General features: G+C 71.7%; 100 protein-coding genes, 1 tRNA gene and 7 pseudogenes (1 of these 108 running past the window's edge). 59 read left to right on the plus strand and 49 right to left on the minus strand.

The genetic code is table 11. The features are described 5' to 3' along the window. The 3 genes and pseudogenes from ACFV9O_RS06900 to ACFV9O_RS06910 form a co-directional block, all read left to right on the plus strand. Positions 1-173, plus strand: a pseudogene (locus tag ACFV9O_RS06900) (IS630 family transposase); the annotation flags it as partial. Between the two features lie 192 nt (positions 174-365). Then, entirely contained in the window at positions 366-809 is a 444-nt protein-coding gene (locus tag ACFV9O_RS06905; RefSeq protein ID WP_385413308.1) for an SMI1/KNR4 family protein, read from the plus strand. A 546-nt stretch (positions 810-1,355) separates the two neighbouring features. Next, positions 1,356-2,269 (plus strand): annotated as a pseudogene (locus ACFV9O_RS06910) (IS481 family transposase); the annotation flags it as partial. A gap of 108 nt (positions 2,270-2,377) precedes the next feature. On the opposite strand, the pseudogene ACFV9O_RS06915 reads toward ACFV9O_RS06910, so the two are convergent. After that, positions 2,378-2,755 (minus strand): annotated as a pseudogene (locus tag ACFV9O_RS06915) (M24 family metallopeptidase); the annotation flags it as partial. 61 nt (positions 2,756-2,816) lie between these two features. Between ACFV9O_RS06915 and ACFV9O_RS06920 the strand changes: the two are divergent. Both ACFV9O_RS06920 and ACFV9O_RS06925 read left to right on the plus strand, forming a co-directional pair. Then, positions 2,817-3,092, plus strand: coding sequence for a helix-turn-helix domain-containing protein (locus ACFV9O_RS06920; RefSeq protein WP_385413310.1), 276 nt, complete (start codon positions 2,817-2,819; stop codon positions 3,090-3,092). A gap of 153 nt (positions 3,093-3,245) precedes the next feature. Beyond that, positions 3,246-3,656: pseudogene (locus ACFV9O_RS06925) on the plus strand (GGDEF domain-containing protein); the annotation flags it as partial. A gap of 214 nt (positions 3,657-3,870) precedes the next feature. On the opposite strand, the gene ACFV9O_RS06930 reads toward ACFV9O_RS06925, so the two are convergent. Next, the gene (locus tag ACFV9O_RS06930; RefSeq protein ID WP_385413313.1) at positions 3,871-4,158 is read right to left on the minus strand and encodes a hypothetical protein; all 288 of its coding nucleotides are present in this window, start codon (positions 4,156-4,158) and stop codon (positions 3,871-3,873) included. A 94-nt stretch (positions 4,159-4,252) separates the two neighbouring features. Between ACFV9O_RS06930 and ACFV9O_RS06935 the strand changes: the two are divergent. From ACFV9O_RS06935 to ACFV9O_RS06950, 4 genes and pseudogenes are all read left to right on the plus strand, one after another. Beyond that, positions 4,253-4,612: pseudogene (locus ACFV9O_RS06935) on the plus strand (RRQRL motif-containing zinc-binding protein); the annotation flags it as partial. A 363-nt stretch (positions 4,613-4,975) separates the two neighbouring features. Beyond that, a complete protein-coding gene (locus ACFV9O_RS06940; RefSeq protein ID WP_385413316.1) occupies positions 4,976-5,524 on the plus strand; it encodes a DUF1062 domain-containing protein in 549 nt (182 codons plus the stop codon). 709 nt (positions 5,525-6,233) lie between these two features. Beyond that, on the plus strand, positions 6,234-7,295 hold the full coding sequence (locus ACFV9O_RS06945; protein ID WP_385413318.1) for an ATP-binding protein: 1,062 nt from the start codon (positions 6,234-6,236) through the stop codon (positions 7,293-7,295). Beyond that, positions 7,292-9,088: a hypothetical protein gene (locus tag ACFV9O_RS06950; RefSeq protein WP_385413319.1), complete on the plus strand. Its 1,797-nt coding sequence runs from the start codon at positions 7,292-7,294 to the stop codon at positions 9,086-9,088. Before ACFV9O_RS06945 ends, ACFV9O_RS06950 begins: the two co-directional genes overlap by 4 nt. 48 nt (positions 9,089-9,136) lie before the next feature. On the opposite strand, the gene ACFV9O_RS06955 is transcribed toward ACFV9O_RS06950, so the two are convergent. Beyond that, positions 9,137-9,820: a response regulator gene (locus ACFV9O_RS06955; protein ID WP_385413321.1), complete on the minus strand. Its 684-nt coding sequence runs from the start codon at positions 9,818-9,820 to the stop codon at positions 9,137-9,139. Between the two features lie 242 nt (positions 9,821-10,062). Between ACFV9O_RS06955 and ACFV9O_RS06960 the strand changes: the two genes are divergently transcribed. The 4 genes from ACFV9O_RS06960 to ACFV9O_RS06975 are packed head-to-tail and all read left to right on the plus strand — an operon-like array spanning position 10,063 to position 13,522. After that, positions 10,063-11,046 carry a Bug family tripartite tricarboxylate transporter substrate binding protein gene (locus ACFV9O_RS06960; RefSeq protein WP_385413324.1) on the plus strand — a complete coding sequence of 328 codons (984 nt, stop codon included), beginning with the start codon at positions 10,063-10,065 and terminating at the stop codon, positions 11,044-11,046. Continuing rightward, positions 11,043-11,579, plus strand: coding sequence for a tripartite tricarboxylate transporter TctB family protein (locus tag ACFV9O_RS06965; RefSeq protein WP_385413327.1), 537 nt, complete (start codon positions 11,043-11,045; stop codon positions 11,577-11,579). The genes ACFV9O_RS06960 and ACFV9O_RS06965 overlap by 4 nt, the downstream gene beginning before the upstream one ends. 3 nt (positions 11,580-11,582) lie before the next feature. Continuing rightward, the gene (locus ACFV9O_RS06970; protein WP_385413330.1) at positions 11,583-13,079 is read left to right on the plus strand and encodes a tripartite tricarboxylate transporter permease; all 1,497 of its coding nucleotides are present in this window, start codon (positions 11,583-11,585) and stop codon (positions 13,077-13,079) included. Then, complete coding sequence (locus ACFV9O_RS06975) at positions 13,076-13,522, plus strand: GNAT family N-acetyltransferase (protein WP_385413332.1); 447 nt, start codon at positions 13,076-13,078, stop codon at positions 13,520-13,522. The genes ACFV9O_RS06970 and ACFV9O_RS06975 overlap by 4 nt, the downstream gene beginning before the upstream one ends. Positions 13,523-13,534: 12 nt before the next feature. On the opposite strand, the gene ACFV9O_RS06980 is transcribed toward ACFV9O_RS06975, so the two are convergent. Together ACFV9O_RS06980 and ACFV9O_RS06985 are read right to left on the minus strand one after the other, a co-directional pair. Continuing rightward, positions 13,535-14,026, minus strand: a complete 492-nt coding sequence (locus ACFV9O_RS06980) for a DUF402 domain-containing protein (RefSeq protein WP_385413334.1) — start codon at positions 14,024-14,026, stop codon at positions 13,535-13,537. Continuing rightward, entirely contained in the window at positions 14,007-14,939 is a 933-nt protein-coding gene (locus tag ACFV9O_RS06985; protein WP_385413336.1) for a GNAT family N-acetyltransferase, read from the minus strand. The genes ACFV9O_RS06980 and ACFV9O_RS06985 overlap by 20 nt, the downstream gene beginning before the upstream one ends. An 82-nt stretch (positions 14,940-15,021) precedes the next feature. Here ACFV9O_RS06985 and ACFV9O_RS06990 point away from each other — a divergent pair, with 82 nt between their 5' ends. After that, positions 15,022-15,396 (plus strand): GntR family transcriptional regulator, encoded by a 375-nt coding sequence (locus ACFV9O_RS06990; RefSeq protein WP_385413338.1) that lies wholly within the window; start codon positions 15,022-15,024, stop codon positions 15,394-15,396. Positions 15,397-15,447: 51 nt separating this feature from the next. Here ACFV9O_RS06990 and ACFV9O_RS06995 read toward each other — a convergent pair whose 3' ends face one another. Next, positions 15,448-16,239: an SDR family NAD(P)-dependent oxidoreductase gene (locus tag ACFV9O_RS06995; RefSeq protein ID WP_385413340.1), complete on the minus strand. Its 792-nt coding sequence runs from the start codon at positions 16,237-16,239 to the stop codon at positions 15,448-15,450. A gap of 255 nt (positions 16,240-16,494) precedes the next feature. Between ACFV9O_RS06995 and ACFV9O_RS07000 the strand changes: the two genes are divergently transcribed. Then, complete coding sequence (locus ACFV9O_RS07000; RefSeq protein WP_385413342.1) at positions 16,495-17,502, plus strand: sigma-70 family RNA polymerase sigma factor; 1,008 nt, start codon at positions 16,495-16,497, stop codon at positions 17,500-17,502. Between the two features lie 16 nt (positions 17,503-17,518). On the opposite strand, the gene ACFV9O_RS07005 is transcribed toward ACFV9O_RS07000, so the two are convergent. Then, positions 17,519-18,343 carry an AraC family transcriptional regulator gene (locus tag ACFV9O_RS07005; RefSeq protein ID WP_385413345.1) on the minus strand — a complete coding sequence of 275 codons (825 nt, stop codon included), beginning with the start codon at positions 18,341-18,343 and terminating at the stop codon, positions 17,519-17,521. Positions 18,344-18,392: 49 nt separating this feature from the next. On the opposite strand from ACFV9O_RS07005, the gene ACFV9O_RS07010 reads away from it, so the two are divergent. Next, positions 18,393-18,824, plus strand: coding sequence for a DUF2000 family protein (locus tag ACFV9O_RS07010; RefSeq protein ID WP_385413348.1), 432 nt, complete (start codon positions 18,393-18,395; stop codon positions 18,822-18,824). 88 nt (positions 18,825-18,912) lie between these two features. On the opposite strand, the gene ACFV9O_RS07015 is transcribed toward ACFV9O_RS07010, so the two are convergent. From ACFV9O_RS07015 to ACFV9O_RS07035, 5 genes are all read right to left on the minus strand, one after another. Then, positions 18,913-20,007 carry a DUF5925 domain-containing protein gene (locus tag ACFV9O_RS07015; RefSeq protein WP_385413349.1) on the minus strand — a complete coding sequence of 365 codons (1,095 nt, stop codon included), beginning with the start codon at positions 20,005-20,007 and terminating at the stop codon, positions 18,913-18,915. A gap of 85 nt (positions 20,008-20,092) precedes the next feature. Continuing rightward, the gene (locus ACFV9O_RS07020; protein WP_385413632.1) at positions 20,093-20,857 is read right to left on the minus strand and encodes a polysaccharide deacetylase family protein; all 765 of its coding nucleotides are present in this window, start codon (positions 20,855-20,857) and stop codon (positions 20,093-20,095) included. A 20-nt stretch (positions 20,858-20,877) separates the two neighbouring features. Further along, positions 20,878-21,924 (minus strand): glycosyltransferase family 2 protein, encoded by a 1,047-nt coding sequence (locus ACFV9O_RS07025; protein ID WP_385413352.1) that lies wholly within the window; start codon positions 21,922-21,924, stop codon positions 20,878-20,880. Next, positions 21,921-22,733: a glycosyltransferase family 2 protein gene (locus tag ACFV9O_RS07030; RefSeq protein ID WP_385413635.1), complete on the minus strand. Its 813-nt coding sequence runs from the start codon at positions 22,731-22,733 to the stop codon at positions 21,921-21,923. The genes ACFV9O_RS07025 and ACFV9O_RS07030 overlap by 4 nt, the downstream gene beginning before the upstream one ends. A gap of 400 nt (positions 22,734-23,133) precedes the next feature. Further along, positions 23,134-23,562: a hypothetical protein gene (locus ACFV9O_RS07035; RefSeq protein WP_385413354.1), complete on the minus strand. Its 429-nt coding sequence runs from the start codon at positions 23,560-23,562 to the stop codon at positions 23,134-23,136. 171 nt (positions 23,563-23,733) lie between these two features. Here ACFV9O_RS07035 and ACFV9O_RS07040 point away from each other — a divergent pair, with 171 nt between their 5' ends. Next, the gene (locus tag ACFV9O_RS07040; protein ID WP_385413357.1) at positions 23,734-24,543 is read left to right on the plus strand and encodes an SGNH/GDSL hydrolase family protein; all 810 of its coding nucleotides are present in this window, start codon (positions 23,734-23,736) and stop codon (positions 24,541-24,543) included. On the opposite strand, the gene ACFV9O_RS07045 is transcribed toward ACFV9O_RS07040, so the two are convergent. The 4 genes from ACFV9O_RS07045 to ACFV9O_RS07060 all read right to left on the minus strand — a co-directional run bounded on the left by ACFV9O_RS07045 (position 24,527) and on the right by ACFV9O_RS07060 (position 30,897). Beyond that, positions 24,527-26,206, minus strand: coding sequence for a serine/threonine-protein kinase (locus ACFV9O_RS07045; RefSeq protein WP_385413359.1), 1,680 nt, complete (start codon positions 26,204-26,206; stop codon positions 24,527-24,529). The genes ACFV9O_RS07040 and ACFV9O_RS07045 overlap by 17 nt on opposite strands. A 58-nt stretch (positions 26,207-26,264) precedes the next feature. Beyond that, positions 26,265-27,824 (minus strand): sulfite exporter TauE/SafE family protein, encoded by a 1,560-nt coding sequence (locus ACFV9O_RS07050; protein WP_385413362.1) that lies wholly within the window; start codon positions 27,822-27,824, stop codon positions 26,265-26,267. A gap of 221 nt (positions 27,825-28,045) precedes the next feature. After that, a complete protein-coding gene (locus ACFV9O_RS07055; protein WP_385413364.1) occupies positions 28,046-29,359 on the minus strand; it encodes a tetratricopeptide repeat protein in 1,314 nt (437 codons plus the stop codon). Beyond that, on the minus strand, positions 29,359-30,897 hold the full coding sequence (locus tag ACFV9O_RS07060; RefSeq protein ID WP_385413366.1) for a DUF4331 domain-containing protein: 1,539 nt from the start codon (positions 30,895-30,897) through the stop codon (positions 29,359-29,361). Before ACFV9O_RS07060 ends, ACFV9O_RS07055 begins: the two co-directional genes overlap by 1 nt. 249 nt (positions 30,898-31,146) lie before the next feature. Here ACFV9O_RS07060 and ACFV9O_RS07065 point away from each other — a divergent pair, with 249 nt between their 5' ends. Continuing rightward, entirely contained in the window at positions 31,147-31,413 is a 267-nt protein-coding gene (locus tag ACFV9O_RS07065) for a hypothetical protein (protein ID WP_385413369.1), read from the plus strand. 241 nt (positions 31,414-31,654) lie between these two features. Here ACFV9O_RS07065 and ACFV9O_RS07070 read toward each other — a convergent pair whose 3' ends face one another. The 6 genes from ACFV9O_RS07070 to hmgA form a co-directional block, all read right to left on the minus strand. Further along, positions 31,655-32,962 carry a M1 family metallopeptidase gene (locus tag ACFV9O_RS07070; protein WP_385413371.1) on the minus strand — a complete coding sequence of 436 codons (1,308 nt, stop codon included), beginning with the start codon at positions 32,960-32,962 and terminating at the stop codon, positions 31,655-31,657. Between the two features lie 64 nt (positions 32,963-33,026). After that, positions 33,027-37,472, minus strand: a complete 4,446-nt coding sequence (locus tag ACFV9O_RS07075) for a Pls/PosA family non-ribosomal peptide synthetase (RefSeq protein ID WP_385413374.1) — start codon at positions 37,470-37,472, stop codon at positions 33,027-33,029. A gap of 369 nt (positions 37,473-37,841) precedes the next feature. Then, entirely contained in the window at positions 37,842-39,035 is a 1,194-nt protein-coding gene (locus ACFV9O_RS07080) for a CaiB/BaiF CoA transferase family protein (protein ID WP_385413376.1), read from the minus strand. Positions 39,036-39,107: 72 nt separating this feature from the next. Then, complete coding sequence (locus tag ACFV9O_RS07085; protein WP_385413637.1) at positions 39,108-40,256, minus strand: type ISP restriction/modification enzyme; 1,149 nt, start codon at positions 40,254-40,256, stop codon at positions 39,108-39,110. Between the two features lie 26 nt (positions 40,257-40,282). Further along, positions 40,283-41,032, minus strand: a complete 750-nt coding sequence (locus tag ACFV9O_RS07090) for a GntR family transcriptional regulator (RefSeq protein ID WP_385413379.1) — start codon at positions 41,030-41,032, stop codon at positions 40,283-40,285. 24 nt (positions 41,033-41,056) lie between these two features. Further along, on the minus strand, positions 41,057-42,376 hold the full coding sequence (gene hmgA, locus ACFV9O_RS07095) for a homogentisate 1,2-dioxygenase (RefSeq protein WP_385413381.1): 1,320 nt from the start codon (positions 42,374-42,376) through the stop codon (positions 41,057-41,059). Between the two features lie 117 nt (positions 42,377-42,493). Here hmgA and ACFV9O_RS07100 point away from each other — a divergent pair, with 117 nt between their 5' ends. From ACFV9O_RS07100 to ACFV9O_RS07135, 8 genes are all read left to right on the plus strand, one after another. Further along, positions 42,494-43,102, plus strand: coding sequence for a TetR/AcrR family transcriptional regulator (locus tag ACFV9O_RS07100; RefSeq protein WP_385413383.1), 609 nt, complete (start codon positions 42,494-42,496; stop codon positions 43,100-43,102). 151 nt (positions 43,103-43,253) lie between these two features. Beyond that, positions 43,254-45,473 (plus strand): molybdopterin oxidoreductase family protein, encoded by a 2,220-nt coding sequence (locus ACFV9O_RS07105; protein ID WP_385413385.1) that lies wholly within the window; start codon positions 43,254-43,256, stop codon positions 45,471-45,473. A gap of 120 nt (positions 45,474-45,593) precedes the next feature. Further along, positions 45,594-47,021: a CitMHS family transporter gene (locus ACFV9O_RS07110; RefSeq protein ID WP_385413388.1), complete on the plus strand. Its 1,428-nt coding sequence runs from the start codon at positions 45,594-45,596 to the stop codon at positions 47,019-47,021. 2 nt (positions 47,022-47,023) lie between these two features. After that, complete coding sequence (locus tag ACFV9O_RS07115; protein WP_385413390.1) at positions 47,024-48,268, plus strand: MFS transporter; 1,245 nt, start codon at positions 47,024-47,026, stop codon at positions 48,266-48,268. Further along, positions 48,265-48,624: a hypothetical protein gene (locus ACFV9O_RS07120; RefSeq protein ID WP_385413393.1), complete on the plus strand. Its 360-nt coding sequence runs from the start codon at positions 48,265-48,267 to the stop codon at positions 48,622-48,624. Before ACFV9O_RS07115 ends, ACFV9O_RS07120 begins: the two co-directional genes overlap by 4 nt. 437 nt (positions 48,625-49,061) lie before the next feature. Continuing rightward, a complete protein-coding gene (locus tag ACFV9O_RS07125; protein ID WP_385413395.1) occupies positions 49,062-50,453 on the plus strand; it encodes an aldehyde dehydrogenase family protein in 1,392 nt (463 codons plus the stop codon). 21 nt (positions 50,454-50,474) lie between these two features. Next, positions 50,475-51,554, plus strand: coding sequence for a Zn-dependent alcohol dehydrogenase (locus ACFV9O_RS07130; RefSeq protein ID WP_385413639.1), 1,080 nt, complete (start codon positions 50,475-50,477; stop codon positions 51,552-51,554). Positions 51,555-51,745: 191 nt separating this feature from the next. Next, a complete protein-coding gene (locus tag ACFV9O_RS07135; RefSeq protein ID WP_385413397.1) occupies positions 51,746-53,080 on the plus strand; it encodes an MFS transporter in 1,335 nt (444 codons plus the stop codon). On the opposite strand, the gene ACFV9O_RS07140 is transcribed toward ACFV9O_RS07135, so the two are convergent. The 4 genes from ACFV9O_RS07140 to ACFV9O_RS07155 are packed head-to-tail and all read right to left on the minus strand — an operon-like array spanning position 53,043 to position 56,799. Next, a complete protein-coding gene (locus tag ACFV9O_RS07140; protein WP_385413399.1) occupies positions 53,043-54,020 on the minus strand; it encodes a DMT family transporter in 978 nt (325 codons plus the stop codon). The genes ACFV9O_RS07135 and ACFV9O_RS07140 overlap by 38 nt on opposite strands. 56 nt (positions 54,021-54,076) lie before the next feature. Then, entirely contained in the window at positions 54,077-54,769 is a 693-nt protein-coding gene (locus ACFV9O_RS07145) for an ArsR/SmtB family transcription factor (RefSeq protein WP_385413402.1), read from the minus strand. A gap of 18 nt (positions 54,770-54,787) precedes the next feature. After that, on the minus strand, positions 54,788-56,155 hold the full coding sequence (locus tag ACFV9O_RS07150) for a HEAT repeat domain-containing protein (protein ID WP_385413405.1): 1,368 nt from the start codon (positions 56,153-56,155) through the stop codon (positions 54,788-54,790). Then, the gene (locus tag ACFV9O_RS07155; protein WP_385413407.1) at positions 56,122-56,799 is read right to left on the minus strand and encodes a TetR/AcrR family transcriptional regulator; all 678 of its coding nucleotides are present in this window, start codon (positions 56,797-56,799) and stop codon (positions 56,122-56,124) included. The genes ACFV9O_RS07150 and ACFV9O_RS07155 overlap by 34 nt, the downstream gene beginning before the upstream one ends. A 65-nt stretch (positions 56,800-56,864) precedes the next feature. On the opposite strand from ACFV9O_RS07155, the gene ACFV9O_RS07160 reads away from it, so the two are divergent. The 3 genes from ACFV9O_RS07160 (at position 56,865) to ACFV9O_RS07170 (ending at position 59,080) form a co-directional block, all read left to right on the plus strand. Further along, positions 56,865-58,016, plus strand: a complete 1,152-nt coding sequence (locus tag ACFV9O_RS07160) for an acyl-CoA dehydrogenase family protein (RefSeq protein ID WP_385413642.1) — start codon at positions 56,865-56,867, stop codon at positions 58,014-58,016. A gap of 73 nt (positions 58,017-58,089) precedes the next feature. Further along, the gene (locus ACFV9O_RS07165) at positions 58,090-58,377 is read left to right on the plus strand and encodes a YiaA/YiaB family inner membrane protein (protein WP_385413410.1); all 288 of its coding nucleotides are present in this window, start codon (positions 58,090-58,092) and stop codon (positions 58,375-58,377) included. Positions 58,378-58,444: 67 nt separating this feature from the next. After that, positions 58,445-59,080, plus strand: a complete 636-nt coding sequence (locus ACFV9O_RS07170; protein WP_385413411.1) for a TetR/AcrR family transcriptional regulator — start codon at positions 58,445-58,447, stop codon at positions 59,078-59,080. Here the strand turns inward: ACFV9O_RS07170 and ACFV9O_RS07175 are convergent. Further along, a complete protein-coding gene (locus tag ACFV9O_RS07175) occupies positions 59,068-59,529 on the minus strand; it encodes a MaoC family dehydratase (RefSeq protein WP_385413413.1) in 462 nt (153 codons plus the stop codon). The genes ACFV9O_RS07170 and ACFV9O_RS07175 overlap by 13 nt on opposite strands. A gap of 118 nt (positions 59,530-59,647) precedes the next feature. On the opposite strand from ACFV9O_RS07175, the pseudogene soxR reads away from it, so the two are divergent. Then, a pseudogene (soxR, locus tag ACFV9O_RS07180) lies at positions 59,648-60,265 on the plus strand (redox-sensitive transcriptional activator SoxR). On the opposite strand, the gene ACFV9O_RS07185 reads toward soxR, so the two are convergent. The 6 genes from ACFV9O_RS07185 to ACFV9O_RS07210 form a co-directional block, all read right to left on the minus strand. After that, a complete protein-coding gene (locus ACFV9O_RS07185; RefSeq protein WP_385413415.1) occupies positions 60,199-60,909 on the minus strand; it encodes a YoaK family protein in 711 nt (236 codons plus the stop codon). The pseudogene soxR and the gene ACFV9O_RS07185 sit on opposite strands and share 67 nt — an antisense overlap. A gap of 181 nt (positions 60,910-61,090) precedes the next feature. Beyond that, positions 61,091-62,158 (minus strand): RNA ligase (ATP), encoded by a 1,068-nt coding sequence (locus ACFV9O_RS07190; protein WP_385413418.1) that lies wholly within the window; start codon positions 62,156-62,158, stop codon positions 61,091-61,093. A gap of 44 nt (positions 62,159-62,202) precedes the next feature. Then, the gene (locus ACFV9O_RS07195) at positions 62,203-62,976 is read right to left on the minus strand and encodes a 3-keto-5-aminohexanoate cleavage protein (protein WP_385413421.1); all 774 of its coding nucleotides are present in this window, start codon (positions 62,974-62,976) and stop codon (positions 62,203-62,205) included. 53 nt (positions 62,977-63,029) lie between these two features. Beyond that, complete coding sequence (locus ACFV9O_RS07200; protein WP_385413423.1) at positions 63,030-63,641, minus strand: hypothetical protein; 612 nt, start codon at positions 63,639-63,641, stop codon at positions 63,030-63,032. A 238-nt stretch (positions 63,642-63,879) separates the two neighbouring features. Beyond that, complete coding sequence (locus ACFV9O_RS07205; protein WP_385413426.1) at positions 63,880-65,106, minus strand: serine-threonine protein kinase; 1,227 nt, start codon at positions 65,104-65,106, stop codon at positions 63,880-63,882. A 27-nt stretch (positions 65,107-65,133) separates the two neighbouring features. Beyond that, entirely contained in the window at positions 65,134-66,375 is a 1,242-nt protein-coding gene (locus ACFV9O_RS07210; protein ID WP_385413428.1) for an exo-beta-N-acetylmuramidase NamZ domain-containing protein, read from the minus strand. Between the two features lie 183 nt (positions 66,376-66,558). Here ACFV9O_RS07210 and ACFV9O_RS07215 point away from each other — a divergent pair, with 183 nt between their 5' ends. From ACFV9O_RS07215 to ACFV9O_RS07225, 3 genes and pseudogenes are all read left to right on the plus strand, one after another. Continuing rightward, positions 66,559-67,323, plus strand: coding sequence for an SDR family oxidoreductase (locus ACFV9O_RS07215; RefSeq protein ID WP_385413430.1), 765 nt, complete (start codon positions 66,559-66,561; stop codon positions 67,321-67,323). A gap of 86 nt (positions 67,324-67,409) precedes the next feature. Continuing rightward, positions 67,410-67,634 (plus strand): annotated as a pseudogene (locus tag ACFV9O_RS07220) (long-chain fatty acid--CoA ligase); the annotation flags it as partial. A gap of 48 nt (positions 67,635-67,682) precedes the next feature. Continuing rightward, entirely contained in the window at positions 67,683-68,276 is a 594-nt protein-coding gene (locus ACFV9O_RS07225; protein WP_385413433.1) for a TetR/AcrR family transcriptional regulator, read from the plus strand. 54 nt (positions 68,277-68,330) lie between these two features. Here ACFV9O_RS07225 and ACFV9O_RS07230 read toward each other — a convergent pair whose 3' ends face one another. Then, positions 68,331-69,554 (minus strand): acyl-CoA dehydrogenase family protein, encoded by a 1,224-nt coding sequence (locus ACFV9O_RS07230; protein ID WP_385413435.1) that lies wholly within the window; start codon positions 69,552-69,554, stop codon positions 68,331-68,333. A gap of 8 nt (positions 69,555-69,562) precedes the next feature. After that, positions 69,563-70,585 carry a phosphotransferase family protein gene (locus ACFV9O_RS07235; RefSeq protein ID WP_385413437.1) on the minus strand — a complete coding sequence of 341 codons (1,023 nt, stop codon included), beginning with the start codon at positions 70,583-70,585 and terminating at the stop codon, positions 69,563-69,565. 134 nt (positions 70,586-70,719) lie between these two features. Here ACFV9O_RS07235 and ACFV9O_RS07240 point away from each other — a divergent pair, with 134 nt between their 5' ends. Further along, positions 70,720-72,009 carry a glucarate dehydratase family protein gene (locus ACFV9O_RS07240; protein WP_385413439.1) on the plus strand — a complete coding sequence of 430 codons (1,290 nt, stop codon included), beginning with the start codon at positions 70,720-70,722 and terminating at the stop codon, positions 72,007-72,009. Positions 72,010-72,409: 400 nt separating this feature from the next. On the opposite strand, the gene ACFV9O_RS07245 is transcribed toward ACFV9O_RS07240, so the two are convergent. Continuing rightward, complete coding sequence (locus ACFV9O_RS07245) at positions 72,410-73,321, minus strand: MBL fold metallo-hydrolase (RefSeq protein ID WP_385413441.1); 912 nt, start codon at positions 73,319-73,321, stop codon at positions 72,410-72,412. 73 nt (positions 73,322-73,394) lie between these two features. After that, positions 73,395-73,691 carry a hypothetical protein gene (locus ACFV9O_RS07250; RefSeq protein WP_385413645.1) on the minus strand — a complete coding sequence of 99 codons (297 nt, stop codon included), beginning with the start codon at positions 73,689-73,691 and terminating at the stop codon, positions 73,395-73,397. Between the two features lie 231 nt (positions 73,692-73,922). On the opposite strand from ACFV9O_RS07250, the gene ACFV9O_RS07255 reads away from it, so the two are divergent. Then, entirely contained in the window at positions 73,923-74,858 is a 936-nt protein-coding gene (locus ACFV9O_RS07255) for an NADP-dependent oxidoreductase (protein WP_385413443.1), read from the plus strand. Between the two features lie 60 nt (positions 74,859-74,918). Here the strand turns inward: ACFV9O_RS07255 and ACFV9O_RS07260 are convergent, their stop codons facing one another. Beyond that, positions 74,919-75,239: a DUF202 domain-containing protein gene (locus tag ACFV9O_RS07260; protein WP_385413445.1), complete on the minus strand. Its 321-nt coding sequence runs from the start codon at positions 75,237-75,239 to the stop codon at positions 74,919-74,921. Further along, on the minus strand, positions 75,236-75,625 hold the full coding sequence (locus ACFV9O_RS07265; protein WP_385413447.1) for a YidH family protein: 390 nt from the start codon (positions 75,623-75,625) through the stop codon (positions 75,236-75,238). The genes ACFV9O_RS07260 and ACFV9O_RS07265 overlap by 4 nt, the downstream gene beginning before the upstream one ends. 52 nt (positions 75,626-75,677) lie before the next feature. On the opposite strand from ACFV9O_RS07265, the gene ACFV9O_RS07270 reads away from it, so the two are divergent. Continuing rightward, positions 75,678-76,007 carry a hypothetical protein gene (locus ACFV9O_RS07270; protein WP_385413450.1) on the plus strand — a complete coding sequence of 110 codons (330 nt, stop codon included), beginning with the start codon at positions 75,678-75,680 and terminating at the stop codon, positions 76,005-76,007. Here the strand turns inward: ACFV9O_RS07270 and ACFV9O_RS07275 are convergent. Further along, on the minus strand, positions 75,977-76,546 hold the full coding sequence (locus ACFV9O_RS07275; RefSeq protein WP_385413452.1) for an NUDIX hydrolase: 570 nt from the start codon (positions 76,544-76,546) through the stop codon (positions 75,977-75,979). The two genes, ACFV9O_RS07270 and ACFV9O_RS07275, sit on opposite strands and share 31 nt — an antisense overlap. Positions 76,547-76,725: 179 nt before the next feature. Between ACFV9O_RS07275 and ACFV9O_RS07280 the strand changes: the two genes are divergently transcribed. From ACFV9O_RS07280 to ACFV9O_RS07300, 5 genes are all read left to right on the plus strand, one after another. Beyond that, positions 76,726-78,381, plus strand: a complete 1,656-nt coding sequence (locus tag ACFV9O_RS07280; protein WP_385413455.1) for an FAD-binding dehydrogenase — start codon at positions 76,726-76,728, stop codon at positions 78,379-78,381. Positions 78,382-78,588: 207 nt separating this feature from the next. Further along, positions 78,589-79,548 carry a hypothetical protein gene (locus ACFV9O_RS07285; RefSeq protein WP_385413457.1) on the plus strand — a complete coding sequence of 320 codons (960 nt, stop codon included), beginning with the start codon at positions 78,589-78,591 and terminating at the stop codon, positions 79,546-79,548. 21 nt (positions 79,549-79,569) lie between these two features. Further along, a complete protein-coding gene (locus ACFV9O_RS07290; protein ID WP_385413460.1) occupies positions 79,570-81,171 on the plus strand; it encodes an APC family permease in 1,602 nt (533 codons plus the stop codon). A gap of 74 nt (positions 81,172-81,245) precedes the next feature. Beyond that, positions 81,246-81,983: a molybdopterin-dependent oxidoreductase gene (locus ACFV9O_RS07295; protein ID WP_385413462.1), complete on the plus strand. Its 738-nt coding sequence runs from the start codon at positions 81,246-81,248 to the stop codon at positions 81,981-81,983. After that, on the plus strand, positions 81,925-82,590 hold the full coding sequence (locus tag ACFV9O_RS07300; protein ID WP_385413464.1) for a cytochrome b/b6 domain-containing protein: 666 nt from the start codon (positions 81,925-81,927) through the stop codon (positions 82,588-82,590). Before ACFV9O_RS07295 ends, ACFV9O_RS07300 begins: the two co-directional genes overlap by 59 nt. Before the next feature lie 3 nt (positions 82,591-82,593). On the opposite strand, the gene ACFV9O_RS07305 is transcribed toward ACFV9O_RS07300, so the two are convergent. Together ACFV9O_RS07305 and ACFV9O_RS07310 are read right to left on the minus strand one after the other, a co-directional pair. Next, positions 82,594-83,991, minus strand: a complete 1,398-nt coding sequence (locus tag ACFV9O_RS07305; RefSeq protein WP_385413466.1) for a GntP family permease — start codon at positions 83,989-83,991, stop codon at positions 82,594-82,596. Positions 83,992-84,000: 9 nt separating this feature from the next. Then, positions 84,001-84,510, minus strand: coding sequence for a gluconokinase (locus ACFV9O_RS07310; protein WP_385413469.1), 510 nt, complete (start codon positions 84,508-84,510; stop codon positions 84,001-84,003). Positions 84,511-84,670: 160 nt separating this feature from the next. Here ACFV9O_RS07310 and ACFV9O_RS07315 point away from each other — a divergent pair, with 160 nt between their 5' ends. The 3 genes from ACFV9O_RS07315 to ACFV9O_RS07325 all read left to right on the plus strand — a co-directional run bounded on the left by ACFV9O_RS07315 (position 84,671) and on the right by ACFV9O_RS07325 (position 88,368). Continuing rightward, the gene (locus ACFV9O_RS07315) at positions 84,671-85,372 is read left to right on the plus strand and encodes a FadR/GntR family transcriptional regulator (RefSeq protein WP_385413470.1); all 702 of its coding nucleotides are present in this window, start codon (positions 84,671-84,673) and stop codon (positions 85,370-85,372) included. A gap of 265 nt (positions 85,373-85,637) precedes the next feature. Next, positions 85,638-87,101 carry an amino acid permease gene (locus tag ACFV9O_RS07320; RefSeq protein WP_385413472.1) on the plus strand — a complete coding sequence of 488 codons (1,464 nt, stop codon included), beginning with the start codon at positions 85,638-85,640 and terminating at the stop codon, positions 87,099-87,101. Positions 87,102-87,252: 151 nt separating this feature from the next. Further along, a complete protein-coding gene (locus tag ACFV9O_RS07325; protein ID WP_385413474.1) occupies positions 87,253-88,368 on the plus strand; it encodes an S-(hydroxymethyl)mycothiol dehydrogenase in 1,116 nt (371 codons plus the stop codon). Here ACFV9O_RS07325 and ACFV9O_RS07330 read toward each other — a convergent pair whose 3' ends face one another. Together ACFV9O_RS07330 and ACFV9O_RS07335 are read right to left on the minus strand one after the other, a co-directional pair. Then, complete coding sequence (locus ACFV9O_RS07330; RefSeq protein WP_385413476.1) at positions 88,369-89,304, minus strand: pseudouridine synthase; 936 nt, start codon at positions 89,302-89,304, stop codon at positions 88,369-88,371. Positions 89,305-89,372: 68 nt separating this feature from the next. Beyond that, positions 89,373-89,460 (minus strand) — tRNA-Leu (locus ACFV9O_RS07335). Between the two features lie 211 nt (positions 89,461-89,671). Here ACFV9O_RS07335 and ACFV9O_RS07340 point away from each other — a divergent pair. The 3 genes from ACFV9O_RS07340 (at position 89,672) to ACFV9O_RS07350 (ending at position 92,379) form a co-directional block, all read left to right on the plus strand. After that, positions 89,672-90,997: a M20/M25/M40 family metallo-hydrolase gene (locus ACFV9O_RS07340; RefSeq protein WP_385413478.1), complete on the plus strand. Its 1,326-nt coding sequence runs from the start codon at positions 89,672-89,674 to the stop codon at positions 90,995-90,997. Between the two features lie 175 nt (positions 90,998-91,172). Continuing rightward, entirely contained in the window at positions 91,173-91,406 is a 234-nt protein-coding gene (gene chpH, locus ACFV9O_RS07345) for a chaplin ChpH (protein ID WP_385413480.1), read from the plus strand. Between the two features lie 136 nt (positions 91,407-91,542). After that, positions 91,543-92,379 carry a chaplin gene (locus ACFV9O_RS07350; RefSeq protein WP_385413483.1) on the plus strand — a complete coding sequence of 279 codons (837 nt, stop codon included), beginning with the start codon at positions 91,543-91,545 and terminating at the stop codon, positions 92,377-92,379. 67 nt (positions 92,380-92,446) lie between these two features. Here the strand turns inward: ACFV9O_RS07350 and ACFV9O_RS07355 are convergent, their stop codons facing one another. Then, positions 92,447-92,635, minus strand: coding sequence for a DUF5703 family protein (locus tag ACFV9O_RS07355; protein WP_175410115.1), 189 nt, complete (start codon positions 92,633-92,635; stop codon positions 92,447-92,449). 47 nt (positions 92,636-92,682) lie between these two features. Here ACFV9O_RS07355 and ACFV9O_RS07360 point away from each other — a divergent pair, with 47 nt between their 5' ends. Then, complete coding sequence (locus ACFV9O_RS07360; protein WP_385413487.1) at positions 92,683-93,354, plus strand: hypothetical protein; 672 nt, start codon at positions 92,683-92,685, stop codon at positions 93,352-93,354. Positions 93,355-93,601: 247 nt separating this feature from the next. On the opposite strand, the gene ACFV9O_RS07365 is transcribed toward ACFV9O_RS07360, so the two are convergent. Together ACFV9O_RS07365 and ACFV9O_RS07370 are read right to left on the minus strand one after the other, a co-directional pair. Beyond that, on the minus strand, positions 93,602-95,758 hold the full coding sequence (locus tag ACFV9O_RS07365) for a helix-hairpin-helix domain-containing protein (protein WP_385413490.1): 2,157 nt from the start codon (positions 95,756-95,758) through the stop codon (positions 93,602-93,604). Further along, on the minus strand, positions 95,755-96,738 hold the full coding sequence (locus ACFV9O_RS07370) for an aldo/keto reductase (protein ID WP_385413493.1): 984 nt from the start codon (positions 96,736-96,738) through the stop codon (positions 95,755-95,757). Before ACFV9O_RS07370 ends, ACFV9O_RS07365 begins: the two co-directional genes overlap by 4 nt. A 126-nt stretch (positions 96,739-96,864) precedes the next feature. Between ACFV9O_RS07370 and ACFV9O_RS07375 the strand changes: the two genes are divergently transcribed. Continuing rightward, on the plus strand, positions 96,865-97,914 hold the full coding sequence (locus ACFV9O_RS07375) for an LLM class F420-dependent oxidoreductase (RefSeq protein WP_385413496.1): 1,050 nt from the start codon (positions 96,865-96,867) through the stop codon (positions 97,912-97,914). A 275-nt stretch (positions 97,915-98,189) separates the two neighbouring features. After that, the gene (locus tag ACFV9O_RS07380) at positions 98,190-98,975 is read left to right on the plus strand and encodes a ferritin-like domain-containing protein (protein ID WP_385413499.1); all 786 of its coding nucleotides are present in this window, start codon (positions 98,190-98,192) and stop codon (positions 98,973-98,975) included. 41 nt (positions 98,976-99,016) lie between these two features. Here ACFV9O_RS07380 and corA read toward each other — a convergent pair whose 3' ends face one another. Beyond that, entirely contained in the window at positions 99,017-100,000 is a 984-nt protein-coding gene (gene corA / locus ACFV9O_RS07385) for a magnesium/cobalt transporter CorA (protein WP_385413502.1), read from the minus strand. An 84-nt stretch (positions 100,001-100,084) separates the two neighbouring features. Here corA and ACFV9O_RS07390 point away from each other — a divergent pair, with 84 nt between their 5' ends. The 5 genes from ACFV9O_RS07390 (at position 100,085) to ACFV9O_RS07410 (ending at position 106,824) form a co-directional block, all read left to right on the plus strand. Next, a complete protein-coding gene (locus ACFV9O_RS07390) occupies positions 100,085-100,780 on the plus strand; it encodes a histidine phosphatase family protein (RefSeq protein ID WP_385413505.1) in 696 nt (231 codons plus the stop codon). Between the two features lie 60 nt (positions 100,781-100,840). Beyond that, positions 100,841-101,431 carry a DUF3090 domain-containing protein gene (locus ACFV9O_RS07395; RefSeq protein ID WP_385413507.1) on the plus strand — a complete coding sequence of 197 codons (591 nt, stop codon included), beginning with the start codon at positions 100,841-100,843 and terminating at the stop codon, positions 101,429-101,431. Then, positions 101,395-102,255 carry an SCO1664 family protein gene (locus ACFV9O_RS07400; RefSeq protein ID WP_385413510.1) on the plus strand — a complete coding sequence of 287 codons (861 nt, stop codon included), beginning with the start codon at positions 101,395-101,397 and terminating at the stop codon, positions 102,253-102,255. The genes ACFV9O_RS07395 and ACFV9O_RS07400 overlap by 37 nt, the downstream gene beginning before the upstream one ends. Before the next feature lie 137 nt (positions 102,256-102,392). Continuing rightward, positions 102,393-103,622 carry a cysteine--1-D-myo-inosityl 2-amino-2-deoxy-alpha-D-glucopyranoside ligase gene (mshC, locus tag ACFV9O_RS07405; protein WP_385413512.1) on the plus strand — a complete coding sequence of 410 codons (1,230 nt, stop codon included), beginning with the start codon at positions 102,393-102,395 and terminating at the stop codon, positions 103,620-103,622. Between the two features lie 139 nt (positions 103,623-103,761). Next, on the plus strand, positions 103,762-106,824 hold the full coding sequence (locus ACFV9O_RS07410) for an NPCBM/NEW2 domain-containing protein (RefSeq protein WP_385413513.1): 3,063 nt from the start codon (positions 103,762-103,764) through the stop codon (positions 106,822-106,824). A 61-nt stretch (positions 106,825-106,885) separates the two neighbouring features. On the opposite strand, the gene ACFV9O_RS07415 is transcribed toward ACFV9O_RS07410, so the two are convergent. After that, positions 106,886-107,926, minus strand: coding sequence for a PAC2 family protein (locus ACFV9O_RS07415; RefSeq protein ID WP_385413515.1), 1,041 nt, complete (start codon positions 107,924-107,926; stop codon positions 106,886-106,888). Between the two features lie 252 nt (positions 107,927-108,178). Here ACFV9O_RS07415 and ACFV9O_RS07420 point away from each other — a divergent pair, with 252 nt between their 5' ends. The 4 genes in view from ACFV9O_RS07420 to ACFV9O_RS07435 are tightly spaced (at most 38 nt apart) and all read left to right on the plus strand, a layout consistent with a single transcriptional unit that may run on beyond the window. After that, on the plus strand, positions 108,179-109,504 hold the full coding sequence (locus ACFV9O_RS07420) for an enolase C-terminal domain-like protein (RefSeq protein WP_385413517.1): 1,326 nt from the start codon (positions 108,179-108,181) through the stop codon (positions 109,502-109,504). 38 nt (positions 109,505-109,542) lie between these two features. Further along, a complete protein-coding gene (locus ACFV9O_RS07425) occupies positions 109,543-110,292 on the plus strand; it encodes an SDR family NAD(P)-dependent oxidoreductase (protein WP_385413648.1) in 750 nt (249 codons plus the stop codon). Between the two features lie 34 nt (positions 110,293-110,326). Continuing rightward, positions 110,327-111,346 carry a sugar ABC transporter substrate-binding protein gene (locus tag ACFV9O_RS07430; RefSeq protein ID WP_385413520.1) on the plus strand — a complete coding sequence of 340 codons (1,020 nt, stop codon included), beginning with the start codon at positions 110,327-110,329 and terminating at the stop codon, positions 111,344-111,346. Positions 111,347-111,348: 2 nt separating this feature from the next. After that, positions 111,349-112,379, plus strand: the 5' portion of a protein-coding gene (locus ACFV9O_RS07435) for a sugar ABC transporter ATP-binding protein (RefSeq protein ID WP_385413523.1). It continues 472 nt past the right edge of the window; the window shows 1,031 of its 1,503 coding nt (coding positions 1-1,031); its start codon is at positions 111,349-111,351; the stop codon falls past the right edge of the window.

Below are 112,379 nucleotides of genomic sequence, written 5' to 3' on the forward strand. Positions count from 1 at the left end.
AGCAGATACGGCGTGGCGTCCACAGGAACGTCCAAGCCCTGGAGAAAGACATCCGGGCCTGGATCGCCGACTGGAACGACAACCCCAGGCCCTTCGTCTGGACGAAGACCGCTGACGAGATCTTCGAACGCCTCACCGGATATCTGAACCGAATCAAAGACTCAGGACACTAGAGCACCAGTTTGGAAGACCCCGTATGTGGGTGGCCCTTGACCTGGTGAGACGCTGACCTGCGCGTTCTTGGGTTGCTGACCGGACTTCCCCGCTTTTCCCCGTGAGTCGCCGCTTCGTCGGGCACGTCACGGGCACGCATCGGTGGATGGCTCGTGGTTGCCTTTCCTAGGGGCAGGTACGATCATCGCCGGATGTGGAAAGAGTTGATCACGCAGCACGCTGGCGGCGTCGAGGTCGAGTTCACCGCTCCGGCCACGGATGACGCGTTGAGCGGGGCAGCGGAGGCCCTTGGGCACCCGCTCCCGGACGAGCTGGTCTCGGTGCTGCGGGAGAGTAACGGCATCGTTGGCGAGTATGGCTACGACCTGGTGTCGCCGCTCGAAACGATCATCCAGAGGAACCTGGAGCTTCGGAGCTCCTTCTCCGACCTGTACATGGCCTTCGATCAACTGCTCTTCTTCTCGGACATGCCGGGCAATGGTGATCTGTTCGGAATCGTTCTCGTACCCGGGCAATTTGATCAGGTGTTCCTCTGGGACCACGAGACCGACAGCCGCAGGTGGGCTGCCTCCTCGGTCGAAGGATTCGTGGAGCGATGGCTCACCGGAGTGATCCGGGAGCAGCTTGACTGTTAGGACCGGGGCCAGTGCAGGTCGCGCGCGACGTCGGTTCGGCTGGCCGCACCGGCAGAGCTGAGGTCGGTGTAGCGGCTTTGGGCTGGAGCTGCCATGGGGCGAGAGATCATGGCCCCTTACGCTGGCCGCGAATCTGGCTGGCTCCTCGCCTGCCCGCAATAGCCCGATCTGGGGCCATGATCTTCGAGGCTCGCCCCATGGTGGCTGCGTAAAGCCGTGGAGCCGGCCGCCCCAGCCACAGCGGGCTGCCATCTCGCGTATCTGGTGTTGCTCGCTCAGCCGCGCGGCCGGCGTAGCCGGGCCCGGAGCGGGGCGGAGACTGGAGCGTCGGGCCCGGCGGCGAGCCGGGGCCGCGCGCGGCGAGCGGAGCGAGCCGCCTTGATGATGTGGGGAAAGTTCTGCCGCGCTGGGCTGAGGGTGCGCTGTCCGATCCCGGGTGATGCTTGACAGTTCGGTCCCAGCTGATGGTTGACAGTGGCCGTGATCGGCTTTTCTGTGCGCGTCCTTGCGGCGCGTGTGGGGAGGCCGGGATTGGCGCTGGTGGAGTTGTCGGTTGTCGAGCAGAGATACCGGGCTGTCCTGGCGGTGCTGGCGGGTGCGACCGTGACGGAGGTCGCCGCGTCGCTGGGGGTGTCGCGGCAGACGGTGAGCGGGTGGAAGTCGCGGTATGAGGCCTCGGGTCTGGCGGGGTTGGCGGACCGGTCGCGCCGGCCGGCGTCGTGTCCGCATCAGGCCTCTGCCGAGGTGGAGGAGGCCGTGTGCGAGCTGCGGCGCAAGCACCCTCGCTGGGGTCCTCGGCGGATCGCTCATGTGCTGGAGCGGTCCGGGGCGGTGAGCCCGGTGCCGTCGCGGATGACGGTGTATCGGATCCTGGTCCGTCATGGGCTGGTGGAGCCAGGGGTGCGGCGCCGGAAGCGGTCGGATTACAAGCGCTGGCAGCGGGATCGGCCGATGCAGTTGTGGCAGATGGACATCGTCGGCGGAGTGAAGCTGGTCGATCCGCTGACCGGGGAGTTGACCGAGGCCAAGGTCGTGGTGTGGATGACCATTCTCGGTACTGCGTGATCGCGTCGGTGGTGGAGCGGGCGACCGGGCGGGCGGTCTGTGCGGCGTTCGCGCGGGCCTTGCAGGTGTTCGGGGTGCCGGAGGAGGTGCGGACCGACAACGGCAAGCAGTTCACCGACCGGTTTGGGCAGGGCGGTGAGGTGTTGTTCGACCGGATCTGCCGGGAGAACGGGATCGCGCACCGGCTCACCCAGCCCGCGTCCCCGACCACGACGGGCAAGGTTGAGCGGTTCCATCAGACACTGCGGCGTGAACTCCTCGACGACTGCGGCGCGTTCGAGAGCATCGAGGAGGCTCAGGCAGCGCTGGATGCGTGGGTTGAGGAATACAACTTGGATCGGCCGCACCAGGCGCTGGACATGCAGTCTCCTGCCCACCGGTTCACCCCGGTGCCCGGGCAGGAGCGGGACGTACTGGGCCTGCGGGTGCCCGGAGTGCTCGCGCTGGTGCCGCAGCAGCGGGCGGCTTCCGCTGTGGTGCCGGATCCGGTCGACGTGGCGCCCTTCCAGGTCGGCGGGGCGGGGGGTGCCGACGGTGAAGCTGATCGCGGCGTCGCCGGTCCAGCCGTCGAGTTCGGCTCCGCAGTCGATGCTGACCAGGTCGCCGTCGCGCAGGCGGTAGTCGTCGGGGATGCCGTGCACGAGGGCGTCGTTGACGGAGGCGCAGATTACCGCTGGGAAGGGGGTGGGGGCGAAGGAGGGCTGGTAGCCCAGGAACGGAGAGCGCGCCCCGGCCTTGGCCAGGACGGTGCGGGCGGCTTCGTCGAGCTCGCGCAGGCGGACCCCCACGGCTGCCGATTGGCGGGCTGCGAGGGCCTCGGCCACGACGCGTCCGGCTTCACGCATCGTCTCCAGTGCCGTGTCGGTCTTGATCTCCACCATGTGCCGTGACTCCCTGCGATGCGAGCTACCCAATACTTATACCGGTATTAGTATCACGGGCATGGTGAGAGTTCCTTTGAGCCCGCAAGAGCGGCAACGTGGAGAGCGGTTCGGGGCCCTGCTCCGCGAGGTCCGCGGTGACCGCAGCATGGTGGACGTGGCAGCGGCGGCCGGGGTGTCCGCGGAGACACTTCGAAAGATCGAGACCGGCCGGGCCCCGACCCCGGCCTTCTTCACCGTGGCGGCCCTGGCCCACGCGCTGGACCTGTCGCTGGACGACCTGGCCGCAGCCTTCACAGAGGATGCCGACGGCGGTGGCCAGGCCGTGTCGGCGTGAACGTCAGGAGACCCGCCGTCCGACCGAAAGGCGGATGTTCCTGACATGGCACGGGAGTGCCGGCCTTCGCCGCATGGCACCAGTTCGACGCCATCTTCTCGGCACGGCGCGGACCCTCAGGTCAACCCCCGAAGGATTTCGAGAGCGGACCACTTGGTCCAGGAAAACCACGTCAAGCACATCAACGACACCCACGACCACGCCGCAGGGGACGCGCTCCTTCAGGCAACTGCTCAGCGGCCGGCCCACTACGTCGGCACGTCCGGGGTGGTGGGGCGCCTCGGGGGCGATGAGTTCGCCGCGGTCGTGATCGACCGCTAAGGCGCGGTGGGCGATCTGCTCGCGGTCCTGCACGGTGTGCTCGCCCGACCGGTCGACGGACAGCCGCCCGCAGTGCGCACCACGGTCTCGCTGGGGTGGGTACGTGCCGCGGACTTCCCCGGTGAGGAACTGTCGGCCCTGCTGGGGCGGGCGGATGAGGCCATGTATGCGGCCAAGCAGGGCCGGGCCGGGATCCGCCGGGCCGGGCTCGGCCGCCTGTTCGGCACCGTCACCGCCATGAGAGTCACCCTGAACATCCACTGCCTCAGCAGGTTCCCGCGAGAACGACCCGCAGAATCCTGGAACCCGCTGGTTTCGGAGCACGAGTGGAAGAGCGCGCCCGAGGTCCCAGCCGTGCGCCGACAGCTCCGTGCGCTGGGGGCTGCGGCCGGCCGGCGGATAGCGGCGCGGCTCATGCGCGTCTCCCGCCACCACAGCAATCTACCGGCCGGTGGCGTCAGGTGCGTTCGGCCAGGTTCCTCTCCTCGGTGGCTGCGGCCCGGGTGCGACGGCGGCCCAGCAGGGCGCTTCCTGCGATTACCAGGCCGATGGCGAGGACCTTAGCGGCCCCGTAGTAGCCGGTCGCCAGGTTCTCGGGGGTGCCGGGCAGCCGGAGGAAGACCCACGCTGCCGCGAGAACCCCGAAGACGATCAGTGCGACGGCCCCCAGCGTCCCGAGCTCCGCCCACCAGGGCCCTGCGTCGTAACCCCGCTCGTCGGTCTGCTCAACGTCCTTGTCGGTCAACGGTCTGTTCTCCTGTGCGTGTAGTGGCGGTCGCGAGGGAAGATGCGGGCCACGGTGCGGGCGGTTCCCCGAACCGACCGCTTTCTGCTGCTGGTTGGCATCCTGCCGGTCGTCGAAATCTCCCACTCGCCGGCCGTGGCGCCTTGCCTCCGAGGGCTGCGCGACCCGTCGGCAGCTGCGGGCCCGGGGGCTGCGGCCCGGTGGACAGTCGGTCGCCGCGCAGCTCATGCGCCGCTCCAGCCGCCGGAAGTCGGGCGTGGTGGTCGCCCATCTGTACCGCATGGACCAAGCCAAGCCGGTCCGGCCGATGACGTCGCGTGAGTGGGGCGCGCTCGCCCTCACGATGCTCGCCCGCCGCACCTGCCCCGCCTGCCGACGCGATGCCGGCTACGTCATCCCGCCCACGCTCGACATGTGCGCGCCCTGCGCCTACCCCGAGGAACAGTGCGCCGCCGTGGGCCGACCGCCGAGTCAGCGGACCTGCGTCACATCGGGGGGACCCAACAGCCGCCATGGCGGCTTCGTACGCGGTGGGACTGCGGTAGCCCGGGCTGCTGTGCAGCCGGTGGACGTGGTACCGCCCTCGATGAACTCGAAGATCGCCGAGTGGGCGGCACCCGCGGCGGCATCAGAGGCTCGAAAACCAATGGAGCCGCGCCGCTGCGCGCCGCTACCGTGCTGCCGCACGTTGTCGCCTTGTCAAAGGAGTGCCGTTGTACACCAAGTGAGACACCCCGAGCGCTGATTCGTCGCGCGTCGCCCCTGTGCGCCGCGCCCCTTTTCGCTGCGGACTTTCTCACCGGACTGGTGTACACCTGTGCTCAACACCTGGGTGGTTGTGCCCACCTGCCTGCCTCTCATTGTCCGCCGTTGCCACGCGTGCTCGTCCGAGCGCTTCCGGGCAAGCGGCAAATTTCGCGTCAACGCAAACCACAAGGTCCTCGACGCCTGGCTCCTCGCGCTCTGTACCGCTTGCGGGGAGACCACGAAGCTCACGGTCCTGGAGCGGGTACATGTCCGCTCCCTACGCCCGGAACTGCTGGACCGGCTGCATGACAACGACCCCGACCTGACAGCCGAATTGCTCCAGGACCCGGGCGTGCGGCGCCGTAATCGCATCGCCCTCGACTGGGCCGACGCCTGGTGCCTCGACACCGGCGGATTGGATCCCGGAGACGGCGAGGTCCTCGACGTCTCGGTCCGCTTCGCGGCGCACATCCCTGTCCGGCCCGTCCGGCTGATCGCGGTAGGGTTCGGTCTTTCGCGCGCCGAGGTCGAGCGACTGATCACCGAGGGGAAGCTCGTTTCGGCAGGCCGACTGAACGGCAAGGTCTCCGCCGACTTCACCTTCATGCTCAAGCTCTGAGTCGTTCCAGGGTCAGGCCTGTCCGGCAAGATCCGCCGGACAGGCCAATTCCGCGGCCCTGTCGAGTCGGCGGCATCCCCTGCCGCCTCACGCTCAGCCACCGTGACGTCGTGGCCGTGACGTGGGGTTGATCGCTTGCGCCGGTGGCGAGACCGTGGTTGTCCGCTCGGCGAGGCCGGCGAGCGGTGTGGAGGCCCTTGATCCCACGGGCAGGGAGAGCGGGATGAGCGGGACGGTCCACGACGACCGTGTGGCTGGGCTTCGGGTGGTCTTTCCGGCGGGCTGTTCATCGCCGACGAGGGCGGTGAGGCGGCTGCCTACTACCTGCGGCTCCTCGTCATCCAACTCCGCGACGGCAGGGTTTCCTTCGTCCTCGGCGCCACCCAGTCGGACTCCTACCGACGACTCATCGACGACTGCCTGGACAGCGCCGAGCCCATTGCCGCTGGACCACAAGACTCTCCAGGGCCCTCACCCGGACCCCCTGACCCAACTGCCCTGTCCCATCGGTCCCGCATCACCGTGAGGGCCGGTGCTCCACGCGGAAAATCAGCTGCGCCGCGACGTCCGGTCGGCCGAGACTGTTCGGGCCCGTGGGGCGGAGGACGGACGACCACGCGTCCCACGCGTTCCCCGAGACTCCCGTCTCGCCTCTCGCCGTCTTCCGACACCCAGCGTTCACACCTCCCCTTTCTTCCGGAGTTCTCTCTTGCAGGCAGCCGTCGCCGTCACCCCCGCCCAGATCCCCGAGCTGCTGCTCGGCCTCGCGACAGTGCGGCCCGTCTTCCTCTGGGGAGCGCCCGGCATCGGAAAGTCGTCCCTCGTGCGGGACTTCGCCGCATCGCTGGGGCTCGAGTGCGTCAGCCTGCTCGGTACGCAGCTCGCGCCCGAGGACCTCATCGGGGTTCCGCAGATCCGCGACGGGCGATCCGTCTTCTGTCCGCCCGAGATCATCGCCCGGGACACCCCGTACTGCCTCTTCCTCGACGAGCTGAACGCGGCGACCCCCGACGTGCAGAAGGCGTTCTACTCCCTGATCCTCGACCGCCGCATCGGCAGCTACGAACTGCCCGCCGGGTCGATCGTCATCGGCGCCGGCAACCGCGCCACCGACAACGCGCTGGCCCGGCCCATCGCCTCCGCGCTCGTCAACCGGCTCACCCATGTGCATCTGCGGGCCAGCGCCACCGACTGGCTGCAGTGGGCCGCGGGCCACGGCATCCACCCGTGGGTACTGGACTACCTCACCGACCGGCCCGACCACCTCTGGTCGCAGCCGCCCAAGACCGAGGAGGCCTTCTCCACGCCGCGCTCCTGGCACATGCTCTCCGACGCCCTGCACTCCTTCGGCCCGTCCATCGGCGAGGAGACGCTGAAGGTCGTCGCGCACGGCACGCTCACGCCCGCACATGCCGTGGCCTTCTGCGGCTATGTGAAGATCGTGCGCAACGCGTACGGCATCGAGGCGATCATCAAGGGCGACGCCTCCTGGCCGCGCCGGATCGAGGACCGTGACCTCCTCTACTACCTCGCCGACGCCTTCCGGGGCCGTCTCACCAAGGAACTGCCCGCGAGGAAGGAGCACGCGTCCGGCACCGTACGCCAGACCGCGTACCGTGCGAAGTCGCTCCTCGTCCAGCTCGCCGAGATCTCGGTCGAGGTCGCCCAGACCGTCATCGCCGACGACGAGAACGGTCAGCCGGTGCTGCCCGCGTGGTTCCTCGTCGAGGCCGCCCGCGACATGCCCAGGCTGGTGGAGGCCCGGCGATGAGCCGCCGCACGGCCGGTCAGGACCGACCCGACCCGGCGACCGAGGCCTTCGCCGCCGGCGTCGCCCTGGTCCGGCGCAACCCGGCGCTCGCGGCCGTCGAAGCCACGATCTGCCGCGAGGCGAAGTGCGAGCACGCGCCAACCGACGGTCTGGCCAGAGTCACCTCCAACGGTGTCGTCCACGCGCACGCCACCCGCCGTGCCGAACCCGACGTCTGGGCCTGGGCGCTCGCCCACTGCCTGATCCACCTCGGCTTCGGCCATGTCCCGGCCGCCAAGGGAATCCGCGTCCAGCCCGACCGCTACGAGATCGCCGCCCGCTGCGCCGTCGTCAACCGCTTCCTGCTCACCTTCCCGGTCGGCCGTGCGCCCGACCATCTGCCGCCGGCCTACCCGGGCGGCGACGAGGAGGAACTGGCCGCACGCTGGCGCCGCGACGGCATCCCGCACGAGTGGCACGCCTGCGGCACGGCGGGCGGCGAACCCGATCAGCTGCTCCTCCCCTGGAGCAACTGGGGCGCGCCCGAGGACTGGCAGCTCGCGTTCGCCCACGCGCTCACGGCCACCATGTCGGCGGCGATGGACGTCGCGGGCGGACAGCGTGACTCCCTCACCGGCGCGAGGGTCCGCCGGCAGCCCTGGGACCAGGCGCTGAGCTGGTTCGTCTCCTCCTACCCCCTGCTCGGCGGCATCGCCGCCGGCATGCGCGTCGTCGCCGACGCCGAACTCGCCCGTGCCCACGGCATCGCCATCGCCGCCGTGGACGCCGGCGCGGGCGAGATCTACATCAATCCCCTCAAGCGCTTCACCGTGCCCGAGTGGCGCTTCATCCTCGCCCACGAGATGCTCCACGCGGCGCTGCGCCACGGTGACCGCCGTGGCGGACGCGATCCGCTCCTCTTCAACATCGCCGCCGACTACGTCGTCAACGGCTGGCTGCGGGAGATGGACATCGGCGACATGCCCGAAGGGCTGCTGTACGACGCCGCGTTGAAGGACCTCTCGGTGGAGGAGGTCTACGACCGCATCACCACCGATCTGCGACGCCACCGCCGCCTCGCCACCCTGCGCGGCAAGGGCGCGGGCGACATCATCGGTGAGCCGCTGCGGGCACCCGGCGGCCCGGACGTCGACCTCGACGAGTTCTACCGCCGTGCGCTGCTGAACGGCCATCAGCTCCACACCGGCCACGAGCGGGGACTGCTGCCCGCCGGGCTGGTCGAGGACATCCGTGCCCTCGTCCACCCGCCGGTGCCGTGGGACGCCCGACTGGCGCGCTGGTTCGACGAGTTCGTGCCCCGGCCGGTACCGGTGCGCACCTACGCACGGCCCGCCCGGCGCCAGGCGTCCACGCCCGACATCCCGCGCGCCGGCCGGTACTTCCCGCCCGAGGAGACCGCCCGGTGCACGTTCGGTGTCGTCCTGGACACCTCCGGGTCGATGGACCGGCGACTGCTGGGCAAGGCGCTCGGTGCCATCGCCTCGTACGCCGAAGCCCGCGACGTCCCCGCCGCGCGGGTCGTCTTCTGCGACGCGGCCGCGTACGACGCGGGCTATCTGCCACCCACCGAGATCGCCGGCCGCGTCCGGGTGCGCGGCAGGGGAGGCACCGCGCTCCAGCCCGGCATCGACCTGCTGCACCGGGCGGAGGACTTTCCCCGAACCGCGCCGGTTCTGGTCATCACGGACGGCTACTGCGACACCCTGCGCGTCCGCCGCGAGCACGCCTATCTGATTCCGCAGGGCGCCACCCTTCCGTTCACCCCGCGCGGCCCGGTGTTCCGGCTCCGCTGAGCGGCCCGGACCCGACCGGCACCCAGGGCGGCCCGCAGGCCCGGCGGCTCAGCCGATCCGCCGGTACCGCCGCTCCGGGCGCCCCGTCCCCCCGTACCGGAGAGTGACCTCCGCGCGGCCCGTCTCCGCGAAGTGCTCCAGGTAGCGGCGGGCACTGACGCGGGAGACGGAGCCCGCCTCGGCGCACTCCGTGGCGGAGAGGCCCTCGGGGTGGGCGCGGAGGATGCGGTCGACTAGGTCGGCCGTGTGGGCGGCGAGGCCCTTGGGGAGTTCGCGGGAGCCGGGTGGGCGGGTGCCGAAGAGCTGATCGACGTCCTCCTGGCGGGCCTCGTCCAGATCGTCCAGGCGGGCCCGCAGGGACGCCACGTGGCGCAGCTGCTCCTGGAGCGCCGCCTGGTTGAAGGGCTTGATCAGATAGTGGAGGGCGCCCGCGCGCAGGGCCGAGCGGACCGTGCCGGCGTCGCGCGCGGCGGTGATGAAGAGGACGTCGGCCGGCTGCCGGTCCCCGTTGCGCTCCTCGGCCGCGCGCAGTTCGCGCAGCACGCTGATTCCGTCCATGTCGGGCAGATAGATGTCGAGCAGCACCAGATCGGGGTGCAACCGCTCGGCCGCGCGCAGCGCTTCGGCGCCGCTGTGCGCCACCCCGGCGACCGCAAAACCGGCCGTCGCGGACACATAGCGGCTGTGCAGCTTCGCGACCATGAAGTCGTCGTCCACCACCAGCACGTTCACCGGGAGTCACCTCGCGAGATCGGTTCGCTCCTGCCCGGGCGCCGGCTCTTCGGCCGGGGGTCCGGCCCGCGGCGCAGCCGCAATCGGGTGCAGCGGCCCCCGGGAAAGCGCAGTACGCCGACACGTTAGGCGGCGACCACAACGACCACAACGTCCGTTGATTCCGGAAGAGAGACAGCTTCTTAACACGCAGGCAACATGTGAGCCACCTCACCCCCCGCTCTGCTCGAAAGGCGGCTCACGTGCGATTGCGCACTCCCCTCGCCCTGCTCGGGGCAGCGCTGCTGGTGCTCGTAGGGCCGCCGCTGCTCACCACGGGCAGCGGCGCCGAAACCGGCACGCAGATCCCCGGCCTGCGCTTCATGGTCCCCAACACCCCCGGCGGCGGTTACGACATCACCGCCCGCACCGCGGCCAAGAACGCCGAGGACGCGGGGCTCACCCACAACATCGAGGTCTTCAACCTCCCCGGCGCCGGCGGCACCGTCGGACTGACCCGGCTCGTCGGCGAGCACGGCAACGGACGCCTCGCCATGTCCATGGGCCTCGGCGTGGTCGGTGCCGTCCACACCAACAAGTCCCCGAGGACCCTCTCCGACACGACCCCGATCGCCCGGCTCACCGAGGAGCAGGACATCGTCGTCGTCGCGAAGGACTCCCCGTACCGGACCATCCAGGACCTGCTCGACGCCTGGAAGAAGGACCCGGCCAAGCTGCCCGTCGGCGGCGGCTCCTCACCCGGCGGACCCGACCATCTCGCACCGATGCTGATGGCACAGGCCGCCGGGATCGCCCCCAAGTCCGTCAACTACATCCCCTTCGACGGCGGCGGCGAGCTGCTCGCCTCGATCCTCGGCAACAAGGTCGCCTTCGGCGTCTCGGGCGTCGGCGAGTACCTCGACCAGATCAAGTCCGGGGAGCTGCGGCTCCTCGCCGTGACCGGACCGAAGCGCGTACCCGGCCTGGACGCGCCGACCCTCCGCGAGGCCGGACTCGACACCGACTTCACCAACTGGCGCGGCATCGTCGCCCCGCCCGGCCTCTCCGACGCCGAACGCGACAAGCTCATCGGCCTCGTCCAGGAGCTGCACGACTCCCCGCAGTGGAAGGACTCGATGAAGAAGAACGGCTGGGACGACGCCTTCCTCCCGGGCGACAGATTCGGCGACTTCCTCGACGAGCAGAACGAGCGCGTCGACACGGTCCTGAAGGAGCTGGGACTGTGAGCACACAGACAGCCGGAACCCGGCCGGCCGAGGAAACCCGTCGCACCTGGCTGCGCGAGCACTCCGAACTCGGCGTCAGCCTGCTGCTGTTCCTCATCGGCGTCCTCGTCCTCACCGACGCGCTGACGATGGACGTCGAGATAGCCCAGCGCGGTCCGATCGGGCCGAAGACCGTCCCCGTCGCCGTCGGCATCGGCCTCCTCGTCGTCGCCGTCCTCCTCGCCGTCGACGTCCTGCGCGGCGGCCGCGGCGAGTCCGAGACCGGCGAGGACATCGACCTGTCCGAGCCCGGCGACCGGCGTACGGTCCTGCTCCTCGCCGGAGTCTTCCTCGCGAACGCCGTCCTGATCGGTCCCCTCGGCTTCCCCGTCTCCGGGGCGCTGCTCTTCTGGGGCTCGGCGTACGCACTGGGCAGCCGCCACCACCACCGAGACCCGCTGATCGCGGCCGTGCTCTCCCTCGTCACTTTCTTCGTCTTCAACAACCTGCTCGGGGTTCCGCTGCCCGGCGGCCCGCTGATGGGGGTGCTCTAGCCGATGGATTCGCTCAACTCCCTCCTCGACGGGTTCGGAACGGCCCTGACGCCGGTCAATCTCTTCTGGGCGGCGCTCGGCGTGCTGCTCGGCACGGCGATCGGCGTCCTGCCCGGCATCGGGCCCGCCATGGCCGTGGCCCTGCTGCTCCCGGTGACGTACGGACTCGAACCGACCGGCGCTTTCATCATGTTCGCTGGTATCTACTACGGCGCGATGTTCGGCGGCTCCACCACGTCGATCCTGCTCAACACGCCCGGTGAGAGCGCGGCGGTCGTCGCCGCCATGGAAGGCAACCCGATGGCCAAGGCGGGCCGCGGCGCACAGGCGCTCGCCGCCGCCGCGGTCGGCCACTTCGCGGGCGGCATGATCGGCACGATCCTGCTCGTCGCGCTCGCCCCGACGGTCGCCGCACTCGCCGTGGACATCGGCGCGCCCGACTACTTCGCCATCATGGTGCTGGCCTTCATCGCCGTGACCTCCGTGCTCGGCTCGTCACGGATCCGGGGGCTCGCCTCACTGCTCATCGGACTGACGCTGGGCCTGGTCGGCCTGGACCAGATGACCGGGCAGCAGCGGCTGACCTTCGGCTCGCTCCAGCTCGCGGACGGCATCGACGTCGTCATCGTCGCCGTCGGACTGTTCGCGATCGGCGAGGCGCTGTGGGTCGCCGCCCATCTTCGGCGTACGACCGGCGAGGCGATCCCCGTCGGCCGGCCCTGGCTCGGCAAGGCGGACGTGCGCAGGACCTGGAAGTCCTGGCTGCGCGGACCGGTCATCGGCTTCCCGTTCGGCGCGATCCCGGCCGGCGGCGCGGAGATCCCGACCTTCCTGTCGTACGTCACGGAGAAGCGGCTCTCCAAGCACAAGGACGAGTTCGGCAAGGGCGCGATCGAGGGCGTGGCCGGTCCCGAGTCGGCGGCGTCCGCATCGGCCGCGGGCACGCTCGTCTCGATGCTGACCCTGGGGCTGCCGACCACCGCTGTCGCGGCCGTGATGCTGGCCGCCTTCCAGCAGTACGGCATCCAGCCGGGCCCGCTCCTCTTCGAACGCGAACCCGACCTGGTCTGGGGCCTCATCGCCTCGCTCTTCGTCGGCATGGTGCTGCTGCTCGCGCTGAACCTGCCGCTCGCGCCGCTCTGGGCGAAGCTGCTGCGCATCCCGCGGCCGTACCTCTACGCGGGGATCCTCTTCTTCGCCGCCGTCGGCGCGTACGCCGTGGGCGGGGAGGCGCTGGACCTCGTCATCCTGCTGATCATCGGCCTCATCGGCTTCGGCATGCGGCGGTACGGACTCCCGGTCCTGCCCGCGGTGATCGGTGTCATCCTCGGCCCGGCCGCAGAGCAGCAGCTGCGCCGGGCGCTGCAGATCAGCGACGGCAGCGTGAGCGGCCTGGTCAACACCCCGTTCTCGGTGACCGTGTACGCCGTGATCGTGGTGCTTCTGGCCTGGCCGTGGCTGAAGAAGCTGATCGACCGCCGTCGTAGTGTGACGGCATGACCGACGACATCCGCCCCGCCACTCCTGCCGACACACCGCGCGTGAGGGCCGTGACCGACGCGGCGTACCACCACTACATCGAGCGGATCGGTCTCGTGCCGGCCCCGATGGAGGCGGACCACGAGGCCAGCGTGGCGGCGGGGCGGGTGTACGTCGCCGGCGATCCAGTGGTCGGCGTCCTGGTGCTGGTCCCCGGCCCGGACCACCTCTACCTGGACTCGATCGCCGTCCACCCCGACGCCCAGGGCACCGGCCTCGGCCGCCGCCTCCTGGCCTTCGTCGAGGAGCAAGCACGCGGACTCGGGCTCCCCGAGGTCCGGCTCCTCACGAACGCCAAGATGTGGGAGAACCAGCGGATGTACGAGCGGTACGGCTACGACGTCGTCGAACGCCGCATGGAGGGGCCCTACGACCGTATCCACTACCGCAAGCCGCTGCGCTGACCGGGCTCGGGCTCAGGCCGGAAGCGTGGTGAACCGGCCCTCGTGCGCGAGGAGTTCGAGTGCGTCCAGGGCGCGCTCGGCCTCCTCGGCCGCGGGGGGATCGGCCTTCGCGAGGCCGCTCTCCCGGAACTCGTCCTCGTCCAGACGGAGGATCTCCGTGCCGTCGGCCGACACCCACAGGTCCAGGTCCAGGTCCTCGACGACCAGTTCACCGCCGTCGAACGTGGCGGGCCGGGTGATGTCGCAGTACCAGCCCTTCAGCGTGCCGCCGGGACCGCGCACCTCCTTGACGGCATACCAGCGGTCCCGCCAGTAGTGCTCCGTGAAGACATCGCCCGGCTCGAAGCGTACGAACCCGAAGTCCCGTACGCCCTCGCCCGCCCAGGGCGCGCGGACGGTGATGCGCGTGCCGTCGTCGGAGACGAGCTCCGCCGGATAGCGGATCTTGGTGCGGCCGGCCTTGACCAGGACGACCTCGACCCGCTCAGCCGAGGGTGCGGACATGGCGGACCTCCGTCGCGCAGACCTCGTAGCCGAACCACTTGTTGATCGCCAGCATCGGGCCGTTGCCGGTGTCGTTGCCGGTGAACGCCTCCGTGTACCCCGCGGCGCGGGCGCGGTGCAGCGAGTCGTTCTTGGCGAGCTTGGCCAGGCCCCGGCCGCGGAAGGCGCGGGCGGTGCCCGTCATCACCGTGCCGTAGCGTGTCGAGCCGTCCGTGCGCGCCGCGCTGAACGCCGCCGGGCGGCCGTCGACCAGGGCCACCGAGGTCAGCTCGCGGCTGAGCAGCGGATGGTTCCAGGTCTCGGCCAGCCAGTGCTCGTAGTCCGTCGACTCCGAGTAGTTCACATCACTCGGCTCGTCGGCCGTGGTCTCCGCGTCCAGCTCGAACAGCGGCCGCGGATCGTCGGCGAAGTGCTCGCCGGACACGATCTCCACTCCTGCCGGAGGCGCCGACAGCGGCGGCAGGGTGCCGCCCGCCAGATCGAGGCGGAGGAAGTGCGCGGAGCGGCTCGGGCGGTAGCCGTGCCGCTCGGCGAAGGCGCGGTTCGCCGGCTCGTCCAGCACCCATGAGTACACGGTGTCGGCTCCCGCGCCCGCCAGATGCTCCTCGGCGGCCCGGACGATCAGCGCCCCGGCGCCCCGGCGCCGCCGGTCCGGGTGCACGTAGACGTTGGCGTAACCCACGCCCGGCTCCGGGCTGTCGTACACGACCCCGACCTGGGCCGTACCGATGATCTCGCCGTCCTCCAGCGCGATGATCTGCCGGTAGTGCGCGTCGGGGTGTGCGTGCGCGGCGTCGAAGGCGACCGACTCGGCGTTCGCCAGCATGAAGGGCAGGGCCGCCCGCCGTACCCGGGCGAAGCCCTCGGCATCCTGGATGTTCTGGGGGCGTACATCACGCACAATCAACGTCATGAGGGGGCACGCTACGGGCGCCTCCGGCGCCACCGCCTCCCATTTTCCGCCGACCGGCGCAGCGGTGGGGGACAATCGGGCCGTGACCTTGAAGATCGTCATCGATACGCACTCCGCCACCGCTCCGTACGAGCAGCTCCGCGCCCAGATCTCCGAGCAGGCCCGCTCGGGCGCACTGCCCGTCGGCTACAAGCTGCCGACCGTACGGGGCCTCGCCGAGGAACTGGGCCTCGCCGCGAACACCGTCGCCAAGGCGTACCGCGCCCTGGAGGGCGACGGGGTGATCGAGACGCGCGGCCGCAACGGGACGTTCGTCGCCGCGGCCGGCGACGCGGCGGAGCGCCGGGCGGCGTCGGCCGCGCAGGCGTACGCGGAGCAGGTCCACCGCCTCGGGCTGTCCCGCGCTGACGCCCTGTCGACGGTGCAGGACGCACTGCGAGCGGCGTACGGCAAGTGAGAGGGCCCGGCGCACACGGCACCGGACCTGTTCGAAAGGCCATGGGCCGTACTAGTCATCCAGGCTTCCCATGGTCAAGTTGATGGTGGTTCCGGTCATCCCGCTCGCCTTGTCGGAAGCCATGAAGGCCGCCGTGTCCGCCATCTCCTCGAGCGACATGAGCCGTCGCGCGTGGGTCCTGCTCGCGAGGAACTCTTGCCACTGCTCCCAGGTCATTCCCGATGCCTTGGCGCGAGGCTCGAAGGCTTCCCTGATCGTGCGTGTCTCCGGCATGGCCTGTGGTCGCAGGCCGACGACGCGGATGCCCTGAGGTGCGAGTTCGGCGGACAGATCTCGAGTGAGTGCCTCCTTGGCGGCCATCGCCGGACCGTAGCCTCCCACCAAGGGAATGCCCGTCCGCGAGTGGAGTGCGGTGACGGTCATGATCACCCCCGAGCTCTTCGCGACCATCCGCCGGGCCGCCATGCGCGCGGTCAGGAAGTACGACGTCGTGTAGGCCGTGATCGGCAGGGAGAACTGCTCGACATCGAGCTCGATCAGAGGGACACCCAGAATCTTCGTATTCGGGATGCCGACCGCGTTGAACGAGATGTCGACGCGTCCCGCCTTGTCGGTCACGGACTGTAGATGTTCGTCCACAGCCCGCTCGTCGAGAGCGTCCACCTCTGCCCCTTCGGCCGATCCGCCGGCGGAAACGATGTCCTCGGCGACAACTTCGACGGGTGCCAGGTGGCGCCCGGTGAGAAAGAGACTGGCCCCCTCGGACGCAAAGGCGCGGGCGACAGCGCTGCCGATCGCGCCTCCGGCTCCGTAGATCACCGCAACCTTGTCCTTCAGCAGCATCTCTGCTTCCTTTCCGTGCCTGGAGGCGCACCCTCGCACCTCATGAATCAAGGCCGACGGCTGAAACTCATCTGCGCGTGGCTGCCTTTTGCGCCATCCGCCGACGTCCGGATCGTCCGAGCCGTCGATGATGCAGACACCGCGACATCGCCGAAGTGGGCGCCCACCAACCGCCCGGTTCGCCCCTCGGCCGGTGTCTGTACAGGATGGAAGTGCGACAAGGCGGCGAAAGAGGCGTGAGGCGAGGGTGGAGCGGTGACGACCGAGCTGATCACCAGGGCGCGGGCCGGGGACGGCGATGCGTTCCGAGCGCTGACCGAGCCGTACCGCCGGGAGCTGCAGGTGCACTGCTACCGGATGCTCGGTTCCTTGCAGGACGCCGAGGACGCCCTCCAGGACACGCTGCTGGCCGCCTGGCAGGGCCTCGGAGGGTTCGAGGGCCGCGCCTCGATCCGCACCTGGCTCTACCGGATCGCCACCAACAGGTGCCTCAACGCGCGTCGGTCGGCGAGCCGACGCCAGGCCCGGGAGTGGGACATGCCCGAAGTCGAACCGCCCGAGCCGACCCGGCTCGGCCAGGTCATATGGCTCGAGCCATTTCCCGACGCCCTCCTCGAGGGGGCGATCGACGCGCCGCTCGGCCCGGAGGCCCGCTATGAGCGGACCGAAGCCATCTCGCTGGCCTTCGTGACCGCCCTTCAGGTCCTGCCGCCCCGCCAGCTCGCCGTGCTCGTCCTGCGCGACGTCCTCGGATTCCACGCGAACGAGGTGGCCGACATGCTCGACTCGACCGTCGAGTCGGTCAACAGCGCCCTCAAACGGGCCCGCGCCGGCCTGCAGCGCCGGCAGCCGCCGACCGACGAACGCGAACCGGCTCCCGCCCCCGACGGGGCCTCCGAGCAGGCGCTCGTGGCAGAGTTCGTCCGCGCCTACGAGTCCGGGGATCTGGACGCGCTGGTGGCCCTTCTGACGGACGATGTCTTCATCTCCATGCCACCGATTCCCCTCGAATACCAAGGCCGCGACGTCGTGGCCCGCCTCTTCGCCGGCATCTTCGGCTCGGGCCGAAGGGTTGACCTCGTCCCGACGCGGGCCAACGGTCAGCCGGCGTTCGGGGCCTACCTGCGCGCCCCCACCGGCGTCCGCCATGGAACCGGCCTGTTCGTCCTCACCCTCACCGGCGACCGGATCTGCGCCTTCACCCGCTTCGACAACAGCGTGCTCCCATGGTTCGGGCTGCCCAGGTCGCTCCCCAGCCGATAGGCGGCTTCCGAGTGCCTCAGTCGGCGTTGGGCCGCCGACCTGGGGTACGGACCTTCCAGGCGTAGCGCCCCGGGGTGACGCCCACGAGTCGTTTGAAGTGCCGGGTCAGATGCGACTGGTCGTAGAAGCCGACCGCGGTGGCCACTTCTGCGGGCGGCCGGCCGTCGAGGAGCAGTCGGCGGGCACGGTCGACCCGCCGGGCCATCAGGTACTGGTGCGGGGCGATGCCGAAGGCAGCGCTGAACGCCCGCACCAGGTGCGTGGGGTGGGTGTGCACCAGCTTCGCGGCATCGTCCAGGGTCACGCCGTGAAGCAGCCGCTCGTCGAGGAGTTCCCGCAGGCTGTGGGCCACGCCGCGGTCGGCCTTCGGCGGGTGGGTGACGAGCCGGGGACGCAGGTGGCTGCGCAGCCGTTCTCCGATCAGGCCAAGGCGGCTCTCGGCTTCCAGTTCGTCGCCGCGCTGCGCCAATACCGTGTGCAGTTGTCCAATGCGCCGGCGCAGGAGGGGATCAACCATGTCGGGTCTGTCCACTGCCGGGCCGATGAGGCCCTCGTCCAGCTGGGGCAGGTCCAGGTAGAGCACCCGTTTGCGGAAACCCTGCGGGGTGGCGGGTGCGCCGTTGTGCGGTACCTGCGGGGGAAGCAGGGACACCGTGTCGTCCGGGGTGCCGCACTCGCGGCGGTTCAGGTCGTAGCGGACTGCGCCGTCGTCGACGATCAGCAAGGTCCACACCTCGTGGACGTGCATCGGGTACGCGTGCTCGGTGAAGTGGGCGTGGAAGACCTCCACGACACCCGGGACCTGCGGGCACCACGCGGAAATCTCGTGCCGGGACACCATGCAAAGAACGTACAAGACGGTACGGCAGGGCGGGCGGCAGTCTCGGGGCATGACGACTGAGACCACGCCCGTACGTTTTGACACCAAGATCGCCGTTGTGCTGCGTGAGGATCTGCAGTCCTGGCAGCGGCTGAATGTGACCGCGTTCCTGGTCAGCGGTCTTGGCTCGCAGCTGCCTGAAGTGATCGGCGAACCCTACGCCGACGCCGACGGCACCGCGTATCTGCCGATGTTCCGCCAGCCCGTCCTGGTCTTCGAGGGCACGAAGGAGACACTGGCCGCGGCGCACGGCCGTGCCCTGTCCCGCTCGCTTCCCCGGTCGGTGTTCACCTCCGACCTCTTCACCACCGGCAACGACAGGGACAACCGCGCAGCGGTACGGGCCGTGCCGAGGGACCAGTTGGATCTGGTGGGGCTTGCCGTGTACGGACCGCGCAACGCGGTCGACAAGGTGGTCAAGGGCATCCCCATGCACCCCTGAGCATCGCTGGAAAACCGACAGCGGGATCCGGCGAGAGGATGATCGCATGCTCGGCATCGCCCGCCCGGGCCGGCGCCGACCGCGGAGGTCACAGATACAGGCCCGCGTCCGCCCCGTCGTGCTGCGACGGCACCGAAGCCGGCGTCGTCCCGCGCCGCAGCGCGTACAGCTCCGCCAGCGTCGCGCCCTCGCGGCCCACGCCCTCGTCCGTGCCCAGCCAGGACACCGACTCCGCCCGGGTGAGCGGGCCGACCTCGATGCGGGCGAGGCAGCGGCCGGGGCGGACGACCGCCGGGTGGAGGCGCTCCAGGTCCTCGTTCGTCGTGACGCCCACCAGGACGTTGCGCCCCTGGCCCAGCAGCCCGTCCGTCAGGTTGAGCAGCCGGGACAGCGCCTGGCCCGCAGTGTGCCGGGCCTCGCCGCGGATCAGCTCGTCGCAGTCCTCCAGGAGCAGCAGCCGCCAGCGGCCCTTGGCCGTGCCGTCGTCCTCGCCGATCGCGATGTCCATCAGATAGCCGACGTCGTTGAAGAGCCGCTCGGGGTCCAGCACGCAGTCCACCTGGCACCAGTCCCGCCAGGAGCGGGCCAGGGTCCGCAGCGCCGACGTCTTGCCCGTGCCCGGCGGTCCGTGCAGCAGGAGCAGCCGGCCCGCGATGTCGTCGGGGGTCACCTTCATCAGCCGGTCCATCGCCTGGGCCACCGGCGCCGTGTAGTTGGGCCGCACCTCCTCCCACGTACCCGCGCTGATCTGGCGCGTGGTGCGGTGGGGTCCGCGGCGCGGGGACACGTACCAGAAGCCCATCGTCACGTTCTCGGGCTGGGGCTCCGGCTCGTCCTGGACACCGTCCGTCGCCTGCTGGTGGATCTTCTCGGCGAGCTCGGAGCTGACGGCGGTGACGGTGACGTCGGCCCCCCGGTTCCACCGGGAGATCAGCAGGGTCCAGCCGTCGCCCTCGGCGAGCGTCGCGCTGCGGTCGTCGTCGCGCGCCGCGCGCAGCACGGACGCGCCCGGCGGCAGCAGCGTGGCGCCGGGCTTGACGCGGTCGATCGTCGAACTGTGCGAGTACGGCTGCTCGCCCGTCGCGAAACGGCCGAGGAACAGCGCGTCGACGACGTCCGCCGGTGAATCGCTGTCGTCGACGTTGAGCCGGATCGGCAGCGCGTCCTCAGGGTTGGCAGGCATGGCGCCCATGATCCGGCACGAGGGCGCTCCGTGCACGATGTTTTGACGTGTGGCACCCGTTGTGCGTTTCGCCGGTGCGGGCGGCTCACCCGCGCAGCGGCCGTACCGCCCTGCGTGCCCGGCGGACGACGGCGTACCCCTTCGTCAGCGCCCGGTCCCCGGCGAAGTGACGGGCCACGGCGCGGCCCTCGACGAGTCGCTCGAACTCCTCGATCCCGGTGCTCCGTCGCACGGTCACGCGCTCGAGGGCGTACGGGCCCTGGCGGCGGCGGGCCAGAGCGTTGCCCACGGCGAGCGACTGGGCGAAACCCGCGGCGCGCACCATCTGCCGTACGCGCCGGCTGGAGTAGCCGTACGGATAGGCGAACGAGACCGGGGCCGCCCCCAGCTCCCCGGCGATGATCTCCCGGCAGCGCAGCGTCTCGTACCGCAGCCGGTGGTCGTCCAGTTGGTCCAGCTGGGGATGGGTATGGGTGTGGCCGCCGATCTCGGTGCCCGCGGTGGCCAGGGCGCGCACCTGGTCCCAGTCGAGCATGGTGTCGAGCGCGCCGCCCGTCTCGTGCGCGCCCCGCAGCCAGCCGGTCGACACGAACAGGGTGGAGGCGAAGCCGTGCTTGGCGAGGACGGGGAGGGCATGCCGGTGCACGCCCTCGTAGCCGTCGTCGAAGGTGATCAGCACGGGGCGGGGCGGCAGGGGATCCCCGTGCCGCCATGCCCGCCCGAGCTCCGCCGTGGTGACGGGCGTGAACCCGCGCTCGCCGAGCAGCTCCATCTGCTCGGCGAAGGCCTCCGGCGACACGGACAGTCCGTAGGTCGCGGGCGCGGGCCGGTGCCCGACCGCGTGGTACATGAGGATGGTCACGGCCTGGTTCACGGCGACGACTCACCTACTGACACGACCGGGCCTTGCGTGTGTCCCGCGCTCGGCGCGTACGCGGCGATCGGGCCGTGGGAGAACGCCACTCCGGAGCGGGTGCGCACGTTCGCCAGTGCGTACCCGGCCGCCGCGGTGGCGACGCCCGTCACGATCGCGGCCGCCCGGCCCGCCCCGCCGGGTCTGCCCAGCAGAGCGTCGCGCAGTCCGCGCGCGACGCCCGCCGGGAGCACCCGCGTGGTGTACCGGCGCTCGGACTCCAGGCCCTTCGCGCTGCCGACACTGCGGGCGACGAGGGCCTTGGAGAGGCCTTCGGCGTACGTACGCGTACGGAAGTAGCCGAAGCGCTCGCGGGCCTTCGGGACCTTGTGGTGGATGACGGCGCGGTCGTCGATCAGCAGGACGGCGTGGGGGAGGGCCCGGCCGAGGCGGATGCACAGCTCGGTCTCCTCGCAGCCCAGCGGCCGTTTGTCGCCGTCCCGTCCGATGCCGGTGGCGAAGCCGCCCGCGGCGTCGAAGGCCGTGCGCCGGAACGAGGCGTTCCCGCCCAGGACGTTGCGTACGCGCACACGTCCCGGGGGCAGACCCCGGTACGTGCAGCCGACGACCCAGTCGAACTCCTCCGGGAACCAGGCGGGCCGCCGGCCCGACGCCCAGGCAGGCAGGGTCCTTCCGCCCACGGCCACGACACGCGGATCGTCGTAGCCCTCGTCGAAGTACCGCAGCCAGTCGCGCTCGGCCACGGCGTCGTCGTCGAGGAAGGCGACGATCTCGCCGCGCGCCGCGGCGATTCCGGTGTTGCGGCCCGCGGAGAGGCCGCGGGGGCCCGCGTTGGCGAGCACCCGCACCTCCGCTCCGATCTCCCCGTCGGTCTTGAACTCCCTGCTCAGGCGTTCCCGCAGCACCGGATTGTTGTCGACGACGAGCAGGGTCTCCAGGGCCGGGAGGGACTGCTGCCGCACCGAGTCGACCGCCGCGAGGATGTCCTCCCAGCGGTCCTCGGTGTAGACGCAGATCACCACGGAGTACGTCCGGTCGCTCAAGAGACCTCTCCCCGCGGCGCCTCGAGGGTGATGGCGGGCGTGCGGCGCACCGGGCGACGGACCCTCTTCTCCTTCAGGATCACCTTGAGGACCCGCAGACCGTCCCGTACGGCGCTGAGGTTGCTGACGCCGTGGATGCGCAGGTACTCGTGGCTGGGCACTTCCTGGACGCGCAGTCCGGCCTTGACCACCCGGATGTTCATCAGGGTCTCGATCTCGAAGCCGGTGCAGTCCAGGGTGACTCTGTCGAGGCAGTGGCGCCAGAAGGCGTTGTAGCCGTAGCAGAGGTCGGTGTAGCGCGCGCCGAACTTGGCGTTGACGACGGCGCACAGGACGCGGTTGCCGAGTTTGCGGATGGGCGTCATGTCGTCCGTTCCGCCGCCGTTGGCGAAGCGGGAGCCCTTGGCGAAGTCGGCTCCGCCGACGAGGGCGGAGACGTAGCTGACGATCTCCTGGCCGTCGGCCGAGCCGTCCGCGTCGACCATGACGATGATGTCGCCGGTGCAGGCGGCGAAGCCGCTGATGAGCGCGTCGCCCTTGCCCTTTCCGGCCTGTTTGACGACTTTGACGTCGGGCCACAGTTCCCGGGCGACATTCACGGTGTCGTCCGTGGAATTGCCGTCGACGAGGACGACTTCGTGGATCCATTCCGGGAGCGTCTTGAAGACGTACGGAAGATTTTCCGCCTCGTTCATGGCGGGGATCACGACGCTGACGGGCGGCGTGATCGCGAGGTGGGAGGAGATCGGCCGGTACTGGGACGGTATTCGGCCCAATGTGGCGGTGGCGGTGGCGGTGGCGGTGGCCATGGCGGTGGCCATGGCCGGAGCCGCGGCGGTGTTCCCCGAGGCCGCCGGGCGCAGGAACGAGCTCATGAGTCGGTTTCCCTCTCGTCCGGTGGACCGCCCGCCCCCGGGCGGTCCGGATGAGTGTCCGGTTCGAAAGGGGGGTTCTCACCCCGGTCATGACGGCACGGATCTCCGTGCACGTTGGGTGAGTCGGCATTGCTGGTCGCGCGGCCCGTGAATCGGCGCATGCGGAATGACACGGCCGAACACGGCACCCCCCTACCGCGCTCCGCTCGGGCCTCATCGCGACGTTCGACTCCTCCCCTGGAGTCGCCTTGCGTGATGGACCGTTGCGGGTGGATGTACGACGGTATTGATGATTGGGACTGTATGACAAGACCTGGACCGAGGTCTCACGTTTCTACTTCTTTTTCCTTCCCGGGCTGAAATGCACAAGCCTGTTCCGTATTCCGATGAGAAAGAGAAGGAAAGTGATCGCTGCGACGGATGTGACACCGGCCTCGACGGAATGGATGTCCAGGATCCGCAGCGACCGGGCGAGGGAAAGATCGATGAGGACCGCGCCGGCCGCCGACAGGACGAGCCGGGCCGGCCGTGCCAACGGGCGCAGTGCCGCGGCGAGTCCGGCGGCCGGCGCGACGAGGAGATAGAAGAGCGCCAGCGGCGCGCGCAGCGGTGAGTCGGCGCCGGCGAGCGCCAGTGCCGCGCCGACCCCCGACGCGGCCGCGGCTCCCCCCGCGAGTACTGGCAGTACGTCCGGTCGGAGGTCCCGTCGGGGATCCCGTCGAAGGTCCGGCCGTAAGTCCGGTTTGCTGGTGATCGTCTGCATGGGCGACTTTGCCCCCCAAGGCGCCAGATGCGTGCATCCATGCTGGGGTGCGCCCGACGGTCCGTCAAGAAGTGGGCACCGGCTCCCGATTGTTCTTGGCATGGACACTTCCGGTGAACTATGGGGCGTGCTACGACAGTTGAGGCAGAGATCCTGCTAAAGGGAGGTTCCATGAAACTGTCCCGAATCGCGGCATTCTCATCCTCACTCCTCCTCGGCGCCGTCCTCGCTCTCACCGGAGCGGGCCAGGCGCAGGCCGCCGGGAGCGCGGCAGCACTGGACTACGTGGCCCTCGGCGACTCGTACTCCTCGGGCCTCGGAGCCGGCTCCTACATCAGCTCCAGCGGCGACTGCAAGCGCACCAACCGGGCCTACCCCGCCCTCTGGGCGGCCGCCAACTCACCCTCCTCCTTCGCCTTCACCGCCTGCTCGGGCGCTCGTACGAGTGATGTGACGGCGAACCAGCTCGGCCCCGTCACCTCCGCGACCGACCTCGTCTCCATCACCATCGGCGGCAACGACGCCGGCTTCGCCGACGTCATGACCACCTGCGTCCTGCAGTCCGAGAGCACCTGCATCGCCCGCGTCGAGGAGGCGAAGCGCTACGTCGACACGACCCTGCCCGGGCGTCTCGACTCGGTGTACTCGGCGATCAGGAGCAGAGCGGCGGCGGCACACGTGGTCGTCCTCGGCTACCCCCGCTTCTACAAACTGGGCGGCAGCTGCATCGCCGGCCTGAGCGAGAACGAGCGCGCCGCGATCAACGGCGGCGCCGACCACCTCAACGCCGCCATCGCCAAGCGGGCCGCCGACCACGGATTCACCTTCGCCGATGTCGTCCCGGCCTTCACCGGGCACGAGATCTGCTCCGGCGCCGCATGGCTGCACAGCGTCAACTGGCTGAACATCAGCGAGTCGTACCACCCCACCGCAACCGGACAGTCCAGCGGCTACCTGCCCCGGTTCAGTTCTGCGGTGTGAGCGAATCCACCGGATAGGAGGGCTCGCCCGTCGGGGTCTCCTCCTCGCACGTCACCGAGAACGCCACCCAGTTCGATCGCGCCTCGACCGGGCTCCGGACCTCCAGCCGGATCCGGTCGTGGTGCACCGCGTTCTCCGCATACGTCAGCTCGATGTGATTCACCTGCTGCGACTTCCCTTCCCCGGAGGGGAAGTCGAGTGTCTTCCAGTCCCCGTCGGACGTCCTGCCGCTCTCGGTCACCCAGCGGTACGAGACGGAGGCGGGCGTACGCCCCACGGTGACCGTCGCCCGGAAAGCGGGCGCAGCGGCCTCGGGCGGCGGGCAGGTGCCGCTGTAGCTGCCGTTCACGGCCTGGACGTACACCTGCACGGTCTGCGGTGGCCGGGGCGCGGGCGAGCTGTGGCCGCCGGCGCTCGCGCTGTCCGTGGTGCCCGGCGTGCCGGGGGTGTCCTCGGGGGAGTTCTCCGCGGTCGTGGCCGGGCCGGGGGTGACGCCGCCGTTCGCGGTGCCGCCGTCCGTCGCACCGTTGTTCGCGCCGCCGCTGCCGTTGCCGCCGTTGCCGTTGCCCCCGTTGTTCACGAGCGCGTAGACGAGACCGCCGATCGCCAGGAGCAGCACCACGATCCCTGCGACCAGTGCGGCCGTGGCCCGTCGAGGCCGGCCGGACGGGACGGGGGTGTCTCCCGTCGGCGGCGTGGGCGGCCCGAAGCCGCCCACGGGTGCGGCCGGTGTCGCCGGCGTGGCCGGGGAGGTGACCGTCGGGGCGGACGGACCGGAGGCCGGCAGGGGAGTGGAGCCGGTACGCGGTGTGCCGCCGGCGCCCACGAGCCGCAGCTCGCGCTCGGCCTCCTCCGCGGACATCCGTTCCGCGGGGTCCTTCCGCAGCAGCCCGGCGATCACCGGCGCCAGCGCACCCGCCCGGCGCGGCGGCGGGAGCTCCTCGTCGACGACCGCCCGCAATGTGCTCAGCGGCGTGTCCTGGCGGAAGGGGGAGACCCCCTCCACCGCGGCGTACAGCAGCACCCCGAGCGACCACAGATCCGACTCCGGGCCAGGAGTGCGCCCGAGCGCCCGCTCCGGGGCGAGGAACTCGGGCGATCCGACGAGCTCACCGGTCATCGTCAGATTCGACGTGCCCTCGACCATCGCGATCCCGAAGTCCGTGAGCACCACCCGTCCGTCGTTGGCGAGCAGCACGTTCCCGGGCTTCACGTCGCGGTGCAGCACCCCCGCCTCGTGCGCGCCCCGCAGCGCGGCGAGGACCTCGGCCCCGATGTGCGCGGCGCGCCGCGGGGGCATCGGGCCCTCGGCGTCGAGCACCTCGGACAGCGGGAGCCCCCGGATCAGCTCCATCACGATCCACGGCCGGCCGTCGTGGGACGCCACGTCGTAGACCGTGACCACATTGCGCTGCGAGATCCGGGCGGCCGCCCAGCCCTCGCGCTCCAGGCGTGCGTACAGCCGCCGCACATCGGTGGTGCCGAGTGCCTCGGGCGCCCGGACCTCCTTGACCGCGACCTCGCGGCCGAGGACCTCGTCACGGGCGCGCCACACGACGCCCATGCCGCCCTCGCCCAGCCGGTCGAGCAGGCGGTAGCGCCCCGCGATCAGCCCCTCGTCGTCCCGATGGCCGTCCCGGCCGCCGCCCGGCACTTCGCTCATCACGAGCCCCCCATCCGCAGCAGAGCGACCATCACGGTGGAAACCCCTCCAAGCTAGCTCAACTGATGGCCCCTGCGGCCCCCCTGAACAGCAATCCACACCCGAGTACGAACACGGCGACCGCTGTGCTCAGCGGAGCGGTGCGGTGAAGGAAGCCGATGAACCGCCCCGCGGGCCGCCCTCCGGCCCGCCGCCGCGCCAGCCATCCGGCCGCGCGCGCCCCGAGCCGTACGACGGCGAAGCCCGCGGCGGTGAGCGTGAGGGCGAGCCCGGCGCCGTACGCGACGACGAGAAGCAGACCGAACCAGGCGTGCCCGAGAGCAGCGGCGCCGACGAGCACGACGACGGCGGAGGGGCTGGGCACCAGGCCTCCGGCGAAACCGAGGAGGACGGTGCGGCGGAGCGGCCGGCTGCGGGTGGGGGCGGTGCCCTGCCGGTGGGGGTGCGGGTGTGGGTGCTCCTGCCCGTGCCCGTGCCCGTGCCCGTGCCCGTGCTCCTGCCCGTGCCCGTGCCCGTGGTCGTGCGCGGGCACCGGCGTGTCGTCGGGACGCGCGTGGGTGTGGTCGTGGCTGTGGGCGTGCCCGGTGCCCGGCCAGTGGATGTGGGTGTGCCCGTGCCCGTGCTCGTGCGCGCGGTGGTGCCAGGCCCGGCGTACGAGCAGGGCACCCGCCACCGTGACCAGCGCACCACTCGCCATGCCCAGCCACCCCACGACGGACGGGCCGACCGCCGCGCCCGCCGTCACGACGGCCCCCAGCGCGAACACGCCGAGGGTGTGGGTCACCGTCACGGAGGCGCCGAGGGCCAGGACGTCGCGCAGCGAGCTCCGCCCGCCCGCCGCCGCTGCCGCGGCCATCAGGGTCTTGCCGTGCCCCGGGGCGAGAGCGTGCAGGGCGCCGAGGCCGACCGCGATCGCGAGGGCGAGCGCGCCGAAGGAGAGCGTCAGCTCGCGCCGCTCGACGAGTCCGGTCAGGGCCTGCGTCCAGCGGTCGACGCCGCGCGGCAGCACGGACGGGGGTGCGGCGGTCGCCGCGTCCTCCGCCAGGGCGGGGCCGCCCGGTAGGACCGTCAGGGTCGCGGTCGTGCGGTCGGGCGGGGAGTCGAGCAGGCCGTCCGGGTACGTGGAGAGCCTGCGCGACACGGTGTCCCGGGGCACGTCGGACGACGTCAGGGTCGTACGGTCGCCCCGCGCCGTGATCTCCCGCCAGCCCGGCCCGCCGGTGCCGGCCCGGAAGTCCACGGTGGCCCCGCGGTCCGGCAGCGGGGCCGACATCCGGCACTCCACGCGCAGGGTCGGCAACCCCGCCTGACCCGGACGGATCTCCGCCCGTGCGGCCCCGGTCCGCACCGCCACGGCCCGCCCGTCCACCCGTACCCGGGGCTCCCGCGCGGCCGTCTCGCACCGCGTCTTCGCCCACGCCGCGAGCTCACCCTCCGAACGTGCCTCCGGCCGGATCCGGGCGGTCGGGATCTCCGCGAGGTCCTCCACGTGGTCGACCCTCAACTCGCCCTCGCCGACGACGAGCCCGTCGTACCGGTTGACCGTGAAGTTCCCGAGGGGGTGCGCGGCGGCGGGGGAGGCGCCGGCGGCGAGCAGGGCGACGGTGGCCGCGAGCACCGCGACGAGGCCGCTGAGCCTCCTGCGGAGCCGTCCCCTCCACGCCCCTTGCCGAACCGTGGGCTTCGCCCCCGGACCCCCCGGGGCGCGCCCGCCACCGTCCGGTGACCCGGAGTGTCCGTCCTCGAACGCCGGACGGGCTCGGTACGCACCCGGTGCCGTCGGGCGGACCCACGTGTCCGTCCGCAACCGCCGGACGGGCTCGGATCGGGCACGCCGCCTCATGACCCCTCCAACGCGTCCAGCGCGCGCCGCGCCTCTCGTGAACCCACCGGCGAGAAGCCGGGGTTGAGCGCCAGCGCCCGGGACAGGGACGTTCGCGCGCCCGCCTCGTCGCCCACCGCACGCTCGATCATTCCGCGGTGGTACAGGAACACCGCGTTCCGGTACCCGGTCGCGGTCGCCTTCCTGGCGTGTCCCAGCGCCTCGTCCGACCTGCCCGACCGATGCAGCGCCCAGGCCAGCGCGTCCTCCGTGTGGACCGTGCGGCGGCGCTGCCACTCGGCGCGGGCGGCCCGCAGAGCGGCTGCGCGGTCGCCGTGGTCGGCGGCGGCCAGCGCGGTGTCCAGGTCGGGGTTGACCCCGCCCGCGCGGGCGAGGCCGGTCCAGGTGCCGAGGACCGCGTACTGCTCAGCGGCCCGCTCGCGCTGCCCGGTCGCCTCGTACAGCTCGCCGAGCGCGACAAGCCGCGCCGGAAGCGGTGCGCGGTCGACGACGGTCTCGAACTCCTGGACCGCAGCTGGAAGATCACCCTTCCCGGCGAGCGCGCGGGCCCGGCACTCCCGTGCCTCCAGGTTCCCTGGCTCGGCCTTCAGCGCGTGGTCGCAGTGGCGCAGGGCCTGCGCATACCGGCCTTCCTGCCAGGCGAGCCGACCGAGCGCGGTCGCCGCGTACGCGACGTCCGCGGGGCGGGCGGCCGAGCCCAGGGCGAGTTCCAGCACCCGCCGCGCCTCGGCGGTGTCGCCGCGCAGCTCGTGGACGTACGCGAAACGTGTGAAGACGGGAATGCCGGGCCGGCGCGCGTCCGCCTGTTCCGCCGCCCCCAACGCCTCGCGGTACCGCCCGAGTTCGACGAGCGCGTCGATCCGTACGGCGAGGGCACGCTCGCTGTAGGCGTTCACGGCCAGCGCGCGCTCCGCGTCCCTCAGTGCAGCCGGGAAGTCGTGCCGGGCAGCGGCGAGGGCGCCCCGCCCGGCGAGCGCCTCGGCGTTGTCGTCCGGACGCAGCCGCAAAGAGCGTACGAACGCCTCCTCCGCCTGCGGATAGCGCGACGGGTCGCCACTGACCCTGGCCTCCTCGACGTACGCGGCCCCGAGCGCCGCCCAGGCGGCAGCGTCCTTCGGCTGCGCCTTCAGACGCGCCTGCAACGATCGGACGCTCTGCCCGGCCGGCCCGGCCACCGGCCCCGCGGCCGCCGCCGGGGCGGCGGGGCCTTCGCCCGCACCGCCCACGACTGCTCCCGCGGCCGTCAGCGCGAGCGCCAGCCCCGCCACCCCGGCCACGAGCCGCCATGTCCGCCCGCCCGCGACGGGCATCACAGCGCCGCCCTGCCGCGCCGGCGCATGCGCCACCACGCCAGGCCGAGGCCCACGAGCACGATCCCGGCGCCCGCGGCCGCCAGCGAGGCGGCGACCAGCGTGCCGTTGTCGCCGGCCGACGCGGTCAGTTCGGCGCCGCCGTCCAGCTGGCTCCGGTTCCCGCCGTCCTGCCCCTGCCCCTGTGCGAGCGGGCCGTTCGACCCCGATGCCGGCAGTGCGACATACGGGAAGCTCTTGCCGAAGGGCTGGTCGTTGGCGTCCACCGCGTCGCCCAAGTCGTTCTTCTGGCCGAGCAGTTCGCCCTCGACGACCTGCAGCGAGATGTCGATGACGTCGTCGGTGAGCCGACGCCCGTTCGGGAAGCCCGCGTTGTCCCCGTCCAGCACACCGAGGCGCTTCGGCTCGGAGGAGGGCGGGATCGCGGTGTTCAGGCGCAACGCCTCGGCGGGCCGGACGTTCGGCGGCTGGTTCAGGTCCTTCACACCCGTCAGGAACACGGACACGAGGTCGTTCCGCGGCTCCTGCGGAGCATCGATTTTGTAGATGGCCTCGATGAGCCTCGGCAGTTCGGGCTCGGTGACGAACGGCAGGAAGTCCGCGTCGTTCCAGGGCGACGACGCGTTGAAGCGGTCCTTCGCCTTCAGCGGGACGACGACCTCGTTCACGAGCGGCATCCCGAGCCGCGAGACCTGGGTCCAGTGACCGCTCGCGTTCCTGCGGTGCGTGGTCGACCAGATGCCGATCACCGGCTGCCCGACGGACTGCCGGATGTGGTCCGACGGCACCTGCAGGGCAATGGTGTTGACGTTGTAGCCCTTGAGCGTGTCCCGGCCGACCTCAGACAGGTCGCCTCCGTACAGGAGGTCGAAGACGCGCAGGTCGAGGAAGAACGGGTCGTCCGCCTGTCCGGCGAATGCCGTGCTGCCGTCGGGAAGTTGGCGGATCGCCTGCTCGCGCAGCTGCGCATAGTCCGGCATGGACGCCTTGCCCACGTTCGAAGGGGCGACCGGCACGTCGTCGGCGATCTTCGTGGTGGAGATCACATGCTGGTTCCGCAGCCGCAGCAGCTCGATGTCGTACGTCTGCGTGATGTTGAGGTCCGGGTCGTCGAGGCTGGTCACCGGGCCGGTGTTGTACAGGAACGTGTCGCCGTTGCGTACGTGGTCCTTGAACGTCCAGCGGTAGAGCAGATCGCCCTGTGCGTCCCCGTCGGAGTCGATGTGGATGTCGTAGCGGGCGTCCTGGGCGAACCGGTAGAAGTTCGGCCCGCCCGCGGGCTCCTCGAACGGCAGCCAGTTGGCGACGATCGTCGTCGTGTCCGGCTTGTCGGGGCTCACGAAGGCGTACACGTCGGTGTTGTCGTACTGCGGCTGGCCCGAGACCAGCGGCGCCTCACGGTGGCTGGAGGCGTTCGCCGCCCCCGGCGCCAGGGTGGTGGTGACGCCGGCGGCCGCGAGCCCCCCGGCGGCCAGCGCACCGCAGACGAGCGCGGCGAGACTCTTGCGCCCCCGTGCGCTCCTTTTCACAGTGGTCATCGCATCCGTCCTGTTCCTGAGCGAGGTATCCGGAAGTGCCTGGTGACCTGCATTCGGAGACAGGGGGCCGGCGGATTGGTCGCCGTTGCGTCACTGTCCAACTCGCCCTGGAATCAGATGTATTCGGTGAGTAGTCGTCAACACCCGTACGAGTGTGGTGAATCCTGCGACCGGGATACACGAGTGTCATTGCGGGGCGATAGGGTTAACCTGCCCGGGCCGGGTGCCCTCGTACGGGTGGGGAGTGACATGGAACAGATAACGGTGCGCAGCAGGCCGCGAGTGCCTGCGATCACATGCGGGAGCAGCGCGACCAGCTCGCGCCTCGACCGCCATCTCTCGGTGCTGGGCGGCCCTGCCGTCCCGCAGGTCGAGGCGGCCGAGGCGACGTCGCTGATGCGTGAGCTGACGACGCGTGATGTCGCGCACACCCACAAGAGCAAGAGCGCGCGCGTCTCGCTCTTCGCGCCGTTGCGCAGGCTGCGGCGCTCGCTGTTCGGCAGCCGCGGCCAGTAGCCCGGCGGGGTGGCCGACCCGCGGTGCCGGGCTCGCGTGACCGTTCACGCGCACCCGTCCCCCGCGCTTCCGCCCGGCCTGCGCGGCGACCACCCCGACCCGAACACCCCCGTCACGTCCCGATCTCCCCGCACGCCCGGTTCCTGAGCCCCCGTCGATACGTCGTACGGGGGCTCCCACCCCCTCCCCAGGCCCGCGTGCATGGCACCGGGCAGACACCGTACGCCCCCGCACGCGCGTGTCAGCGGCGCTGCTGCGGCAGGACCGGCAGCTTGGTCTCGTACAGCCACGTCGTGAACAGCTTGTCGAGCGGTCGCGCCGAGTGCCGGCGGGCGAGAGCGATGAACTCCTCCGTGGTCACCACACCGTGCCGGTGGGTCGCGGTCCACTCCCGCAGCAGCCCCACGAAGGCCGCGTGCCCGATCTCCGTGCGCAGGGCGTGCAGCGTGAGCGCACCCCGCTCGTAGACCCGGTCGTCGAACAGCCGTCGCAGACCCGGATCGCCGATCCTGACGTCCTGCCGCATCAGCGCGAGCCGGGCCCGGGACTTGGCCGCCAGGGCCGACGCCGAAGGGCCGCCGGACATCTCGGACCACAGCCACTCGGCGTACTTCGCGAAGCCCTCGTTGAGCCAGATGTGCCGCCAGTCGGCGACGGTCAGGCTGTTGCCGAACCACTGGTGGGCCAGCTCGTGCGCGACCAGGCGCTCGCTGCCGCGCCGGCCGTCGACATGGTTGGCGCCGAAGATCGAGAGACCCTGGGCCTCGACGGGCACGTCCAGCTCCTCGTCGACCACCACCACCGCGTAGTCGTCGAAGGGGTACGGGCCGAAGAGGTCCGTGAACACCGTCATCATCTGCGGCTGCCGGGCGAAGTCGTGCGTGAACCGGCCGAGCAGCGCCCGCGGCACGGCGGCCGGCTGGGGCACCGCACCCGCGTGCTCCACCTCGACCAGCTCGTACGGCCCGATCTGGACGGTCGCGAGATAGCTCGCCATCGGAGCGGGCTGCTCGTACACCCAGGTGGTGGTCGAGGCGCTGATCGAACGGGAGGTGAGCAGGCCGTTCGCGACCACCGTGTACGGCGACGGCGCGGTCACCGCGATCCGGTACGGCGCCTTGTCGTCCGGGCGGTCGTTGCACGGGAACCAGGACAGCGCACCGTTCGGCTGGGAGGCCACCAGTGCCCCGTCCTCCAGCTGCTCCCAGCCCAGGTCGCCCCAGTCGCGCGTACGGACGGGGTGCGGGACGCCGGTGTAGCGCACCTCCACGGTGAACGAGGCCCCGGCGCGCAGCGGCCGCGACGGACGGATCCGCAGCTTGTCGGCGCGATGCGTGTACCGGGCCGGGCGGCCGCCGTCCACCAGCACCTTGGTGAGCCGGAACTGCCCGAGGTCGAGGACGACCTCGGGCAGTGCACGCTCGGCGACGCCGCTGATCCTGGCCCGGCCGGCGAGCCGGCCGGTGTGCGGACGGTAGTCCAGCTCCAGGTCGTACTCGGTCGTCCGGTAGCCGCTGTCGCCGTGCTGCGGCAGGTACGAATCCGTCACCGTCGTGCGTCCTCCGGTAGTGCCCTGTGCTGCGCTGTCGCGCCCGTGCTCGCTGATGCCGTGCTCACTGCTTCCATGCCGCGATCGGGTTGCCCAGCCAGCGGGTGTCCGCGGGAACGCTCTCCCCGCGCATCACCAGCGAAGCCGGACCGACCGCCGCGCGGTCCCCGATCACCGCGCCGGGCAGCGCGATGCCGTGCGGACCGAGCGTCGCGCCCGCTCCGAGGACGACATTGTCCATGCGCATGATCCGGTCGTGGAAGAGGTGGGTCTGCACGACACAGCCCCGGTTGACGCTGGCGCCGCTGCCGACGGTGACGAGGTCGGCCTCCGGCAGCCAGTAGGTCTCGCACCAGGCGCCGCGGCCGACGCGGGCGCCGAGGCCGCGCAGCCACAGATTCATCAGCGGCGTACCGGCGGTCGCGCCGACCAGCCACGGCACGGCGAGCACCTCCACGAACGTGTCGGCGAGCTCGTTGCGCCACACGAACGACGACCACAGCGGATGCTCGACCACCCGGAACCGGCCGACCAGCAGCCACTTGATCGCGACCGCCACCAGGCAGGCCACCACGCCCGCGGCCGCCAGCAGCACGCCGGCGCTCAGCACCGCGACCGCGAGCCCGAACCGGCCGGCCAGCAGGTCGAAGGCCACGAAGGCGAGCACGGCGAGCGCCGCGCCGCACATGACGGGGACGACCCGGAAGAGCTCGACGCACGCCCGCGCCCACTTCAGCCGCGCCGGCGGGGCGTAGGTGCGGCTCCGGTCGCCCTCCTCCGCCGCCCGGGGGAGCTTCATCGGCGGCATGCCGAGCCAGGATGAGCCCGGCTTCGCCCGCTTCGGGGTCGCGGACAGCACGCCCACCAGGCCTCGCTTCGGCACCCGGCGGCCCGCAGCCGTCATCCCGGAGTTGCCGAGGAAGGCGCGCTTGCCGACGCGTGCCTCGGCGATGTGCAGCCAGCCGCCGCCGAGCTCGTAACTCGCGACCATCGTGTCGTCGGCGAGGAACGCGCCGTCGCCGACCGTGGTCATCGCCGGCAGCGCCAGCACCGTCGACGCCTCGACGCCGCGGCCCACCTTCATGCCGAGCGCCCGCAGCCACACGGGCGTGAACAGGCTCGCGTACAGCGGGAAGAGGTGCACGCGCGCCATGTCCATCAGCCGCTCGGTGGCCCATGCCTGCCAGGCGATCCGGCCGTGGACCGGGTGGTAGCCCTCGCGCAGCCCGATGCCGAGTGCGCGGACGCCGACGAGGATCAGCAGCGCGTACGTGCCCATGGCGGCGACCGTCGCGAGCGGGACGGCGGCCAGGGCGGCCGCCGACGCCTCGCCGACGGCCGTACGGCCGCGCAGGAAGGCGCCGATCACCAGCAGGCCGGGCAGCACCGCGAGGGCGGGCAGCAGCGTGAGGCCGAGGGAGGTGAGGGAGTAGACGGCCGTCCAGCGGCGTCGGCGCACCGGTCGGCGTTCGGGGGCGCGACGGTTGGCCTTGCCCTTGCGGGACGCCGGTACGCCCGCCCAGCGCTCGCCCGCCGGGACGGTTCCGGTCACGCCGGATCCGGGGGCGACCTCGGCGCGCTTGCCGACGCGCGCGCCCGGGAAGAGCGTGCTGCGGGCGCCGACCGTGGCACCCGCCCCGATCCGTACGGCGCCGATGTGCAGCCGGTCGCCGTCCAGCCAGTGGCCCGAAAGATCCACCTCGGGCTCGACGGCGGCGCCCTTGCCGAGGCGCAGCATGCCGGTGACGGGCGGCAGCGCGTGCAGATCGACGTGGTCGGCGATGCGGACGCCGAGCGCCCGTGCGTAGTACGTGAGCCACACGCCGGCGAGACCGGTCGCACCGCTCAGCTCGGCGAGCCGCTCCGCGGTCCACAGCCGCAGATGGGTGCGGCCGCCTCGGGCGTACGTGCCGGGGCGAACCCCGCGCAGCAGCAGCCGCGCTCCGCCCGCCGCGACCACGATCCGCCCGGGCGGGCTGGCGAACAGCAGCCAGCCGAGCGCGACCCACCACCAGGACACGGTGGGCGCCCAGGGCAGCCCGACGACGTTGTTGACGGCCGCGGCGACCACGCCCCAGCGCAGCCCTGCGACACCGAGCAGCGGCAGCAGCAGCAACACCTGCAGGACCCCGGCCGTCCGCGCCACCGGCCGCACGGCACGGACCTTCGTCTTCCCGGCGGTCGCGTTCTCCAGCGTCCGCGCGAGCGCGCCGAGCGTCGGGTGCTGGTAGATGTCGCCGACGGACCCGGTGCCGTAGCGTTCCCGGATCCGCGACACGAGCTGCGCGGCGGCGAGACTGCCACCACCGCTCGCGAAGAAGTCGGCGTCGACCCCGGTGACGGGCGCGCCCAGCAGCTCACGCCACTGCCGGGCGAGCCACGCCTCGGCCTCACTGAACGAGGCCTCGTCGTCGGACGCCTCGTCGGCCGCATCCGGCAGCGGCCACGGCAGCGCGTTCCGGTCCACCTTTCCGGAGGTCCGGGTCGGCAGATCGTCCACGACGGCGAGGAGCGGCACCAGGGCGGCGGGAAGCTCCTTCCGCAGCCGCGCGAGCGCATCGGCGACGTCGAACGCGCCGACGTCGCCGCCGGTTCCGGAGGCGAATTCCGCGGCCTCGACGCCGCCCGTGCCGGCGCCGGTGCCGGCGGGCACGTCCGCCTCACCGGCCGCCGGACGTGAGCCCGCCGCCTCGAGGCGATCGGCGTCGGTATCCGGCGCGGCACTGGCGAAAACGATGGCATCCGGCACGGCTGTCGAGCCGGCCCCACCCGCGGGAGTCGCGGACGCTTCGGCGTCGGCGGGCCGCGAGTCCGGGGCCTGGATTCGATCGGCATCCGAGCCCGCACCATTCGGGCCGGTGATGTCCGCCGCGCTGCCGGACAGGGCGGCTGCCGCGTCGGCGGACATGTGGGCTTCGGCGGGGCGGGAGCTCGGGGTCCGTACGCGATCGGCGTCCGACACCGAGGCGTCCGGGCCGGTGGCGTCGGACGGCAGGGATCCGGCGCTGGCCGGCGTGTCGGCGTCCGACGGGCGGGAGTTCGCAGCCGTGACGTCTTCGGCGCCGGACACGGCATCGTCACCGACTCCGGGCGCGCCGCCCTGCCCGTCGGCAGCCAGGGCCGCGTCGGCGGCTGTCGTGTCGCGGACCGGCACCACGTAGCCGACCAGGAGCTGGTGGCCCGCTGCCGTCGTGCGGACAGCGGCGGCTGCGCCGGCCACGCCCGGGAGGGCCTGGAGGGCTGCGTCGATCTCGCCGAGTTCGATGCGGCGGCCGCCGAGTTTGATCTGTTCGTCGGCGCGGCCGACGAAGATGAGGCCCTCCGGCTCGGCGCGGACGAGATCCCCGCTGCGGTAGGCGCGGTCCCAGCCCAGTGCGGGCAGGGGGGCGTACTTCTCGGTGTCCTTGGCCGCGTCCAGGTAGCGGGCCAGGCCGACGCCGCCGATGAAGAGCTCGCCGGTCTCGCCCATGGCGACGAGTTCGCCACCTGCGTCCACGACCGCGAGCTTCCAGCCGTCCAGGGGCAGGCCGATGCGTACCGGCCCGGCGCCGGTCAGCGGGGCCGCGCAGGCAACGACAGTGGCCTCGGTGGGGCCGTAGGTGTTCCAGACCTCGCGCCCCGCGACGGCCATGCGCTCGGCCAGCTCGGGCGGGCACGCCTCGCCGCCGAAGATCAGCAGGCGTACGTCGTCGAGCGCGTCGGCCGGCCAGAGCGCGGCAAGTGTGGGGACCGTCGAGACGACGGTGATGCGCTGCTCGATGAGCCAGGGGCCGAGGTCGAGGCCGGTGCGTACGAGGGAGCGGGGGGCGGGCACCAGGCATGCGCCGTGCCGCCAGGCCAGCCACATCTCCTCGCAGGAGGCGTCGAAGGCGACGGAGAGCCCGGCGAGGACCCGGTCGCCCGGACCGAGCGGGGCGTCCGTCAGGAAGAGCCGCGCCTCGGCGTCGGCGAAGGCCGCGGCGCTCCGGTGGGTGACGGCGACGCCCTTGGGCCTGCCCGTGGAGCCGGACGTGAAGATGATCCAGGCGTCGTCGTCCGGGCCGGGGCGCCGGCCCGTGACCCCTGCCGTCGCGCCGCGTGCCACGACGGTCCGGTCCGCGCCGATCACGGCGCCGACCGCGGCCTCGTCGAAGACGAGTTGGGCGCGCTCGTCGGGGTCCTCGGCGTCGACGGGGACGTACGCCGCGCCGGCCGCGAGTACGGCGAGGATCGAGACGTAGAGATCGGCGGTCCCGGAAGGGACGCGTACGCCGACCCGGTCGCCGGTGCCGATCCCGGCATCGGCGAGCCGCAGGCGGAGTGCTTCGACCTCGTCGAGGAGGGCGCGGTAGGTGAGGGGCGCGGCACCGTCGTCGAGGGCCTGCGCGTCCGGGTGGCGGCACGCGGTCTCGTCGAGGATGTCGAGGAGTGTGCGTTCGGCCGGGGCGCCCCCGGCGGCGAAGAGCGCCGGTTCGGGTGCGTCGTCGAGGAGCGGGTCGATGAGGGCCGGGGTTTCCGGGGCGACTGTCATGCAGCGCACCGATCGCCGGCCGGCACTATGCACGTCGTCTCGTTCATACGTGTCTCGCTCTCCGTCGGTCGGTGGTCGCGCTCCGTAATCTTGTTGCGCGCACGGCAAACGGGGAGTTTATCCAGCGTTCACTCGACTCGCCTGTTGTGCCTGCTCTCGGGCGGTGTAAGGGGTTCGTCGCCCACATGGGCTCTCGCGAGCATCGTCACAGGTCGGAGGCCGGTGCCGGGGACGGTCCGGGCCTTCGTGTCAGCCGTACGGGTGAATCTCGACTGTGTCCAACGGCACGAACAAAACGGGATACAAAGGGTGTTGAACCGACGGTGCTCCGTGCGGCCGGTCAGAGGCCCCGCCCGGCCGAGCCGCCGCTCACGCGACCACCCCGTCCTCGCGCAGCTCCGCGATCTCCTCCGGCGTGAGGCCCGCTTCCCGCAGCAGCGCGTCGGTGTGCTCGCCCAGCGCGGGGATCGCACCCATCCGCGCGTCCGGGCCGCCCGGCAGCGTGATCGGGGGCAGCAGGGCCCGCAGCGCCCCGGCGGGGGATGCGACCTCCCGCCAGCGGGAGCGCGCCACCAGCTGAGGGTGGTCGGCCAGGTCGGCGATCGTGTTGAGACGGGCGCAGGCGATACCCGCCGCCTCCAGCCCGGCCAGGGCCTCCGTCGTGGTGAGGCGCGCGAGCGCCTCGGCGACGACCGCGTCGGTCTTCTCCCGGTTCGCCGTGCGCGCCTGGTTCGTGGCGAACGCGGGATCGTCCGCGAGTTCGGGGCGCTCCAGCACCGATTCCGCGAGCCGCCGCCACTCGCGGTCGTTCTGCACCGACAGCAGCACCTGTCCGCCGTCGGCCGTCGGATAGGCGTCGTACGGGGAGATGACGGCATGCGCCACACCGGTGCGCGCCGGGGCCGTGCCCCCGTGCATCCCGTGGTGCAGCGGATGCCCCATCCACTCCGCGAGCGACTCCAGCATCGAGATCTCCACGACCCCGCCCCGCCCGGTCGTCGCCCGCCGCAGCAGAGCCGCGAGCACACCCGAGTGCGCGTACATCGCCGCGGCGATGTCGGCCGCCGGAATCCCGGCCTTCACCGGGTGCTCGGAGGTCCCGGTCACCGACACGAGCCCCGCCTCGCACTGGACGAGCATGTCGTAGGCCCGCTTGTGGGCGTACGGCCCGTCCGGCCCGTACCCGGAGATGTCCACGGCGACCAGCCGCGGATGCGCGGCGCACAACGTCGCCGCATCCAGTCCGAGCCGCTGCGCGGCGCCCTGGGCCAGGTTCTGGACGAACACGTCCGCGTCCGCGACCAGCCGGCGCACCAGCCCGATGCCCCGCGGATCCTTCAGATCGACCGCCAGCGACTCCTTGCCGCGGTTGCACCAGACGAAGTGCGAGGCCAGCCCCTGGGCGGCGGTGTCGTAGCCGCGGGCGAAGTCGCCGCCGTCCGGGCGCTCGATCTTGATGACCCGCGCGCCGAGATCGGCGAGCTGGCGCGTGGCGAAGGGGGCCGAGACGGCCTGTTCGACGGCGACGACCGTGACGCCGTCCAGGGGCAGCGGGTGGCTCATGGGAGCCGTACTACCGTGTACGTACCACCTTTGTCACCCTCGAAGGCGCCGCCGACCCACCGCGGCCGAGCGTCAGAGCAGCACGAACTGCCCCTCCGGGCCCTCCTCGTGGTGGTCGAGCACCGAGGCCGGCCGCCGGGCCGCCCCGGGCACCGGTGCCACCACCGGATCGACGGTCTCCGTGCTCGCGACCTCCTTGCCCAGCTCCGCCCTCCGGGCCTCCAGCTGCCCGAGCAGCGCGAGCACGGTGATCAGCTCCAGCAGCTCCGAGGTCCACTCCTGCGGCCATGCACCGGGCCGGATCGCCTCCAGCGTGCCGGGCTCCGCCTCGGCCGTCCGCCGCTCGAACCAGTGCTCGAGCACCCGTACACCGCCCAGCTGGAACTCCCAGGCCTCCGTCGGCACGGGCGCCATCCGCCCCTCACCGAGCAGCAGTGCTTCCTCGTCGGCGGCGTAGGCGAGCCCTCCGGGCCGCGGCGGAATCGCGGCGCGCACGTACGGCCGCCGGCCACCGGGCAGCCTGGGCCGCTCACCGCCGCGCGCCCCCCTCAGCTGGACCCCGACGATCCGCCGTCCCAGCTCCACACCGCGCGCCCACACCGCGGCATCGGAGGTGAACGGCACGGCACACCCCTTGGCCGTCGGCTGTCCGACGGCGACGACCCACGCGAGCACGTCCTCCGGCGCGACCTCGATCCCGTAACGACGGGTCAGCGCCTGCAGCAGGCCCGGCGCCAGATTGGGCTCCACGCCACCGGGCCGCCGGTACAGGGGGCGTATCCGCCCGGGCCGGCCGGCCGGGGAGCGCCCCTCGGGCAGCACCCCCGACACCAGCAGCGCGGGACCCGCAGCGCCCGGCACATACCCCTGCTCGACGGCGAAGAGCTGCCGCCCGTCGGCGACGCGCCACAACTCGGGCCGGGCGACATCGATCAGGCGGTGATCGGGGACGATCCACTGCTCGTCGAACGGGCCGTGCACGATCCGCACGGGCTCGGGACACGGGCCGTCCTCGCGCCCGAACCGCACCGTCCCGGTGGACCGGCCCGGCAGTGCGGCGACGGCGGTGTGCAGGCCCCGCGCCCGTGTCTCGTGGAACAGGGCCCGGCGTTCGTCCCCCTCGGCCCGTACGAGCGTGTCCCAACGGGACCTGAGCGTCCGCACATCGGGAGCGACCGGCCAGCTCCGGCCGAGTCGCAGGGGTCCGGTGGACCAGGGCATCAGGTCGTCGAGCAGCACGGCGCCGGTCACTCCGCCTCGACGGTCACCGAGAACGAGAACCGGTCACCCCGGTACCGGATCCGCGCCACATCCACCACCCGCCCCTCGTCGTCGTACGTCACCCCCGTGTAGTGCAGGATCGGCGACAGCAGCGGCACTTGGAGCAGGTCCGCCGTCTCGGGATCGGCCAGCCGCGCCTCCACCGTGTCGGTGATCCGGCTGATCCTTACCCCGACGGCGTCCCGCAGCACCTTCGTCATCGGCCAGCGCTCGAGATCCGCGACCTCCAGCCCGGCGGCGACGTCCGGCCGCACCGCGTTCTCCGCCCAGTTCGTCGGCTCGCCGCTCTCCCCGTCGCAGCGCAGCCTGCGGTACGTCACGATCTCGTCCACGTCCGTGAAGTACTCGGCGAGTTCGACGGGAACGGGGGAGGGGCCGTGCGCCAGGACCGTCGTCCGCTCGCCCGACTGCTGGGCCACGATCGCGTCGATCGAGCCCAGCAGCCGCCTCGGTGCACTCCGCCGCGCCCCCGGTTCGATGAAGGTGCCGCGCCGCCGGTGCCGGCTGATCAGCCCCTCCGTCTCGAGCTCCTTCAGAGCCTGCCGCATGGTCAGCACGCTCACGCCGTAGTGCTCGGCGAGCTGTTCCTCCGTCGGCAGCCGCAGCGGATCGTGCGGCAGGCGTCCCAGTATCGAGGCGCGGAGGGACTGCGAGACCTGGTACCACAGCGGCAGCTTGCGGTTCAGGACGAGCGAGTCAGGGGCGAAGGCGGTCACGGCAACTCCGTATCAGATCCGGCCTCACGACCGGAAGTGGCGCTCAAGACCCTGCCATACGTCGTCGTACCCCTTCTGCAGATGGCCGGCGTTCGCCGCCTGAGCGGTGGCGGTCACCGGCCAGCGGGTCTCGAACATGAAGGCAAGGCCGTCGTCGATCTTCTGCGGCCTGAGTTCGGCGGCGCTCGCCCGGTCGAAGGTCTCCCGGTCAGGACCGTGCGCGGACATCATGTTGTGCAGCGATCCGCCGCCCGGGACGAAGCCCTCCGCCTTGGCGTCGTAGGCGCCCTCGATGAGCCCCATGTACTCGCTCATCACGTTGCGGTGGAAGTACGGCGGCCGGAAGGTGTCCTCGCCGACCAGCCAGCGCGGCGCGAAGACCACGAAGTCCACGCCCGCGAGCCCGGGGGTGTCGCTCGGCGACGTCAGCACCGTGAAGATGGACGGATCGGGGTGGTCGTACGAGATCGTTCCGATCACATTGAACCGCCGCAGGTCATAGACGTACGGCACATGGTTCCCGTGCCACGCCACGACGTCGAGCGGCGAGTGCGTGTACGTGGCGGTCCACAGGTTCCCGCAGAACTTGTTGACCACCTCCACCTCTCCCTCGACGTCCTCGTAGGCGGCGACGGGTGCACGGAAGTCCCTTGCGTTCGCGAGGCCGTTCGCGCCGATCGGGCCCAGGTCGGGCAGCTGGAACGGCTGTCCGTAGTTCTCGCACACGTAGCCGCGCGCGGTCTCGTCGAGGAGCTCGACCCGGAACCGTACCCCGCGCGGGATCAGCGCCACCTCGCCGGGCCGGGCGGCCAGCAGCCCGAACTCGGTACGGAGCAGCAGCCCGCCCTGCTCGGGGACGATCAGCAGCTCACCGTCCGCGTCGCTGAACACCCTCCGTTCCATGGAGGCGTTGGCGTGGTAGAGGTGCACGGCCATACCCGTGCGCTGCGTGGCGTCGCCGTTGCCGCCGAGCGTCCACAGACCGGCCGGCCAGTCCGTCCCGGGCGCCGGCTCGGGCAGCGGGTTCCAGCGCAGCCGGTTCGGGTCGGGCACGGTCTCGGTGAAGGGCGCGGAGCGGAGGCCGCCGTTGTCGGTGCGTACGAACGGGGGGTGGGCGGCCGACGGCCGGATCCGGTACAGCCAGGAGCGCCGGTTGTGGGCGCGGGGCTCGGTGAAGGCGGAGCCGCTGAGCTGCTCCGCGTAGAGCCCCAGCGGCGCCCGCTGCGGCGAGTTCCGCCCTTGCGGCAGCGCGCCGGGCAGCGCCTCCGAGCTGTGCTCGTTGCCGAAGCCCGACACGTACTCCAGCCCCTCTGCCGTCTTCCTCGCCTGCTCGATGCCGCTCATCCGCGCTCCCGATGCGTCCGGTACCTGTCCAAGGAATCCTATGGTCGACAGTAGGATTGCGCGACGGCCCTCGTCAACGGCATCCCCTGCCCGCCCCGTCGGCGGCATGATGGAGCGATGCCCTCAGCCCCCTCCCTCCGCCGTACGCCCGTGCAGCAGCGCAGCGCCGAGCGGCTGACCCGGATCCTCGACGCCTGCGCCGAGCTCCTCGACGAGACCGGCTACGAGGACCTGTCCACACGGGCGGTCGCGGCCCGCGCGGGTGTCCCCATCGGCTCCGTCTACCGCTTCTTCGGCAACAAGCGGGCCATGGCCGAGGCCCTCGCGCACCGCAATCTGGACACGTACGCCGAGCGGGTCACGGCGCGGATCGCCGAGCTGCCGGCCGCGGACTGGCGCGGGGTGGTCGATGCCGTGCTCGACGAGTACCTGGCGATGAAGCGGACCGTCCCCGGCTTCGCGCTGGTCGACTTCGGGTACCGGATCCCCGTCGTCGCTCCCGCGTCCGGGGCCAACCACGAGGTCGCCGACCGTCTGGCCGAGCTGCTCGCCGCGCACCTGGGCCGCACCGCCGACGCGGGCCTGCGCCGCACCACGCTGATCGCCGTCGAGGCCGCCGACGCTCTCCTGCAACTCGCCTTCCGTGTCGAGGCGTCGGGTGACGCGGAGATCATCGCCGAGACGCGGGAGCTGCTGTACGCGTATCTCGCCCGGGTCCTGGGCTGAGGCCGGGCAGGGCCGGGGGCCGGTCGGCCTGGCGTCGGTTGCCGAGGGTTCCCCCAATGCCTCCGAAAACACCCCTCCCCATCATGCGTACCGGTCGGTATGCTCGGGGTCGCCCGCGCGTCATCGCTGCCGCCGCCCCCGGGAGGGCCCCATGCCAGGAACCGACGCCACCCGCACCGCCCTCCGTATCTGCCCCCTCTGCGAAGCCACCTGCGGGCTGAGCCTCACCATCCGGGGCAGTCGCGTGACCGGCGCCCGCGGTGACCAGGACGACGTCTTCAGCCAGGGCTTCATCTGCCCCAAGGGTGCTTCCTTCGGCGAGCTGGACGCCGACCCCGACCGCCTCCGCGCCCCTCTCGTCCGCGACGAGAACGGTGAGCTGCGCGAGGCGGGCTGGGACGAGGCCTTCGACACCATCGCCGCCCGCATACGTCCGCTCATCGAGGAGCACGGACCGAACGCGGTGGGCGTCGTCCTCGGCAACCCGAACGTGCACACCATGGCGGGCGGGCTCTACCCGCCCGTCCTGCTCTCCGCCCTGGGCACCCGCAACATCTTCTCCGCCTCCACACTCGACCAGATGCCCAAGCACGTCTCCAGCGGACTGCTCTACGGCAGCGCGATCGCCATCCCCGTCCCGGATCTGGACCGCACCGACCATCTGCTGCTTCTCGGCGCGAACCCGCTGGAGTCCAACGGCAGCCTCTGCACCGCGCCCGACTTCCCCGGCAAGCTCAAGGCACTGCGCCGCCGCGGCGGCAGCCTCACCGTCGTCGACCCGCGCCGTACCCGCACCGCCCGGCTCGCCGACCGGCACGTCGCCATCCGCCCCGGCACCGACGCACTGCTGCTCGCCGCCCTCGCACACGTCCTCTTCGACGAGGGCCTGACCGACCTCGGGGACCTGGCCCCGCACGTGGAAGGCGTGGCCGAAGTCCGCGAGGCCGTAAGGGACTTCACCCCCGAAGCCGTCGCTGCGGCCTGCGACATGGACGCCGGCGACATCCGTACGATCGCCCGCGAGCTCGCCGCCGCCCCGACCGCCGCCGTATACGGACGCATCGGCAGCTGCACCGTCGAGCACGGCACCCTCGCCAGCTGGCTCGTCGACGTCCTCAACATCCTCACCGGCAACCTCGACACGCCCGGCGGCGCCCTGTTCCCGCTCGCGGCCACGGACCGCGCCCCCCGCCCGGCCGCGCCCGGCAAGGGCTTCGCCCTCGGCCGCTGGGCGAGCAGGGTCAGCGGCCACCCCGAGGCCAAGGGCGAACTGCCCGTCGCCGCGCTCGCCGAGGAGATCGAGACGCCCGGCGACGGACGGATCCGTGCCGTGATCGCCGTGGCGGCGAACCCGGTGCTCTCCGCGCCCGACGGCGACCGCCTCGACCGGGCGCTGGGCGAGGGACTCGACTTCATGGTCAGCGTCGACCCGTATCTGAACGAGACCTCGCGCCACGCCGACGTCGTCCTGCCCCCGCCGCCGCCCTCGCGCAGTGGCCACTTCGACTTCGCCTTCAACGCCCTCGCCGTCCGCAACCAGGCCCGCTACACGCCCGCCGCCGTGCCGCTCGACGCCGGGCTCATGGACGAGTGCGAGATCCACGCCCGGCTGATCCTCGCCGTGAGCGGGATGCACGGTGCCGACCCGTCCGCAGTCGACGACATGGTCATCGAGGGCGCGCTCGCCAAAGCGGTCGCCGACCCGCATTCGCCCGTCCACGGCAGCGACCCGAAGGAGCTCGCCGCCGAACTGGGCGGCCGCACAGGACCCGAGCGGCGCCTCGACATGATGCTGCGCCTGGGCCCGTACGACATCACGCTCGACGATCTGCTCGCGCACCCGCACGGCATCGACCTCGGCCCGCTGCGGCCGCGGATCCCGCAGATCCTGAAGACCCGCAGCGGACGCGTCGAACTGCTGCCGGGACCGATCGCGGACGATCTGCCGAGGCTCCGGAGCGCCCTGGGGGAGCGGGACGACCGGCTCGTCCTCGTCGGCCGCCGCCATCTGCGCTCCAACAACAGCTGGATGCACAACCTCCCCACGCTGGGCGGCGGCTCCAACCGCTGCACACTCCAGATACACCCCGCCGACGCCGCCCGGCTCGGACTCGACGACGGAGCCACCGCGCGGATCGCGGCGGACGGGGGAGAACTGGAGGTCCCCGTGGAGATCACCGACGCCGTACGGACCGGGGTGGTGAGCCTCCCGCACGGCTGGGGGCACGACCGCCCGGGCACGCGGATGTCGGTGGCGGCGGCCCGCCCCGGAGTCAATGTGAACCAGCTGCTCGACGGCTCACGGCTCGATCCGCTGTCGGGCACCGCGGTGCTCAACGGCTTCCCAGTTGATGTATCACCCCTGCGATGACCTGGGCTTTTGCTCGTATTGCTCACGTGTCAACGTCTTGTTAACGCCGATGAACGGCACCTAACGTCATGCGAACCGCCGCTCCGGTGGGAGTTCAAGGATGAACGTTAGGTGTCCCCCATGCTGACAATCCTCGGCTTCGCCATGATCGCGACCTTCCTGGTCCTGATCATGATGAAGAAGATGTCGCCGATCGCGGCGCTGGTCCTCATCCCCGCACTCTTCTGCGTCTTCGTCGGGCAGGGTGCGAAGCTCGGGGACTATGTCCTCGAAGGCGTCGGCAATCTCGCGCCGACAGCGGCGATGCTGATGTTCGCCATCGTCTACTTCGGCGTGATGATCGACGTCGGCCTCTTCGACCCGGTCGTCCGGGGCATCCTGCGCTTCTGCAAGGCCGACCCGATGCGCGTGGTGGTCGGTACGGCCCTGCTGGCCGCGATCGTGTCGCTGGACGGCGACGGCTCGACCACCTTCATGATCACTGTCTCGGCGATGTACCCGCTGTACAAGCGGCTCAAGATGAGCCTGGTCGTGATGACCGGTGTCGCCGCCACCGCGAACGGCGTCATGAACACCCTGCCGTGGGGCGGCCCGACCGCCCGTGCCGCGACCGCGCTCAAGCTGGACGCCGGCGACATCTTCGTGCCGATGATCCCCGCGCTCGGAGTCGGTCTCCTCTTCGTCTTCGTCCTCGCGTACGTCCTCGGCCTGCGGGAGCGGCGGCGCATCGGCTATCTGTCGCTGCACGAGGTGCTGGAGCCGCAGACCGAGACGGTGCTCGTGAAGGCGGGCGGCGGCGCGGACCGTACGGCCACGACCGCGCGCCCCGGCGGCGACGGCGGATCCGGCGACCACTCCGGCTCCAGCGGCAGTGTCGGCTCCGCCGGGACCGACGACGACGAAGGCTTCCAGGGCCTCGACCCGCACCGCGCGACCCTGCGCCCCAAGCTCTACTGGTTCAACGCGGGCCTCACCGTCGCCCTGCTCGCCGCGATGATCATGGAGGTGCTGCCGATCCCCGTGCTCTTCATGATCGGCGCCGCCCTCGCCCTCACCGTCAACTTCCCGAAGATGGCCGACCAGAAGGCCCGTATCGCCGCCCACGCGGACAACGTCCTCAATGTCTCCGGCATGGTCTTCGCGGCTGCCGTCTTCACCGGAGTCCTCACCGGCACCGGCATGGTCAAGCACATGGCCGACTGGCTCGTCGGCGCCATCCCCGAGGGCATGGGCCCCCACATGGCGCTCGTCACCGGCCTGCTCAGCCTTCCGCTCACCTACTTCATGTCGAACGACGGCTTCTACTTCGGCGTTCTGCCCGTCCTCGCCGAGGCCGGCGCCGCCCACGGTGTCTCCCCGCTGGAGATCGCCCGCGCCTCGCTCGTCGGACAGGCCCTGCACATGTCGAGCCCGCTCGTGCCCGCCGTGTACGTCCTCGTCGGCATGGCCAAGGTCGAGTTCGGCGACCACACGAAGTTCACTGTCAAGTGGGCCGCGCTCACCTCCCTGGTGGTGCTCGGCGCCGGAATCCTCTTCGGAATCATCTGAGGATGAGCCGGAGTTGGCTGCTGCGCCTCGTCATCGCCTTCAGCTTCGCGCAGGGGGCGGTGTCGATGGCGCGTCCGGCCGTCTCGTACCGCGCCCTGGCGCTCGGCGCCGACGAGCGGGCGATCGGTGTCATCGCGGGTGTGTACGCGCTGCTTCCGCTGTTCGCCGCCGTACCGCTCGGCCGCCGCACCGACCACGGCCGCTGCGCACCGCTCCTGCCGGTCGGTGTCGTGCTGATCTCCGGCGGCTGCGCACTGAGCGGACTCGCGGACTCCCTGCCCGCCATGGCGGTCTGGAGCGGCGTCATGGGCCTCGGCCACCTGTGCTTCGTGATCGGCGCGCAGTCGATCGTCGCCCGCCAGTCGGCTTCTGCCGAACAGGACCGCAACTTCGGCCACTTCACCATCGGGGCCTCGCTCGGCCAGCTCGTCGGACCGGTCGCGGCGGGTGCGGTGATCGGCGGCGACATGGCCCGTACGAGCGCGCTGGCCCTCCTCGTCTCGGCGGCCGTCGGGTCGGTCTCCCTCACGTCCCTGTGGCGCATCGAGCACCCCGTGCCGCGAGCGGCGGCCGGAGCACGCACCAAGGTCCCCGTCCACCGCATTCTGCGCACGCGCGGCGTGCCCGCCGGGATCTTCATCAGCCTCGCGGTGCTGTCGGCGACCGACATCCTCACCGCGTACCTTCCGGTGATCGGCGAGCACCGGGGAATCGCCCCGGCCGTGATCGGACTCCTGCTGAGCCTGCGCGCCGCCGCGACGATCGCCTGCCGGTTGGTGATGACCCCGATGATCCGGGTCATCGGCCGCACCGCGCTGCTCACGGTCACCTGTCTGCTCGCCGGTCTGCTGTGCGCGGGTGTCGCACTGCCCGTGCCGGTGTGGGCGCTCGCCCTGATGCTCGCGGTGCTCGGCTTCTGCCTCGGTGTCGGACAGCCGCTGTCGATGACGACGGTCGTCCAGGCAGCCCCTGCAGAGGCCCGGTCCACGGCCCTCGCCCTGCGCCTCACCGGCAACCGCCTCGGCCAGGTCGCGGCGCCGGCCTCGGCCGGTCTCGTCGCGGGGATCGCGGGCACGGCCGCGCCGTTCGTGATGCTCGGCGTGCTCCTGGTGGCGGCGGCGGGGCTGGGGCTGCGGGCCGGCCGTCACCCGGCGGCCGCCGGCCGCGCTGAACACGGGGCGCGCCCGGTGCGTACTACAGGCCACCTGGAGAAGCGTCCACGCGTCAACGACAGGAGCGGCAGATGAGTGAAGGTGACGGGTCGATCCGGCCGACCGGGCCGATCATGAAGGGGCTCCCGGACGGTGGAGCCGAACTGTCCGTGGTGCTGCGGCTGCGCTGGGACGACGTGGCCGCGCTCGGCCGCGAGGCGAGCCGGCTGGCCGAACAGCGCGGTGCGCCGGTGAGCCTCGACGAGGCCGCGAGCCATCGCCTCCGTACGTGGTCGTCGGTGGCGAAGTCGCCCGACGACAAGGGCCAGTTGGTGCCGTCCGCGACCGCCCCGACCCCGACGGTGGACCGGACCCGGGTGGCGTCCATCGCGCCGCCCCCTGCCCGCCAGGTGCAGCCCACCCCGACGGCGCTGGGCCAGACGCCGGCCTGAGCGGCTCCTCTTCCCCCAGCCCGCCCCTTCCCGTGACTGAGGGTTCGCCCCCAGGCCCCCGGTCCTCGATCGCCGGACGGGCGTGAAGTGTGCGCCATCGCCATGGCTCGCGGGAGTGCGGAGCAGCCCGTGGCAGCCGGGAGCCCCGAAAGCCGGCCTGGCCGACGTGGGGCACGGGGGTCTCCCACAGCCGCAGGGTGCAGGGGCGGGTTCGGGGCTTCGGGGCGGAGCCCCGAACGCGCCCCGGGCAGAGTCCCGAAACCGGGGGCCGGCGGCTTGCCCATACGCGGCGGAGCCGCACATCGATGCTGCGGGAAGGGGCGGGGTGGGGGAAAATCACAGGCCTCGGCCCCCGGCCGCCCTGGCGCGGGAAAACTAACACCGCTAGTTTGAGGCGCGGACGCACGCCCTGGCCACGCCCCGAAGGAGACACGCGGATGAAGGCCCACGACGGCATGTACATCGGCGGCACCTGGCGGCCCGCCGCCGGCGCCGGCACCATCGCGGTGGTGAACCCCGCGGACGAGCAGGTCATCGCCCACGTCCCGGCCGGTACCGCACAGGACGTGGACGCGGCGGTACGCGCCGCCCGCGCCGCCTTCCCGGCCTGGGCCGCCACCCCGCCCGCCGAGCGCGCCGCGAAGCTCGCCGCGCTCCGGGACGTCCTCGCCGCCCGCAAGGACGAGATCGCCGAGACCGTCACCGCCGAACTCGGCGCGCCGCAGCAGCTCGCCGAGGCCGTCCACGCGGGCCTGCCGATCCTGGTCGCCGGTTCGTACGCCGAGCTGGCCGCCTCGTACTCCTTCGAGGAGAAGATCGGCAACTCCACCGTGCTGCTGGAGCCGCTGGGCGTCGTCGGTGCGATCACCCCCTGGAACTACCCGCTCCACCAGATCGTCGCCAAGGTCGCCCCCGCCCTCGCCGCCGGCTGCACGGTCGTGCTCAAGCCCGCCGAGGACACCCCGCTGACCGCGCGGCTCTTCGCCGAAGCCGTCCACGAAGCCGGACTGCCCGCAGGCGTGTTCAACCTGGTCACCGGTCTCGGACCGGTCGCGGGGCAGGCACTCGCCGAGCACCCCGGCGTGGATCTCGTCTCCTTCACCGGCTCCACCGCCGTCGGCAAGCAGATCGGCGCGACCGCAGGCGCCGCCGTCAAGCGCGTGGCCCTGGAGCTCGGCGGCAAGTCCGCCAACGTGATCCTGCCCAGCGCCGACCTCGCCCGCGCCGTCAACGTCGGCATCGCCAACGTCATGTCCAACTCCGGCCAGACGTGCAGCGCCTGGACCCGGATGCTCGTGCACAAGGACCAGTACGACGAGGCCGTGTCCCTCGCCGCCGAGGCCGTCGCCAAGTACACGCCGGGGGAGCGGGTCGGCCCGCTCGTCAACGCCAAGCAGCAGCAGCGCGTCCGCGGCTACATCGAGAAGGGCGTCGCGGAGGGCGCGCGGCTCGTGGCGGGCGGCCCCGAGGCCCCGCGCGAGACCGGCTACTACGTCGCGCCGACCGTCTTCGCCGACGTCACGCCCGAGATGACGATCGCGCAGGAGGAGATCTTCGGCCCGGTCGTCTCCATCCTGCGGTACGAGGACGAGGACGACGCCCTGCGGATCGCCAACGACACCGTGTACGGCCTCGCTGGCGCTGTATGGGGGGAGCAGGAGGAGGCCGTCGCCTTCGCCCGCCGCATGGACACCGGCCAGGTCGACATCAACGGCGGCCGCTTCAACCCCCTGGCCCCGTTCGGCGGCTACAAGCAGTCGGGCGTCGGGCGGGAGCTCGGACCGCACGGCCTCGCCGAATACCTCCAGACCAAGTCCCTGCAGTTCTGAGAGCTCTGAGGAGTAGTGAGCGTGGTCCGCGCCGCCGTCCTGCCCGCCATCGGATCTCCGCTGGAGATCACGAGCATCGAACTCCCCGCACCCGGCCCCGGTCGGGTGCGGGTCCGCCTCGCCGCCGCGGGGGTCTGTCACTCCGACCTGTCCCTGTCCAACGGCACCATGCGCGTCCCCGTCCCCGCGGTCCTCGGCCACGAGGGCGCGGGCACGGTCGTCTCCGTCGGTGAGGGTGTCACCCATGTCGCTCCCGGCGACGGTGTCGTGCTCAACTGGGCGCCGTCGTGCGGGAAGTGCCACCACTGTTCGATCGGCGAGGTCTGGCTCTGCGCCGACGCCCTCACCGGTGCGGGCAGCGTGTACGCCGTCACGGAGGACGGGACCGAGCTGCACCCCGGCCTCAACGTGGCCGCCTTCGCCGAGGAGACCGTCGTCGCGGCCAACTGCGTCCTCCCGGTCCCGGACGGCGTCCCGCTCACCGACGCCGCACTGCTGGGCTGCGCGGTCCTCACCGGTTACGGGGCCGTCCACCACTCCGCCCGGGTCCGCGAGGGCGAGTCGGTCGTCGTCTTCGGCGTCGGCGGGGTCGGCCTCGCGACCCTCCAGTCCGCCCGGATCGCGGGCGCCTCGACGATCATCGCTGTCGACGTGTCGCCCGAGAAGGAGTCCCTCGCTCGCCGGGCCGGAGCCACCGAGTACGTCGTCGCCTCAGACACCAACGCGAAGGAGATCCGCAAGCTGACCGGCGGTCAGGGCGCGGACGTTGCCGTCGAATGCGTGGGTCGCGCCGCCACGATCCGTACGGCCTGGGACTCGACCAGGCGCGGCGGCCGCACGACGGTCGTCGGCATCGGCGGCAAGGACCAGCAGGTCACCTTCAACGCCCTGGAGATCTTCCACTGGGGCCGCACGCTCTCGGGCTGTGTCTACGGCAACTCCGACCCGGCCAGGGACCTCCCGGTGCTGGCGGAGCACATCCGGGCAGGGCGGCTCGACCTCGGGGCCCTGGTGACCGAGCGGATCGCCCTCGACGGCATCCCGGCCGCCTTCGACAACATGCTCGCGGGCAAGGGCGGCAGGGCACTGGTCGTCTTCTAGCGAGCCCGCACCGTCCCACACCCCGGCCGCAGCCGTGAGCGGCCGGGGTGGTCGTGCTGCGGTCCGACGCGACGGTTACCAATGGGTAATGATCGAGCAAAAACTCCTGCTGCGCGACCCGTTGACGCCATACCCACCGGTCGGTACGGTCCCCGCACCCCTCGTCCCCGCACCCATCGGAGTGTGCACGCATGGACACGGCACCCCCTTCCCCGCTCCCCGGTACGTCAGCAGCGACCGTTCCCACCGACCGGCACCGCCGACGCGTGGCCACCGCGGCCGCACTCGCGTCCGCCGTCGAGTGGTACGACTACTTCGTCTTCGGCATCGCCGCCGCCCTCGTCCTCGGGGACCTCTACTTCCCCGCGGGCAGCGCATCGGCCGGAGTGCTCGCCGCCTTCGCCACCTTCGCGGTCGGCTTCCTCGCCCGCCCCGTCGGCGGCATCATCGCGGGCCAGCTCGGCGACAAGCGAGGCCGCAAGCCGATGCTCGTCCTCGCGCTCACCCTGATGGGCGTCGCCACCGCCGGCATCGGGCTCCTCCCCACGTACGAGACGATCGGCATCGCCGCGCCGGTCCTGCTCGTGCTGCTCCGCGTCATGCAGGGCATCGCCGTCGGCGCCCAGTGGGGCGGTGCGATGCTGATGGCCACCGAGTACGCCCCCGAGGGCAAGCGCGGGCTGTACGGCAGCCTCGTCCAGCTCGGTGTGCCGATCGGCGTGGTCACCGCCAACACCGTGTTCCTCGCCGCGGGCGCCCTCACCGACGACGCCACCTTCGCCTCCTGGGGCTGGCGGGTGCCGTTCTTCGTCGGCTTCCTGGTCCTCGTGCTCGCCTGGTACATCCACACCCGCGTCGAGGAGACCCCCGAGTTCCGCGAGGCCGAACGCGCCCTGGCCGAGCAGGAGAAAAGCGAGACCCCCTCCCCGCTCGGAACGATCCTGCGCAAGCACCTCGGCACCGTGTTCCTGGCCGGCGGCTCCTTCGCCGTGAACACCGCGACGTTCTACATCATCATCACCGGCGTGCTGGACTACTCGACCCGCGAACTCGGCATGGAGCGCAGCGCGGTGCTCACCGTCTCGCTCTGCGTCAGCCTCACCCAGCTCGCGCTGATACCCGCGTCCGCCGCGCTCTCGGACCGCATCGGGCGGCTGAAGATCTACGCGTTCGGCGCGGTCGGCCTGCTGGTCTGGGCGGTGCCGCTCTTCCTGCTCATCGACACCAAGTCGCTGCTGTGGCTGGCGGTCGGCACCTTCGTCACCAGCTGCTTCCTGAGCATCATGTACGGGCCGCAGGCCGCGCTGTTCGCCGAGCTGTTCACGGCCGAGATGCGTTACACCGGCGCCTCGCTCGGCTACCAGATCGCCGCGGTCTTCGGCGGCGGCCTCGCACCGTTCGTCATGGTGCTGCTGCTGGAGGCGACCGGCACGTCGATGGCCGTCTCCGGCTACATCATCGGCCTGGCCGTCATCGCGCTCGTGTCGATCAGGATTCTCGCGAAGCGGGCGGCTGCGCGGGCCTGACGTCTGCGGCCCGATCCGCCGCGGCCTCCGTGACGCCGGTCCGGTCCGTCCGGGCCGGCGTACGGGGCCGCGAGCGCGACACCGTCACACCGGCCAGGCACACCGCACCGCCCAGCAGGGTCAGCCAGCCCGGTACCTCGTCCAGGAACAGCCAGGACATCAGCACGACCAGCGCGGGCACGGCATACGTGGTCGCGCCCATCTTCCCCGCGGTCGTCCGGGCCAGGGCGTACGCCCACGTCGTGAACGCCAGCGCGGTCGGGAACACACCCAGGTACACCATGTTGAGCGTCGCGGACACGGAGGCGTCGGCGGCCTCACGCACCAGCACCCCCGCGAACGGCAGACACACCACCGCTCCGATCACACAGCCCCACGTCGTCACCTGGAGCGCGGACGCGTGCCGCAGCGCGGGCTTCTGGCCCACCACCCCGGCGGCGTACGACACCGCGGCGAGCAGACAGAGCAGCACACCGAGCACGGACGCAGACCCCTCGCCCGACATCGACAGGCCGACCACCGCCGCGCCCGCGAACGACACGCCCATCCCCGCGAGCAGCCGCGGCGGCAGCCCTTCCTTCAGCAACCAGCCGGCGAGCAGCGCCATGACCAGCGGCCCGACATTGACGACCAGCGCCGCCGTGCCCGCGTCGACCATCTGCTCGCCCCAGTTCAGGGCCACCATGTACAGCCCGAACCAGAGCAGCCCCGAGATCGCGATACCCGGCCAGGCGCCCCGGGGCGGCAGCCCCTCCCGGCGTACGGCACAGATCACGCCCAGCACCAGCGCACCGGCGAGCAGCCGGCCGAGGGCGAGCGCACCGGGGGAGTACTCCGCACCGGCGCTGCGGATCGAGACGAAGGCCGAGGCCCAGAGGACGACGGTGGTCCCGGCCGCCGCGAAGGCGCGCCACTGCGTGTCGGTCATGCGGCGAGTCATGCGGCGACCGTACGCCGTCTACTCTTCGGTGCCCACCGCAATATCTCTCACCGCGGTCACCTCAGCGCCTCTGCCCCGATGCCCAGCAGTTCGCCGAGGGCCCGCTGCCCGTTTGCGGTGACCTTGACGGCCCGCTCCGAGCCGATGCGGACGCACCAGCCCTGGTCCAGGCTGTGCCGGCACAGCTCCGCGCCGGCGACCCCCGCCAGATGCGGTGTGCGTTCGGTCCAGTCCAGGCACGACCGGGCGAGCGGCCGCCGGCCGCCCCGCGGCAGGGCGATCCCCGCCTCCCGGAACCAGTCGAGCCCTGCGTCGGTCAGCGCGAATCCGGTGTCCTGACGGAGCAGTCCGCGGGCCGTCATCGCCTCCGTGATCGCGATGCCGAGCCGTCCGGCGAGATGGTCGTAGCAGGTACGGCCGCGCGCCATGGCGCTGCGCGCGCTCGCCGCCTTCAGCGTCCGCGGAGGCTCCTCGGACCGGGCGGCGTGCGCGGCGAGCACCTCCACGAGACGCGCGGCGGGCTCCCCGGCGAGCCGCACGTACCGATGCCTGCCCTGTCGCTCCTCGGTCAGGAGTCCGCCCGCGACGAGCTTGCCCAGATGCTCGCTGGCGGTCGACGGTGCCACCCCCGCGTGCCGGGCGAGCTCACCGGCCGTCCAGGCCCGCCCGTCGAGCAGGGCGAGGCAGAAGGCGGCGCGGGTCTCGTCGGCGAGCAGCGCCGCGAGGGCGGCGACATCCTTGGGAGCCATGCCTCCAGGGTGGCGCACTCACTGTTCGGCGGCGGCCGAGGCTTCCTCTTCCATGCGCCACTGGTAGCGCCGGACAGCGGAGCGCCGGTGATCGTCGTCGAAGGCGGGATCGAGCGGACCGATCCGCGCAAGCCCCTCCACGCAGCGGGGGTCGTTCCGCTCGGCCAGCCCGTACACGGCCTCCAGGCGGATCAGCAGTTCCTCGTGGTCGAGCAGCGCCGCAAGGGCCTCCGCCCCGGCGGGCGTACGGTCCGGAGACCTGGCGAGTGCCGCCGCAGCTGCCCCCCGCACTCCGGCGTCCGGATCCCGGACCAGGGAGAGCAGCGCCTCGGAGACCTCGGGGGTGAGGTCATGCCACGTGCCGAGTGCCGCGCCCACCCTGCTGCGGACCTCGGGGGCGGGGTCCCGCACGAGAGCGAGCAGCGCGGTCCTGGCCGTCGGCGTGAGGGGTGAGCCGTACGTGCCGAGGAGATACGGCACTTCGCTGCGCACGCGGGGGTTCGGATGGCCGGCGTACCGGAGCCCGACGGCTTCCCGCTCGGCGCGCTCGTAACCGGCGAAGACGTCGAGGACCCTCACGAGGACGTCGACGTCCGTCTCCTCGGCCGCCCACGCGGCGAAGAGCTCGCTCTCCTCCTTGTCGTACGAGTTCCTGTCGCTGGCCCCCGTCAGGGATCTGATCCGCAGGAAATCGAGCACGAAACGGCGATGGGCGGGGTCGGGATGGTGCCGGAAGGCCGTCACGGCCAGCCAGGTCTCCTTGCTGCGCCGCCGGCTGAGAATCCACGTGGCCGACCACCGGTCCACATGGTCCTCATCGGGGTACTTCAGACCGCGGGCCACCAGCTCGTCGACGGGCGGGAGAACGCGGAAGGCCCACTCCAGTGAGGTCAGGACGGCGCCGTGCCCGGCCCGCACGGTGAGACCGCCGAGCGTGACCTGGTCGACATGGCTGTACTCGTCGTCCTGGACCCGGACCGTCTCGGCGGGGCCCGTCGCCCCGGTCCGGCGTCGCAGCTCCTCGGCGGCACCGTTCTCGTACCAGGTCCGGGCCAGGGTGAGGTGCCGTTCCCGGGCCTCTTCCGGCAGCCGTAGCCGGGGTTCGCCGCCCAGCACGGTCGAGAAGACCGCCGGGGAGCCGAGATCGATCGCCCGCAGCAGCGGCGTGGTCCCGTCCGGCAGCGGCCTGTCGGGGTCCGCGCCGCCCTCCATCAGAGCCTCGGCGACCGGGTCGTCGTACGCAGCGACAGCGGTGCACAGCACCGGGAGGCCGTCCGCGTCGAGCGCGTCCGGATCGGCGCCCTCTTCGAGCAGGGCCCGTACCGATTCGGCGTCCCCCGCCCGTACCGCCGCTACGAGCCGTCCGTCGAGCCCTTCTTCGCCCATGTCCCCCGTACCCCCGCCTCGTACTGCACCATCAGCCCGTCCAGCAGCGCCCGCAGCCCCGTCTCGAACGCGCCCTCGTCGACCTGCTTCTGCCGGTCGGCGAGCAGATGGGCCTGGCCGAGGTGAGGATAGTCGGCCGGGTCGTACGCGGTCTCGTCGTTCACGAAGCCCCGGGCGAAGGAGCCGAGCGCCGAGCCGGTGATGAAGTACCGCATGAGCGCGCCGATGCGGGTGGCCTGAGCGGGCGGCCAGCCGGCCCGGACCATGGCGCCGAAGACGGCGTCGGCGACCTTCAGGCCGGCCGGGCGGCGGCCGGGGCCGCGGGCGAGGACCGGTACGACGTTGGGGTGGTCCGCGAGGGCAGCGCGGTAGGAGACGGCCCAGTCGTGCAGTGCGGTGCGCCAGTCGCGGGCGTCGGTCTCGTCGAACATCGACAGGTCGACCTTGGCGCTGACCGCGTCGGCGACCGCGTCCAGGATCTCGTCCTTGTTGCGGAAGTGGTTGTAGAGGGACGGGCCGCTGACGCCGAGCTCGGCGGCGAGCCGGCGGGTGGAGACCGCGTCGAGACCCTCCGCGTCCACGAGCGCGCTCGCCGTCCCGACGATGCGGTCTCGGCTGAGGAGGGGCTTGCGCGGTCGGGCCATGCGGCACATAGTAGGCCCTGCCGAACGGAAACTAGCAGTGATAGTTAAAGGCGGGATGTCCAGTGGTGAACCTGGAGCTCGGCGAGGAGCACGAGGCCGTCCGGCAGCTCGCCCGTGATTTCGTCGACCGCGAGATCGCCCCGCACGTCATCGACTGGGACCGGGCCGAGAATGTCGACAGGTCGATCGTGAAGAAGCTGGGCTCGGTGGGCTTCCTCGGGCTCACCGTGGACGAGCAGTACGGCGGCTCGGGCGGCGACCACCTCGCCTACTGCCTGGTCACGGAGGAGCTCGGGCGCGGCGACTCGTCGGTCCGGGGCATCGTCTCCGTATCGCTCGGCCTGGTCACGAAGACCGTCGCGGCCTGGGGGAGCGAGGAGCAGAAGCGGCAGTGGCTGCCGCGGCTCACCGCAGGCGAGGCCCTCGGCTGCTTCGGGCTCACCGAGCCGGGCACCGGCTCCGACGCGGGCAGCCTCGCCACCAGGGCCGTGCGGGACGGCGACGCGTACGTCATCAACGGCAGCAAGATGTTCATCACCAACGGCACCTGGGCCGATGTCGTCCTGCTCTTCGCCCGGACCAACGACACGCCCGGCCACAAGGGCGTCTCCGCCTTCCTCGTCCCCACCGACACGCCCGGGCTGACCCGGCGCACCATCCACGGCAAGCTCGGCCTGCGCGGCCAGGCCACCGCCGAACTGGTCCTGGAGGACATCAGGGTGCCCGCCCACGCCATGCTCGGGCCGGAGGGCAAGGGATTCTCGATCGCCATGTCCGCCCTCGCCAAGGGCCGGATGTCGGTGGCCGCGGGCTGTGTCGGCATCGCCCAGGCCGCGCTGGACGCCGCCGTCGGCTACGCGGGCGAGCGCGAGCAGTTCGGCAAGCCCATCGCCTCGTACCAGCTGGTGCAGGAGCTGATCAGCGACATCGCCGTGGACGTGGACGCCGCCCGCCTGCTGACCTGGCGGGTCGCCGATCTCATAGACCGCGGCGAGGACTTCGCCACCGCCGCGTCCAAGGCGAAGCTCTTCGCCTCCGAGGCTGCCGTGCGCGCCGCGAACAACGCGCTGCAGGTCTTCGGCGGCTATGGCTACATCGACGAGTACCCGGTCGGCAAACTCCTGCGCGACGCACGGGTGATGACCCTGTACGAGGGCACCAGCCAGATCCAGAAACTCATCATCGGCCGCGCGCTGACCGGAGTCTCCGCGTTCTGATCCGGCGTTCTGAGTACGCGGGTGAGTACGGGAGCGGATGCCGGCCCGGCCCGGTCCCACGCATCCTTCCGGCATGAGTGAGACACCGGTCAAGCAGCAGAACACGACGGCGTACTACGGTCAGGCCGTCGCCTCCTTCGCCATCGCGCTCGCGGCCGTCGCCCTCGGGATCTTCAATCTGGATGCCGACGTCTGGGTGCGCGCCTTCCTCGGAATCGCGGTCCTCTACCTCACGACCTCGGCGTTCACACTGGCCAAGGTGGTGCGGGACAGGCAGGAGGCCGGACAGATCGTGAGCCGCGTCGACCAGGCCCGGCTCGAGAAGCTGCTCGCGGAGCACGATCCGTTCCAGAAGCTCTGAGCAGGCTCTAAGCGCTTGCTCAGGTTCGGGGTATGGTGTTCGTCCTGCCAGAAGGAAGGGGCGAGCGATGAGTACGGCGGAGGAAACGGCCGGCGCCGAGGAGATGCCGTGGGGCGAGGTCACCCCGGAGGCGGCCAGGAGGCTGCTCGTCGCCGCCGTCGAGGCCTTCGCCGAGCGCGGCTACCACGCCACCACGACGCGCGACATCGCCGGGCGCGCCGGGATGAGCCCGGCCGCGCTCTACATCCACTACAAGACCAAGGAAGAGCTGCTCCACCGGATCAGCCGCATCGGTCACGACCGGGCGCTGGAGATCCTGGAGGGGGCGGCCGACGGCGAGGGCACGGCGGGCGAGCGCCTCGCCCGCGCCGTGCGCTCCTTCGTCCGCTGGCACGCCGAGCGGCACACCACCGCGCGCGTCGTGCAGTACGAGCTCGACGCGCTCGGCGACGAGCACCGGACCGAGATCGTGGAACTGCGGCGCAGGAGCGACGCGGCGGTGCGGCGCATCATCAACGAGGGCGTCGCGGCCGGGGAGTTCGACGTCCCCGACGTGCCCGGCACCACCCTCGCCGTGCTGTCCCTCTGCATCGATGTGGCGCGCTGGTTCAACGTGCGGGGGCGGCGGACGCCCGACGAGGTCGGCGCGCTGTACGCCGACCTCGTGCTGCGCATGGTGGGAGCGGGCGCTCAGAAGAAGTAGCGGGAGACCGACTCGGCCACGCACACCGGCTTGTCGCCGCCCTCGCGCTCGACGGTGACGACGGCCGTCACCTGCACGCCGCCGCCCGCCTCCTCGACGGTCTTCAGGGCGGCGGTCGCGCGCAGCCGCGAGCCGACGGGCACGGGGGAGGGGAAGCGGACCTTGTTGGTCCCGTAGTTGATGCCCATCTTCATGCCCTCGACCCGCATGATCTGGGGGACGAGGGTCGGCAGCAGCGACAGCGTGAGATAGCCGTGCGCGATCGTCTTCCCGAAGGGGCCGGCCGCGGCGCGCTCGGGGTCCACATGGATCCACTGGTGGTCGCCGGTGGCGTCGGCGAAGAGGTCGATCCGCTTCTGCTCGATCTCCAGCCAGTCGCTGTACCCCAGCTGCTCACCGACCCCCGCGGTCAGCTCCTCGGCGGATGTGAAGATCCTCGGCTCGGCCATGTCCCTGTCCCTGCCTCTCACCCGGTCCCTGCCCATTGTCTAAGCGACTGCTTAGCATGGTCGGGGTCAGGGCTTCTGTCAACGGATGGCGCAGCGCACGTCACCTAGGCTCCGGCGAGTGCCGCGGATTCCCGAGGAGATCCACGAACTCACCGTCGGGAAGCTCTCCACGCGCAGTGGAGCCGCCGTGTCCGCCCCGCACTTCTACGAGTCCAAGGGGCGGATCAGCAGCCGCAGGACCCCGGGCAACCAGAGCCGGTAAGGGCGCGACGCGCGCCGCCGTCGCCCTTCGTCCGCGCGGCGAGCGATGCGAATGGGGGTCCCGCATGCCCGGAGGGCCATGGGGGAGGGTCGGCATCCCGCTCGCCACGATCCGGGACGCGCCGGCGGAAGTGCCCGGACGTCCCGTCGCGCGGACCGGGCGCGGCTCTCCGAGGCGTGGCGCTCGGTGCTTGGTGCTCGGTGCTTGGTGCTCGACGAGCGCATCAAGAAGCTCGGGCGGCTGCGCGACCACCTCACCGACCGCATCGGCTGCGGCTGTCCGTCCCCGGAGACCTGTGTCCTGTCCAACCCGGACGACGTCTTCGGCGAGCGCATGACGGGCTCGCGGGGTGCTGCCGGAAGCCGGTGCGCGCCGCAGGACGAGGCCTCACGCCTCGGCGGGCTCGATCAGCGGGGCTCGGGGGAGCCTTCGCGCGGCACGAACGAGAAGCTGAGTGCGATGGCCAGCACATAGGCGGCGATGACCAGCACCACCACCGGTGGGGCGAGCCGGTCGTCGTGGATCATCCACGCCCCCAGCAGACCGCCCGCGAACATGGCCGTCACCGAGCCCGCGCGCCGGACCTCGTTCCGCGTCCCAGGTGCGATCCGGGCGTCGAGCGCGAGGGGGGAACCGCCGATGAGGGCGGCGAGCGCCCGGGTGGTGACGGTCGTGGGCATGCCCGGCACCTTCGCCCGCAGGGTGGTGACATTGCGGACCCCCATGGCGAGCGCCACCAGTGCGGACACCAGGTAGTGCCGGCCCGAGAGCGGCTCGCCGCCCCGCTCGATCCCCCACGCCACCAGTGCGGCGACGGCCAGCAGCACGGCCTCGACGAACAGGGCGTGCGTGAACCACCGGTGGCCGCTCACCTGTACGTACGACTCGAACCGCGCGGACAGCACGGCCCCCACGGTGAACCCCACCAGCGAGGCGGCACACGCGGACACGGACAGGCCACCGACGCCGGCGAGTGCGAAGGACATCAACAGCATGTTGCCTGTCTGGACAGCCGTGAAGACCGGGCCGAGCGCGAGGAAGCTGACCGCCTCGACCATCCCTGTCGTCATGGTGAGCGCCGTGGCCCACGTCAGGCAGGGTTCACGTCCTGGCTTCACGCGATGAGTCTCGGCGCCTCCGCCCGGCCGCACGCCGGATTGCGCCGAGCGTGGGCCGGGCGGCCCGGGGCGCCCGGCGGCCCGCACCCCCGTGACGGGCCACCAGGCACCCGTTCCGTACCCCGCGGTTGTGGTGCATGGCGGCCCGCACCCCCGTGACGGGCCGCCATGCGCCGGGCGGTCACTCGTACTCGGTGCCGCCCTTGCGGGTGAGGTACGCCGGGCTGACCGACTTGGCTATCGCCCGTCCGCCCACCACCGGGCTGTACCGCTCGGTGGCCGCCCGGATCACGACGCCCTCGCGCAGATGCAGATCCCTGCCCGAGACCGTCTCCCGGCCGCTCGCGAACTCCAGCACCGTCTCCAGCACGTACGGTCCCTCGTAGAGCCGTGGCACCAGGGGCAGTTCGCCGTCGAGCAGCTCGACTGCGTCCAGCCAGCGGACTTGGCCGTCGATCTCGGCCGACACGTCGAACACCGCGAACCCGAGTTCCGTCGAGCGGGCGTTCGCCCCGTACGACAGGTCCTGCACCCCCGCGCCGTACACCTCACCGAAGATGCCGACCCGGCTCGCCCCCAGCTTGGCGGCGAGGCGCGCCGCGGCCTCCGCCACGCCGTGGCCGCGCACCGCGCGCCAGTAGAGGTTGCGCGGGTCCTCCTTGAGGGCGAGGCCCTTCGCGCCGAACCCCTTCGACGACACCAGCACCTGCTCGTTCTCGGCCACGTACGTGACGAGGCAGGCCGTGCCGTGCAGCTTCTCCGTCAGCACGACGGGCTCGCCGGTCTCGAAGATGTCCGGATAGCGCTGCAGGTTCTCGATGTCGACCCAGGGCAGCAGGTCGGGCGCCGACTCCACGTCACCGCTCATCGTCGGCGGGATCGGCGGCGACCACTTGGTGATCCCGAGCAGCTCGGCGAAGTCCGTGCCGTCGGCCACCGCCTGCTTCAGGTCGGTGTCCGCGAGTGCCTTCGGCCGGCACACGATGCCCTGCGACAGCTCACCGCGCAGCCGCACCGCCTTGACCCGGTCGGACGCCTTCCCGGCCAGCCGTCCGGTCAGCCCGAGCTCCTCGATCAGCCCGGTCGGCAGGACGGCCTGCTCCGGGATATAGACGGCGATGTCACCGCTGAGATACGCGCCCTTGGCGACGACGGCGCGGTAGAGGCCCACCTGGGCCAGCTCCAGGGCGTCGGCGTTCGGATGCTCATGGATCGTCAGCAGTTCGGCGGTGACGCGCAGCGTCGACATGTCAGGGCTCCTCGGGCGTGCTCTCGCGTGTGGTTCGCATCGCGTCAACTGTCGCCGTACGCAATTCCGGTGGGCCACCAGATTTCCGCTCTGGTACCTTCCGCAGCTTCGTGCTCGGTTCGCCGTGCCGCCTCGACCACCTCGGCGACGGACGCGGCCGGCCGCCCGTCGGGCAGGACCAGCACGTCCTCCGGGCCGATGCGCGTGTCCAGTCCCAGCCGCCGCGCCAGTCGCAGCACCGGCCACGCCCCGTCGTCCTCACCGTGGAGCAGCACGGGCAGGCCATGGGACGCGCCCAGTCGGTCCAACAGGGTGCGTGCCGTGTCCTCGGCGGTCGCGGGGTCCGTGTCCGTCACCTCGGCCAGCACCCGCAGCACCCGGGGCGCGAGCGGCGAGCGCAGGAAGCGCTCAGGGCCGTCCGTGCCGGACCAGAGGCCCGCCTCCACGCCCACCCCGCGCTCCAGCAGCGCCGCGGCGACATGCTCCGCGCCCTCCTCGTGCCAGTTGACGGAGGCGTGGTCGGGCAGCACCGTCCAGGAACGGATGCGCTCCACCCGCCGCACCGGGTCGGGCTCGGCCCAGGCCCCCGTGGTCACACCGACGGGGACGTCCACCACGGCCCGTATCTCCTCGAGGACGGGGGCGACGACGCGTGGCGAGAGCGAGTCGCTGCCGCACGGCGTCTTCGGGTGCACATGGACGTCCACCGAGCCGGCGGCGACCGCGGCCGCAGCCGCTTCCGCGAGCGCGGCCGGTGACATGGGCACCGCGGCCGAATCCCCCGCGCCGCGGGGCCCGTTGAGGCAGACCTGGATCATGGCTCCGATGGTGCCAGGCACCACTGACAACGCCCGGTCCGCTGTGCCGGGCGCTATGCCACCGAGGCCAGTTCCCTGCCGCGCATGCGCCTGGCGGTCCTCAGGGTCTCGTCGGTCAGTACGGGCCGGGGCACGACGACCCCGCACCTCGTGCACACCGGACCGAACCACGGCTCGTGCTCCAGGTCCTGCCGCCACACGATCCGGGTCTCCGTGCACACCGGGCAGACCTTCCCGGGTGCCGCCCCCAGCGCGGCGATCAGCCGCCGCAGGACGTCTGCCAGCGGGTCCGACGGATGGACCGACGGGTCGTCGCAGCGGGCGATGCCGTTGCCGCCCCAGGTGCGCCGATGCCAGTCGTCGATCGCCCCCGGCCGGCGCAGTCCGTCGTGCTTCTCGCGCCTGCGGCGCTCCGCGAACTTCCTCTCGTACGCGAGCCACACGGCCCGCGCCTCCTCCAACTCGTCGAGCGCGGCCACCAGCCGCGCCGGATCGGGCGCCCGGTCGTCGGGCTCGATGCCGTGCCTGACGCACAGGTGGTTCCACGTCGCCCGGTGCCCGTACGGGGCGAACCTCTCCAGGCACTTGCGCAATGAGTAACGCCGCAGCGCCAGATCACCTCGCGGGTCGCGCACCTGTCTTGCAAGACTTCGGAAACCGGCCATTGCTCCGCCACCTCCGTCGCTCGTACTTCGTCGCTCGTACTTCGTCGCTCGTACTTCCGCGTCGAGGAATGGACGTACGACCACTCGATCCGGCTCCCTCGAACACGCGTGCAGGCGCGTGGCGGCGCGCCTCGGGCGTCGGCCCGGCCGCGTAGGGGAGTTCGGGCGCGGGGCGGAGCCCCCGTGGGGGCTGGGGGCTTGCCCCCAGTTCGGGAAGGGGGCGGGGAAAGACCCCGCGTCAGCGCCCCACCCGCCCCGCCGCCAGCACCACCCGCGCCAGCTCCGGGTGGAGGATGTCGCTGTGCGCCCCGGACGGCGGCCCGCCCCGCCGCACCACCGAGGCCGTGTCGACATTGACGCAGCCGCCCGTCGGCAGCCCGTCCCGCAGCGCCGCCTCCAGCGTCAGCTGCCGCGTGCCCGCGACCGCCTGGATGCCGTCGTGCCCGACCGCCCACCATCGCCGGTCGAGCCCGACGACGGTCGACGAGTCCCCGGCCATCCGCGACGCGAGCGGATAGATCACCCCGAGTGCGGAGTCATGCCGCGAATAGCAGGCGACCACGGGGCCGTCGACCCGCGCCTGCATGTCCCGCAGCACCCCGCTCCGGCCCTTCTCGTGCGGCAGCGAGGGCGCGAACGCGTAGTGCGAGAAGGCCCCTTGAAGCAGGGTCACCGACTTCACCGGCCGCGCACCGTCCGGCAGCCCGCGCAGCGCGAAGGCGATGAGCCGGGCACCCATGCTGTGGCCGACGAGATGGACCCGCAGACCGGGGGAGGAGCGGGACAGCTGTCCGAGCACGGGCCCGAGCCCCCGCTCGCCGACCGTTCCGGCGCGGCGCTTCATCGTGTAGTAGGTGGCCTGCCGCAGCACCTCCTTGGCGCCCTTCCACAGCTTCGTCAGCCCGCCGCCGATCGCGAGCGACGGCTCCTGCCCGTCGAGCGCCTCGGTGAACAGCCGGCAGACCTCGACGGGATCCTCGTGGAGGAACGCCGGAGGGCCCTCCCCGGCCACGTCCCCGGCTGTGGCTCCGGCCGTGTCCCCGACGAGTCCCTCGGCGGACGCGTCGACCAACTCCCGTACCAGCGAGCCGAACTCGTCGAACGCCTCCCGCGAGTCCGGCTCCTGCCCGAGCAGCGCCGCCAGCCGCCCCAGCACCGGCTCCCGCCCCGGGAAGACCCCCGCGAGCGCGCCGAAATCCGGAATTGGCTCGTCCGTGAACATCATCGAGGGCCACACCACTCCCGCGTACCCCACGCGTGCGCCGGGCGGGAGCAGCCCCGGGAAGGGCTCGAAGAAGCGCGTGTAGAAACGGGTGGCCACCGACCGGGAGTTGTTCCACCCGTGGGCGAACATCACCAGGTCGGTGACCGCGAGTTTCCCGAGGGCCTGGCCCTGGGCGGCGTCCGAATCGCCGTCCGCGTCGAACGTGATCTCCCGGTACGGCTCGACAGTCATCTCGGTCATGGGCGGCCGCCCTCCTTCGGACCCCGGTCAGTGGTAGGACAAGTACCCCTTCCGGACGGCCCGGAAAGCCGCGAGGTCCTGCTCCCAGGCCCCGACAACCTCGTCCGTGCCCGCCCCCGCGTCGATCAGCGTGCGCACCCGCGTGGACCCGGTGAGCTTGTCGATCCAATGGTCGGACCGCCACGCGAAGCCGCTCCAGCTGCGCTTGGCCGTGACCAGCAGGCCGATCCCCGTGCGCACAGGGTCGTACACCTCCCGGTCGTGGACGTGGACCTGAACGCCGCCGACCGTCTTCCCCTGGAACTTGGAGAAGGTGGGGGCGAAGTACGCCTCGCGGAACCGCACGCCGGGCAGCGCCAGGGCGTTCGCCGCCTCCGCCCACGCGCGGTCGACGCCCTCCGCGCCGAGCAGCTCGAACGGGCGGGTCGTCCCGCGCCCCTCCGACAGGTTCGTGCCCTCGAACAGGCAGGTCCCGGAGTAGACGAGAGCGGTCTCCGGCGTCGGCATGTTCGGGCTCGGCGGCACCCAGGGCAGCCCGGTCGCGTCGTAGAAGTCGCGGCGCCGCCACCCCGACATCGGCACGGTCTCCAGCTCCACCGGCTGCGTCAGGAACTCGCCGTTGAAGAGCCGGGCCAGTTCGACGACGGTCATGCCGTGCGCCTGCGCGATGGGCTCGCGGCCCACGAAGGTCGCGAACGCGCGGTCCAGGACCGGCCCGAGCGCCGCCCGCCCCGTGACCGGATTCGGCCGGTCGAGGACGACGAAACGCTTCCCCGCGAGCGAGGCCGCCACCATGCAGTCGTACAGCGTCCAGATGTACGTGTAGAAGCGGGCGCCCACGTCCTGGATGTCGAACACGATCGTGTCGACCCCGGACGCGGTGAAGACGTCCGCGAGCGGCTGCCCGCTCTTCAGATACGTGTCGAAGACCGGCAGTCCGGTCGCGGGGTCGTCGTAGCGCCCCTCGGAGCCGCCCGCCTGGGCGGTGCCCCGGAAGCCGTGCTCGGGGCCGAAGACGGCGACCAGGTCCACGCGGTCGTCGGCGTGCATGACGTCCACGATGTGCCGGGCGTCGCGCGTGATGCCGGTGGGGTTGGTGACGACACCGACCCGCTCGCCCGACAGCAGCCCGTATCCGTCGGCGGCGAGCCGCTCGAAGCCGGTGCGGACCCGGCTCCGGCCGTCCCGCGCCGCGGCGGGTGCAGAAGTGGCGGCCAGGGCGCCGACCGCGCCTCCCGCCGCGAGCAGACCCCGTCTGGACAGGCTCACCGCACCACCTCCGTGATCGTTACATCTGTCATGGGCACGCACGCTAGCGCGAGCCCGGGCCGTGGGGAACGTGCCGGACACGGTGGTTGGGTCGGGCGGTGGTCTGCGTCGGCCCCTTCCGTACGTACATACCGACTGGTTAGTCTGCCGGGTGGAGTGAGCCGCGACCGAGAGGCAGGTCCCATGAGTACGGTGCAGGGCGCGAATGTGGTGGTCACGGGCGCTGGCGGCGGTATCGGGGCCGCCCTCGCCCGCCGGTTCGTCGCGGAGGGCGCCCGGGTCGTCGTCAACGACATCGACCCCGGCAGGACCAAGGCGGTCGCCGACGAGATCGGCGCCACCGCGGTTCCCGGCGACGCCTCGGCCGTCGTCGAAGAGGCACGCGACGCGCTCGGCGGCACCGTCGACATCTACTGCGCCAACGCCGGGCTCGCCTCGCCCGGGGACGCGTTCGCCGACGAGGACGTCTGGGCGGCGGCCTGGGACGTCAACGTCATGGCCCATGTCCGCGCCGTACGGACCCTGCTCCCCGACTGGCTCGAGCGCGGCAGCGGCCGTTTCGTCTCCACGGTCTCCGCGGCCGGACTGCTCACGATGATCGGCGCCGCGCCGTACAGCGTCACCAAGCACGGGGCCGTCGCCTTCGCCGAGTGGCTGTCGCTGACGTACCGTCACCGCGGCCTCAAGGTCCACGCCATCTGCCCGCAGGGTGTCCGTACGGACATGCTCACCGCCGCCGGATCGGCCGGCGAACTCGTGCTCGGCCCCACCGCCATCGAGCCCGAGGACGTCGCCGACGCCCTCTTCGAGGGCATCGAGGCCGACCGCTTCCTGATCCTGCCGCACCGCGAGGTCGCCGGGTACTACCAGGCCCGCGCCACCGACGCCGACCGCTGGCTGTCAGGGATGAACCACATCCAGCAGAAGTGGGAAGGGGCAGGCGCGTGACCGAGCCGAGGACACGGACGGGGTCGATCTACGCCGCCAAGCCCTGGCTCGGCCGGCTCACGGACGCCCAGCGCGCCCCCGTGTCCCCGCCCGCGGCCGTCGTCGGCGTCCCCGACGAGTACCGCGGCGAAACCGTGAAGGCGCACGTCAGCCTCCGGCCCGGCGCGTCCGTGGACCCCGACGAGCTGGCCGGTTACTGCAAGGAGCGGCTGGCCGCGTACAAGTACCCACGGCAGGTCGTGGTCCTGGAGGAGCTCCCCAAGACGACAAGTGGGAAGATCCTCAGGCGGGAACTGCGTTCCCAGGCGTGACACGGCATGCGCCGAGAAGACGATCCGAGCGAAAGGCGGGTGGCGGCAATGGCCAGGACGACGGACGGGAACGGCACTCCCGTCCCCCAGAGGCTGCTGGCCGCCGCCACCCGGCTCTTCGCCGAGCAGGGGTACGACCGCACGTCCGTCCAGGAGATCGTCGAGGCGGCGGGCGTCACCAAGGGCGCCCTCTACCACTACTTCGGCTCCAAGGAGGACCTCCTCCAGGAGGTCTACTCCCGTGTCCTGCGGCTGCAGCAGGAGCGGCTCGACGCCTTCGCGGAGGCGGACGCCCCGGTCGAGCAGCGACTGCGCGACGCGGCCGCCGATGTCGTCGTGACCACGATCGAGAACCTCGACGACGCCTCGATCTTCTTCCGGTCCATGCACCACCTCAGCCCGGAGAAGAACAAGCAGGTCCGCGTCGAGCGCAGGCGCTATCACGAGCGCTTCCGGGCGCTCATCGAGGAGGGGCAGCGCAGCGGGGTGTTCTCCGACGCGACCCCCGCGGACCTGGTCGTGGACTACCACTTCGGCTCGGTCCACCATCTGTCGACCTGGTACCGCCCCGACGGACCCCTCACGCCGCAGCAGGTCGCCGATCACCTCGCCGACCTGTTGCTGCGTGCCCTGCGTCCGTAGGGGGTGTCCTGCGGATCCTTGCTCGGCCGATCCGCAGGACACCCCCGGCCGCGGCTACAGGTACTGCTTTAGTTCCTGACGCGCGAGCGACCGCTGGTGCACCTCGTCCGGTCCGTCCGCCAGCTTCAGCGTCCGCGCCGCCGCCCACAGTTCGGCCAGCGGGAAGTCCTGGCTGACGCCGCCGGCGCCGTGCACCTGGACCGCCTTGTCGAGGATGTCCACGACCGCGCGCGGCGTGGCGATCTTGATCGCCTGGATCTCGGTGTGGGCGCCGCGGTTGCCGACCGTGTCCATCAGCCACGCGGTCTTCAGCACCAGCAGCCGCAGCTGCTCGACCGTGACCCGGGCGTCCGCGATCCAGGCCTGCACCACGCCCTGCTGGGCGATCGGCTTGCCGAAGGCGGTACGGGAAACGGCCCGGCGGCACATCAGCTCGATGGCCCGCTCGGCCATGCCGATCAGCCGCATGCAGTGGTGGATACGGCCCGGGCCGAGGCGCGCCTGGGCGATCGCGAAGCCGCCGCCCTCCTCGCCGATCAGGTTCGACGCCGGCACGCGCACGTTGTCGAAGACGACCTCGGCGTGGCCGCCGTGCAGATGGTCCTCGTATCCGTACACCTGCATCGCGCGGCGGATCTCGAGGCCGGGGGTGTCGCGCGGGACGAGGATCATCGACTGCTGGCGGCGGATGTCCGGGCCGTCGGGGTCGGTCTTGCCCATGACGATGAAGATCCGGCAGTTGGGGTTCATCGCCCCGGAGATGTACCACTTGCGGCCGTTGATGACGTACTCGGGCGTCCCGTCGGAGGCTCGCTCGATCCGCGTCTCGATGTTCGTCGCGTCCGACGAGGCCACCGCGGGCTCGGTCATCGCGAACGCCGAGCGGATCTCACCGGCCAGCAGGGGCTCCAGCCACTGCTTCTTCTGCTCGTCGGAGCCGAAGAGGGCGAGCACCTCCATGTTGCCGGTGTCCGGCGCCGCGCAGTTCAGCGCGGTGGGCGCCAGGTGCGGGGAGCGGCCGGTGATCTCGGCGAGGGGCGCGTACTGGAGATTGGTCAGCCCGGCCCCGTGCTCGGCGTCGGGGAGGAAGAGGTTCCACAGACCCTGCCTGCGGGCCTCGGCCTTGAGGTCCTCGATGACCGCCGGGGTGTCCCACGGGGAGGCGAGCCGGGCATGCTGCTCGTGGGCGACCGCCTCGGCCGGGTACACGTACTCGTCCATGAAGGCGAGGAGCCGGTCCCGCAGCTCCTCGGTGCGTGCGTCGAATGCGAAGTCCATGGGGATGATCAGCCTTCCTGAAGGGTGGTGAGGCCGTGCTCGATGAAGACGGGGACGAGTTCGCCGATGCGGTCGAAGCCGGCGCCGACGGTCTGGCCGAGCGTGTAGCGGTAGTGGATGCCCTCGAGGATCACGGCGAGCTTGAACCAGGCGAACGCCGTGTACCAGGCGATGGCGGAGGTGTCGCGGCCGGAGCGGGCGGCGTAACGCTCGATCAGCTCGGCGGGATCGGGGTGGCCGGCGGCTCCCGCCGTGGTGCTGACCGGGGAGTCGGGGACCTCCAGCCGCTGGCTGTACATCACGAGCAGCCCGAGGTCGGTGAGCGGGTCGCCGAGCGTGGACATCTCCCAGTCGAGGACCGCCTTGATCCGGTCGTCGTCGCCGATCAGGACGTTGTCGAGGCGGTAGTCGCCGTGGATGACGGCGGGTGCCGGTGACGCCGGGAGCGCGCGGCCGAGTGCGGCGTGCAACTCGTCGATGCCCGCGAGCTCGCGATTGCGGGAGGCGTCGAGCTGCTTGCCCCAGCGGCGCAGCTGCCGGTCGAGGAAGCCCTCGGGCCGGCCGAAGTCGCCGAGCCCCACGGACTCCGGGTCCACGGCGTGCAGTTCGACGAGCGTGTCGACGAGACCGAGGACGGCGTGCCGGGTGCGCTCGGGGCCGAGCGGGGCGAGCTGTTCGGCCGTGCGGTACGGGGTGCCCTCGACGAACTCCATGACGTAGAAGGGCGCGCCGAGCACGGACTCGTCCTCGCACAGCAGCAGGGGCTTCGGCACCGGCACCGCCGTGGGGTGGAGTGCGTCGATGACCCGGTGCTCGCGCTTCATGTCGTGCGCGGTGGCGAGCACATGGCCGAGCGGTGGCCGGCGTACCACCCATCGGCCGGTGCCGTCGCTGACGACGTAGGTGAGGTTCGAGCGGCCACCCTGGATGAGCCGGGCGCTGAGCGGTCCGCTCACCAGGCCCGGCCGCTCGCGGTCGAGGCAGCCGCGCAGCTGCTCGGGGTCGAGGCCTGGCGGGTGGACTGTGCTCATCGGGGCACCTCCGGTGGGGCGGCTGTGAGTTCCCGCCCATGATGACCGACCAGTCGGTATGTCGTCCAGGGTGTCGCCGGAAAGCCCCCTCCGCCCTCTGGCCGCCGGGTCGCATCTCTGAATATGGTTCACGTATGGATACAGGCTTGCTCATCGACACGGTCCGGCTCACCCCGATCCTCATGGCCGATCCGCCGCTCCTCAACACCCAGGGCGTCCACCAGCCGTACACCCCGCGCCTCATCGTGGAAGTCGTCACCCGGGGCGGAGTCACCGGCGTGGGCGAAACCTACGGCGACGGCAAGTACCTCGACCTCGCCCGACCGCTCGCCGACGCGCTGCCCGGTCACCCGGTCACCGATCTGAACGGGCTCTTCGGCATCGCGGAGACGGTGTGCGGCGATTCACGGGCCGCCGACGAGCGTGTCGACGCGGGCGGACTGCGTGGCGTCCAGACGGCCGACAAGCTCCGGCTCTCGGTCGTCTCGGGCTTCGAGGTCGCCTGCCTGGACGCGCTCGGCAAGGCGCTCGGGCTGCCCGTGCACGCCCTCCTCGGCGGCAGGGTCCGCGACTCCGTCGACTACAGCGCGTATCTCTTCTACCGCTGGGACGCCCATCCGCAGGGTGGGGAGACGGACGACTGGGGCGCCGCCCTCGACCCGGCGGGTGTCGTCGCCCAGGCCCGGCGCTTCGAGCGCGAGCACGGCTTCACCTCCTTCAAGCTCAAGGGGGGCGTCTTCGAGCCCGACGAGGAGATCGCGGCGGTCCGGGCCCTCGCCGAGGCCTTCCCCGGCCGGCCGCTGCGCCTCGACCCCAACGGCGCCTGGTCCGTGAAGACTTCCCTGTACGTCGCCGAACAGCTCAAGGACGTCCTCGAATACCTGGAGGACCCGGCGAGCGGCACCGACCGCATGGCCGAGGTCGCGGCGGGCACGGACGTGCCGCTGGCGACCAACATGTGCGTGACGACGTTCCCCGAGATCCCGGAGGCCTTCGCGCGCGACGCCGTGCAGATCGTGCTCTCCGACCACCACTACTGGGGCGGACTGCACAGGACCCGTGAACTGGCAGCGGTCTGCCGGACGTACGGGGCCGGCCTCTCGATGCACTCCAACACGCACCTGGGGATCAGCCTCGCCGCGATGACGCATGTCGCGGCGACGGTCCCGGGACTGCGATACGCCTGCGACAGCCACTACCCCTGGCAGACCGAGGACGTCATCACCACCCGCCACACCTTCGAGCGCGGGCGGCTTCGCGTCTCCGACGCGCCCGGCCTCGGCGTCGAACTCGACCGCGAGCGGCTGGCCGCGCTGCACCGGCGCTGGCTGGAGGACGACGGCACGATGCGCGAACGCGACGACGCGGCGGCGATGCGCGTCTCCGACCCGTCCTGGCACACCCCGCCGGTGCCCCGCTGGTAACGGCGGCCCTCGCCCCCCGGGCCCCGTTCGCGCCCTCCGGGCGGGGCGACGGGGTGGACGGCGCCGCGCGGGCGGCCGACCGGGCTGGATGGGCGCGCCCGGTACCGAGGGGGCACGGGGCGCTTCCCCCGGGAACGGGGGTCTGGGGCGGAGCCCCGGAAGGCGGCGCCACGCAGCCCCCCAGTCATGAGGTGGCCCCACGCACGCGGGGCGTAGGGGGATCCAGTCCCCAGGAACGGGGTCCTGGGGCGGAGCCCCGGAAGGGGGCCTGGGGGCGTGCCCCAGTGAGACCGGGTCCCCTGCGCCCGCCAGGGAGCAGGGAGCGGGGCGGGGGCGACGCCCCCGAAAACGGGGCCTGGGGGCGGAGCCCCCGCTCGGGAAGGGGCCGGGTGGGGAAGCCTCACGCGTGGCACGCCACCGGCACGCCCCCGTTCATCGTCGTCATGTCCCCGAAGACCGTGACCAGATCCAGCGGCGAGCCACCCGCACACCCCTCCAGCTCGGCGTACGCGCGGTGCAGGTTGGCCACCAGCCGCTCGCTCTCCCGCAGCGCGGCGAACTCCCCGAGGTCCGCCCGCCTGGCAGTCTCAAGCGGCGTCAACCCCTTCCCGTGCCCGGACTCGGCGAGTTCGGCGACGTACCGCAGATAGCGCTCGGTCGCGTCGTACACCGACGGGTCGCCGACCGGGCCGTGGCCCGGGACGACGGTCCCGGCGTCCAGCGAGCGCAGCAGGTCCAGCGCGCGCAGCGACCCGGCCAGTGAGCCCATCGGGATGAACGGCGTACCGCCGTTGAAGACCAGGTCGCCGGTGAAGACGATCCCGTGCTCCGGCAGATGCACGACCGTGTCGCCCACCGTGTGCCCCACACCCGGGTGGATCAGCCGGACCTCCGTCCCGCCGGCCCGGAGCGTGAGGCGCTCGCTGTACGTCATGTCCGGCGCGGTGATCGTGATGTCGCCGAAGTCCGTCCCCGGCCAGATCAGATGGAGCTGGTGCCCGGCGGCCAGCACCTCCTGGCGGCACGCCTCGTGGCCGACCACCGTCGCCTCCGGCGCGAAGACGGCGTTGCCGTACGTGTGGTCCCCGTGGTGGTGCGTGTTGACCAGCGTCCGTGGCAGCGGAGCGCCGGTCGAGAGCAGCGCCTCGCGCAGCAGCCGGGCGCGCCGCTCGGTGGCGGCGGTGTCGACGAGGAGCGTGGACCCCCCGTCACTGACGAATCCGGCGTTGTTCAGGCACCAGCCGCCGTCGGGCTGCACGTACGCGTGCACGGTCGGCGCGAGCTGGACGGTGTACGGATCGGTGGCAGGCACCGCGGTCCCCCCGGAGAGTGGTCGGACTGACGGGGGCAGACTGCCAGTCGGCCGCCCCCCGGGGGAAGGGCGGTCAGTGGTCGTCCCAGTGCCCGTCGTGGGGTGCGTGGCGGTGGCCGTCGTGGACGTAGTCGACGTGGTCCCCGTGGCGGACCGCGGTGTGCCCGCAGCCCTCGCCGTGCTGGTGGGTGTGCTCGCCGTGGGTGACATGCCCGCTCGGCTCGCACTCGTCCCAGTGGCCTTGGTGCGAGCGGTGCAGATGACCGTCGTGCGCGTAGTCGATGTGGTCGCCGTGCACGATCTCGGTGTGCCCGCAGGCCGGACCGTGGGTGTGCTCGTGGGTGGGGTGCTCGTGGTGGAGAACGGTCATGTCGCTCGCCTTCGAGGTGTCCGGGGTGTTCAGGATGTCCAGGGTGTTCACGAAGTCCGGAGTGGCTCCGGCCTCGCTCACGCTAGTCCGGAATGACCGTTTCTTCAGTGTTTCACCGGCGTGCCACGGCAAAGGTCCCCCCGCCGTCCTCCGGCCGGCGGCGGACGTCCGCGTCCCCCGGGGCGGCCCTTCCGGCTTGCGCGAGCCCCGGGCGCGCCGGAGGGTCGGAACATGAAGGCGATCAGCTACCGCCGCTACGGCGGTCCCGAGGTCCTGGAGTACGGCGAGCTCCCGGAGCCGAAGGTCGGCCCCGACCACGTCCTGGTCAAGGTGCGGGCGGCGGCCGTCAACCCGGTCGACTGGAAGTGCCGCGAGGGCCACATGGACGGGCTCGTCGACACCGTCTTTCCCGTGATCCCCGGCTGGGACGTGTCCGGGGTCGTCGTCCAGCCGGGGCTGTCGGTGCCCGAGTTCGCCGTCGGGGACGAGGTCATGGGCTACGTCCGCGAGGACTTCCTGTCCCGTGGCACGTTTGCGGAGTACGTCGCGGCCCCGGTCCGTACGCTCGCCCGCAAGCCCCGCAACCTGAGCTTCGAGGAGGCCGCGGGAATCCCGCTGGCCGGCCTCACGGCGTACCAGGTGCTCACGCAGGCGCTGGGCGTCGGGCAGGGCGACACGATCCTGGTGCACGCCGCGGCCGGCGGGGTCGGGTCCATGGCCGTACAGCTCGCCCACCACTTCGGCGCCCGCGTGATCGGCACCGCGAGCGAACCGTCGCACGAGCACCTGCGCGATCTCGGCGTGGAGCCGGTGACGTACGGTGAGGGGCTTGCCGAGCGGGTACGGGCCCTCGCGCCCGACGGTGTCCAGGCGATCTTCGACACGGTCGGCGGCGACACGCTCGCGCTCTCGCCCGAGCTGCTGGCCTCGGGAGGCCGGCTGGCCTCCATCGCCGACCCGGCGGTCACCACGTTCGGCGGGCGCTACGTCTTCGTACGGCCCAACACCGCCGATCTCTACCGGCTGAGCGAGCTCGCCGAGGAGGAGGTCCTCGAGGTCCACGTGGCCCGCAGCTTCCCGCTCGAGAAGACCGCGGAGGCCCATCGGCTCAGCCAGGAGGGCCACACCCGCGGAAAGATCGTCGTCACCGTCGACTGGGAGAGCTGAGCACCTGCCCCTGCCACCCGCACGCCACCCCGCGGGCCGGCCCACGAGGCACCGCGCACGTCACCACACGATCGCGACGGCGAACGCGGCGAGCGCGAGAGCACACAACGTTGCGGCGATTGCCTGACCGAGCGGCATCGCGCCGGGCGGCCGCTCGGCAGCCATCGCGCCGATGCGCCGGTGCGCCACGGACAGAAACCCCAGCCATACCAGCGCGCTCAGCGCCAGGGCGACCACATCGCCCGCGCTGACGTCCTCGTGGTGCACGACCTGCCGCGCCGCCAGCACCGCGACCACCGTGAACGACAGCGTCGTACGCCGCCACGCCAGCCGGGTCCGTTCCGGCTGCAGTCCGGGATCGCGGGGCTCCGCGGTGCTCATCCGCGGCCCCAGGCCACGACCACCACCATGGCGACCGACACGGCGCCGACGACCAGCGCCAGCATCGTCGGGAAGCGCGACACGGGCAGATCCTCACCGCGCCGCATCGCCCGCTCGCACCGCACCCAGTGGTTGACGGCCCGCAGGGCACAGAGCACGCCGGTCCCGATCAGCGCGAGCGACAGGCCCACGCGGACGCCCCAGCGCAGATCGGGGAGGAACTGGTCGACGGCGAAGCCGCCGGCGATCAGCGCGAGCGCGGTACGGAGCCAGGCCAGGAAGGTGCGCTCGTTGGCGAGCGAGAAGCGGTAGTCGGGGGTCTCGCCCTCCTCCCGGATCCGCTGCGGGGCGAACCAGAGCCGCAGGTTCTGTACGAAATCGCTCACGCGTCGCACCCTACCTGCGGCGCTGTCGGCACCGGCGGACAGCTTTCCCGGCATGAGCGACGAGGTGCGTGTCCCCGGACACCTGGAAGAGGCCGAGCTGACCGCGGGAGAGGAGCTCGCCGCCGACCCGGCGTTCCGGCTCGCCCATCTGCGGACATCGGCGGCCACCGCGCCGGACCGGCCGAGGTGCTGCGAAAGCACCAATCTGGCGGACGGCCCGCGCCGGGTCCGCACGGACGCGAGCCCGATCGCCGTGTGCACGGACGGCTTCAGCCCCCGTACGATCCCGCTCGCCCCGGGCATCACCGACGCCCAGGCCCAGGCGCTCGCCGACGCCCTCGCCGGGCGGGCTCAGTCGGCCGGGGCCGAGGACGCCCGGTAGGCGCGGAGGCGTTCGTACGCGGCGAGGCCGTCCGGGACCCACTCCCACTCGCCGAGACGCGCCTCCAGCTCCTCCTCGGGCACGAACGCGTGCCAGGCGACCTCCTCGGCCTGCGGGTGGACCGGCAGGTCGCAGCGGACCTCGTACACGGCCGACCACCAGGTCTGCCAGATCTGTCCCGGATCCGTCGCCGGGGCGTCGTAGAGGAACTTGAAGAGGGGGACGGGCCGGGGGAGTCCGGACACGCCCAGCTCCTCCTCGGCCTCGCGCAGCGCGGCGTCGTCGTACGACTCGCCCGCGCCGACGACCCCGCCGACGAACATGTCGTACAGGGAGGGGAAGACCAGCTTCGTCGGTGTGCGGCGATGGACGAAGATCCGGCCCCCGGCGTCGCGGGCCTGGATGAACACGCAGCGGTGGCGCAGGCCGCGCGCGTACGCCTCACCGCGTGCGGCCTGCCCGATGACCTCGTCGTTCTCGTCGACGATGTCGAGGATCTCGTCAGCGGGGCTCGGATCGGGGCTCGGAACGGCACTCATACGGCCATGAAATCACCGGTCCCCAGGGGCCGGGCGCCCGCGGCTCTTCGCCGGCCGGTCCGTCCGAACGGTTGACGTGTTACTGCCGCGTACAGAAGATCGGAGCCACTGAGGACCACCGAGGCACCGAAGCCACCGAGCCGCCGAACCGGCCCGCCGCTCCGAGAGGGACACCACCCATGGCGTACGACGCTGATGTCATCGTGATCGGAGCAGGGCTCGCCGGGCTCGTGGCCACCGCCGAACTCGTCGACGCGGGCCGCCGCGTGATCCTGCTCGACCAGGAGCCCGAGCAGTCGATCGGCGGACAGGCCCACTGGTCGTTCGGCGGCCTCTTCTTCGTCGACTCGCCCGAGCAGCGCCGTATGCGCATCAAGGACAGCCGTGAGCTGGCCCTCCAGGACTGGCTCGGCACGGCCGGCTTCGACCGCGACGAGGACCACTGGCCGCGCCGCTGGGCCGAGGCGTACGTCGACTTCGCCGCCGGTGAGAAGCGGTCCTGGCTGCACGCGCAGGGCGTCCGTTTCTTCCCCGTCGTCGGCTGGGCCGAGCGCGGCGGGTACGACGCGAACGGGCACGGCAACTCGGTGCCGCGCTTCCACATCACATGGGGGACCGGCCCCGGGATCGTCGCGCCGTTCGAACGGCGCGTCAGGGAGGGCGTCGCGCGCGGCCTCGTCGACCTGCGCTTCCGGCACCGGGTGACCGGCCTCGGGCGCACCGCCGGAGCCGTGGACACCGTGACCGGAGAAGTCCTGGAGCCGTCCGGGGTCGAGCGCGGGAAGGCCAGCAGCCGGGAGGTCACCGGCTCCTTCGAGCTCCGCGCCCAGGCGGTGGTCGTCACCTCCGGCGGCATCGGCGGCAACCACGACCTCGTACGCTCCCAGTGGCCGGAGCGGCTCGGCACGCCGCCCGAGAAGATGCTCTCCGGCGTTCCCGCACACGTCGACGGGCTGATGCTCGGCATCGCGGAGGCGGCCGGTGCGCACCACATCAACCGCGACCGCATGTGGCACTACACCGAGGGCATCGAGAACTGGAACCCCATCTGGGCCCGGCACGGCATCCGGATCCTGCCCGGGCCGTCCTCGCTCTGGCTCGACGCGCGCGGGCGGCGCCTGCCGGTGCCGCTGTTCCCCGGCTTCGACACGCTCGGGACACTCGAGCACATCATGAAGTCCGGCTACGACTACACCTGGTTCGTGCTCGACCAGCGCATCATCGGCAAGGAGTTCGCGCTCTCCGGCTCCGAGCAGAACCCGGACCTGACCGGCAAGTCGGTGCGGGACGTCATCGGGCGGGCCCGGGCCGACGTGCCGGGCCCGGTGAAGGCCTTCATGGACAACGGCGTGGACTTCGTCGTCGAGAAGGACCTCGGCGCGCTCGTGCGCGGCATGAACGCGCTCACCAAGGAACCGCTCATCGACGAGGACGCGCTGCGCCGCGAAATCACCGCGCGCGACCGGGAGATCGCGAACCCCTTCACCAAGGACCTCCAGGTCACGGCGATCCGCGGCGCCCGGAAGTACCTCGGCGACAAGCTGATCCGCACGGCGTCCCCGCACCGGATCCTCGACCCCAAGGCCGGTCCGCTCATTGCCGTGCGGCTCAACATCCTGACCCGGAAGTCGCTCGGCGGCCTGGAGACGGACCTGTCGTCGCGCGTGCTCGCGGCGGACGGCGAGCCGCTGCCCGGGATGTACGCGGCGGGCGAGGCGGCCGGCTTCGGCGGCGGCGGTGTCCACGGCTACCGCTCGCTCGAAGGCACCTTCCTCGGCGGCTGCATCTTCTCCGGCCGTGCGGCGGGCCGGGCGGCGGCCAAGGCGGTCTCCTGACCCACGCGGCGCGGCACATGCCGAGCCCGTCCGGCGTTCGAGGACGGGCACGCGGACCGCCCCGCCCGTCCACCCCATCAGCCGTCCCGGTCACGGGAGTTGACTCACAAAACCGCTCTTGACTCGGAGCCTTCCCTACCGCTTTGCTGTGCGCGATCGTTCGCTCACATCCCGCGCTCACACCGCAGTAGTAAGGAAGCCTCGCGGATGCCCCCACCTCCGCCCCCGCTCGGCCGCGGCAGGCGCCGTGCCGCGCGCTCCGGGCAGGCTTTCGACCCGGCGCTCGACGACGCCGAACTCATCTCCGTACGCACCCAGTTGGCACAGGGCAGATGGACCGCGGTGCGGTCGATGCTCGCCGCCACGGCGGACGACTGGGACCGCCGCGGGCACCGGCTCGTCGTGCTCGGCGAACCCCCGTCGACCGCCGCCTGGGCCCGCGACTGGTTGCTCGCCGACCCCGGCAGCCCCGACGCCACCACGCTTCTCGCCTGCGCATACGTCTACGGCGCGCTGCGCGGCAAGGAGCGCCCGGAGGACGCCCGTTCGGCATGCAGGGCCGCCGCGGAGCTCGCCCCGGAGGACCCGACTCCATGGCTCGCGCTGCTGATCCTCGCCCGCAGCCTCGGCACCGAGGAGGAGGTCGCCCGGCTCTTCGACGAGGTGCGCTTCCGGCACCCCGAGCACCACCATGCCCACCATCTGATGGCCGCCAGACTCGCCGAGCGCCACCCGGGCGCCGGGCAGGACCCGCTGCACGAGGTGTACGACTTCGCCGCCTGGGCGGCCGAACAGGCCCCCGCCGACTCACCCCTCGCCGTCCTGCCCGTCGTCGCCCACGCCGAGCGCTACCGGGTGCTGGCGGCCGCCGGGAGCGAGCCCCCCGACCCGCTCGCCTCCGGACACTGGACCGGGCGCCGCGCCCGCCAGGTCATGAAGGCCGCCTTCGACTGGTGGCTGGAGTGGGAGCGCGAGGACCACCCCCGCAACCGCGTCGACCTCAACTTCCTCGCCCACGCGAAGTACCACGAGGGCAGGCCCGCCGAGGCCGCCGCACTCTTCCACCGCATCGGCGCGCACGCCGCACCAGCCCCCTGGTCGTACCCGGACCGGGACCCGCACGACGCGTTCCATGCCGCGCGCAGCGCCGCGCTCGGCACCGTCTGATCCGAGAGGACACCCCCCGTCATGTCGCCGGGCAGTTCGACCACGAGCGCCACGAGAACCGCTACCACCGAGAGCGAGATCAGCACCTACAAGGGACTGGAACGCGCCCTGCGCGCGGACCGCCTGGGCACCGCCGGCCTGCTCCTGTCCGTGCTGGCCGCCAGCGCCCCGCTGATGGTCGTCGCCGGAGTCATGCCCACCGTTTTCGGTGCCATGGGCATCGTGGGCCAGCCCCTGCTCTACGTCATCCTCGGTGTCGTCCTGATGCTGTTCAGCGTCGGCTACGCCGAGATGAGCCGCCACGTCCACAACGCCGGGGCCTTCTACGCGTACATAGCCCGCGGCCTCGGCCCGACCGCGGGAGCCGGGGCCTCGTTCGTCGCCCTCGTCGCGTACAGCGCGATGCAGGTCGGCATCTACGGCATCCTGGGCTTCGAGCTCTCCGGCCTGTGCGCCACCTATCTCCACGTGACCGTCGCCTGGTGGGTGCCCGCCCTCGCCGCCGCCGCGATCGTCGCCGTACTGGGCTGGCTGAAGATCGACCTCAACGCCAAGGTGCTCGGCGCCCTCCTCGTCATCGAGTGCACGCTCGTCGTCATCTTCGACGTCGCCGCCGTCGCCGAACCCGGCCGCGAGGGCCTGTCGCTCAGCGCCTTCAACCCGGACACGCTCACCGGCGCCGGTCTCGGCACCGCCCTCTGCTTCTGCATCGCCGCGTTCGTCGGCTTCGAGCAGTCCCCGGTCTACGCGGAGGAGACCAGCCGCCCCCACGTCGTCGTCTCCCGCGTGATGTTCCTCGCCGTCGGGTACGCGGCGGTGTTCCTCGCACTCAGCGCCTGGGCGCTGACCGTCGCCGCCGGACCCGGCACCATCGCCGGCCAGGCGGCCGAGCAGGGACCGGGACTGCTCTTCTCGCTCACCGAGTCCCGGCTCGGCGCCACCTTCACGGACGTCCTGCACGTCCTCTTCGTCACCGGCATGTTCGCGGCGCTGCTCAGCTTCCACAACGTGGTCGCCAGGTACGCGTTCGCCATGGGCCGCGAGGGGCTGCTGCCGGCCGCCTTCGGCCGTACGAACAAGTCCAGCGGCGCCCCCGCCACCGGTTCCGTGCTCCAGTCCGCCCTCTCCGTCCTGGTCATCGTGGCCTTCGCGGTCACCGACGACCTGCCGGCGGGCGACCCCACCACCCCCGTGCTGCGTCTCTTCACCTGGATGGGCAACGTCGGAGCGCTCGGCGTCATCCTGCTGATGGCCGCCGCCTCCTTCGCCGTGATCGCCTTCTTCGTACGCCGCGGCGCGGCCGGTGCCCAGGCCTGGCGGCTCGTCGCCTCCGCCCTCGCCGGCCTCGCCCTCGTCGCGATCGCCGTCTACACGGTCAAGGACTTCGACGTCCTGATCGGCGCGGGACCCGGCTCCGCGCTCAACTGGATCCTGCCGGTCGTCATCGGCGTCACGCTGGTCGGCGGGCTGGTGTACGGAGCGGTGCTCAGGTCCGCACGCCCGGAGGTGCACGCCCGCATCGGCCTGGGCAACGAGGCGTTCCAGCTCGAGCGGGCCGCCGAGTCCGCCGGGCCCGTCGGGTCCGCTGGGTCGGCGGACCCGGCCGACGGCACGCAGGGATGACAGAAGTCTGACGGAAGTCTGACGAACACCCGCGGCCACTGGAATCCGGCGGCCGCGGGTGTTCGAATCGTCATGTGAAGGACCCGACCCCACCCCCGTCTCCGGACGCGGAAGGCGCCCCCGTCGGGCGGCGCGTCGTACTCTCCGTGCTCGGCCTCGGCGCCGCCGGAGTGGCCACCGCCCCCTATCTCCAGCGCGGCTTCGAAGCCTTCCTCGGCTCGGTCGCCGACAAGGACCCCACCAAGCTCACCGGGCTGCTCCCCAACGGAGGCGGCTTCCGGTACTACTCGGTCGCCGCGTCCGTACCGCACAGGACCGCCACGAACTACCGCCTCACCGTCGGCGGACTGGTCGAGCGGCCTGCGTCGTACACCCTGGACGCGCTGCGGGCCCTCCCGCAGACCCGCGTCGTGCGCGACGTCCAGTGCGTCACCGGCTGGCGCGTCCCCGACACCCCCTTCGAGGGTGTGAAGCTGTCGGTCCTGCTGGACGCGGCAGGGGTGCGCCCGGAGGCCCGCGCCGTCCGCTTCACCTGCTTCGACGGGACCTACAGCGAGAGCCTCACGCTCGACCAGGCCCGCCGCTCCGACGTCCTGGTCTGCCTGCGCATGCAGGACGAGCCGCTCAGCCACGCGCACGGCGGCCCGGTGCGCCTCTACGTCGCGCCCATGTACTTCTACAAGTCCGCGAAATGGCTCTCCGGGATCTCCCTGACGTCCGAAGTGCAGCCCGGGTACTGGGAGGAGCGAGGCTATGACGTCGACGCCTGGGTCGGCCGGTCCAACGGCCGCGACGACGCCCCCACCGTCTGAACGGCCGGTCCGGGTACGCAGGTTCAGCCGCGCCGAGCGCTGGATCCACCGCACCACCGCCGGCCTGATGCTGCTCTGCGTCGCGACCGCCGCCGCCCTCTACGTACCCGAACTCGCCGAACTCGTCGGCCGCCGCCTTCTCGTCGTCACCGTGCACGAGTGGTCGGGGCTGCTGCTGCCCGTGCCGTTCCTGCTGGGCCTGGCCTCGCGCGCCTTCCGGGCGGACCTGCGGCGGCTCAACCGCTTCGGGCCGCACGACCGGCAGTGGCTGCGGGCGGTACGGCGCCGGGACCACCGGCCGTCGTCGCGCCCGGCGGGCAAGTTCAACGCCGGACAGAAGATCTACGCGGCGTGGATCGCGGGCGCGGTGCTGGTGATGCTCGGCACGGGGCTGCTGATGTGGTTCACGCATCTCGCCCCGCTGGTGTGGCGTACGAGCGCGACCTTCGTGCACGACTGGCTGGCGCTCACCATCGGCCTCGTGATCGTCGGCCACATGGGAATGGCGCTCGCCGACCCGGAGGCACGCCGTGGCATGCGCACCGGGTCGGTCGAGCGCCCGTGGGCCCGGCGGGAACACCCGCTCTGGGACCCTGACAAGGACTGACCGCTACAGCACCAGGGAGAGCAGCAGGACGAAGCCGATGCCGACCACCGAGATGATGGTCTCCATCACCGACCAGGTCTTGATCGTCTGACCGACGTTCATCCCGAAGTACTCCTTCACCAGCCAGAACCCCGCGTCGTTGACGTGGCTGAAGAAGAGCGAACCGGCGCCGATGGCCAGCACCAGCAGCGCGGCCTCGGCCGTGCCCATGCCGGCGGCGAGCGGGGCGACCAGACCGGCCGCGGAGATCGTGGCCACGGTCGCCGAGCCGGTCGCCAGCCGGATCGCCACCGCGATCAGCCAGGCCAGCAGCAGGGTCGGGATGGCCCAGTTCTTGGAGAAGTCCAGGATCATCTGGCCGACGCCGATGTCGATCAGCGTCGTCTTGAAACCGCCGCCCGCGCCGACGATCAGCAGCACGCCCGCGATCGGGGCGAGGGACTTCTCGACGGTCGAGGCGATCCGGCCCTTGCTGAAGCCGGCGGCGCGGCCCAGCGTGAACATACCGACGATCACGGCGGCGAGCAGGGCGATCAGCGGCGAGCCGATGACGTCGGCGACGCGCTGGACGTGGTTCTCCGGGTCGTCGATGACGATGTCGACGAGCGCCTTGCCCATCATCAGGACGACCGGCAGCAGCACCGTGGCGACGGTGGCGCCGAAGCTCGGCCGCTTCTCCAGCTCCTCGGGGGAGCGCTCGGGGACCATTCCGTCCGGCGCCGGGATGTCGACCCAGCGGGCGGCGTACCTGGAGAAGACCGGGCCGGCGATGATCACCGTGGGTATGGCGACGACGAGGCCGAGGGCCAGCGTGACGCCCAGGTTGGCGCCGATGGCGTCGATCGCGACGAGCGGGCCGGGGTGCGGCGGGATCAGGCCGTGCATCACGGACAGGCCGGCGAGGGCCGGGATGCCGATGCGCATCAGCGAGTAGTTGCCCCGCTTGGCGACCATCAGCACGACCGGGATCAGCAGGACGATGCCGACCTCGAAGAAGAGGGGCAGGCCGATGATCGACGCGATGAGCACCATCGCCCAGGGCATGGACCGCCCGCTCGCCTTCGCGAGGATCGTGTCGACGATCTGGTCCGCACCGCCGGAGTCGGCGAGCAGCTTGCCGAGGATCGCGCCGAGTGCGATGAGCACGCCGACGCCCGCGACGGTGGTGCCGAGGCCCTTCGTGAAGGACTCGATGGTCTTGTCCAGCGGGGCTCCGGCGAAGGCACCGAGCGCGAGCGAGCCGATCGTCAGTGAGAGAAAGGCGTGGAGCTTGAACTTGGTGATGAGCACGACGATGACGGCGATGCCCGCGAGGACGGCGATGCCAAGCTGTGCGTTGCCTGCCGAGGTGATCGGTTCGGTGGCGTCCGCTGCCAGCATCTCGACGCTGAGACTGGTCACGGTGATTCCTTAGTTTTCGAACCGGCGCAGTGCGGCGACGGCCCGCTCGGTGATTTCTTCGGGGGAGCCGGTGACGTCGACGGCGACGCCCGGCTCGTCCTCCTGCAGCGACTGCAGGGTGGCGAACTGCGAGTCGAGCAGCGCGGTGGGCATGAAGTGCCCCTTGCGCTCGGCCATCCGCTGCTCGATCAGTGCACGGTCGCCGGTCAGGTGGAGGAAGACGGCATCCGGGGCGGCCGCCCGCAGACGGTCCCGGTAGATCCGCTTGAGCGCGGAGCTGGAGACCACACCGCCGAGCCCCGCCCGGCCGTGCGCCCACCGCCCGATCGCGTCGAGCCAGGGCTCACGGTCCGCGTCGTCCAGCGGGACACCGGCGGTCATCTTGGCGATGTTGTCCGCGGGATGGAAGTCGTCGCCCTCGGCGTACGGGACGCCCAGTGCGTCCGCGAGCAGGGGGCCGATCGTGGTCTTGCCGGTCCCTGCCACGCCCATCACGACAACCACGTGGGGGGTGCTCATTGGTGCCTCGCTGTCCTCTTCGACATCGGTCGACGTCCTCGACATCGGTCCGACGTCGTGCCGTCGCGCTACTGAAACGCATTAGGTACGACGTATTCAAGAGGCTGAGACATAAACGTCATACTTTTTGTTCCTGATCCGTGCCCCGTACCCTTGCTCCATGAGCACAGAGGGCCACGGGCTGCACACACACGTCCTCGACAGCCTCGGCCTGGCCATCACCGCGGGCGAATGCCCGCCGGGCAGCGTCCTGCGCACCGACGAGCTGGCCGAGCGCTTCGACGTCTCGCGCACCGTCGTCCGCGAGGTCGTCCGCGTCCTGGAGTCGATGCACCTCGTCGAGTCCCGGCGCCGCGTCGGTGTGACCGTGCGTCCCACCGCGGAGTGGAACGTCTACGACCCGCGCGTCATCCGCTGGCGGCTGGCCGGCGCCGACCGCCCCCGCCAGCTGCGTTCGCTGACCGTGCTGCGCTCCGCGATCGAGCCGGTGGCCGCCGGACTCGCCGCCCGCAACGCGACCCCCGAGCAGTGCGCCGCGCTCACCGAGTGCGCCCTCGGCATGGTCGCCACCTCCCGCGGCCAGCAGCTGGAGGGCTATCTGAAGCACGACATCGCCTTCCACCGGATCGTGCTCAATGCCTCCGGCAACGAGATGTTCGCCCGGCTCGGCGACGTCGTCGCCGAGGTGCTCACCGGCCGCACGCACCACCAGGTGATGTTCGAGGACCCCGACCCGGCCGCCGTCACCCTCCATGTCCAGGTCGCCGAAGCCGTTCGCGAAGGCGACGCCGACCGGGCCGAGCGGCTGACGAGGGAGATCGCCGTGGGCGCCCTGCAGGAGCTCGACGTCCTCGCACCATGAGCCGCCCCGGGGCGAACTCCGGTGACCCTGAGCAACCCCGCGGACATGGCGTCCTTGCTTCATCTTGTCGCAACCTCTGAAATACCTCAGATTTATGCCTGAGTGAGGTTGGCCACTGCCAAAATCCCAGGGTTGCCGTGACTATGAGCGTTCGGGGCGCTCTGCGTCCCGAGGCCGAGCCGTGGTGACCACCTTCCTCATCACGGGAAGGCCGCCGGCATCCCGCCGGCTACCGCACACCCCCTCACGAAGGCGAACGAACTCTATGAGCGACCGCATCCTCACTGCGGCCGATACGTCTGTCGCCGGATCTCCGGCCACGGGCACCCCCCACGTGGACGCCGGTGACGCCGGGTACCGCAAGGACCTCAAGTCGCGGCACATCAACATGATCGCCATCGGCGGCGCCATCGGTACGGGCCTCTTCCTCGGAGCCGGCGGCCGCATGGCCAACGCCGGTCCCTCGCTCTTCATCGCGTACGCGGTCTGTGGTGTCTTCGCCTTCTTCGTCGTGCGCGCGCTCGGCGAGCTGGTGCTCTACCGGCCCTCCTCCGGTGCCTTCGTCTCGTACGCCCGTGAGTTCATGGGCGAGAAGGGCGCCTACACGGCCGGCTGGCTGTACTTCCTGAACTGGTCGACGACCGCCATCGCCGACATCACGGCGGCCGCGACCTACGCGCACTTCTGGGCCATGTTCAGCGACGTCCCGCAGTGGGTGCTCGCCCTCATCGCGCTCGCCGTGGTCCTCACGGCCAACCTCATCTCGGTGAAGTACTTCGGTGAGATGGAGTTCTGGTTCGCGATCATCAAGGTCGCCGCACTGGTGATCTTCATGCTCGTGGGCATCTACCTCGTCGTCACCCAGCACGAGGTCGGCGGCCACACCCCGGGCCTGTCCACGATCACCGACAACGGCGGCATCTTCCCCATGGGTGTCATGCCGATGCTGCTGCTGATCCAGGGTGTTGTTTTCGCCTACGCCTCCGTCGAGCTCTGCGGCGTCGCCGCCGGTGAGACCGAGAACCCCGAGAAGATCATGCCGAAGGCGATCAACTCGATCATGTGGCGCGTCGGCCTCTTCTACGTCGGCTCCGTGGTGCTGCTCGCCCTGCTGCTGCCGTACACCGCCTACTCCGGCGACGAGAGCCCCTTCGTCACGCTCTTCGACAAGCTCGGCATCCCGGGCGCGGCCGGCGTCATGAACCTGGTCGTGCTCACCGCCGCCCTCTCCAGCCTGAACTCCGGCCTGTACTCCACCGGCCGCATCCTGCGCTCCATGTCGATGTCGGGCTCCGCGCCCAAGTTCACCGGCGTGATGAACAAGGGCGGCGTGCCCTACGGCGGCATCCTGCTCACCGCGGGCTTCGGCGTCGTCGGCGTCCTCCTGAACTACGTCATGCCGGGTGACGCCTTCGAGCTGGTGCTGAACTTCGCCTCCGTCGGCATCATCGGCACCTGGGGCATGATCATGGTCTGCTCGCTGCTCTTCTGGCACCGCTCCAAGGACGGCCGGGTCACCCGCCCGGGCTACCAGCTGCCGTGGGCTCCGTACAACCAGATCGTCACGCTGGTCTTCCTGGCCTCCGTCCTGGTCCTGATGTGGATGGACGGCGGCATCGGCCGCACCACCGTGAACTGCCTGCCGCTGATCGCGCTCGCCCTGGTCGGTGGCTGGTACGTGGTCCGCAAGCGGGTCAACACCCTCGCCGCGGAGCGCCAGGACGCCTGACGTCCGCTCCCGCAGTACGACGAGGCCCCCCGCCGGCGAACATCCGGCGGGGGGCCTCGCCCATTCGCCGCGGTCCGGGCATCGTGGTGCCGTACACGTGCCGAGCACCCGCGGTACGTACGCACCTGTCCCGACGAAGGGGAGAACTGCGATGGCGCAGCAGGTCCAGGGGATCATCGCCCCCGGCAGGAACGAGCCCGTCCAGGTCGTGGAGATCACCGTCCCCGATCCCGGACCCGGCGAGGCGGTGGTCAGGATCCAGGCCTGCGGGGTCTGCCACACCGACCTCCACTACAAGCAGGGCGGAATCAGCGACGACTTCCCCTTCCTCCTGGGCCACGAGGCCGCGGGCATCGTGGAGGCGACCGGCCCCGACGTCACCGATGTCGCCCCCGGCGACTTCGTCGTCCTCAACTGGCGCGCCGTCTGCGGCCGCTGCCGGGCCTGTCTGCGCGGCAGGCCCTGGTACTGCTTCGACACCCACAACGCCCGGCAGAAGATGACGTTGAGTGGGGGTACCTCCCTGGCCGGAGGCTCAGGGGGAGGTACGGAGCTGTCGCCCGCGCTCGGCATCGGCGCCTTCGCCGAGAAGACCCTGGTGGCCGCCGGCCAGTGCACCAAGGTCGACCCGGCCGTCTCCCCGGCCGTGGCCGGCCTGCTGGGCTGCGGGGTCATGGCGGGTCTCGGCGCCGCGATGAACACCGGGAACGTCGGCCGCGGCGACTCCGTCGCGGTCATCGGCTGCGGCGGCGTCGGCGACGCGGCGATCGTCGGCTCCCGGCTCGCCGGAGCAGCCCGGATCATCGCCGTCGACATCGACGACCGCAAGCTGGAGACCGCCCGCGCCATGGGCGCGACGCACACCGTGAACTCCCGCACGACCGACCCCGTCGAGGCCATCCGCGACCTCACCGGCGGCTTCGGCGCGGACGTCGTCATCGAGGCCGTCGGCCGCCCGGAGACGTACAAGCAGGCCTTCTACGCCCGCGACCTGGCCGGCACCGTCGTGCTCGTCGGCGTCCCGACCCCCGAGATGACGCTCGAACTGCCTCTCCTCGACGTCTTCGGGCGCGGCGGAGCGCTCAAGTCGTCCTGGTACGGCGACTGCCTGCCGTCGCGCGACTTCCCCATGCTCATCGACCTCCACCAGCAGGGCCGCATCGACCTCGGCGCCTTCGTCACGGAGACCATCGGCCTCGGCGACATCGAGAAGGCCTTCGCGCGGATGCACGAGGGCGACGTGCTGCGTTCGGTGGTGGTGTTCTGATCACCAGGCCGAGAGCCGCAGCCGGCTCTCGAAGCGGCACTCCCGGCCGGTGAGCGGATCGGTGAACTCCAGCGCCCGCGCGAGCAGCTGCAGCGGCCGTGCGTGGTCCTCGGGACCGTCCTCGCGGACCACGGGGTACACCGGGTCGTGGAGGATCGGCAGCCCGAGGCTGTTCATGTGCACCCGAAGCTGATGGGTACGGCCGGTGGCCGGCAGCAGCCGGTACCGGCCCAGGGCCCGTCCCACGCGGTGGTCCAGCAGCTCTATCCGGCTCTCGCTGTTCGGCTCACCCGGTACGTCCCGGGCCGCGAGCACCCCGCGCTCCTTCTCGATCCGGCTCCGCACGGTGACGGGGAGCGCGACCTCCGGGTCGTACGGCGCCACCGCCTCGTACTCCTTGCGGACCCGCCGGTCCCGGAACAGGGTCTGATACGCGCCACGGTCCTCGGGCCGGACCACGAACAGGACGAGCCCGGCGGTCAGCCGGTCGAGCCGGTGTGCGGGCTGCAGCTCAGGGAGCGCCAGCTCGCGGCGCAGCCGGGCCAGTGCGGTTTCGGTGATGTGCCTGCCGCGGGGCGTCGTGGCGAGGAAGTGCGGCTTGTCGGCGACCACCAGGCGCTCGTCCCGGTACACGATCCCCACGTCGAACGGCACGCGCTCCTCGGCCGCGAAGTCGCGGTGGAACCAGAGATGCCGCCCCGGTGCGTACGGCTCGTCCGCGGCGACGGGCCCGTCCGTCCCGACGAAGCGGCCGTCCCGCAGCATCGCCTCCAACCGCTCCGCCCCGACCGCCTCGCCGAACCGCTCGAGGAGGTGGTCCCGTACGGTCCGCCAGGACCCGTCCGGATCGGCGGGCAGTCGTACGCGTACGGGATCGATGCCGTCACGCTGCGGCAGCGGCGCCACGGGCGCCGCCCGTCCCCTGCGTCGTCCCACGGCTCCCGCACCTCGTTCCCGCACACTCCGGCAAAGCAAAAAACCCCAGCTCAGCTGGGGTTCTCTGGTGGTGTCCGAGGGGGGACTTGAACCCCCACGCCCGATAAAGGGCACTAGCACCTCAAGCTAGCGCGTCTGCCATTCCGCCACCCGGACAAGGTGTCTGTCTTCCGGCCCTGGGCCGTTCCGACGTGGAAAACCATAGCAAACATTCGGCGGTGCTCGATCACGCCCCCGTCCCCGGCCCGTTCCCGGTCCGACGGGTGACGGTGACGGGTGGAAGGTGACGCGCGGGCGCCCTTGGGGTGCGGGCAGCGGGCGCGGGAGGATGTCAGGGACCACCAGAGCGCCAGTGGGAGGAAACAGCGTGAGCCAGTCGGACACCGGCCGGACGATCTCCGGCGAGGACGAGGTCGTCGATCTCTGCCGCGATCTGATCAGGATCGACACCAGCAACTACGGCGACCACTCGGGGCCGGGGGAGCGGGCGGCCGCCGAGTACGTGGCGGAGAAGCTCGCCGAGGTCGGCCTGGAGCCGAGGATCATCGAGTCCCACAAGGGCAGGGCCTCCACCGTGGCGCGGATCGAGGGCGAGGACCCGTCCCGGCCGGCGCTGCTCATCCATGGCCACACCGACGTCGTCCCGGCCAATGCCGACGACTGGACGCACCACCCGTTCTCCGGGGAGGTCGCCGACGGCTGCGTCTGGGGCCGCGGGGCCGTGGACATGAAGGACATGGACGCCATGACCCTCGCGGTCGTACGGGACCGGCTGCGCAGCGGCCGCAAGCCCCCGCGCGACGTCGTCCTGGCCTTCCTCGCGGACGAGGAGGCGGGCGGCACGTACGGTGCCCGGTATCTCGTCGACAAGCACCCGGACCTCTTCGAGGGCGTCACGGAGGCGATCGGCGAGGTCGGCGGCTTCTCCTTCACCGTGAACGAGAATCTGCGGCTCTACCTGGTCGAGACGGCCCAGAAGGGCATGCACTGGATGCGGCTCACGGTCGAGGGCACCGCCGGGCACGGCTCCATGACCAACAACGACAACGCGATCACCGAGCTCTGCGAGGCCGTCGGCCGGCTCGGGCGGCACACCTGGCCGGTGCGGGTGACCAAGACCGTACGGTCCTTCCTGGACGAGCTGTCCGACGCGCTCGGCACCCCGCTCGACCCGGAGGACATGGAGGCGACGCTCGCCAAGCTCGGCGGCATCGCCAAGATGGTCGGGGCGACGCTGCGGAACTCGGCGGCGCCCACGATGCTCGGCGCGGGCTACAAGGTGAACGTGATCCCGGGACAGGCCACCGCCCACGTCGACGGCCGCTTCCTGCCGGGGTACGAGGAGGAGTTCCTGGCCGATCTCGACCGGATCCTCGGCCCGCGGGTGAAGCGCGAGGACGTGCACGGCGACAAGGCGCTGGAAACCAGCTTCGACGGCGATCTCGTGGACGCGATGCAGTCGGCGCTGAGGGCCGAGGACCCGATCGCGCGGGCCGTCCCGTACATGCTCTCCGGCGGCACAGACGCCAAGTCCTTCGACGACCTCGGCATCCGCTGCTTCGGCTTCGCGCCGCTGCAGCTGCCGCCGGAGCTGGACTTCGCCGGAATGTTCCACGGGGTCGACGAGCGGGTTCCGGTGGACGGTCTGAAGTTCGGTGTGCGGGTGCTGGACCGTTTCCTTGACGCGAGCTGAACCTGCTGTCCGCCGAATCGCCCGACCTGCTGAAACGAAACTCCAGTAATCGCCCGCGCGTGCGTATTTGACTGAAAAGAGTGAATGGGACCATAAGCTAGTAGCTCCATTACTCCCTCCTCGTTACAGGGTGTGCGGTCCGCGGCTGGGATCGCATTGCCTACTAGGAGGAATAATGATCAAGAAGGTCGTCGCTGCTGCGGCTGCCACCGGTGGTCTGGTTCTCGCGGGTGCGGGGATGGCCGTCGCCGACTCGGGTGCGCAGGGTGCCGCCGTGCACTCCCCTGGTGTGCTCTCGGGCAACGTCGTCCAGGCGCCCATCCACGTTCCGGTGAACGTCTGCGGCAACACGGTCTCCGTGATCGGCCTGCTGAACCCCGCCTTCGGCAACTACTGCCAGAACGCGTGACGTTGTGCCTCAACCCATGAGGGGCTGAGCCGGCGGCCCCGGAGTGCGCGCCATGCACTCCGGGGCCGCCGACATTCCGCTCCCGGGCGACGGCGCCCGGGGGCATTTCCGGAAGTCAGAAGGCAGGGAACCAGCTATGCGACAGGTCACGCGAAAAGGCCTGATCACCGTGGCGGCCGCGGGCGGCATGCTCGCCCTCGGCGGCGGCTACGCCCATGCGCACGGGGGCGCGGACGCCCACGGTGGCGCCTCGAATTCCCCGGGTGTGCTCTCCGGGAACACGGTCCAGGTTCCGGTTCATGTCCCGGTCAATGTCTGCGGCAACACCGTGAACGTCGTCGGGGTGCTGAACCCCGTGTTCGGAAACAGTTGCGCGAACACGTCTCCGTCGAACCACGGCGGCGGCGCCCACGCCGACGGCGGTACGACGAAGTCCCCCGGGATCGGCTCCGGCAACACGGTCCAGGTGCCCGTCGACGTACCCGTGAACGCGTGCGGGAACAGTGTGACGATCGGCGGCCTGGGCAACGGCGCGTTCGACAACGACTGCGCCAACGGGCCGGGCGGGGACAACCCCGGGGAGCCGGGGGAACCTGGTGAGCCGGGTGAGCCGGGAGAGCCGGGAGAGCCCGGGGAGCCCGGGGAGCCGGGGGAACCTGGTGAGCCGGGAGAGCCCGGGGAGCCCGGGGAGCCGGGGGAACCTGGTGAGCCGGGAGAGCCCGGGGAGCCCGGGGAGCCGGGAGAACCTGGTGAGCCTGGGGAACCTGGTGAGCCCGGTACTCCTGGTGAGCCGGGGACGCCGATCGAGCCGTCGGTCCCGAACACCCCGGACACCAACACCGTCACCCCGCCCAAGGGCACGGACGAGCTCGCGCAGACCGGTGCCGGTCCGCTCGGACTCCTGATCCCCGCGGGTGCCGGCCTGCTGCTCGGCGGTGCGGTCCTCTACCGAAGGGCCCGCGCCTCTGCGTGATTGCACCGTGACGCAACGGAACGGGCCCGCAACGGCGGGCCCGTTCCGTCCTTCGCGCAGCAGGAACTCACCACGTGGCGCGAACCTGACGGATGATGCGCCGGCGCAGCCGCACCTTGCGACTGCCGTCCCGGCGGAGACTCAGTCGGTCCAACTCCCAGTGTCCGTACTCGGCATGGTCGGTCAGCAGACGCGTCGCCTCCTTGCGGGACACCCCGCGTGGCACGTACACGTCGACAAATTCGTATTCCGGCATCGCATCTATTGTGCGGGCAGAGGCCCAGTACGGATAGCGTCTGCACTATGTCTGATGCATCCGCTCCTGCGCAGCCCACGGCTGCCGAGGTTCGCGCCGCCGCCGAGGCGGTCAAAGCCGCGCTGGACCGTCACCTCGAAGCGGTCGAGCGCCGCACGGGAGAGGACGACCCGGCGGTCTACGACGCGTTCAACGCCCTCGCCGCCGCGGCCGAGGCCTACGACGAGCGCCTCTACGACCGGTACGACGAGGTCACGCCCTTCGAGATCCCCGGAGCGGACGATTCCCTCCCGCCCTATGCCGGTCCCGACGAGCCGAACGCCCTGAGCGTTCTGATCCGCCGCGACTACGCCGTGGTCGAGCCGCAGCGGCTCCTCGCACAGGCCCAGCGCATCGCCGATGCGGACCGGGACGAGACCGGTGACCAGGAGACGGCGGCGGTGGTCGGCGCTAGCGTGCACGCCGCGCTGGGCGTGCTGTTCGGCGAGTACGAACCGGACGAAATCGCTTCCCGGCACAAGGAGTTCGGCCTCGAGGAGGGCGACTCCACGCTGTGGGTGTCCGCGGCGGACGAGCTGCCGGAACCGGGGGAGTGGCTGAGCACCCCGTTCGACCAGGCCGACCCGGAGCGGGTCGTGTGCCGCTTCGACGTCAGCTCGGTCTTCGACGAGGACGAAGTGGAAGAGGACCTGGACGACCTCGACACGGCCGACAGATAGTCCTCGCGGGCGCCCGCCCCCCGAATCCCCTGTCGAGCCCGTCCAGCGCGCGCGAGGACGCCCGCCCCGGTCACCCCGCGGTGGGTGTCGCCCGTATGCCGGCTCGTCCGGCGCTCCAGGGGCGGGCGCCCCGGGTCACGCCATGGCGGGCGTCGCGCTGTCGGAGTGCCGCCACGGTTCAGGCGCCCCGGACGTCCGTACTCGAACGCCGGACGGGCGGCTTCGGCAGCCCCCGCCCGGCGACGGGTCACTCGGCCCGGGGCGCGAGAAGACCTTCGAGCAGGGCCTGCAGCCGGGTCGTACGCGCCGCGGCCGGGACCTCCGCGACCGCGCGCGGGAGAGCCTGCTCCACGCCGTGGACGACGGACAGATGGCGCTCGCCACGGCTGAAGGCCGTGTAGATCCAAGGGCGGCTCAGGCCCTGCGCCGCGTCGCCCGGCACGACGACGACCACCGCGGGCCAGCGCATCCCGACCGCCTGGTGCGCGGTGAGCGCCCAGCCGTGCCGCACCGCGGCGTCGACCCGCTCCTTCGGCACGACGACCGGCGTGCCCTCGCAGTCGAGCCGCAGGCCCTCCGCGTCGGCCCCGGCCACCGTGCCGGAGACGGTCCGCCCGGCCGCCGGGACGTACACGATCCGGTCGCCAGGATCGAAGCCGCCGAAGCGGCCGGGGCCGGGGTTGAGCCGCTGCTTGAGCGCCGCGTTGAGCGCGCGGGTGCCCGCGGAGCCGCCGTGGCCGACCGTGATCACCTGGGTCTGGTCCGAGGGCACGCCGATCGCCCGCGGCACCGAGTCCGCGACCAGCTGGACCGTGCGGTGCACGGCCTCGCCCGCGTCACGGACGGGGACGATCACGACCTCCTTGCCGGGGGCCTCCACCTCGTTCAGCTCGCCGATGCCGATGCCGGAGACCAGCTCCCCGATCGGGCCCGGGTCGGGCGTGCGGGACGCGATCCGGGGGCACGCGCGGGCTGCCAGCACATCGGCGAACACTCGCCCCGCACCCGCCGACCCCAGCACTCCGGGGTCGCCGCTGAGCAGCAGCCGGCTGCCGTCGGGCATCGACTCCACGAGCATCGCGGCGGTCTCGACGTCCAGCTGCGGTGCGTCGAGGACGGCCAGCACATCGAGCGCCAGCGCACCGTCCTCGTCGCGGCCGGGGCCCTGCGTGCCCGAGAGCAGCCCGTGCACGGTGACCGCGTCGGCGCCGAGCCGGCGACGGCCGTTCTCACTGTGGGTCGCGATCACCGTGCGCAGGCCGAGCGCGCGGGCGGCCTCGACCACGGCCACCGGCTCGGCGCGCGCGGCCTCACCGCCGGTGTGCAGCACGAGCCCGTGCCCGCCGACGGCACGGACCAGCTCGGGCCCGTCCCACGTGTCGCCGGGGCCGGTCTTCACCAGCCGGGCCAGACCGTCCGCGAGGCTCTCCTCCGCGAGCGCGTACCGGTCGAGCCCCAGCAGGACGGGCACGGCCGCCTGCTCCTGCTCCTGCTCGTTCTCCTGCTCCTCGGTGCTCCCGCTCGCCTCCAGCCCGTCCTGGAACACCAGGACGGCGCCCTCGGAGATCGCGTGCTCGAGCGCCTCGTCCGGCTCGGGCACCGAACGCCCGTCGAGAGCCTTGCGCACGACGGACGACTCCAGTGCCGTGTGCCCCTGCAGCGCGGCCTGCTCCAGCACCCATGTCACCAGCGCCGCGGCCCGTCGCTCGTCGCCGGGCCCGCACTCCTCGCCGAGCAGCGCCCGGGCGAACCCGTCGGCCTGCTCGGGCCGCACGCCCGGCACGCCCAGCAGCCGCCACGGGTCCTCGCGCAGCGCCTCCGCGGCCTGCTCCCCGAGCACTCCGGCGACGCGCGCCGCGAGGCCCTCGGGCGCCCCGCCCGCCACCAGCACCTCCAGCACGGCGGCCACGGCGCCAGGGTCGGCGTGCCGCGGGGCGGGCTCCGGCGCCGGCACCTTCGGCCGCGCCGGCGGCGGCACGGACGACGCCGCGGGCCGCCGGGGCGCGGTGGGCGCCTCGAAGAACGAGGTCCCCGGCTTCTCCCCGCTCTCCACGGCCCGCACGGCCGCCAGCAGATCGGCGGCCGTCCCGCTCAGCTTCGCCCCGGCCTCGATGGGCCCGCCCTTCTCCGCCTTGCGTTTCTCGATCCGCGCCCTCAGCTCGCGCTGCGCCGCCAGCTCGGCATCCGTCTCGGAAACCTCGCTGCCCTCACCGACCTCGCCGCCCCCGCTGGCCTGGCCGTCCTCGCCGCTGCCTTCGGACGCCCGGGAGCCGCCCTCGTCAGGGTCCGAACCCGCGGCCGTCTCGGGCTCACCCGCGGGCACGGGCGCGGAGGCGGTGTCCTCCACGTCCTCGCCGGGAACGTCGGCCGGGGATCCGGGGGTCGCCCCGGGAAGCGCAGTCACAGCGTGCTCCAGTCCTGGTCGGGATAGCGGTGCACGGGCGCCGACACATCGTCGAGCGCCTGGCAGATCTCGTCAGGAAGACTAAGGGTCTCCACCGACAACGCCGCCGTGAGCTGCTGTGCCGTGCGCGCGCCGACGATGGGGGCCACCACACCCGGGCGGTCTCGGACCCACGCCAGCGCCACCTCCAGCGGCGTCGTCGCCAGGCCGTCCGCCGCCGTCGCCACCGCGTCCACGATCCGGCTCGCGGCCTCGTCCAGATACGGCTCGACGAACGCGGCCATCAGGTCCGACGCCCCGCGCGAGTCTCCCGGCGTCGCCGTCCGGTACTTCCCGGTGAGCACGCCACGGCCCAGGGGCGAGGAGGGCAACAGCCCCACGCCGAGGTCCAGCGCCGCGGGGAGCACCTCCCGCTCGACGCCGCGCTGCAGCAGCGAATACTCCATCTGCGTGCTCGCCAGGCGCGTCCGTATGCCCGGGGCGGCCAGCTGCCAGGTCGCCGCCTTGGCCAGCTGCCAGCCGCAGAAGTTCGACACGCCCACGTATCGCGCGCGCCCGCTGTTCACCGCCATGTCCAGGGCCTGGAGCGTCTCCTCCAGCGGGGTCAGCGGGTCGAAGGCATGGATCTGCCAGAGGTCGACGTAGTCGGTCCCGAGCCGGTCGAGGGAGGCGTCCAGCGCCGCGAGCAGATGGCCGCGCGAGCCGTCGGAGCGGCGGCCCGCCTCGAGCACGCTTCCCGCCTTCGTCGCGATGACCAGATCGCGACGCGGAACGAGGCGCTCCACGAGCCGCCCCAGCAGATACTCGGCCTCCCCGCCGCCGTACACATCGGCGGTGTCGACGAGCGTGCCGCCTGCCTCCCAGAAGACCTTCAACTGGTCGGCGGCGTCGTGCTCGTCCGTGTCCCGCCCCCATGTGAGGGTGCCGAGCCCGATCCGGGACACGCGCAGGCCGGTGCGGCCGAGATGCCTCTGCTCCATGGCCGCGAGATTACTGGCCACGGCCCGACACGGAGCGACCCTGTGGACAACTCGCTCCTGACGGATCCCCCGCACCCGCGCTAGAGTCCCGCGACAAGGACGTTACTCATCGGTAAGGGGAGCGGTATGCGGCTCGGCATCAATCTCGGCTACTGGGGCGCGGGCATGGACAGCGACAATCTCGCCGTCGCCCAGGAGGCCGACCGCCTCGGCTACGACGTCTGCTGGGCCGCGGAGGCGTACGGCTCCGACGCCCCGACCGTCCTGGCCTGGGTCGCCGCCCAGACCGAGAGCATCGACGTCGGCTCCGCGATCCTCCAGATCCCCGCCCGGCAGCCCGCGATGACCGCGATGACCGCGGCCACCCTCGACTCACTGTCCGGCGGCCGCTTCCGTCTGGGCCTCGGCGTGTCGGGTCCGCAGGTCTCCGAGGGCTGGTACGGCGTCACGTTCGACAAGCCCCTCTCCCGCACCCGCGAGTACGTCGAGATCATCCGCAAGGCGATGACCCGCGAGCGCCTCTCGTACGAGGGCGAGCACTGGACCCTGCCGCTGCCCGGCGGCCCCGGAAAGCCGCTCAAGCTCACCGTCCACCCCCAGCGCGAGCACATCCCGCTGTACATCGCCGCCATCGGCCCCAAGAACCTGGAGCAGACCGGCGAGATCGCCGACGGCGCCCTGCTGATCTTCCCCTCCGCGGAACACCTGGAGGACACCGCGATCCGCCACCTCCGCGCGGGCCGCGAGAAGGCCGGGAAGACCATGGAGGGCTTCGACGTCTGCCCCACCGTCCCGCTGGCCGTCGGCGACGACGTCAACGCCCTGGCCGACATGTTCCGTCCGTACACCGCGCTGTACGTCGGCGGCATGGGCAGCCGCAAGCAGAACTTCTACAACCAGCTCGCCCAGCGCATGGGTTACGAGAAGGAAGCCGCGGAGATCCAGGACAAGTACCTCTCCGGGGACAAGGACGGCGCCGCGGCGGCCGTGCCGCACTCGCTGATCGACTCGACGACGCTGCTCGGTTCCGTCGACCGGATCGCCGAGCGGATGCAGGCGTACGCGGCGGCGGGGGTCACGACCCTCACGCTCGCCCCGGCCGGCTTCACGCTCGACGAGCGCCTCGCCGCCCTGCGGGCCGGCACGGACGCCCTGGAGCGCTCCGGGCTGGCGTGATCGGGGCTCGGCCCCGGACAGGCCTGCGGCCGTGGTGGGGGCTCGGGGTCATCCCCGCCACGGCCGTCACGACACCTAACGCGCCACACGGCCGTGGGTCACGCCCCTCGTCGCGTGCAGCGGGGCTCCTTCGGAGCCCGTCCGGCGTTCGAGGACGGACACACGGGCCGCCCGGACGTCCTCCGTTCGGCCGAGTCCGCCCGCGCACCTGTTGCCGGTCCGGTCCGTCCGCATTTGACTCGTTCTTTGCGGACACCTGACCGGAGGTGGCAGTCATGTTCTCGGCCCGAAGCCTGTTCCAGGAAATCCTCGACAACGACGACTCGTATCGGCTGTTCTGCTCGATCGCGGCCAGCGGCGAGACCCAGGGCGGCTGGGAGAACGCCAGGATCGCGGCCCTCGTGCCCGAGACGATGCGCGACCTCGCCCCGAAGATCACCCGGCACGGCTCCGACGAGGACAAGCACGGCCGGATCTTCCAGGCCCTGCTCAAGAAGCGCGGCCTGGAGCCGGTCGACGTACCGCCCGAGACCGACTACACGATGCTGCTGGAGAAGCACGGCATCGGCCTCGCGCACGACAAGCTGCGCCGCGACGAGCGGCTCACCGAGAACGACATCGTCGTCTACCTCTCCCACAGCCGCGTCACCGAGCAGCGCGCCGCCGACCAGATGGACATGCTGGTCAGGTACTTCGGCGAGCACCCCGAGGTCGGCAAGGCCATCAAGCAGATCTGTCACGACGAGGACAACCACCTGGCGTACTGCCACGAGGAGTTGCTCCGCCTCGCGTACGCCGGCCGAGGCCGCGCCATCCAGCGCACCCTCCGCGAGTGCGCCCTCACCGAGATCGCCGTCTACCGCGATGTCAGCCTCGCCGTCATGTCCCACATGGGCAGGCTGCTGAAGTGGCCGAAGCCCAAGTCCGCGGCGCTGGCGGTGGGCATCCGGGCGATGTACGCGTACGAGCGTGCCGGGGGCTGGCGGCGCATGGTCAGCCTCACGATGCCCGAGCGGCGCGACGCCCTCGGCGGTCCGGCGACCACGGCCGTCGTCGTCTGACCCGAGGCGACACGACGCACCGCGCCGCATCGCTGCCCGGATCACAGCCAGCCGCGCCGCTTGAACATCCGGTGCAGCCCGACCACCGCCCCGGCCATGAGCAGGATCACCGCCGGATACGCCCACCACCACCGCAGCTCGGGCATGTGCTCGAAGTTCATGCCGTAGATCCCCGCCACCATCGTGGGTACCGCGACCATCGCCGCCCACGCCGAGATCTTCCGTACGTCGTCGTTCTGCCGTACGCCCGTCTGCGCGAGATGCGCGTAGAGGATGTCCGAGAGCAGCCTGTCCAGCCCTTCCACCTGCTCGTTGACCCGCGTCAGATGGTCGCTGACGTCGCGGAAGAACGGCTGCGAGTGCTCGTGCACGAAGGGCACGGACGCACTCGCCAGCCGAGCCAGCGGAACTCCCAGCGGCACGGTGTCCCGGCGGAACTCCAGCAGCTGGCGCTTGAAGTTGTAGATCTTGGCCGCGGTGTGGCGGACGTCGCCCCCGGCCGGCTCGAAGACGGCCGCCTCCATCTCCTCCAGGTCCGTCTGGAGCTCGCCCGCGACATCGATGTAGTGGTCGACGATGGCGTCACTGACGGCGTACAGCACCGCCGTCGGACCGTGCTTCAGGACGTGCGGATCGGCCTCCAGCCGCAGCCGTACGGCATGCAGCGGCGCGCTCTCCCCGTGCCGGACCGTCACCACGAACGAGTCACCGATGAAGACCATCACCTCGTCGGAGGAGACGGTGTCGCTCTCCGCGTCGTACTTCACCGGCTTGAGGACCACGAAGAGCGAGTCCTCGTACACCTCGAGCTTGGGCCGCTGGTGGGCGGTCAGCGCGTCCTCGACGGCCAGCGGATGCAGCCCGAACTCGGTGCTGACGCGGTCGAACTCGTCCTCGGTCGGTTCGTACAGTCCGATCCACAGGAAGGCGTCACCGGTCGCGCGGGCCTCGTCGAGCGCGTCGGAGAAGTCGTCGGGGCCCTCGGTGCGGCGGCCGTCACGGTAGATGGCGTAGTCGACGATCACGGGCGCATTCTTCCGCGCGGGGGGTCCCCCCGCATGTCCACGGCGGCGTGTGCGCCCGCCGGGACACCGCCTAGGCTGGCCGGCATGGCCACGTTGATCCTCGTACGTCACGGACGCTCCACCGCCAACACCGCCGGGGTGCTCGCCGGCTGGACGCCCGGTGTCGCCCTCGACGAGCGCGGCGCCGTGCAGGCCGCGGCGCTGCCCGGGCGGCTCGCAGGAGTGGAGCTCGCCGCGGTCGTCACCAGCCCGCTCCAGCGCTGTCTGGAGACCCTGCAGCCGCTGCTCGACGAACGTCCGGGACTGCCGCTGCACACCGACGAACGGATCGGTGAGTGCCACTACGGCGAGTGGTCGGGCCGCAAGCTCGCCGAACTCGGCGACGAACCGCTGATGGAGGTCGTGCAACGGCACCCCTCCGCCGCGGCGTTCCCCGGCGGCGAGTCGATGCGGGCCATGCAGGCGAGGGCGGTCGACGCCGTACGGGAATGGAACGCGCGGATCGAGGAGGAGCACGGCGAGGACGCGGTCTACCTGATGTGCTCGCACGGCGACATCATCAAGTCGCTGGTGGCCGACGCGCTCGGGATGCATCTCGATCTCTTCCAGCGGATCCACGTCGAACCCTGCTCGGTGACGGCGGTCCGCTACACCCGGGTGCGGCCCTTTCTGCTGCGGCTGGGGGACACGGGGGACTTCGGCGTGCTCAAGCCGCGCAAGCCGCAGGAGGAGGGCCCGGACGGTGCCGCGGTCGTCGGGGGCGGTGCGGGCGCACCGTGATCGGATCGCGCAGTAGGGTGGACGGGCCGAAAGCCCGCTGACTCTCAAGGGAGACAGGACGTGTCCCGTCAGGTGTTCCTCTACGACCCCCCGGAGCGGTTCGTGGCCGGTACGGTCGGGCTGCCTGGACGTCGTACGTTCTTCCTCCAGGCCTCCGCAGGCGGGCGGGTGACCAGCGTCGCACTGGAGAAGACCCAGGTCGCCGCGCTCGCGGAGCGGATGGACGAGCTCCTCGACGAGGTGGTGCGGCGCACCGGGGGCAACGCCCCGGTGCCGGCCATGGCGCCCGCGGACGTCACCGACACGGCGCCGCTGGACGTGCCGGTGGAGGAGGAGTTCAGGGTCGGCACGATGGCGCTGGCCTGGGACGGCGAGGAACAGCGCATGATCGTCGAGGCGCAGGCGCTCGTCGAGCTGGACGTGGAATCCGAGGAGGACCTCGCGGAGGCCGAGGAACGGCTGCTGCAGGACGAGGAGAACGGTCCGCCGATGCTGCGCGTCCGGCTGACCGGGGCGCAGGCGAGGGCCTTCGCCAAGCGCGCCCTGGACGTCGTGAACGCGGGGCGGCCGCCGTGCCCGCTGTGCAGCCTGCCGCTCGACCCGGAGGGACATGTATGTCCGCGCCAGAACGGATACCGTCGCGGAGCGTGACCACGAACGCGGGCGCGAACGCGCACAGGAACGCTCACGCGACGGCTCTCGAGCTGCTCACCAAGGGTGAGCTGACGGTGAAGGGGCGGATCCGCGAGGCGTCCAACGCGGTGCTGTACTGCTCCGTCTCGTACGACGGCGGGGAAGCGCACTGCGTGTACAAGCCGGTCGCGGGCGAGCGTCCGCTCTGGGACTTCCCGGACGGCAACCTGGCCCGGCGCGAGGTGGCGGCGTACGAGGTCTCCGAGGCGACGGGCTGGGGGCTCGTGCCGCCGACCGTGCTCCGCGACGGGCCCTACGGCGAGGGCATGCTCCAGCTCTGGATCGAGGGCGACCCGTCCGCCGGGCTGCTCGCCCTCGTCGAGGACGACGAGCCGGGAGACGGCTGGAAGGCGGTCGGCTTCGCGGACGTGGGGGAGGGGCGGACGGCGCTCCTCGTGCACGCCGACGATCCGCGGCTGCGGCGGCTGGCCGTCCTGGACGCGGTGATCAACAACGGGGACCGCAAGGGCGGACATCTGCTGCCGACGGCGGACGGGCGGCTGTACGCGATCGACCACGGCGTCACCTTCAACATCGACGACAAGCTCCGCACCCTGCTCTGGGGCTGGGCGGGCGAGCCCCTGACACCGGAGGCGGTCGAGGTGCTCGGCACCCTGATGGCCTCCCTCTCCGACGGTTCCGCCCTGGCGGCGCGCCTCGGGGAACTCCTCACCCCGGCGGAGGTGGCGGCCGTACGCGCCCGTGTGGCCGCCCTCCTGGCCTCCTCCCGCCACCCGGAACCCTCGGGGGAGTGGCCCGCGATCCCGTGGCCGCCGGTGTAGCACCGGCTCCACGGCTCTGCCCGAGCCCCGCGGCGGGTTCCGTACCTCCAGGTCACCGAGCCGCGCAAGAGTGCCGAACCGGCCAAGAGGAGGCATCCGGTTCGTATCCGGAAGCTGCGTCCGGTTACGCTCATGGCATGCATGCCTGGCCCGCTTCTGAGGTCCCCGCCCTGCCCGGCACGGGCCGCGACCTCCGGATCCACGACACCGCGACCGGGGGTTTCGTCACCGTCGCCCCCGGTCCCGTCGCCCGTATCTACGTCTGCGGAATCACCCCGTACGACGCGACCCACCTGGGTCACGCGGCGACCTACAACGCGTTCGACCTCGTTCAGCGCGTGTGGCTCGACACCAAGCGGCAGGTTCACTACGTCCAGAACGTCACGGACGTCGACGATCCCCTCCTCGAGCGCGCCCAGCGCGACGACGAGGACTGGGTCGCGCTGGCCGAGCGCGAGACCGCGCTGTTCCGCGAGGACATGACCGCCCTGCGGATGCTGCCCCCGAAGCACTACATCGGTGCCGTCGAGGCGATACCCGGGATCGTTCCGCTCGTCGAGCAGCTGCGCGACGCCGGTGCCGCTTACGAACTCGACGGCGACGTCTACTTCTCGGTGGAAGCCGATCCGCACTTCGGTGAGGTGTCGAACTGCGGCGCCGACGTGATGCGGGCCCTGTCCGCCGAGCGCGGCGGCGACCCCGAGCGGCCCGGCAAGAAGAACCCGCTCGACCCGATGCTGTGGATGGCCGCCCGCGACGGCGAGCCCAGCTGGGACGGCGGCAGTCTCGGCCGCGGCCGGCCCGGCTGGCACATCGAGTGCGTCGCCATCGCCCTCGACCACCTCGGCATGGGCTTCGACGTGCAGGGCGGCGGGTCCGATCTCGCCTTCCCGCACCACGAGATGGGCGCCTCGCACGCCCAGGTCCTCACCGGCGAGCACCCGTTCGCCAAGTCGTACGTGCACGCGGGCATGGTCGCCCTGCACGGCGAGAAGATGTCGAAGTCCAAGGGCAACCTGGTCTTCGTCTCCACGCTGCGCCGTGACGGCGTCGACCCCGCCGCGATCCGGCTCGCCCTGCTCTCCCACCACTACCGCGCCGACTGGGAGTGGACCGACCAGGTGCTGCAGGACGCCGAGGCCCGCCTCGGCCGCTGGCGCGCCGCCGTGTCGCGCCCCGACGGGCCGCCCGCCGAGGCGCTTGTGGAGGAGATCCGCGAGGCTCTCGCGAACGACCTGGACGCTCCCGCCGCACTCGCCGCCGTCGACCGCTGGGCCGAGCTCCAGCGCACCGAAGGCGGTACGGACGAGGGCGCGCCCGGTCTCGTATCGCGCGGTGTGGACGCGCTGTTGGGCGTCGCTCTGTAAAACCGCACCTCACCGGCCGCGCCGCACCCGCGCGGCATCCGGCACCTTCCGCAGGCCGCCCCTGGACTTCTTTCCGGAGTCCGGGGGCGGTTCCGTTTTGTCCTTGGTCTCGTGCTCGTTTCTGCGCTAAGCACGCTCTATGCAATCAATAAAACGCATAAGATTCGTCAGGATGGCGGTGGCCGGGGCCTTGCTCGGTGTCCTCTCGGTGCTCGCCGGGCCGGGAAGCGCCCAGGCCGAGCCGTCCCCCACCACCGTCGGGGACGTCACCGGCTTCACCGCCGAAGGAGCCGTGTACCGCCTCACCGCCGGGAAGGCCGAGGCCCGCGTCAGCTTCGTCTCCCAGGAGACGTTCCGCATCGAACTCGCCCCCGACGGCGCCTTCACCGACCCGACGGGCACCGACATCGTCCTCCCGCAGGGCACTCCGCCCGCCACCCGCTGGAATGACCGGGGCGACCGCTACGAGCTCAGCACGTCGAAGGTGACACTCCACGCCTACAAGTCACCGCTGCGCTTCGCCCTGTACCGGGCCGACGGCACCCGACTCTGGTCCGAGACCCAGGGCCTGACCTGGAGTCAGGACGGGATGACCCAGACGCTCGCGCGCGGCGGCGACGAGCAGTTCTACGGCGCCGGAATGCAGAACGGCCGCGGCAACACCTCCCACCGCGGCAAGACCGTCGAGGCCGGCGTCGACTACAACTGGAACGACGGCGGCCACCCCAACTCCGTCCCGTTCTACCTCTCCTCGGCCGGCTACGGCGTCTACCGCAACACGTACGCCCCCAACACGTACGTCTTCGGCGACCCCGTCACCACCTCCGCCGAGGAACAGCGCTTCGACGCCTACTACTTCGCCGGGCCGAGCGCCAAGGACGTCATCGGGCAGTACACGCGGCTGACCGGCAAGCCCTTCATGCCGCCCGTCTACGGGCTGGAGATCGGCGACGCCGACTGCTACCTGCACAACGCCAACCGGGGCGAGCGGCACACCCTCGACGCGCTCAAGGTCGCCGACGGCTACGTCGAGAACGACATGCCCAACGGCTGGATGCTCGTCAACGACGGCTACGGCTGCGGCTACGAGAACCTCGCCGAGACCGCCCAGGGCCTCCAGCAGCGCAAGATGCAGCTCGGCCTGTGGACCGAGGACGGCCTCGACAAGCTCGCCGACCAGGTCAAGGCCGGCCAGCGGGTCGCCAAGCTCGACGTCGCCTGGGTCGGCGCGGGGTACAAGTTCGCCCTGGACGGCTGCAAGGACGCGTACGCCGGAATCGAGGCGAACAGCACCGCCCGCGGCTTCACCTGGGCCCCCGAGAGCTGGTCCGGCGCCCAGCGCTGCGGCGTCCAGTGGTCCGGCGACCAGTCCGGCACCTGGGAGTACGTCCGCTGGCAGATCCCGACCTACGCGGGCGCCTCCATGTCCGGACTCGCCTACACGACCGGCGACGTGGACGGCATCTTCGGCGGCAGCCCCAAGACCTACACGCGCGACCTGCAGTGGAAGATGTTCCTCCCGGTCACCATGACCATGGACGGCTGGGCCGCCAGCGACAAGCAGCCCTTCCGATACGGCGAACCGTACACGTCCGTCAACCGGGACTACCTCAAGCTCCACGAGGCCCTGCTGCCGTACATCTACACGCACGCACACCAGGCGACGAAGACCGGCGTCGGCCTCGCCCGCCCGCTCGTGCTGGAGTACCCCGACGACCCCAAGGCGGCCACGGACGCGGCCAAGTACGAGTTCCTGAGCGGCGAGGACTTCCTCGTCGCCCCCGTCTACCAGGACGCCGTGCAGCGCGACGGGATCTACCTGCCGAAGGGCACCTGGATCGACTACTGGAGCGGACGGACCTACGAGGGCCCGGTCACCGTCGACGACTACAGCGCCCCGCTCGACACGCTCCCGCTGTTCGTCCGGGCCGGGGCCACCGTGCCCATGTGGCCGGGCGGCATCCGCTCCTACGCCGACCGCACCGCGGACTCCCCGCTCGCCTGGGACATCTACCCGCAGGGCGACTCGTCCTTCACGCTGTACGAGGACGACGGTGTGACGCGCGAGCACCGCGGCGGCAAGTACGCCACCCAGCGCGCCGACGTCGAGGCCCCGCGCCGCGGCGCGGGCGACGTGACCGTACGGATCGGCGCGAGCAAGGGCTCCTTCACCGGCAAGCAGACCGCGCGGCCGTACCGGTTCACCCTGCACACCGGGGACGCACCGAGCGCGGTGCAGCTCGACGACCGCAAGCTGCCCCGGCTCACCTCGAAGGCGGCGTACGAGACGGCGACACAGGGCTGGTTCTACGACCGCGACGACCGCGGCGGCGTGGTTCAGGTCAAGACCCCCGCCCTGCGCACCGACCGCGGGTTCGCCCTGGAGTTGGAGGACACCGCGGCGGTCGGCGGCGCCGCGCCGGGCGCCACCGCGGTCGTCACCGCGCCCGCGGGACAGGAACTCGGCGCCGGTGCGCCCGGAAAGATCGCGGTCGACGTCACGGCGGGCACGCACGACGCCACCGGGGTCACCGTCTCGCCGGCCGCCCCCGCGGGCTGGGAGGTCACGCCCGCGGCGACCGTGGACCGTATCCCGGCGGGCACGACGCGGCGCGTGGAGGTCGAGGTGACCCCCGCCGACGACGCCCGGCCGGGCGAGGCGACGCTCACGGCGACCGTACGGCACCGGTCGGCGGGCCAGGACCGTACCGCCGTGCAGCGGTTCGCCGTCGGCGTGATGCCGGAGCCGCCGGCCGCCGACACCTGGGCGAGCGATCTGGTGTGGCTCAAGTCCACGAACGGCTGGGGACCGCCCGAACGCGACCGCAGCAACGGTGAGTCGGGCGCGAGCGACGGCCATACGCTCACCCTCGCCGGAAAGACCTACGAGAAGGGCATCGGGGCGCACGCCGACTCCGACATCGAGGTCTATCTCGGGGGCCGCTGCACCACGTTCACCGCCGACGTCGGCATCGACGACGAGATCAACGGCTACGGCGAAGTGGCCTTCTCGGTCGAGGCGGACGGCAAGGTGCTGTGGACCTCGCCGAAGCTCACCGGCGCCTCGGCCACCGTGCCGGCCGAGGTGGACGTGACCGGCGCACGCCACGTCCATCTGCGGATCACCGACACCAACGGCTCGAAGAGCGGCGACCACGGCGACTGGGCGGCGGCCCGCTTCCGCTGCGGCGACGGCTCCTAGGACCCCCACGGAGAGCGGGGTGGTGCCGGTCCGGCACCACCCCGCTGTCGCTGCTCGCTCCTCAGTCCTCGGACGGGCCCGAGGCGTCCGGACCCGAGTCCGGACCCGAGCCGGAACCCCTGTCGCTCCCGCTCTCGTCCTCGGACTCCGGCTTCGGCGGCTTGGGCGGCTTCGTCCGGCCGCTGGACGTGTCGCGCAGATACGAGCCCGCGTCGCCGCTCTCCGTCGCGTGCCCGCCCGGCGTCTGCCCCGGACCGGGACCGCCGTCCCGGCGCCGCAGATACCGCTCGAACTCGCGCGCGATGGCCTCACCGGACGCCTCCGGAAGCTCGGCGGTGTCCCGTGCCTCCTCCAGCGTCTGCACGTACTCCGCCACTTCGCTGTCCTCGGACGCCAGTTGGTCCACGCCGAGCTGCCAGGCCCGTGCGTCCTCCGGCAGTTCGCCGAGCGGGATACGGAGGTCGATGAGATCCTCCAGCCGGTTCAGCAGGGCCAGCGTCGCCTTCGGGTTGGGCGGCTGCGACACGTAGTGCGGCACCGCCGCCCACAGGGACACGGCCGGCACCCCGGCGTGCGTGCACGCCTCCTGGAGGATGCCCACGATGCCCGTCGGGCCCTCGTACCGCGTCTCCTCGAGGTCCAGCGTCCTCGCCAGGTCCGGGTCCGACGTGACCCCGCTGACCGGCACCGGACGGGTGTGCGGGGTGTCTCCGAGGAGCGCGCCCAGGATCACCACCATCTCGACGCCCAGCTCATGGGCGAAGCCGAGCAGCTCGTTGCAGAACGAGCGCCAGCGCATGGACGGCTCGATCCCGCGGACCAGCACCAGGTCGCGGGGCTTCTCGCCGCCGACCCGGACCACGGAGAGCCTGGTGGTGGGCCAGGTGATCTTCCGTACCCCGCCGTCCAGCCACACCGTGGGCCGGTTGACCTGGAAGTCGTAGTAGTCCTCGGCGTCGAGCGCCGCGAACACCTCGCCCTTCCATTCCCGGTCCAGGTGTGCGACCGCGGTGGAGGCGGCGTCGCCGGCGTCGTTCCAGCCCTCGAACGCGGCCACCATGACCGGGTCGATCAGCTCGGGAACCCCCTCGAGCTCGATCACCCAGTGCCTCCTTTCGGCGTTCCTTGCGTACGGACCAACCTTACGGCTTCACGGATGCCCGCCCGAGCCTCTGCGCACGCCTGGGTGAAGTTCGATACGGCACGGGCATAGGTCAGGGGAATACCGAATTCCGGGCGGCGATTCATCCGAGCTGTCATGGGATTTCTTTCTCCCGGCCCTGGACGCTGCGCACACGGCAGCGCTATACATCGGATGACCAGAAGAGGTCCGATGTTCCAGCCAGGGGCGTGCATGAGTCAGACCGTCACAGGGTTCGAGGTCCACGACGTCCGCTTCCCCACCTCGGAACAGCTCGACGGCTCCGACGCCATGAATCCCGACCCCGACTACTCGGCCGCCTACGTGGTCGTCCGTACCGACGCGGGCGACGAAGGACACGGCTTCTGCTTCACGATCGGCCGCGGCAACGATGTCATCGCCGCCGCCATCGAGGCGCTGCGGCCCTACGTCGTCGGCCGCCCGGCCCCCCTCACGGCAGCCGCCCTCGCGGCACTTCACGTCGACCTCACCCATGACTCGCAGCTGCGCTGGCTCGGCCCCGAGAAGGGCGTGATGCACATGGCCGCCGGGGCGGTGATCAACGCCGCCTGGGATCTCGCGGCGACCCTGGCCGGGCAGCCCGTGTGGGAGTTCCTCGCCGCGATGACCCCGGAGGAGCTCGTCTCCCTCGTCGACTTCCGCTATCTCACCGACGCGCTCACCCCGGACGAGGCCCTGGCGATCCTGCGCGCCGCCGAGCCCGGGAGGGAGCAGCGGGCCGAACGGCTGCTCGCCGAGGGCTATCCCGCGTACACCACGTCGCCCGGCTGGCTCGGCTACTCCGACACGAAGCTGGTCACGCTCGCCGAACAGGCCGTCGCCGACGGTTTCGGCCAGATCAAGCTGAAGGTCGGCGCCGACCTCGACGACGACGTACGGCGCCTGAAGCTGGCACGTGCCGCGGTGGGCCCCGACGTACGCATTGCGGTCGACGCCAACCAGCGCTGGGACGTCCCCGACGCGCTGCGCTGGATGGCGGCCCTGGCGCCGTACGAGCCGCACTGGATCGAGGAACCCACCAGCCCCGACGACGTCCTCGGCCACGCGGCCGTACGCGCCGGACAGCCCGTCAAGGTCGCCACCGGCGAGCACGCCGCCAACCGGATCGTCTTCAAGCAACTGCTCCAGGCCGCCGCCGTCGACTTCGTCCAGATCGACGCGGCCCGCGTCGCCGGCGTCAACGAGAACCTCGCGATCCTGCTGCTCGCCGCCAAGTACGGCGTGCCCGTCTGCCCCCATGCGGGCGGGGTGGGACTGTGCGAACTGGTGCAGCACCTCGCGATGTTCGACTACGTCGCCGTCTCCGGCAGCAAGGAGGACCGCGTCATCGAGTACGTCGACCACCTCCACGAACACTTCACCGACCCGGCCGTTGTGCGGAACGGGCACTACGCCGCACCGAGCGCCCCCGGCTTCTCCGCCCGGATGCGCCCCGAGTCGCTCGCCGCACACCGCTACCCGGAAGGGCCCGTCTGGCAGGCCCGCCGCACCGCCGTCATCGAGGAGGCCGACCGGTGACTGCCGTACGGGACTTCGGAGCCCGGGACTTCGAGGGGATGTCCGCACTGGTGACCGGCGGGGCTTCGGGGATCGGCGCCGCCGTCGCCGCGCTGCTCCTCCGGCGCGGCGCCCGCGTCGCCGTGCTCGACCGTGACCCGGCGGGGGCCCCCGACGGCGCGCTCGCCCTGAAGGCGGATGTCACCGACGACCGTGCGGTCCGCACCGCCATCGACGACATTGCACACGAGTTCGGCGGCCTCCACACCGTCGTCTCCAACGCGGGCATCGGCGCCATCGGCACCGTCGCCGACAACCCCGACGACGAATGGCGCCGCGTCCTCGACATCAACGTCCTCGGGATGGTCCGCACCGCCCGGCACGCCCTGCCGCATCTCCGGGCCGCCGCCGACGAGCGCCCCGGCCATGTCTCCATCACCCAGACCTGCTCGATCGCCGCCACCGCGGGACTGCCCCAGCGCGCCCTCTACAGCGCCTCCAAGGGGGCCGTCCTCTCCCTCACCCTCGCCATGGCCGCCGACCACGTCCGCGAGGGCATCCGCGTCAACTGCGTCAACCCCGGCACGGCCGACACCCCCTGGATCGGCCGGCTCCTCGACCGGGCCGCGGACCCCGCGGCCGAACGGGCCGCACTCGAGGCCCGTCAGCCCACCGGACGTCTGGTCGCCGCCGACGAGGTCGCGGCCGCCGTCGTCTATCTCGCCAGTCCCGCCGCGGCAGCCGTCACGGGCACGGCACTCGCGGTCGACGGCGGGATGCAGGGACTGCGCCTGCGCCCCGCCACCTGAGCCGACAACCGTAGACCGTAGAAGGACAGGACCCATGAGAGTGCGTACGACAAGTGCCGCGACCTGCGCCGTACTTCTGGCCGTGACGGCCCTCGCGGGCTGCAACCGGGACCAGGGCGGCGGGTCAGGCGCCGCCGGCAAGGTGGGCATCGACCTGCCGCGCAGCGACAGCGACTTCTGGAACTCCTACCAGCAGTACGTAGAGAAGGGCGTCAAGGACGGCGAGGTCGACGCGCTCTCGCTGACCAACTCGCAGAACGACATCGGCAAGCTCGTCTCCAACGTCCAGGTCTTCACCGACCAGGGGGCCAAGGCCGTCGTCATGGCCCCGCAGGACACCGGCGCGATAGCCGAGACCCTCCGGACCCTGGAGGAGAAGAAGATCCCGGTCGTCTCCGTCGACACCCGCCCCGACGAGGGCAGCGTCTACATGGTCGTACGGGCCGACAACCGTGCGTACGGCGAGAAGGCCTGCCAGTACCTCGGCAAGCAGCTGAAGGGCAAGGGCAAGGTCGTCGAGTTCCAGGGCGACCTGTCGTCCATCAACGGCCGGGACCGCTCCGAGGCCTTCAAGTCCTGCATGGACCAGAACTTCCCCGGCATCCAGGTCTTCGAGCTGGCCACCGACTGGAAGGGCGACGTCGCATCGGCCAAGCTCCAGTCCACCCTCGCCGCCCACCCCGACATCAACGGCGGCGGCGTCTTCCTGCAGCCCACCCTCGCCCTCCTCGAGCAGAAGAAGCTGCTCAAGGCGCCCGGGACCCCTGGCCACATCACGATCATCTCCAACGACGGCATCCCGGAGGAACTGGCCGCCATCCGCGAAGGGAAGATCGACGCGACCGTCTCCCAGCCCGCCGACCTCTACGCCCGGTACGCGCTCTTCTACGCCAAGGCCGCCCTGGAGGGGAAGACCTTCAAGGAGGGCCCGACCGACCACGACTCCACCATCATCAAGATTCCGAACGGCTTCGAGGACCAGCTCCCGGCACCCCTCGTGACCAAGGAGAACGTGGACGACCCGAAGCTCTGGGCCAACCAGCTGGAGAAGTAGCCATGGCGACGGCCGCAGTGCACGCGGAAGGCATCGTCAAGCGCTTCGGCCCGACCGTCGCGCTCGACGGGGTACGGCTCACCGTCGCGCCGGGCGAGTCCCACGCACTCGTCGGGCGCAACGGCGCCGGCAAGTCCACGCTCGTCAGCGTGCTCACCGGACTGCACAGACCGGACGCGGGCACCGTCACCTTCGGCGGGGAGCCGGCCCCCGCCTTCGGCGACACGGCGGCCTGGCAGTCCAAGGTCGCCTGCGTCTACCAGAAGTCCATGGTGGTCCCCGACCTCACCGTCGCCGAGAACCTCTTCCTCGGCCGCTTCGAGGCGGGCCGCCGCACGATCAGCTGGCGGAGCCTGCGGCGGCGGGCCGCGGAGCTGCTCGCCGAGTACGGCGTGAGCGTCGATCCCACCGCACGGGTGAAGGACCTCGCCGTCGAGCAGCGGCAGTTCGTCGAGATCGCGCGGGCGCTGTCCTTCGGCGCGCGCCTGATCATCCTCGACGAGCCGACCGCCCAGCTCGACGCCCGGGGCATCCAGCGGCTGTTCGCGAAGCTCCGCGAACTGCAGGACCAGGGAGTGGCGTTCCTCTTCATCTCCCACCATCTGCAGGAGGTGTACGAACTGTGCACCGCCGTCACCGTCTACCGCGACGCCCGTCATGTCCTCACCGCACCCGTTGCCGAGCTCGCCAAGGACGACCTGGTCGCCGCCATGACCGGCGAGGCCACCAGCGGCGCCTCCGCCTGGCACGCCCCGGCGCACACCGTGCGGGACGCCGAACCGGTCCTGCGCACCGAGGGGCTCGCCCTGGACGGCCAGTTCGAGCCGCTGGACCTGGAGGTGCGGGCGGGCGAGGTGCTCGGACTCGCGGGCGCCGCCGCCAGCGGCAACACGGCACTCGGGGAGACCCTGGCCGGGCTGCGGAAGGCGACCGCGGGACGGATCACGGTACGCGGCAGAACCGTCCGGCCGGGCAGCGTGCCGGACGCGCTCGACGCCGGGATCGGCTACATCCCCGAGGACCGGCACATCCA

Source organism: Streptomyces sp. NPDC059909 (genome assembly GCF_042730885.1).
GTDB lineage: Bacteria > Actinomycetota > Actinomycetes > Streptomycetales > Streptomycetaceae > Streptomyces.

Coding starts and splice junctions, on each gene's coding strand:
- ACFV9O_RS07325 (WP_385413474.1), top strand. CDS start 87,253: ATGGCGCAGCAGGTCCAGGGGATCATCGCCCCCGGCAGGAACGAGCCC.
- ACFV9O_RS07115 (WP_385413390.1), top strand. CDS start 47,024: ATGAGCCGGAGTTGGCTGCTGCGCCTCGTCATCGCCTTCAGCTTCGCG.
- ACFV9O_RS07120 (WP_385413393.1), top strand. CDS start 48,265: ATGAGTGAAGGTGACGGGTCGATCCGGCCGACCGGGCCGATCATGAAG.
- ACFV9O_RS07225 (WP_385413433.1), top strand. CDS start 67,683: ATGGCCAGGACGACGGACGGGAACGGCACTCCCGTCCCCCAGAGGCTG.
- ACFV9O_RS07380 (WP_385413499.1), top strand. CDS start 98,190: ATGTTCTCGGCCCGAAGCCTGTTCCAGGAAATCCTCGACAACGACGAC.
- ACFV9O_RS07370 (WP_385413493.1), bottom strand. CDS start 96,738: ATGGAGCAGAGGCATCTCGGCCGCACCGGCCTGCGCGTGTCCCGGATC.
- ACFV9O_RS07375 (WP_385413496.1), top strand. CDS start 96,865: ATGCGGCTCGGCATCAATCTCGGCTACTGGGGCGCGGGCATGGACAGC.
- ACFV9O_RS07075 (WP_385413374.1), bottom strand. CDS start 37,472: ATGACAGTCGCCCCGGAAACCCCGGCCCTCATCGACCCGCTCCTCGAC.
- ACFV9O_RS07255 (WP_385413443.1), top strand. CDS start 73,923: ATGAAGGCGATCAGCTACCGCCGCTACGGCGGTCCCGAGGTCCTGGAG.
- ACFV9O_RS06920 (WP_385413310.1), top strand. CDS start 2,817: ATGGTGAGAGTTCCTTTGAGCCCGCAAGAGCGGCAACGTGGAGAGCGG.
- ACFV9O_RS07135 (WP_385413397.1), top strand. CDS start 51,746: ATGGACACGGCACCCCCTTCCCCGCTCCCCGGTACGTCAGCAGCGACC.
- ACFV9O_RS07045 (WP_385413359.1), bottom strand. CDS start 26,206: ATGAGCGAAGTGCCGGGCGGCGGCCGGGACGGCCATCGGGACGACGAG.
- ACFV9O_RS07290 (WP_385413460.1), top strand. CDS start 79,570: ATGTCGCCGGGCAGTTCGACCACGAGCGCCACGAGAACCGCTACCACC.
- ACFV9O_RS07175 (WP_385413413.1), bottom strand. CDS start 59,529: ATGGCCGAGCCGAGGATCTTCACATCCGCCGAGGAGCTGACCGCGGGG.
- ACFV9O_RS07410 (WP_385413513.1), top strand. CDS start 103,762: ATGCAATCAATAAAACGCATAAGATTCGTCAGGATGGCGGTGGCCGGG.
- ACFV9O_RS07390 (WP_385413505.1), top strand. CDS start 100,085: ATGGCCACGTTGATCCTCGTACGTCACGGACGCTCCACCGCCAACACC.
- hmgA (WP_385413381.1), bottom strand. CDS start 42,376: ATGAGCGGCATCGAGCAGGCGAGGAAGACGGCAGAGGGGCTGGAGTAC.
- ACFV9O_RS07275 (WP_385413452.1), bottom strand. CDS start 76,546: ATGAGTGCCGTTCCGAGCCCCGATCCGAGCCCCGCTGACGAGATCCTC.
- ACFV9O_RS06970 (WP_385413330.1), top strand. CDS start 11,583: ATGGATTCGCTCAACTCCCTCCTCGACGGGTTCGGAACGGCCCTGACG.
- ACFV9O_RS07270 (WP_385413450.1), top strand. CDS start 75,678: ATGAGCGACGAGGTGCGTGTCCCCGGACACCTGGAAGAGGCCGAGCTG.
- ACFV9O_RS07235 (WP_385413437.1), bottom strand. CDS start 70,585: ATGAGCACAGTCCACCCGCCAGGCCTCGACCCCGAGCAGCTGCGCGGC.
- ACFV9O_RS07035 (WP_385413354.1), bottom strand. CDS start 23,562: ATGCAGACGATCACCAGCAAACCGGACTTACGGCCGGACCTTCGACGG.
- ACFV9O_RS07355 (WP_175410115.1), bottom strand. CDS start 92,635: ATGCCGGAATACGAATTTGTCGACGTGTACGTGCCACGCGGGGTGTCC.
- ACFV9O_RS07260 (WP_385413445.1), bottom strand. CDS start 75,239: ATGAGCACCGCGGAGCCCCGCGATCCCGGACTGCAGCCGGAACGGACC.
- ACFV9O_RS07125 (WP_385413395.1), top strand. CDS start 49,062: ATGAAGGCCCACGACGGCATGTACATCGGCGGCACCTGGCGGCCCGCC.
- ACFV9O_RS07285 (WP_385413457.1), top strand. CDS start 78,589: ATGCCCCCACCTCCGCCCCCGCTCGGCCGCGGCAGGCGCCGTGCCGCG.
- ACFV9O_RS07105 (WP_385413385.1), top strand. CDS start 43,254: ATGCCAGGAACCGACGCCACCCGCACCGCCCTCCGTATCTGCCCCCTC.
- ACFV9O_RS07200 (WP_385413423.1), bottom strand. CDS start 63,641: ATGGCCGGTTTCCGAAGTCTTGCAAGACAGGTGCGCGACCCGCGAGGT.
- ACFV9O_RS06905 (WP_385413308.1), top strand. CDS start 366: ATGTGGAAAGAGTTGATCACGCAGCACGCTGGCGGCGTCGAGGTCGAG.
- ACFV9O_RS07055 (WP_385413364.1), bottom strand. CDS start 29,359: ATGCCCGTCGCGGGCGGGCGGACATGGCGGCTCGTGGCCGGGGTGGCG.
- ACFV9O_RS07020 (WP_385413632.1), bottom strand. CDS start 20,857: ATGTACCACGCGGTCGGGCACCGGCCCGCGCCCGCGACCTACGGACTG.
- ACFV9O_RS07310 (WP_385413469.1), bottom strand. CDS start 84,510: ATGAGCACCCCCCACGTGGTTGTCGTGATGGGCGTGGCAGGGACCGGC.
- ACFV9O_RS06950 (WP_385413319.1), top strand. CDS start 7,292: ATGAGCCGCCGCACGGCCGGTCAGGACCGACCCGACCCGGCGACCGAG.
- ACFV9O_RS07250 (WP_385413645.1), bottom strand. CDS start 73,691: ATGACCGTTCTCCACCACGAGCACCCCACCCACGAGCACACCCACGGT.
- ACFV9O_RS07085 (WP_385413637.1), bottom strand. CDS start 40,256: ATGCCCTGGTCCACCGGACCCCTGCGACTCGGCCGGAGCTGGCCGGTC.
- ACFV9O_RS07215 (WP_385413430.1), top strand. CDS start 66,559: ATGAGTACGGTGCAGGGCGCGAATGTGGTGGTCACGGGCGCTGGCGGC.
- ACFV9O_RS07350 (WP_385413483.1), top strand. CDS start 91,543: ATGCGACAGGTCACGCGAAAAGGCCTGATCACCGTGGCGGCCGCGGGC.
- ACFV9O_RS07150 (WP_385413405.1), bottom strand. CDS start 56,155: ATGGGCGAAGAAGGGCTCGACGGACGGCTCGTAGCGGCGGTACGGGCG.
- ACFV9O_RS07140 (WP_385413399.1), bottom strand. CDS start 54,020: ATGACTCGCCGCATGACCGACACGCAGTGGCGCGCCTTCGCGGCGGCC.
- chpH (WP_385413480.1), top strand. CDS start 91,173: ATGATCAAGAAGGTCGTCGCTGCTGCGGCTGCCACCGGTGGTCTGGTT.
- ACFV9O_RS07425 (WP_385413648.1), top strand. CDS start 109,543: ATGTCCGCACTGGTGACCGGCGGGGCTTCGGGGATCGGCGCCGCCGTC.
- ACFV9O_RS07040 (WP_385413357.1), top strand. CDS start 23,734: ATGAAACTGTCCCGAATCGCGGCATTCTCATCCTCACTCCTCCTCGGC.
- ACFV9O_RS07400 (WP_385413510.1), top strand. CDS start 101,395: ATGTCCGCGCCAGAACGGATACCGTCGCGGAGCGTGACCACGAACGCG.
- ACFV9O_RS07110 (WP_385413388.1), top strand. CDS start 45,594: ATGCTGACAATCCTCGGCTTCGCCATGATCGCGACCTTCCTGGTCCTG.
- ACFV9O_RS07430 (WP_385413520.1), top strand. CDS start 110,327: ATGAGAGTGCGTACGACAAGTGCCGCGACCTGCGCCGTACTTCTGGCC.
- ACFV9O_RS07240 (WP_385413439.1), top strand. CDS start 70,720: ATGGATACAGGCTTGCTCATCGACACGGTCCGGCTCACCCCGATCCTC.
- ACFV9O_RS07230 (WP_385413435.1), bottom strand. CDS start 69,554: ATGGACTTCGCATTCGACGCACGCACCGAGGAGCTGCGGGACCGGCTC.
- mshC (WP_385413512.1), top strand. CDS start 102,393: ATGCATGCCTGGCCCGCTTCTGAGGTCCCCGCCCTGCCCGGCACGGGC.
- ACFV9O_RS07080 (WP_385413376.1), bottom strand. CDS start 39,035: ATGAGCCACCCGCTGCCCCTGGACGGCGTCACGGTCGTCGCCGTCGAA.
- ACFV9O_RS06975 (WP_385413332.1), top strand. CDS start 13,076: ATGACCGACGACATCCGCCCCGCCACTCCTGCCGACACACCGCGCGTG.
- ACFV9O_RS07165 (WP_385413410.1), top strand. CDS start 58,090: ATGAGTGAGACACCGGTCAAGCAGCAGAACACGACGGCGTACTACGGT.
- ACFV9O_RS07170 (WP_385413411.1), top strand. CDS start 58,445: ATGAGTACGGCGGAGGAAACGGCCGGCGCCGAGGAGATGCCGTGGGGC.
- ACFV9O_RS07320 (WP_385413472.1), top strand. CDS start 85,638: ATGAGCGACCGCATCCTCACTGCGGCCGATACGTCTGTCGCCGGATCT.
- ACFV9O_RS07010 (WP_385413348.1), top strand. CDS start 18,393: ATGACGACTGAGACCACGCCCGTACGTTTTGACACCAAGATCGCCGTT.
- ACFV9O_RS07300 (WP_385413464.1), top strand. CDS start 81,925: ATGACGTCGACGCCTGGGTCGGCCGGTCCAACGGCCGCGACGACGCCC.
- ACFV9O_RS07420 (WP_385413517.1), top strand. CDS start 108,179: ATGAGTCAGACCGTCACAGGGTTCGAGGTCCACGACGTCCGCTTCCCC.
- ACFV9O_RS07360 (WP_385413487.1), top strand. CDS start 92,683: ATGTCTGATGCATCCGCTCCTGCGCAGCCCACGGCTGCCGAGGTTCGC.
- ACFV9O_RS07205 (WP_385413426.1), bottom strand. CDS start 65,106: ATGACCGAGATGACTGTCGAGCCGTACCGGGAGATCACGTTCGACGCG.
- ACFV9O_RS07060 (WP_385413366.1), bottom strand. CDS start 30,897: ATGACCACTGTGAAAAGGAGCGCACGGGGGCGCAAGAGTCTCGCCGCG.
- ACFV9O_RS07190 (WP_385413418.1), bottom strand. CDS start 62,158: ATGTCGACGCTGCGCGTCACCGCCGAACTGCTGACGATCCATGAGCAT.
- ACFV9O_RS07195 (WP_385413421.1), bottom strand. CDS start 62,976: ATGATCCAGGTCTGCCTCAACGGGCCCCGCGGCGCGGGGGATTCGGCC.
- ACFV9O_RS07015 (WP_385413349.1), bottom strand. CDS start 20,007: ATGCCTGCCAACCCTGAGGACGCGCTGCCGATCCGGCTCAACGTCGAC.
- ACFV9O_RS07065 (WP_385413369.1), top strand. CDS start 31,147: ATGGAACAGATAACGGTGCGCAGCAGGCCGCGAGTGCCTGCGATCACA.
- ACFV9O_RS07100 (WP_385413383.1), top strand. CDS start 42,494: ATGCCCTCAGCCCCCTCCCTCCGCCGTACGCCCGTGCAGCAGCGCAGC.
- ACFV9O_RS06995 (WP_385413340.1), bottom strand. CDS start 16,239: ATGCTGCTGAAGGACAAGGTTGCGGTGATCTACGGAGCCGGAGGCGCG.
- ACFV9O_RS07315 (WP_385413470.1), top strand. CDS start 84,671: ATGAGCACAGAGGGCCACGGGCTGCACACACACGTCCTCGACAGCCTC.
- ACFV9O_RS07145 (WP_385413402.1), bottom strand. CDS start 54,769: ATGGCTCCCAAGGATGTCGCCGCCCTCGCGGCGCTGCTCGCCGACGAG.
- ACFV9O_RS06980 (WP_385413334.1), bottom strand. CDS start 14,026: ATGTCCGCACCCTCGGCTGAGCGGGTCGAGGTCGTCCTGGTCAAGGCC.
- ACFV9O_RS07005 (WP_385413345.1), bottom strand. CDS start 18,343: ATGGTGTCCCGGCACGAGATTTCCGCGTGGTGCCCGCAGGTCCCGGGT.
- ACFV9O_RS07030 (WP_385413635.1), bottom strand. CDS start 22,733: ATGGCCACCGCCACCGCCACCGCCACCGCCACATTGGGCCGAATACCG.
- ACFV9O_RS07155 (WP_385413407.1), bottom strand. CDS start 56,799: ATGGCCCGACCGCGCAAGCCCCTCCTCAGCCGAGACCGCATCGTCGGG.
- ACFV9O_RS07280 (WP_385413455.1), top strand. CDS start 76,726: ATGGCGTACGACGCTGATGTCATCGTGATCGGAGCAGGGCTCGCCGGG.
- ACFV9O_RS06985 (WP_385413336.1), bottom strand. CDS start 14,939: ATGACGTTGATTGTGCGTGATGTACGCCCCCAGAACATCCAGGATGCC.